General features: G+C 35.9%; 139 protein-coding genes, 2 tRNA genes, 2 pseudogenes and 2 other annotated features (2 of these 145 cut by a window edge). Of the genes and pseudogenes, 122 read left to right on the top strand and 21 right to left on the bottom strand.

The features are described from left to right. The 4 genes from pnpS to coaE all read left to right on the top strand — a co-directional run. Positions 1-646, top strand: the end of a protein-coding gene (gene pnpS, locus HNR27_RS08380; protein WP_429339440.1) for a two-component system histidine kinase PnpS. Its footprint begins 716 nt before the window's first position; the window shows 646 of its 1,362 coding nt (coding positions 717-1,362); the start codon falls outside the window, past its left edge; the stop codon is at positions 644-646. Between the two features lie 101 nt (positions 647-747). After that, on the top strand, positions 748-3,384 hold the full coding sequence (gene polA, locus HNR27_RS08375; protein WP_429339439.1) for a DNA polymerase I: 2,637 nt from the start codon (positions 748-750) through the stop codon (positions 3,382-3,384). A gap of 11 nt (positions 3,385-3,395) precedes the next feature. Beyond that, positions 3,396-4,223 carry a DNA-formamidopyrimidine glycosylase gene (gene mutM, locus HNR27_RS08370; RefSeq protein ID WP_429339438.1) on the top strand — a complete coding sequence of 276 codons (828 nt, stop codon included), beginning with the start codon at positions 3,396-3,398 and terminating at the stop codon, positions 4,221-4,223. A gap of 13 nt (positions 4,224-4,236) precedes the next feature. Beyond that, a complete protein-coding gene (coaE, locus tag HNR27_RS08365) occupies positions 4,237-4,836 on the top strand; it encodes a dephospho-CoA kinase (protein WP_429339437.1) in 600 nt (199 codons plus the stop codon). Between the two features lie 282 nt (positions 4,837-5,118). Here the strand turns inward: coaE and HNR27_RS08360 are convergent, their stop codons facing one another. Beyond that, positions 5,119-5,562: a GNAT family N-acetyltransferase gene (locus tag HNR27_RS08360; RefSeq protein WP_429339436.1), complete on the bottom strand. Its 444-nt coding sequence runs from the start codon at positions 5,560-5,562 to the stop codon at positions 5,119-5,121. 326 nt (positions 5,563-5,888) lie between these two features. Continuing rightward, positions 5,889-7,025 (bottom strand): phosphotransferase, encoded by a 1,137-nt coding sequence (locus HNR27_RS08355; protein WP_429339435.1) that lies wholly within the window; start codon positions 7,023-7,025, stop codon positions 5,889-5,891. Positions 7,026-7,206: 181 nt separating this feature from the next. Between HNR27_RS08355 and HNR27_RS08350 the strand changes: the two genes are divergently transcribed. From HNR27_RS08350 to HNR27_RS08295, 12 genes are all read left to right on the top strand, one after another. Next, positions 7,207-8,238, top strand: a complete 1,032-nt coding sequence (locus HNR27_RS08350; RefSeq protein ID WP_429339434.1) for a glyceraldehyde-3-phosphate dehydrogenase — start codon at positions 7,207-7,209, stop codon at positions 8,236-8,238. A 384-nt stretch (positions 8,239-8,622) separates the two neighbouring features. Next, positions 8,623-9,012, top strand: a complete 390-nt coding sequence (locus HNR27_RS08345) for a cytosolic protein (protein ID WP_212921251.1) — start codon at positions 8,623-8,625, stop codon at positions 9,010-9,012. A gap of 24 nt (positions 9,013-9,036) precedes the next feature. Continuing rightward, entirely contained in the window at positions 9,037-9,498 is a 462-nt protein-coding gene (gene nrdR / locus HNR27_RS08340) for a transcriptional regulator NrdR (protein ID WP_212921250.1), read from the top strand. 28 nt (positions 9,499-9,526) lie between these two features. Then, positions 9,527-10,882, top strand: a complete 1,356-nt coding sequence (locus HNR27_RS08335) for a replication initiation and membrane attachment family protein (RefSeq protein WP_429339433.1) — start codon at positions 9,527-9,529, stop codon at positions 10,880-10,882. A 5-nt stretch (positions 10,883-10,887) separates the two neighbouring features. Next, positions 10,888-11,817, top strand: a complete 930-nt coding sequence (gene dnaI, locus HNR27_RS08330; protein WP_429339432.1) for a primosomal protein DnaI — start codon at positions 10,888-10,890, stop codon at positions 11,815-11,817. Positions 11,818-11,982: 165 nt separating this feature from the next. Then, positions 11,983-12,837 carry a putative sporulation protein YtxC gene (gene ytxC / locus HNR27_RS08325; RefSeq protein ID WP_429339431.1) on the top strand — a complete coding sequence of 285 codons (855 nt, stop codon included), beginning with the start codon at positions 11,983-11,985 and terminating at the stop codon, positions 12,835-12,837. A 55-nt stretch (positions 12,838-12,892) separates the two neighbouring features. Beyond that, positions 12,893-13,110, top strand: a binding site (T-box leader). A 93-nt stretch (positions 13,111-13,203) separates the two neighbouring features. Further along, positions 13,204-15,153 carry a threonine--tRNA ligase gene (gene thrS / locus HNR27_RS08320; RefSeq protein ID WP_429339430.1) on the top strand — a complete coding sequence of 650 codons (1,950 nt, stop codon included), beginning with the start codon at positions 13,204-13,206 and terminating at the stop codon, positions 15,151-15,153. A gap of 409 nt (positions 15,154-15,562) precedes the next feature. Continuing rightward, positions 15,563-15,686 (top strand) — a sequence feature (ribosomal protein L20 leader region). A 64-nt stretch (positions 15,687-15,750) separates the two neighbouring features. Continuing rightward, a complete protein-coding gene (infC, locus tag HNR27_RS08315) occupies positions 15,751-16,257 on the top strand; it encodes a translation initiation factor IF-3 (RefSeq protein ID WP_212921310.1) in 507 nt (168 codons plus the stop codon). A gap of 32 nt (positions 16,258-16,289) precedes the next feature. Next, positions 16,290-16,484 carry a 50S ribosomal protein L35 gene (gene rpmI, locus HNR27_RS08310; RefSeq protein ID WP_042146308.1) on the top strand — a complete coding sequence of 65 codons (195 nt, stop codon included), beginning with the start codon at positions 16,290-16,292 and terminating at the stop codon, positions 16,482-16,484. Between the two features lie 83 nt (positions 16,485-16,567). Continuing rightward, positions 16,568-16,927, top strand: coding sequence for a 50S ribosomal protein L20 (gene rplT, locus HNR27_RS08305; RefSeq protein ID WP_212921245.1), 360 nt, complete (start codon positions 16,568-16,570; stop codon positions 16,925-16,927). A gap of 266 nt (positions 16,928-17,193) precedes the next feature. Beyond that, the gene (locus tag HNR27_RS08300; RefSeq protein ID WP_212921244.1) at positions 17,194-17,463 is read left to right on the top strand and encodes a DUF1294 domain-containing protein; all 270 of its coding nucleotides are present in this window, start codon (positions 17,194-17,196) and stop codon (positions 17,461-17,463) included. An 84-nt stretch (positions 17,464-17,547) separates the two neighbouring features. Further along, a complete protein-coding gene (locus tag HNR27_RS08295; protein WP_212921243.1) occupies positions 17,548-18,120 on the top strand; it encodes a TVP38/TMEM64 family protein in 573 nt (190 codons plus the stop codon). Positions 18,121-18,149: 29 nt separating this feature from the next. Here the strand turns inward: HNR27_RS08295 and HNR27_RS08290 are convergent, their stop codons facing one another. Next, on the bottom strand, positions 18,150-18,536 hold the full coding sequence (locus HNR27_RS08290; protein ID WP_212921242.1) for a sigma-w pathway protein ysdB: 387 nt from the start codon (positions 18,534-18,536) through the stop codon (positions 18,150-18,152). A 131-nt stretch (positions 18,537-18,667) separates the two neighbouring features. On the opposite strand from HNR27_RS08290, the gene HNR27_RS08285 reads away from it, so the two are divergent. After that, positions 18,668-19,156 (top strand): dUTP diphosphatase, encoded by a 489-nt coding sequence (locus HNR27_RS08285; RefSeq protein WP_429339429.1) that lies wholly within the window; start codon positions 18,668-18,670, stop codon positions 19,154-19,156. 59 nt (positions 19,157-19,215) lie between these two features. Further along, positions 19,216-20,301 carry a M42 family metallopeptidase gene (locus HNR27_RS08280; protein WP_429339428.1) on the top strand — a complete coding sequence of 362 codons (1,086 nt, stop codon included), beginning with the start codon at positions 19,216-19,218 and terminating at the stop codon, positions 20,299-20,301. A 47-nt stretch (positions 20,302-20,348) separates the two neighbouring features. Here HNR27_RS08280 and HNR27_RS08275 read toward each other — a convergent pair whose 3' ends face one another. From HNR27_RS08275 to sspI, 6 genes are all read right to left on the bottom strand, one after another. Continuing rightward, positions 20,349-20,975, bottom strand: a complete 627-nt coding sequence (locus HNR27_RS08275; protein WP_429339427.1) for a lytic transglycosylase domain-containing protein — start codon at positions 20,973-20,975, stop codon at positions 20,349-20,351. Between the two features lie 60 nt (positions 20,976-21,035). After that, entirely contained in the window at positions 21,036-21,707 is a 672-nt protein-coding gene (locus HNR27_RS08270) for an ABC transporter ATP-binding protein (protein ID WP_429339426.1), read from the bottom strand. Continuing rightward, positions 21,700-22,833 carry an ABC transporter permease gene (locus HNR27_RS08265; protein ID WP_429339425.1) on the bottom strand — a complete coding sequence of 378 codons (1,134 nt, stop codon included), beginning with the start codon at positions 22,831-22,833 and terminating at the stop codon, positions 21,700-21,702. Before HNR27_RS08265 ends, HNR27_RS08270 begins: the two co-directional genes overlap by 8 nt. Beyond that, positions 22,826-24,052 (bottom strand): ABC transporter permease, encoded by a 1,227-nt coding sequence (locus tag HNR27_RS08260; RefSeq protein WP_429339424.1) that lies wholly within the window; start codon positions 24,050-24,052, stop codon positions 22,826-22,828. The genes HNR27_RS08265 and HNR27_RS08260 overlap by 8 nt, the downstream gene beginning before the upstream one ends. Positions 24,053-24,082: 30 nt before the next feature. Further along, a complete protein-coding gene (locus HNR27_RS08255; protein WP_429339423.1) occupies positions 24,083-25,669 on the bottom strand; it encodes a hypothetical protein in 1,587 nt (528 codons plus the stop codon). Between the two features lie 321 nt (positions 25,670-25,990). Further along, positions 25,991-26,212, bottom strand: a complete 222-nt coding sequence (gene sspI, locus HNR27_RS08250; protein WP_212921234.1) for a small acid-soluble spore protein SspI — start codon at positions 26,210-26,212, stop codon at positions 25,991-25,993. A gap of 99 nt (positions 26,213-26,311) precedes the next feature. On the opposite strand from sspI, the gene HNR27_RS08245 reads away from it, so the two are divergent. The 5 genes from HNR27_RS08245 (at position 26,312) to HNR27_RS08225 (ending at position 32,355) form a co-directional block, all read left to right on the top strand. Further along, positions 26,312-27,049, top strand: coding sequence for a TrmH family RNA methyltransferase (locus HNR27_RS08245; RefSeq protein WP_429339502.1), 738 nt, complete (start codon positions 26,312-26,314; stop codon positions 27,047-27,049). Between the two features lie 357 nt (positions 27,050-27,406). Next, complete coding sequence (gene pheS, locus HNR27_RS08240; RefSeq protein ID WP_429339422.1) at positions 27,407-28,441, top strand: phenylalanine--tRNA ligase subunit alpha; 1,035 nt, start codon at positions 27,407-27,409, stop codon at positions 28,439-28,441. Between the two features lie 15 nt (positions 28,442-28,456). Further along, positions 28,457-30,883, top strand: a complete 2,427-nt coding sequence (pheT, locus tag HNR27_RS08235; RefSeq protein ID WP_429339421.1) for a phenylalanine--tRNA ligase subunit beta — start codon at positions 28,457-28,459, stop codon at positions 30,881-30,883. 234 nt (positions 30,884-31,117) lie between these two features. Beyond that, entirely contained in the window at positions 31,118-31,462 is a 345-nt protein-coding gene (locus tag HNR27_RS08230; protein ID WP_429339420.1) for a DUF6176 family protein, read from the top strand. Between the two features lie 23 nt (positions 31,463-31,485). Continuing rightward, positions 31,486-32,355, top strand: a complete 870-nt coding sequence (locus HNR27_RS08225; protein WP_429339419.1) for a GNAT family N-acetyltransferase — start codon at positions 31,486-31,488, stop codon at positions 32,353-32,355. Positions 32,356-32,485: 130 nt separating this feature from the next. Here the strand turns inward: HNR27_RS08225 and rnhC are convergent, their stop codons facing one another. Next, positions 32,486-33,415 carry a ribonuclease HIII gene (gene rnhC / locus HNR27_RS08220; RefSeq protein WP_429339418.1) on the bottom strand — a complete coding sequence of 310 codons (930 nt, stop codon included), beginning with the start codon at positions 33,413-33,415 and terminating at the stop codon, positions 32,486-32,488. Between the two features lie 180 nt (positions 33,416-33,595). On the opposite strand from rnhC, the gene zapA reads away from it, so the two are divergent. From zapA to uvrC, 12 genes are all read left to right on the top strand, one after another. Beyond that, entirely contained in the window at positions 33,596-33,859 is a 264-nt protein-coding gene (gene zapA, locus HNR27_RS08215; RefSeq protein WP_212921228.1) for a cell division protein ZapA, read from the top strand. A 7-nt stretch (positions 33,860-33,866) separates the two neighbouring features. Then, positions 33,867-34,421 carry a CvpA family protein gene (locus HNR27_RS08210; RefSeq protein ID WP_429339417.1) on the top strand — a complete coding sequence of 185 codons (555 nt, stop codon included), beginning with the start codon at positions 33,867-33,869 and terminating at the stop codon, positions 34,419-34,421. Between the two features lie 103 nt (positions 34,422-34,524). Next, entirely contained in the window at positions 34,525-36,243 is a 1,719-nt protein-coding gene (polX, locus tag HNR27_RS08205; RefSeq protein WP_429339416.1) for a DNA polymerase/3'-5' exonuclease PolX, read from the top strand. 37 nt (positions 36,244-36,280) lie between these two features. Next, entirely contained in the window at positions 36,281-38,620 is a 2,340-nt protein-coding gene (locus tag HNR27_RS08200) for an endonuclease MutS2 (RefSeq protein ID WP_429339415.1), read from the top strand. A gap of 27 nt (positions 38,621-38,647) precedes the next feature. Then, entirely contained in the window at positions 38,648-39,055 is a 408-nt protein-coding gene (locus HNR27_RS08195; RefSeq protein ID WP_212921224.1) for a DUF350 domain-containing protein, read from the top strand. A 223-nt stretch (positions 39,056-39,278) separates the two neighbouring features. Then, positions 39,279-40,979 carry a long-chain-fatty-acid--CoA ligase gene (locus HNR27_RS08190; protein ID WP_429339414.1) on the top strand — a complete coding sequence of 567 codons (1,701 nt, stop codon included), beginning with the start codon at positions 39,279-39,281 and terminating at the stop codon, positions 40,977-40,979. 129 nt (positions 40,980-41,108) lie between these two features. Next, the gene (fadR, locus tag HNR27_RS08185; protein ID WP_429339413.1) at positions 41,109-41,693 is read left to right on the top strand and encodes a fatty acid metabolism transcriptional regulator FadR; all 585 of its coding nucleotides are present in this window, start codon (positions 41,109-41,111) and stop codon (positions 41,691-41,693) included. A 49-nt stretch (positions 41,694-41,742) separates the two neighbouring features. Then, on the top strand, positions 41,743-42,516 hold the full coding sequence (locus HNR27_RS08180; RefSeq protein ID WP_429339412.1) for an enoyl-CoA hydratase: 774 nt from the start codon (positions 41,743-41,745) through the stop codon (positions 42,514-42,516). A 33-nt stretch (positions 42,517-42,549) separates the two neighbouring features. Then, the gene (locus HNR27_RS08175) at positions 42,550-43,323 is read left to right on the top strand and encodes an electron transfer flavoprotein subunit beta/FixA family protein (protein WP_429339411.1); all 774 of its coding nucleotides are present in this window, start codon (positions 42,550-42,552) and stop codon (positions 43,321-43,323) included. Positions 43,324-43,350: 27 nt separating this feature from the next. After that, positions 43,351-44,328 (top strand): electron transfer flavoprotein subunit alpha/FixB family protein, encoded by a 978-nt coding sequence (locus tag HNR27_RS08170; RefSeq protein ID WP_429339410.1) that lies wholly within the window; start codon positions 43,351-43,353, stop codon positions 44,326-44,328. A 173-nt stretch (positions 44,329-44,501) separates the two neighbouring features. Beyond that, positions 44,502-44,816 (top strand): thioredoxin, encoded by a 315-nt coding sequence (gene trxA, locus HNR27_RS08165; RefSeq protein ID WP_212921218.1) that lies wholly within the window; start codon positions 44,502-44,504, stop codon positions 44,814-44,816. 86 nt (positions 44,817-44,902) lie between these two features. Beyond that, positions 44,903-46,687, top strand: a complete 1,785-nt coding sequence (gene uvrC / locus HNR27_RS08160; protein WP_429339409.1) for an excinuclease ABC subunit UvrC — start codon at positions 44,903-44,905, stop codon at positions 46,685-46,687. 76 nt (positions 46,688-46,763) lie between these two features. Here the strand turns inward: uvrC and HNR27_RS08155 are convergent, their stop codons facing one another. Next, complete coding sequence (locus HNR27_RS08155) at positions 46,764-47,201, bottom strand: YslB family protein (protein ID WP_429339408.1); 438 nt, start codon at positions 47,199-47,201, stop codon at positions 46,764-46,766. A gap of 264 nt (positions 47,202-47,465) precedes the next feature. Here HNR27_RS08155 and HNR27_RS08150 point away from each other — a divergent pair, with 264 nt between their 5' ends. The 4 genes from HNR27_RS08150 to HNR27_RS08135 all read left to right on the top strand — a co-directional run bounded on the left by HNR27_RS08150 (position 47,466) and on the right by HNR27_RS08135 (position 51,198). Continuing rightward, entirely contained in the window at positions 47,466-48,086 is a 621-nt protein-coding gene (locus HNR27_RS08150; protein ID WP_429339407.1) for a succinate dehydrogenase cytochrome b558 subunit, read from the top strand. Between the two features lie 28 nt (positions 48,087-48,114). Beyond that, positions 48,115-49,866 carry a succinate dehydrogenase flavoprotein subunit gene (gene sdhA, locus HNR27_RS08145; protein ID WP_429339406.1) on the top strand — a complete coding sequence of 584 codons (1,752 nt, stop codon included), beginning with the start codon at positions 48,115-48,117 and terminating at the stop codon, positions 49,864-49,866. 35 nt (positions 49,867-49,901) lie between these two features. Continuing rightward, the gene (sdhB, locus tag HNR27_RS08140; RefSeq protein ID WP_429339405.1) at positions 49,902-50,666 is read left to right on the top strand and encodes a succinate dehydrogenase iron-sulfur subunit; all 765 of its coding nucleotides are present in this window, start codon (positions 49,902-49,904) and stop codon (positions 50,664-50,666) included. A gap of 76 nt (positions 50,667-50,742) precedes the next feature. After that, positions 50,743-51,198, top strand: a complete 456-nt coding sequence (locus HNR27_RS08135; protein ID WP_429339404.1) for an acyl-CoA thioesterase — start codon at positions 50,743-50,745, stop codon at positions 51,196-51,198. A gap of 211 nt (positions 51,199-51,409) precedes the next feature. Here HNR27_RS08135 and HNR27_RS08130 read toward each other — a convergent pair. The 5 genes and pseudogenes from HNR27_RS08130 to HNR27_RS08110 all read right to left on the bottom strand — a co-directional run. After that, positions 51,410-51,496 (bottom strand): annotated as a pseudogene (locus HNR27_RS08130) (helix-turn-helix transcriptional regulator); the annotation flags it as partial. A gap of 47 nt (positions 51,497-51,543) precedes the next feature. Next, on the bottom strand, positions 51,544-52,047 hold the full coding sequence (locus tag HNR27_RS08125; protein WP_429339403.1) for an ImmA/IrrE family metallo-endopeptidase: 504 nt from the start codon (positions 52,045-52,047) through the stop codon (positions 51,544-51,546). 79 nt (positions 52,048-52,126) lie between these two features. Then, positions 52,127-52,882, bottom strand: a complete 756-nt coding sequence (locus HNR27_RS08120) for a hypothetical protein (RefSeq protein WP_429339402.1) — start codon at positions 52,880-52,882, stop codon at positions 52,127-52,129. 323 nt (positions 52,883-53,205) lie between these two features. After that, positions 53,206-54,423: a hypothetical protein gene (locus tag HNR27_RS08115; protein ID WP_429339401.1), complete on the bottom strand. Its 1,218-nt coding sequence runs from the start codon at positions 54,421-54,423 to the stop codon at positions 53,206-53,208. 161 nt (positions 54,424-54,584) lie between these two features. Beyond that, positions 54,585-55,013 carry a helix-turn-helix domain-containing protein gene (locus tag HNR27_RS08110; protein ID WP_429339400.1) on the bottom strand — a complete coding sequence of 143 codons (429 nt, stop codon included), beginning with the start codon at positions 55,011-55,013 and terminating at the stop codon, positions 54,585-54,587. A gap of 151 nt (positions 55,014-55,164) precedes the next feature. On the opposite strand from HNR27_RS08110, the gene HNR27_RS08105 reads away from it, so the two are divergent. The 56 genes from HNR27_RS08105 (at position 55,165) to HNR27_RS07830 (ending at position 87,622) form a co-directional block, all read left to right on the top strand. Beyond that, the gene (locus HNR27_RS08105) at positions 55,165-55,407 is read left to right on the top strand and encodes a helix-turn-helix transcriptional regulator (protein WP_429339399.1); all 243 of its coding nucleotides are present in this window, start codon (positions 55,165-55,167) and stop codon (positions 55,405-55,407) included. Positions 55,408-55,464: 57 nt separating this feature from the next. Next, positions 55,465-55,629 (top strand): hypothetical protein, encoded by a 165-nt coding sequence (locus tag HNR27_RS08100; protein WP_429339398.1) that lies wholly within the window; start codon positions 55,465-55,467, stop codon positions 55,627-55,629. A 114-nt stretch (positions 55,630-55,743) separates the two neighbouring features. After that, entirely contained in the window at positions 55,744-56,019 is a 276-nt protein-coding gene (locus tag HNR27_RS08095) for a helix-turn-helix domain-containing protein (RefSeq protein WP_429339397.1), read from the top strand. Further along, complete coding sequence (locus HNR27_RS08090) at positions 56,016-56,303, top strand: hypothetical protein (RefSeq protein WP_429339396.1); 288 nt, start codon at positions 56,016-56,018, stop codon at positions 56,301-56,303. Before HNR27_RS08095 ends, HNR27_RS08090 begins: the two co-directional genes overlap by 4 nt. 102 nt (positions 56,304-56,405) lie before the next feature. Next, entirely contained in the window at positions 56,406-56,639 is a 234-nt protein-coding gene (locus tag HNR27_RS08085) for a hypothetical protein (RefSeq protein ID WP_429339395.1), read from the top strand. A 188-nt stretch (positions 56,640-56,827) separates the two neighbouring features. After that, on the top strand, positions 56,828-57,043 hold the full coding sequence (locus HNR27_RS08080) for a YqaI family protein (RefSeq protein WP_429339394.1): 216 nt from the start codon (positions 56,828-56,830) through the stop codon (positions 57,041-57,043). Positions 57,044-57,138: 95 nt separating this feature from the next. Continuing rightward, positions 57,139-57,351 (top strand): hypothetical protein, encoded by a 213-nt coding sequence (locus HNR27_RS08075; protein ID WP_429339393.1) that lies wholly within the window; start codon positions 57,139-57,141, stop codon positions 57,349-57,351. Continuing rightward, positions 57,317-58,225, top strand: coding sequence for a hypothetical protein (locus HNR27_RS08070; protein ID WP_429339392.1), 909 nt, complete (start codon positions 57,317-57,319; stop codon positions 58,223-58,225). The genes HNR27_RS08075 and HNR27_RS08070 overlap by 35 nt, the downstream gene beginning before the upstream one ends. Beyond that, positions 58,185-58,997, top strand: coding sequence for a PD-(D/E)XK nuclease-like domain-containing protein (locus tag HNR27_RS08065; protein WP_429339391.1), 813 nt, complete (start codon positions 58,185-58,187; stop codon positions 58,995-58,997). The genes HNR27_RS08070 and HNR27_RS08065 overlap by 41 nt, the downstream gene beginning before the upstream one ends. Further along, the gene (locus HNR27_RS08060; RefSeq protein WP_429339390.1) at positions 58,988-59,203 is read left to right on the top strand and encodes a flagellar FlbD family protein; all 216 of its coding nucleotides are present in this window, start codon (positions 58,988-58,990) and stop codon (positions 59,201-59,203) included. Before HNR27_RS08065 ends, HNR27_RS08060 begins: the two co-directional genes overlap by 10 nt. A 15-nt stretch (positions 59,204-59,218) precedes the next feature. Then, complete coding sequence (locus HNR27_RS08055; protein WP_429339389.1) at positions 59,219-59,770, top strand: hypothetical protein; 552 nt, start codon at positions 59,219-59,221, stop codon at positions 59,768-59,770. Positions 59,771-59,936: 166 nt separating this feature from the next. Beyond that, positions 59,937-60,497 carry an endonuclease domain-containing protein gene (locus HNR27_RS08050; protein ID WP_429339388.1) on the top strand — a complete coding sequence of 187 codons (561 nt, stop codon included), beginning with the start codon at positions 59,937-59,939 and terminating at the stop codon, positions 60,495-60,497. 1 nt (position 60,498) lies between these two features. Then, on the top strand, positions 60,499-61,416 hold the full coding sequence (locus HNR27_RS08045) for a Lin1244/Lin1753 domain-containing protein (RefSeq protein WP_429339387.1): 918 nt from the start codon (positions 60,499-60,501) through the stop codon (positions 61,414-61,416). After that, complete coding sequence (locus tag HNR27_RS08040) at positions 61,416-61,676, top strand: hypothetical protein (protein ID WP_429339386.1); 261 nt, start codon at positions 61,416-61,418, stop codon at positions 61,674-61,676. The genes HNR27_RS08045 and HNR27_RS08040 overlap by 1 nt, the downstream gene beginning before the upstream one ends. Next, positions 61,673-61,849: a hypothetical protein gene (locus HNR27_RS08035; RefSeq protein WP_429339385.1), complete on the top strand. Its 177-nt coding sequence runs from the start codon at positions 61,673-61,675 to the stop codon at positions 61,847-61,849. The genes HNR27_RS08040 and HNR27_RS08035 overlap by 4 nt, the downstream gene beginning before the upstream one ends. Positions 61,850-61,862: 13 nt before the next feature. Further along, positions 61,863-62,363, top strand: coding sequence for a hypothetical protein (locus HNR27_RS08030; RefSeq protein ID WP_429339384.1), 501 nt, complete (start codon positions 61,863-61,865; stop codon positions 62,361-62,363). After that, positions 62,356-62,490: a hypothetical protein gene (locus HNR27_RS08025; RefSeq protein ID WP_429339383.1), complete on the top strand. Its 135-nt coding sequence runs from the start codon at positions 62,356-62,358 to the stop codon at positions 62,488-62,490. The genes HNR27_RS08030 and HNR27_RS08025 overlap by 8 nt, the downstream gene beginning before the upstream one ends. Before the next feature lie 3 nt (positions 62,491-62,493). Then, positions 62,494-62,901, top strand: a complete 408-nt coding sequence (locus HNR27_RS08020) for a 3D domain-containing protein (RefSeq protein WP_429339382.1) — start codon at positions 62,494-62,496, stop codon at positions 62,899-62,901. Further along, complete coding sequence (locus HNR27_RS08015; protein ID WP_429339381.1) at positions 62,898-63,158, top strand: hypothetical protein; 261 nt, start codon at positions 62,898-62,900, stop codon at positions 63,156-63,158. The genes HNR27_RS08020 and HNR27_RS08015 overlap by 4 nt, the downstream gene beginning before the upstream one ends. A gap of 30 nt (positions 63,159-63,188) precedes the next feature. Next, positions 63,189-63,593, top strand: a complete 405-nt coding sequence (locus HNR27_RS08010; protein WP_429339380.1) for a hypothetical protein — start codon at positions 63,189-63,191, stop codon at positions 63,591-63,593. 28 nt (positions 63,594-63,621) lie between these two features. Then, positions 63,622-63,930: a hypothetical protein gene (locus HNR27_RS08005; RefSeq protein WP_429339379.1), complete on the top strand. Its 309-nt coding sequence runs from the start codon at positions 63,622-63,624 to the stop codon at positions 63,928-63,930. Positions 63,931-63,946: 16 nt separating this feature from the next. Continuing rightward, positions 63,947-64,495: a dUTP diphosphatase gene (locus HNR27_RS08000; protein ID WP_429339378.1), complete on the top strand. Its 549-nt coding sequence runs from the start codon at positions 63,947-63,949 to the stop codon at positions 64,493-64,495. A 12-nt stretch (positions 64,496-64,507) separates the two neighbouring features. After that, positions 64,508-64,792 carry a hypothetical protein gene (locus tag HNR27_RS07995; protein WP_429339377.1) on the top strand — a complete coding sequence of 95 codons (285 nt, stop codon included), beginning with the start codon at positions 64,508-64,510 and terminating at the stop codon, positions 64,790-64,792. 14 nt (positions 64,793-64,806) lie between these two features. Continuing rightward, on the top strand, positions 64,807-64,974 hold the full coding sequence (locus HNR27_RS07990) for a DUF6011 domain-containing protein (RefSeq protein WP_429339376.1): 168 nt from the start codon (positions 64,807-64,809) through the stop codon (positions 64,972-64,974). Continuing rightward, positions 64,971-65,495, top strand: coding sequence for a Holliday junction resolvase RecU (locus HNR27_RS07985; protein WP_429339375.1), 525 nt, complete (start codon positions 64,971-64,973; stop codon positions 65,493-65,495). The genes HNR27_RS07990 and HNR27_RS07985 overlap by 4 nt, the downstream gene beginning before the upstream one ends. Before the next feature lie 104 nt (positions 65,496-65,599). Then, entirely contained in the window at positions 65,600-66,019 is a 420-nt protein-coding gene (locus tag HNR27_RS07980) for a YopX family protein (protein WP_429339374.1), read from the top strand. Further along, positions 66,007-66,180 carry a hypothetical protein gene (locus HNR27_RS07975; protein ID WP_343459039.1) on the top strand — a complete coding sequence of 58 codons (174 nt, stop codon included), beginning with the start codon at positions 66,007-66,009 and terminating at the stop codon, positions 66,178-66,180. The genes HNR27_RS07980 and HNR27_RS07975 overlap by 13 nt, the downstream gene beginning before the upstream one ends. 97 nt (positions 66,181-66,277) lie before the next feature. Continuing rightward, a complete protein-coding gene (locus tag HNR27_RS07970; protein WP_429339373.1) occupies positions 66,278-66,448 on the top strand; it encodes a DUF3954 domain-containing protein in 171 nt (56 codons plus the stop codon). A gap of 76 nt (positions 66,449-66,524) precedes the next feature. After that, positions 66,525-66,785 (top strand): hypothetical protein, encoded by a 261-nt coding sequence (locus HNR27_RS07965; protein ID WP_429339372.1) that lies wholly within the window; start codon positions 66,525-66,527, stop codon positions 66,783-66,785. Continuing rightward, positions 66,754-67,164: a DNA-binding response regulator gene (locus HNR27_RS07960; RefSeq protein WP_429339371.1), complete on the top strand. Its 411-nt coding sequence runs from the start codon at positions 66,754-66,756 to the stop codon at positions 67,162-67,164. Before HNR27_RS07965 ends, HNR27_RS07960 begins: the two co-directional genes overlap by 32 nt. Before the next feature lie 198 nt (positions 67,165-67,362). Further along, positions 67,363-68,010, top strand: coding sequence for a hypothetical protein (locus HNR27_RS07955; protein WP_429339370.1), 648 nt, complete (start codon positions 67,363-67,365; stop codon positions 68,008-68,010). Positions 68,011-68,067: 57 nt separating this feature from the next. Then, positions 68,068-68,565, top strand: coding sequence for a terminase small subunit (locus HNR27_RS07950; protein WP_429339369.1), 498 nt, complete (start codon positions 68,068-68,070; stop codon positions 68,563-68,565). Beyond that, the gene (locus tag HNR27_RS07945) at positions 68,555-69,844 is read left to right on the top strand and encodes a PBSX family phage terminase large subunit (RefSeq protein ID WP_429339501.1); all 1,290 of its coding nucleotides are present in this window, start codon (positions 68,555-68,557) and stop codon (positions 69,842-69,844) included. Before HNR27_RS07950 ends, HNR27_RS07945 begins: the two co-directional genes overlap by 11 nt. A 12-nt stretch (positions 69,845-69,856) precedes the next feature. Beyond that, on the top strand, positions 69,857-71,452 hold the full coding sequence (locus tag HNR27_RS07940; RefSeq protein WP_429339368.1) for a phage portal protein: 1,596 nt from the start codon (positions 69,857-69,859) through the stop codon (positions 71,450-71,452). An 8-nt stretch (positions 71,453-71,460) separates the two neighbouring features. Next, positions 71,461-72,375, top strand: a complete 915-nt coding sequence (locus tag HNR27_RS07935) for a minor capsid protein (protein WP_429339367.1) — start codon at positions 71,461-71,463, stop codon at positions 72,373-72,375. Then, positions 72,376-72,660, top strand: coding sequence for an ImmA/IrrE family metallo-endopeptidase (locus HNR27_RS07930; protein WP_429339366.1), 285 nt, complete (start codon positions 72,376-72,378; stop codon positions 72,658-72,660). It abuts the gene before it with no gap. A gap of 512 nt (positions 72,661-73,172) precedes the next feature. Continuing rightward, the gene (locus tag HNR27_RS07925) at positions 73,173-73,877 is read left to right on the top strand and encodes a DUF4355 domain-containing protein (RefSeq protein ID WP_429339365.1); all 705 of its coding nucleotides are present in this window, start codon (positions 73,173-73,175) and stop codon (positions 73,875-73,877) included. A 19-nt stretch (positions 73,878-73,896) separates the two neighbouring features. Next, positions 73,897-74,886 (top strand): major capsid protein, encoded by a 990-nt coding sequence (locus HNR27_RS07920; protein WP_429339364.1) that lies wholly within the window; start codon positions 73,897-73,899, stop codon positions 74,884-74,886. Between the two features lie 14 nt (positions 74,887-74,900). Beyond that, the gene (locus HNR27_RS07915; protein WP_429339363.1) at positions 74,901-75,224 is read left to right on the top strand and encodes a hypothetical protein; all 324 of its coding nucleotides are present in this window, start codon (positions 74,901-74,903) and stop codon (positions 75,222-75,224) included. 10 nt (positions 75,225-75,234) lie between these two features. Further along, positions 75,235-75,579: a phage head-tail connector protein gene (locus HNR27_RS07910; protein ID WP_429339362.1), complete on the top strand. Its 345-nt coding sequence runs from the start codon at positions 75,235-75,237 to the stop codon at positions 75,577-75,579. Further along, complete coding sequence (locus tag HNR27_RS07905; protein ID WP_429339361.1) at positions 75,579-75,884, top strand: hypothetical protein; 306 nt, start codon at positions 75,579-75,581, stop codon at positions 75,882-75,884. Before HNR27_RS07910 ends, HNR27_RS07905 begins: the two co-directional genes overlap by 1 nt. Next, positions 75,877-76,215, top strand: a complete 339-nt coding sequence (locus HNR27_RS07900; protein ID WP_429339360.1) for an HK97-gp10 family putative phage morphogenesis protein — start codon at positions 75,877-75,879, stop codon at positions 76,213-76,215. Before HNR27_RS07905 ends, HNR27_RS07900 begins: the two co-directional genes overlap by 8 nt. Before the next feature lie 8 nt (positions 76,216-76,223). After that, complete coding sequence (locus tag HNR27_RS07895; protein WP_429339359.1) at positions 76,224-76,622, top strand: gp17 family tail completion protein; 399 nt, start codon at positions 76,224-76,226, stop codon at positions 76,620-76,622. Positions 76,623-76,634: 12 nt separating this feature from the next. Beyond that, entirely contained in the window at positions 76,635-77,165 is a 531-nt protein-coding gene (locus HNR27_RS07890; protein WP_429339358.1) for a phage major tail protein, TP901-1 family, read from the top strand. A 58-nt stretch (positions 77,166-77,223) separates the two neighbouring features. Continuing rightward, complete coding sequence (locus HNR27_RS07885) at positions 77,224-77,595, top strand: tail assembly chaperone (RefSeq protein WP_429339357.1); 372 nt, start codon at positions 77,224-77,226, stop codon at positions 77,593-77,595. A gap of 65 nt (positions 77,596-77,660) precedes the next feature. Continuing rightward, the gene (locus tag HNR27_RS07880; protein ID WP_429339356.1) at positions 77,661-77,954 is read left to right on the top strand and encodes a hypothetical protein; all 294 of its coding nucleotides are present in this window, start codon (positions 77,661-77,663) and stop codon (positions 77,952-77,954) included. A 24-nt stretch (positions 77,955-77,978) separates the two neighbouring features. After that, complete coding sequence (locus tag HNR27_RS07875) at positions 77,979-81,101, top strand: tape measure protein (protein ID WP_429339355.1); 3,123 nt, start codon at positions 77,979-77,981, stop codon at positions 81,099-81,101. Next, positions 81,101-81,835 carry a phage tail protein gene (locus HNR27_RS07870; protein WP_429339354.1) on the top strand — a complete coding sequence of 245 codons (735 nt, stop codon included), beginning with the start codon at positions 81,101-81,103 and terminating at the stop codon, positions 81,833-81,835. Before HNR27_RS07875 ends, HNR27_RS07870 begins: the two co-directional genes overlap by 1 nt. Next, positions 81,835-83,322, top strand: a complete 1,488-nt coding sequence (locus tag HNR27_RS07865) for a phage tail spike protein (RefSeq protein ID WP_429339353.1) — start codon at positions 81,835-81,837, stop codon at positions 83,320-83,322. The genes HNR27_RS07870 and HNR27_RS07865 overlap by 1 nt, the downstream gene beginning before the upstream one ends. Beyond that, complete coding sequence (locus tag HNR27_RS07860; protein WP_429339352.1) at positions 83,309-83,467, top strand: hypothetical protein; 159 nt, start codon at positions 83,309-83,311, stop codon at positions 83,465-83,467. The genes HNR27_RS07865 and HNR27_RS07860 overlap by 14 nt, the downstream gene beginning before the upstream one ends. After that, positions 83,406-85,019, top strand: a complete 1,614-nt coding sequence (locus HNR27_RS07855; RefSeq protein WP_429339351.1) for a glycerophosphodiester phosphodiesterase family protein — start codon at positions 83,406-83,408, stop codon at positions 85,017-85,019. Before HNR27_RS07860 ends, HNR27_RS07855 begins: the two co-directional genes overlap by 62 nt. Before the next feature lie 4 nt (positions 85,020-85,023). Continuing rightward, positions 85,024-85,848 carry a glycerophosphodiester phosphodiesterase family protein gene (locus tag HNR27_RS07850; RefSeq protein ID WP_429339350.1) on the top strand — a complete coding sequence of 275 codons (825 nt, stop codon included), beginning with the start codon at positions 85,024-85,026 and terminating at the stop codon, positions 85,846-85,848. Positions 85,849-85,907: 59 nt separating this feature from the next. Continuing rightward, complete coding sequence (locus HNR27_RS07845; RefSeq protein WP_429339349.1) at positions 85,908-86,138, top strand: hypothetical protein; 231 nt, start codon at positions 85,908-85,910, stop codon at positions 86,136-86,138. A gap of 55 nt (positions 86,139-86,193) precedes the next feature. Then, a complete protein-coding gene (locus tag HNR27_RS07840) occupies positions 86,194-86,412 on the top strand; it encodes a BhlA/UviB family holin-like peptide (RefSeq protein WP_429339348.1) in 219 nt (72 codons plus the stop codon). A 33-nt stretch (positions 86,413-86,445) separates the two neighbouring features. Beyond that, the gene (locus HNR27_RS07835) at positions 86,446-86,673 is read left to right on the top strand and encodes a holin (protein WP_429339347.1); all 228 of its coding nucleotides are present in this window, start codon (positions 86,446-86,448) and stop codon (positions 86,671-86,673) included. 94 nt (positions 86,674-86,767) lie between these two features. Beyond that, positions 86,768-87,622 (top strand): N-acetylmuramoyl-L-alanine amidase family protein, encoded by an 855-nt coding sequence (locus tag HNR27_RS07830; protein WP_429339346.1) that lies wholly within the window; start codon positions 86,768-86,770, stop codon positions 87,620-87,622. 846 nt (positions 87,623-88,468) lie between these two features. On the opposite strand, the gene HNR27_RS07825 is transcribed toward HNR27_RS07830, so the two are convergent. After that, positions 88,469-89,815 carry a DUF3238 domain-containing protein gene (locus tag HNR27_RS07825; protein WP_429339345.1) on the bottom strand — a complete coding sequence of 449 codons (1,347 nt, stop codon included), beginning with the start codon at positions 89,813-89,815 and terminating at the stop codon, positions 88,469-88,471. Between the two features lie 186 nt (positions 89,816-90,001). Beyond that, on the bottom strand, positions 90,002-90,385 hold the full coding sequence (locus tag HNR27_RS07820) for a hypothetical protein (RefSeq protein WP_429339344.1): 384 nt from the start codon (positions 90,383-90,385) through the stop codon (positions 90,002-90,004). A 180-nt stretch (positions 90,386-90,565) separates the two neighbouring features. Here HNR27_RS07820 and HNR27_RS07815 point away from each other — a divergent pair. Both HNR27_RS07815 and HNR27_RS07810 read left to right on the top strand, forming a co-directional pair. After that, positions 90,566-90,664, top strand: a pseudogene (locus HNR27_RS07815) (hypothetical protein); the annotation flags it as partial. A gap of 146 nt (positions 90,665-90,810) precedes the next feature. Further along, positions 90,811-92,331 (top strand): recombinase family protein, encoded by a 1,521-nt coding sequence (locus tag HNR27_RS07810; RefSeq protein WP_429339343.1) that lies wholly within the window; start codon positions 90,811-90,813, stop codon positions 92,329-92,331. An 8-nt stretch (positions 92,332-92,339) separates the two neighbouring features. Here the strand turns inward: HNR27_RS07810 and HNR27_RS07805 are convergent, their stop codons facing one another. Next, entirely contained in the window at positions 92,340-92,516 is a 177-nt protein-coding gene (locus HNR27_RS07805) for a helix-turn-helix domain-containing protein (protein ID WP_429339342.1), read from the bottom strand. A gap of 231 nt (positions 92,517-92,747) precedes the next feature. Between HNR27_RS07805 and HNR27_RS07800 the strand changes: the two genes are divergently transcribed. The 8 genes from HNR27_RS07800 to HNR27_RS07765 all read left to right on the top strand — a co-directional run bounded on the left by HNR27_RS07800 (position 92,748) and on the right by HNR27_RS07765 (position 97,961). Further along, on the top strand, positions 92,748-93,203 hold the full coding sequence (locus HNR27_RS07800) for a MarR family winged helix-turn-helix transcriptional regulator (RefSeq protein WP_429339341.1): 456 nt from the start codon (positions 92,748-92,750) through the stop codon (positions 93,201-93,203). Between the two features lie 33 nt (positions 93,204-93,236). After that, the gene (gene racE, locus HNR27_RS07795; RefSeq protein ID WP_212921210.1) at positions 93,237-94,049 is read left to right on the top strand and encodes a glutamate racemase; all 813 of its coding nucleotides are present in this window, start codon (positions 93,237-93,239) and stop codon (positions 94,047-94,049) included. A 359-nt stretch (positions 94,050-94,408) separates the two neighbouring features. Next, entirely contained in the window at positions 94,409-95,485 is a 1,077-nt protein-coding gene (locus tag HNR27_RS07790) for a GerMN domain-containing protein (RefSeq protein WP_429339340.1), read from the top strand. 109 nt (positions 95,486-95,594) lie between these two features. Beyond that, positions 95,595-96,359, top strand: a complete 765-nt coding sequence (gene rph, locus HNR27_RS07785; RefSeq protein ID WP_429339339.1) for a ribonuclease PH — start codon at positions 95,595-95,597, stop codon at positions 96,357-96,359. Then, positions 96,360-96,956: an XTP/dITP diphosphatase gene (locus tag HNR27_RS07780; RefSeq protein WP_429339338.1), complete on the top strand. Its 597-nt coding sequence runs from the start codon at positions 96,360-96,362 to the stop codon at positions 96,954-96,956. Positions 96,957-96,969: 13 nt separating this feature from the next. After that, positions 96,970-97,479: a metallophosphoesterase gene (locus HNR27_RS07775; RefSeq protein ID WP_429339337.1), complete on the top strand. Its 510-nt coding sequence runs from the start codon at positions 96,970-96,972 to the stop codon at positions 97,477-97,479. 326 nt (positions 97,480-97,805) lie between these two features. Then, positions 97,806-97,876: transfer RNA gene (locus HNR27_RS07770), tRNA-Gly, on the top strand. A gap of 11 nt (positions 97,877-97,887) precedes the next feature. Next, a tRNA-Arg gene (locus HNR27_RS07765) sits at positions 97,888-97,961 on the top strand. Positions 97,962-98,131: 170 nt separating this feature from the next. Here the strand turns inward: HNR27_RS07765 and HNR27_RS07760 are convergent. Together HNR27_RS07760 and HNR27_RS07755 are read right to left on the bottom strand one after the other, a co-directional pair. Next, a complete protein-coding gene (locus HNR27_RS07760) occupies positions 98,132-98,605 on the bottom strand; it encodes an ImmA/IrrE family metallo-endopeptidase (RefSeq protein WP_429339336.1) in 474 nt (157 codons plus the stop codon). 10 nt (positions 98,606-98,615) lie between these two features. Then, entirely contained in the window at positions 98,616-98,939 is a 324-nt protein-coding gene (locus tag HNR27_RS07755; RefSeq protein ID WP_429339335.1) for a helix-turn-helix domain-containing protein, read from the bottom strand. Positions 98,940-99,247: 308 nt separating this feature from the next. On the opposite strand from HNR27_RS07755, the gene HNR27_RS07750 reads away from it, so the two are divergent. The 17 genes from HNR27_RS07750 to HNR27_RS07670 all read left to right on the top strand — a co-directional run. Then, positions 99,248-99,430: a helix-turn-helix domain-containing protein gene (locus HNR27_RS07750; protein WP_429339334.1), complete on the top strand. Its 183-nt coding sequence runs from the start codon at positions 99,248-99,250 to the stop codon at positions 99,428-99,430. A 481-nt stretch (positions 99,431-99,911) separates the two neighbouring features. After that, positions 99,912-100,322, top strand: coding sequence for an RNA polymerase sigma factor sigma-70 region 4 domain-containing protein (locus HNR27_RS07745; RefSeq protein ID WP_212921307.1), 411 nt, complete (start codon positions 99,912-99,914; stop codon positions 100,320-100,322). Positions 100,323-100,561: 239 nt separating this feature from the next. Beyond that, a complete protein-coding gene (locus HNR27_RS07740) occupies positions 100,562-100,810 on the top strand; it encodes a hypothetical protein (protein ID WP_429339333.1) in 249 nt (82 codons plus the stop codon). A 275-nt stretch (positions 100,811-101,085) separates the two neighbouring features. Beyond that, entirely contained in the window at positions 101,086-101,496 is a 411-nt protein-coding gene (locus HNR27_RS07735; RefSeq protein ID WP_429339332.1) for a sigma factor-like helix-turn-helix DNA-binding protein, read from the top strand. Beyond that, on the top strand, positions 101,489-101,980 hold the full coding sequence (locus HNR27_RS07730; protein ID WP_429339331.1) for a hypothetical protein: 492 nt from the start codon (positions 101,489-101,491) through the stop codon (positions 101,978-101,980). The genes HNR27_RS07735 and HNR27_RS07730 overlap by 8 nt, the downstream gene beginning before the upstream one ends. A 641-nt stretch (positions 101,981-102,621) precedes the next feature. After that, positions 102,622-103,074, top strand: coding sequence for a phage major tail protein, TP901-1 family (locus HNR27_RS07725; protein ID WP_429339330.1), 453 nt, complete (start codon positions 102,622-102,624; stop codon positions 103,072-103,074). A gap of 164 nt (positions 103,075-103,238) precedes the next feature. Further along, positions 103,239-103,604 (top strand): tail assembly chaperone, encoded by a 366-nt coding sequence (locus tag HNR27_RS07720; protein ID WP_212921199.1) that lies wholly within the window; start codon positions 103,239-103,241, stop codon positions 103,602-103,604. A gap of 113 nt (positions 103,605-103,717) precedes the next feature. Beyond that, a complete protein-coding gene (locus HNR27_RS07715; protein ID WP_212921198.1) occupies positions 103,718-103,981 on the top strand; it encodes a hypothetical protein in 264 nt (87 codons plus the stop codon). Beyond that, the gene (locus HNR27_RS07710) at positions 103,978-107,124 is read left to right on the top strand and encodes a phage tail tape measure protein (protein ID WP_429339329.1); all 3,147 of its coding nucleotides are present in this window, start codon (positions 103,978-103,980) and stop codon (positions 107,122-107,124) included. The genes HNR27_RS07715 and HNR27_RS07710 overlap by 4 nt, the downstream gene beginning before the upstream one ends. A 5-nt stretch (positions 107,125-107,129) precedes the next feature. Then, positions 107,130-107,978 carry a phage tail domain-containing protein gene (locus HNR27_RS07705; RefSeq protein ID WP_429339328.1) on the top strand — a complete coding sequence of 283 codons (849 nt, stop codon included), beginning with the start codon at positions 107,130-107,132 and terminating at the stop codon, positions 107,976-107,978. 31 nt (positions 107,979-108,009) lie between these two features. After that, positions 108,010-109,893, top strand: coding sequence for a right-handed parallel beta-helix repeat-containing protein (locus HNR27_RS07700; RefSeq protein WP_429339327.1), 1,884 nt, complete (start codon positions 108,010-108,012; stop codon positions 109,891-109,893). A 67-nt stretch (positions 109,894-109,960) separates the two neighbouring features. Further along, entirely contained in the window at positions 109,961-111,856 is a 1,896-nt protein-coding gene (locus HNR27_RS07695) for a phage tail protein (protein WP_429339500.1), read from the top strand. Beyond that, positions 111,856-112,056, top strand: coding sequence for a hypothetical protein (locus HNR27_RS07690; protein ID WP_429339326.1), 201 nt, complete (start codon positions 111,856-111,858; stop codon positions 112,054-112,056). Before HNR27_RS07695 ends, HNR27_RS07690 begins: the two co-directional genes overlap by 1 nt. 453 nt (positions 112,057-112,509) lie before the next feature. Beyond that, positions 112,510-112,728, top strand: a complete 219-nt coding sequence (locus HNR27_RS07685) for a BhlA/UviB family holin-like peptide (RefSeq protein WP_429339325.1) — start codon at positions 112,510-112,512, stop codon at positions 112,726-112,728. Between the two features lie 60 nt (positions 112,729-112,788). Then, complete coding sequence (locus HNR27_RS07680) at positions 112,789-113,847, top strand: glycosyl hydrolase family 28-related protein (protein WP_429339324.1); 1,059 nt, start codon at positions 112,789-112,791, stop codon at positions 113,845-113,847. Between the two features lie 163 nt (positions 113,848-114,010). Further along, complete coding sequence (locus HNR27_RS07675; protein ID WP_429339323.1) at positions 114,011-114,334, top strand: hypothetical protein; 324 nt, start codon at positions 114,011-114,013, stop codon at positions 114,332-114,334. Between the two features lie 51 nt (positions 114,335-114,385). Further along, positions 114,386-114,565 carry the 5' portion of a holin gene (locus HNR27_RS07670; protein ID WP_429339322.1) on the top strand. It continues 48 nt past the right edge of the window, so the window shows 180 of its 228 coding nt (coding positions 1-180); its start codon is at positions 114,386-114,388; the stop codon falls past the right edge of the window.

Genomic DNA, 114,565 nt, shown 5'->3' with positions numbered 1-114,565 from the left:
TTCTCATGAGCTGAAAACCCCAATAACTTCTATTCGAGGATTTTCCGAAACGCTATTAGATGATGATTTAAAAGATAAGGAGATAGCGAGACAATTTCTAGGTATTATTAATGAAGAGAGTAGACGGCTACAATCATTAATACAGGATTTATTAACGTTGTCAAAGTTGGAAAATGAAGATTCCAAACTGGAGCTTACTTTGGTAAATACTCGAAAGCTGATAGATGATGTTATCCCAGTTTTAAAACAGCAGGCTGATCAAAAAGGTATTCAACTAATCATTGACAATGACTCTGAAATAGATTTTCTTGCAGATTTGAATGGAATTAAGCAGGTTATGATTAATCTAGTCGCAAATGCGATAAACTATACACCCAAGGATGGAAGAGTCACGTTAAAAGTTAAGGAAGAACAGGATTTTATCCATCTATGCGTGAAGGATACAGGAATCGGCATTCCAAAGGAAGAGCTACCTAGAATTTTTGAACGCTTTTATCGGGTAGATAAAGCTCGAAGCCGTAATACAGGTGGTACTGGCCTTGGGCTTGCAATTGTGAAGCATATTGTCGAGCTGCATAAGGGAATGATTGAAGTAGAGAGTGAATTAAATACTGGAACTACTTTTCATCTATATTTTCCAAAATGAGAAGCACTCCGCTTTAGGGATGCTTCTAAATTTTTTTACCTATCGAAATAGTAATGGTAGAATAGATGCAAGTAGATTTGTCGTGTAAGGAGGAATAACAATTGGCGGAAAAATTAGTACTAATTGATGGTAACAGTATTACATACCGTGCGTTTTTTGCTCTTCCACTATTAAACAATGATAGGGGAGTATATACAAATGCAGTGTATGGATTTACAACAATGCTCTTACGTATTTTAGAGGAGCAAAAGCCGACACATATTTTAGTAGCATTTGATGCTGGGAAGACAACATTTAGACATAGCACGTTTAAGGAGTATAAAGGTGGACGCCAAAAGACACCACCAGAGTTGTCTGAACAGTTTCCACTAGTAAGAGAATTACTTAACGCATTTCAAATTCGTCATTATGAGCTAGACCAATATGAGGCTGATGATATTATTGGTACATTAGCTATACAAGCGAAAGAAAAGAAGTGGGATGTTCAGGTTATTTCCGGTGATAAGGATATGTTACAACTTGTATCCGAGCATGTAACCGTTAATGTTACGAAAAAGGGTATAAGTGAAGTTGAAGCATATACTCCAGAATATATGGTTGAAAAGATGGAGTTAACACCAGATCAAGTTATTGATTTAAAGGCGCTAATGGGTGATAGCTCAGACAATATTCCTGGAGTACCTGGAGTTGGAGAAAAGACTGCCACAAAGCTACTAAAAGAGTATAAAACATTAGAAAATGTTTATGATCATTTAGATGAAATAAGTGGCAAGAAATTAAAAGAAAACTTAACCAATCATAAAGAAGATGCATTTATGAGTAAAGAACTTGCAACGATTAATTGTGTGTCTCCAGTTGAGATACAATTAGAAGATCTCCAATATGATGGTTTTGCTCCTCAGGATTTGACTAGCATCTTTAAGGATTTAGGCTTCCAATCCCTACTTGATAGAGTTGGCTCAGATGAAGCCATAGAGGAATCAACGAATGAGTTTGAAGCAATAGATTTCCAAATAGTAGACAAGGTTCAAGAAGATATGTTTACTGGTGAAGAAGCATTAATTGTTGAAATATTAACGGATAGTTATCATACTGCACCTATTGAGGGAATAGGAGTAGTGAATAGCAAACATGCATATTTTATTCCTACAGATATTGCACTTCAATCAGAAGCTTTTAAAACTTGGGCAGAAGACGAAAAGCAAAGAAAAATTGTCTTTGATGCAAAACAATCGTTAGTTTCTCTTTGGAAAAAGGGAATTCATTTGAAAGGCATGAGCTTTGATGTATTGCTCGCGTCATATTTACTAGATCCTTCTGAGAATAATCATGATATTCCAGCAATTGGACATCGTATAGGATTAAAGACGGTTCTATATGATGAAGAAGTATATGGTAAGGGAGCAAAAATGAAAGTACCAGACCAAGAGGTGCTAGCTGACCATATCGTACGGAAAACCATGCTTTTGTTCACACTAAAAGAGAAAATGGAAGAAGAGCTACGAGCAAATGAACAGTTTGAATTATTAAAAGAACTAGAAATGCCATTAGCACTTATTTTAGGAGAGATGGAGCATACAGGTGTTATACTCGATGTGGAACGTATCGAGCAAATGAGTACGGAACTAAAAGAACGGTTAGGCGAAATTGAAAAAGAGATATATGAACTTGCTGGAGAAACCTTTAATTTAAATTCTCCTAAGCAGTTAGGTCCAATCTTATTTGAAAAATTGGGCTTGCCGGTAGTTAAGAAAACAAAAACAGGCTATTCGACTGCTGCAGATGTTTTAGAGCAACTGCAACATGAGCATGAGATTATCCCCAAAATTCTATTGTATCGTCAATTAGGAAAACTTCAGTCAACCTATATTGAAGGTTTATTAAAGGTTGTAGACAAAAAGACAAGCAAAATTCATACTCGCTATAATCAAGCATTAACACAAACAGGTAGATTGAGCTCAATCGATCCAAATTTACAAAACATTCCAATCCGAATAGAAGAGGGAAGAAAGATTAGACAAGCTTTTGTTCCTTCTCAGGAAGGCTGGATTATGTTTGCTGCAGATTACTCGCAAATTGAATTACGAGTGTTAGCCCATATAGCAAATGATGAAAAATTAATTGCTGCGTTTAAAAAGGGACAAGATATTCATACGCAAACAGCTATGGACGTTTTCCATGTATCTGAAGACGAAGTCACCTCGAATATGAGAAGACAGGCGAAAGCAGTTAATTTTGGAATTGTTTATGGTATTAGTGATTTCGGTCTTTCGCAAAATCTAGGCATTACCCGTAAGGAAGCTAAGCAATTTATCGAGCGCTATTTTGCTAGTTATCCTGGTGTTAAGGCCTATATGGATGATATCGTTCAGGAAGCCAAGCATAAAGGTTATGTCACGACATTAATGAATAGAAGAAGATATTTACCTGATATCACGAGCAGAAACTTTAATCTTCGTAGTTTTGCAGAAAGAACAGCGATGAACACGCCAATTCAAGGAACAGCTGCTGATATCATTAAGAAGGCTATGATTGACTTACATGAAAAACTCATCGATGAAAAGATGCAAGCTAGAATGCTGCTTCAGGTTCATGACGAATTAATCTTAGAGGCTCCAAAGGAAGAACTAGAGAAACTGAAAGAAATTGTTCCGGCCATGATGGAGCAAACCGTTGAGCTACTTGTACCATTAAAGGCAGAATATGCTTATGGCGATAGTTGGTATGATGCAAAGTAAGGAGAATTAACATGCCAGAATTACCAGAAGTAGAAACAATACGTAGAACATTAAAGCGATTTGTATTAAATCGAACCATTGACCATGTATCCGTTTATTGGGGGAAAATTGTTAAAAAACCAGAGGATACAGAACAATTTAAGCATCTTTTAATCGGACAGACGATTCATGATATTAAACGAAAAGGAAAATATCTCTTATTTGAATTGGATGATTATACGTTAATTTCACATCTGCGAATGGAAGGAAAATATAGTGTTCATTACAAGGATGAACCGATAAAAAAACATACCCATGTCATATTTTCTTTTACGACTGAGGAGGAATTACGCTATAACGATGTCCGGAAATTCGGTACGATGCACCTAGTAAATAAGGGAGAAGAACTTATTCAAGAGCCCCTGAAAAAGCTAGGACCTGACCCATTTGATGAAGATTTCACATTGGATTACTTTTACAAAAAGCTTAAAAATACAAACCGTTCCATTAAAGCAGTGTTATTAGATCAGACTGTGGTTGCAGGTCTTGGAAATATATATGTAGATGAAACCTTGTTTAAAGCCGGGGTACATCCTCTTAAACAAGCAAATAAGCTTAAGAAAAAAGAGGTCCAAGAAATACAAAAACAAGCGATCGCAACGCTTGAAGAAGCAGTAAGGCAGGGAGGAACTACCATTCGATCCTATGTTAATGGCCAGGGTGAGATGGGGATGTTTCAGCAGGAGCTATATGTATATGGTCAAGAAAATAAAGCATGTAAAAATTGCGGAGCTCCTATTACAAAAATGAAAGTGGGTGGACGTGGTACCCATGTCTGCCTTCAGTGTCAGAAGTTGTAAAGGAGAGACTAGCATGACCTTAGTAATTGGATTAACAGGAAGTATTGCAAGTGGAAAAAGTACGGTTTCCACTATGTTTAAAGAGCTTCATATTCCAGTAATTGATGCGGACAAGATATCACGTGAAGTCGTTGAACCTGGTGAATTTGCCTATCAAGAGATTGTAAAGGAATTTGGTGAAACAATTCTATTGGAGGATCAGTCGATTGATCGTAAGAAACTTGGTTCCATTATTTTTACAGATGAGGGGAAGCGTAAGAAATTAAATGGGATCGTTCACCCTGCTATACGGAAGCGGATGCTTGAAGAGAAGGAAGCTTATACTAAGGCATTGGAGAAATGTGTAGTGATGGATATTCCATTGTTGTTTGAAAGCAAGCTAACCCATTTTGTAGAGAAAATTGTAGTCGTCTATGTCGATGAAAACACGCAGCTTGAACGATTAATGAGTAGAGATGGCTCTAGTGAGAAAGAGGCATTGCAACGAATTCGTTCACAAATCCCTGTTCGTGAAAAAATAGAACTTGCTGATGCAGTAATTAATAATAATGGTACGAAGGAAGATAGTTTTGGGCAGCTAAAGGACATCTTAAGGAAGTGGAATGTTCTATGATCAAGTAGTGTTTATTGATTTTTAGAAGATCGAGAAAACTGCCAGAATAGTTCACTATTACATTAATTAATAAAAGTGGGGGTGTAAACGAAAACTGTGATATGCACAGATTATCTTACACTCCCTTTTAGAATGGTTGAACTTTAATTGCTAATGTCGATTTTCTATTTTGTTGAAGTTTTTTCTATTGAACTCTTTTATTGACTATAGCACGAATTTAGTTGGTAGATAAGAAAGTTGCTAGATCCTTTACTAGAGTGGCAATGGCTTTCTTTGATAATCTTAAACAGTATATTTAAAGATGAGTTCTCCATTCGGGTCTTTTTCATTAATATATTCAAATCCTAAGCTTTCGTATAAATGTTGAGCTGCTCTATTTTCCTCGATGATACTCAAATAGATAACGTTTACCCCATACTCCATTGACACAATATCAATGAGCTTGATCATTGCAATTCTACCTAAGCCTTTACCCTGGTATTTTTCATCGATCATTATTCGATCTATCCAAGTATCTTTATTAGGACCAAAGGAACCGTACATCGCAAAGCCAACAATTTCCTTATCGTAATATATTGCGACTGGATGCCATTCTTGGTATGTATGAGCTTCTTTCAAACATTCATCGACAGTTTCAATAAATTTTTCTTGTCCGGGTTTTAATTTTATACTTCTAACAATCCGTTCATTAGAGCTATCAATATCTCTAAAGGAAATTCTATCCATATATTGAACGATGCCTCCTAAACATTATCTCTACAACTTTTTCCATTACTCATTGCTTGACTATAACTATCTTATCATTATCTTTCATGTAGGTGTATAGAATCAGAATTGAAAATTATTATCAAGGAATTTGATATCAGTTATATGCCACCTTAATAGCAACACGAATTTCAAAAGTAAGATTAATAAGAAAGAGATTATTTAATTACATATACCGTCCCCCAAAAAAGTAACGATATATTTTGGGGGACACTACCTTTGTAGTTCTTTCTAATTTTTATATTGTTGCTTTTAGCTTTACTTGCTTTAAACCAACCAAACCGTAGTTATTTTTGATATAAAAAGTTACGCATAATCTCATTTAACCGATTGGCTACCCATTCAATATCGTAGCCCACAAATTCGCGAATTACTGTGTTATATAACTCTTCTAATCCTATCCGAAGCATATAGCAATATACAATTTCTCTTGTTTCGAACGTTGTAATATATTTATTTGTTATTTCTTTGATAAGTGGTTGAAGCTTCTTCTCATTCCAAAATAGAATATTTGCTTTATCGTATAAATGGTCCCCATATAAGGATAAACTCCAATCAATAATACCTGTGACCTTATTATTCTTAGCCAATAAGTTAAATGAGCCTAAATCACCGTGAACAATATTTCTTGAGCTGATAGGAATGTTTTTTATATGAGATTTTAACTCTTTCATTGCCTGATGAACTACTTCAGAATCCAATCCTTTTTGTTCTAAGGATGACCAGTTATAAATGTCGTTGTTGTATACAGCACTAATAAAATCTAACCAGGTCGGGTAAGAAGCATTCCCATTACTATCAAAATAGCCATATCCCTGTTTATCCACAGACACCTCAATGGATTCCAAAGTTTCTAATGTTTCTAAAACAGCAGGAACGATGTCGAGAAGCTCTTGGCTATTGAGGTCATATAATTTTTCGCCTTCTATAAATGTTGAGATAGAATAAGCAATTCCATTATCGTCCTGATTAATTTCTAATACATTCCGAACAGGTAACCACTTCATAAGTTCCTTCCCAATAAATTGTTCTTTCTTATAACTTTCATGTTGATTTCCTACTTGAAAAATAAAGTGTTGTTCTCCGTCTTCAAACAAATAAGTTTGCGAAACTAGGCCACCATTTAGTTCTTTCATATTTATAGCGGTCGGGTAATGCTTTTTTAATAAAGCAGTAATTTCATCTAATGTTAATCTCTTATTCATGACAAACTCTCCTTTAAAATGGATTTTTCCTAACAACAATTCGTCTAAGGAGAGATTATAGATTTGGCTAAGTGAAATGATGGAGTCAATATCAGGATAATTTTTTCCGACCTCCCAATTGGATAATGTTTGCCGGGTAATATTCATTTTCTCGGCAACTTGTTCCTGTGTAAATCCAGCTTTTTTTCTTCTTAGTTTTAACTTTTCGCCAATATACATGATCATCCACTCCTTAAATAAATTTTCTCAAGATATACAGGAAAAATCTAGCAAGGATTTCTTGCTTTCATTCGAAATATTTCATCTGATTTTAACTATTTAATGATTACTTTTAAAGTTAATTATGTTATACTTTATCTAAAATATTGATAATTAGTATAACATATTGGGAGGAGTATCGATGAATAAAACACGTATTGCCATCAGTGGCTTTGGGAGAATAGGAAGAATGGTTTTTAGGCAAGCGGTGACAGATCCAACGTTAGACGTTGTAGCTGTTAATGCGAGCTATCCTCCAGAAACTTTAGCACATCTTATTAAGTATGATAGTGTACACGGCATTTTTAATGGAAAAGTGAAAGCGCTTAAAAATGGACTTGAAATTAATGGTAAACAAATTGAACTTGTTAATTCTAGAGAGCCGGATAAACTACCCTGGAGTAACTTAGATATTGATGTGGTGATTGATGCTACAGGTAAATTTAAATCAAAAACTGATGCAGGATTACATCTAGTTGCAGGAGCTAAAAAAGTTGTCATTACAGCACCTGGTAAACAAGTAGATAAAACTATTGTAATGGGAGTAAATCATCATTCGTATGATGAGGATCAAGACGATGTCATATCGAATGCATCATGTACTACAAATTGTTTAGCACCAGTTGTAAAAGTTTTAGATGACAATTTTAACATTGTGAATGGTTTAATGACTACAGTTCACGCTTTTACGAATGACCAAAAGAATCTAGATAATCCACATAAAGATTTACGAAGGGCAAGGGGATGTACGCAATCCATTATTCCAACCTCTACAGGTGCAGCCAAAGCATTAGGGGAAGTGCTCCCACATTTAAATGGTAAAATGCATGGTATGGCTTTACGTGTACCAACTCCAAACGTCTCTTTGGTCGATCTGGTAGTTGATGTAGAAGAACCAGTTACAGCTGAAATAGTCAATCAAGTGTTCCGGACAGCTGCTAAAAGTGAATTAAAGGGGATCATGGAGTTTAGTGATGAACCTTTGGTTTCGATAGATTTTACAACCTCACCATATTCAGCTATTATTGACGGATTGTCCACAATGGTAATGGGGGAAAATAAAATTAAAGTGCTAGCATGGTATGATAATGAGTGGGGTTATTCTGCTAGAGTTGTAGACCTTGTGAAATATGTTGGTAGTTTTTTAGTGAATAAGAAAGTTTCTGTTTCATGATTATAGATTACTGCTGGAAAAAAGAGTTAGGTGGCTACTTTGTGCCTAACTCTTTTTTTATTGTACTTTGTTAAGGGAAGAAATGGTAAATAATTTTTAAAATCGGACATATACGCTTGACCTAAGGTACGAAGGTCTCACAAATTAGTACATGCTAACAGTCCCTGAGTACTTGTTTATCATTATTGAGAGCATGCTCTTAGCCTATAACCATATTTTCATTAATCAACCCTATGCTTTCACTAGACATATCCATCCAGTAAGCTTCGATTGAAGCTTCCGTGTTCCCCTCTAGCAAAAATTATACTAGGGTAATCCTTAAAAACATGTTAAAATAAAAAGAGTAACTGTAAAGCGGACGTAAAGATATGGGAGTTGAATTGAATGTCTTTAGGAAATACATTATCGAAGTATTTTAATAATCGTGCGGAGACGTCTGAAAAACATTGGGATAAGGATCTCCAAACACATTATTATAAAACTACTAAAGATAAGGGCCTAGCAAAATTAGAAGAAATAATAAGTGGCTCTAGTGAATACAAAATCAACTCTGTTTCTACTGATCACGGAGAAATTAGCTTCCATGTTGTAAAAGGAAAAAAGGCGTTTGTTATCGGAACGGTTATTATGGTTCGCCCATACCAAACCGCAATTGATTTCACTGTTACAACGGAGTCAGCATTACCTTTTGATTTTGGTTATAGTTCGAAGCTAATAAAAAAGTTATACGAGAGAATAAATAAAGACCTTCCTTTATTGGATAAACAAAACTAAGCATGAAAAAATGAGGTTTATGTGATGAGATGCTCTAATTGTCATTATAAAAATACGAAAGTGTTAGATTCTAGACCAATTGAAGATGGCCGTTCCATTCGTAGAAGAAGAGAATGTGAGAAATGTGGCTACCGATTTACTACGTTTGAACGGATTGAGGAAGTTCCATTAATCGTTGTAAAAAAAGATGGGACAAGACAAGAGTTTAGCAGGGAAAAGCTTGTCCGCGGTTTAATAAAAGCCTGTGAGAAAAGACCTGTTTCTATTGACCAAATGGAAGAAATTGCATTTGATGTCGAGAAAGAGCTACGGAATATTGGTGCTTCTGAAATTGATAGTAAAGATGTAGGAGAAATGGTAATGGAACGACTTTCCAAGGTCGATGATGTGGCTTATGTTCGTTTTGCTTCCGTATATCGCCAATTCAAGGACATCAATGTGTTCTTAGATGAACTAAAAGATTTAATCACAGATAAGAAGAATTAAGCAGATACTTTAAAAAGGAAGGGTTAAGATGAACTATATTGGAAAAATCTTGCCAGTAGATGGCTATATGGTCGACTTACATGGTAATCTACCAGTAGATTATTCAAAATCGTTAACCCATCTATATTTACCTTTAATTGGTATAAAAGCAGTGATGCTTTATCAAACCTTACTTCATGAAATGGAGTTTAAAGAAATAGCACCTATTCAGACACACCATACAATCATGAATTACTTAAACATATCATTAGTTGATATATATGAGGCAAGACTAAGGTTGGAAGGAATAGGACTACTAAAGACCTTTGAAAATAAAACACCAGAGCAAACAGTCTATTATTATGTTTTACAAAGTCCTTTTTCTCCAAATGACTTCTTTAAAGATGCTATGCTATCACAATTATTATTCCATCATGTGGGACAAGATAAATATTCTATGCTTAAGTCGCATTATGTTGGTCATTTCGAACAGCCAAGTGGTCAAAATGTAACAGCATCATTCCATGAAGTTTTTGATACGATAATTCCAGATGCAAATGCCTACCATAAAGTTGAGAGAATTCCCGAGAATCAAGGTCCACATATAGATTCCATTGATTTTTCCTGGATGGAGCATATGCTGAAGTCTCGAATGATACCTTATAGACGGGTGTTAACTACTGAAAACAAGCGAATTATTACTCAAATGATGCACTTATATGGATTAGCTGAATATGAAGTCGAAAAATGTGTTCTTTGGGCATTAACAGATGAAAATTATCTTGATATTGATGAATTTAAAGAAGCCTGTCATGACACCTTTAAGAATGCACGTAAAGAGGCGAGTGTACAATTGGTTACACGAGAGACAGAACCAGCTCCAACGAAAAGGCAGCAGCCAATCACTAAAGAAGAGCAGTTCATTCTTGAATTAGAGAGGATTTCTCCAAAGCAATTGCTAGAGGATCTATCTAGTGGTAACCATGCTTCTGAACAAGATTTAAAGGTAATACGAGAAATTATGACAACCCAAGGTCTACCTTCACCAGTAATGAATGTATTAATACATTACGTATTATTACAAACTAATATGAAGCTTTCGAAGGCATATCTAGAGACGATTGCAAGTCACTGGTCACGAGCAAATTTAAAAACAGCTAAAGAAGCGATGGAATTTGCCAAAAGAGAAAAAGAGCGATACCGCCAATCAATAGAGAAAAAACAAAATCAACGAACATACCGAAAACAGTCTTCTAAAGAAGTTGTTCCAGATTGGTTTAAGGAAAGAAAACAAAAGACTACCACTATACAAACCGATACGATCAGTGAAGTAGAACTACAAGAAATGGAAAGTATCTTGAACAAATATTCTAGTGGCGGAAAAAATAGTCATTTGCAAGGATGATTGAAATGAAACCAGTACAATCTACATTAAAAAAATGGATGGAAAAAAATGAGAATTTCCAGGAAAATTATGTAAAAATACGAAATGAGGTCTTACAAGACCCGGAAATTAAGGAATTTTTGTCTCTGCATCCTGACCTACCAAAGCAAGAAATAGAAAAAAGCTTGATTAAATTCTATGAATACAAGACACAATCCAAACAATGTGATCATTGTGCGTCTTTTGGTGCTTGTAAGAATATGTTGCAAGGATATTCTCCAATACTTCGTGTGGAGAATAATGAAATTCATCTTTCTTATGAAAAGTGTCATAGTCGAATTATGTTTGAGAAAGAGCAGCAGCAACATAAGCTTATAGAAAGTTTGTATATGCCTAGGGAGATATTAGAGGCTACGATGGATGGTATTGATCGTGATCCAAATAGAGGCAAGGCTATTATAGAAATGGGACATTTCTTAAGCGAATTAAAAAATGGTATACCATCAAAAGGAATTTATTTTTACGGTCCCTTCGGAGTAGGAAAAACATATTTTCTAGGGGCAATCGCAAACGAATTAAAAAAATATAATATTTCTTCTATGCTAATTTATATGCCGGAATTTGTCCGTGAAATTAAGTCATCCATCAAAGATGATTCTATTAATGAAAAAATCGATTATTTTAAAAAGGCTGATGTTTTAATGCTTGATGACATTGGTGCAGAAACACAATCAGCATGGTTCCGGGATGAGGTTCTTGGTACAATTTTACAGTATCGGATGATGGAAAGATTACCTGTATTTTTTACATCCAATTATAGTATGGAACAATTAGAGGAACAATTAGCCAAGTCTACTCGTGGTGATATAGAAACCGTCAAAGCGGGCAGAATTATGGAAAGAATTAAACAAGTAAGCCAAGAAGTACCAATTTTTGCAGACAATCGTAGGAATTAAATTGAAGTCAATAAAAGTCTATCTTTTATTGGCTTTTTTTATTGTAAAGTAAGGTATATCACTCTTTTTCATTTACTAAAGTTACTAGTTTTACTGGATTATTCATTTTTTAAAAGCTATGTCCATATAATGTAACAGTTTGGTTTTGGATGAGGGTGAGAGGATTTGCTGGATATTTATTTTACGTCTAACAAAGAAGTAATCAGTTTTTGTGAGCAATTATTCCATTATAACAAGAAAATTGAATTGCATTGGAAAACAAGTGAAGAATGGGGGAATCATTTACAAATAGAATATAATCCAACTGATTCAGTGTTAATAGATGCTATTGTTAAAGCAATGGTCGATGTCTTTGTTACCCATCGATTAACTACAATGATAAAGGGAATAGTAGAGGAATATTATTATTACTCTGATCAGGATGAGATTGAAAAGATAGTTGATCTAACACATTGGTTGTTTGCCGGTGAAGATGATGAAAGTGTCAAGGTACGAAACCAAAAGGACGACCCTATACAATTATTGTATTCCTTGATGGTGGCAGATGTAAAAAATACGACAACGATACATTTTGATTCCATTGTTAATTTTAGGTTAAAACTTTTCAAGGATAATTTAGTAAATTTGGTTGGTTTGGCAATAGAGGAATATAAACGAGAAGAGGACCACCAAGAATTTGTAAATATGTTAAGAGAATATATTGCGAAGAAAGAACCATCTTACAATATTGTACATATTCTACAAGGAAACGATTTTTCATTTTTTAAATCGAGTGGTAAACCGTTTACTAGAATGGAGCTACGTGTGCTAATGCAAAAGGAACCGCTTTATATCGTTGGTTTAGATGAGGATGAGTTAAATTTGGCACCATTAGTTGCAATGGCACCTCGTAAAATCAAAATTTATGGTGATCATCCATCAGAGCCAAAAACATTAACGGTCATAAATGTTTTTCAGGAAAGAGTTGATTTTGAGCCGTTTAATAAGTTTCCTTTTCCCTATTATTTTAAAAATCAATAACAGGACTTGATTATTGTTAAAAGTAGCGCTATAATGTGGATTATATTTAATAGGTTTATCAGTAACGACAAGGACATGATCATTTGTTACCTGTTATGCCCAGAGAGGGAAGTAGCTTGCTGAAAGCTTCCTCATACAGCCGAATGATTACCACCTTCGAGCTCTACTTTTGAAGGATTAGTAAAAAGTAGCGTAAATCTGCGTTAAAGATTAAAGCCGTATTCTATATACGGGAAATAGGGTGGAACCACGTGACCAACGCTCGTCCCTTTGCAATAATGCAGAGGGATGGGCGTTTTTTAATTCCAGGAGTAATAGTAACTTCTCCAACGAAAGAGAAAGAATATTTTACAAGGAGTGTAAAAAATGGCAGAAATCAAAATCATTTTTCCTGATGGAGCTAGTAAGGATTTCCCACAAGGTACAACTGGTGAAGAAATTGCCGCTTCCATTTCACCTGGCTTAAAAAAACAAGCCTTAGCTATTAAATTAGATGGTAAGCTATACGACCTAAAGCGTGAGCTAAACCAAGGTGGAGCTATTGAGATTATCACATATAAAAATAAAGAGGGTGTTGAAATTGCACGCCACTCAACTGCCCATTTAATGGCACAAGCGATTAAACGTTTATATAAAAACGTAAAATTTGGTGTTGGGCCAGTTATTGAAGAGGGATTCTATTATGATTTCGATATGGAGGAGAAGGTAACTCCTGATGATTTATCCAAAATCGAAAAAGAAATGCAGCGAATTGTCGATGAAAATTTACCAATTGAACGTATTGAGGTTACTCGAGACGAAGCAAAGAGAATGTTTACTGAAATTGGTGATAACCTAAAATTAGAATTAATCGACGCTATTCCAGATGATGAACAAGTTACAATCTATAAACAAGGCGAATTTTTTGACCTATGTCGTGGCGTGCATGTACCTTCAACTAGTAAATTAAAGGCGTTTAAGCTTTTAAGTATCTCTGGAGCATACTGGCGTGGGGATAGTAACAACAAACAGCTACAACGTATTTACGGTACGGCATTTGAAAAACAATCTCAGGTAGAAGAATACCTTCATATCTTAGAAGAGCGGAAAGAGCGTGACCACCGTAAGCTTGGAAAAGAGCTTGAAATATTTACAATCAATCAAAAGGTTGGTCAGGGATTACCACTTTGGTTACCTAAGGGAGCAACAATTCGTCGTCAGATTGAGCGCTATATTGTTGATTTAGAAGAAAGACTAGGCTATAACCATGTATATACTCCAGTTCTTGCAAATGTAGACCTATATAAAACTAGTGGACACTGGGATCACTACCAAGAGGATATGTTCCCTACTATGCAAATGGATAATGAAGAATTGGTTCTTCGTCCGATGAACTGCCCACATCATATGATGGTATTTAAAAACCAATTGTGGAGCTATCGTAACCTACCTGTCCGTATTGCGGAGCTTGGAACTATGCATCGTTATGAGATGTCTGGGGCACTTGCTGGATTACAGCGTGTACGTGCAATGACACTCAATGATGCCCATATTTTTGCTCGACCAGATCAATTAAAGGAAGAATTCATTCGCGTTGTTGAATTAATTCAGCATGTGTACAAAGATTTCGGTATAGACGATTACTACTTCCGTCTTTCTTATCGTGATCCTGAAGATAAGGAAAAATATATTGATGATGATGAAATGTGGGAAAAAACACAAAGTATCCTAAAAGAAACAATGGAAGATATGAACCTAGACTATGTGGAAGCAGAAGGGGAAGCAGCATTCTATGGTCCTAAGCTAGATGTCCAAGTAAAAACCGCTTTAGGTAAAGATGAGACATTGTCCACTGTTCAAATTGATGTGTTATTACCAGAGCGATTTGAGCTTTCTTATATTGGAGAAGATGGTAAAGAACATCGCCCAGTTGTCATTCACCGTGGAGTAGTTTCAACGATGGAGCGATTTGTTGCATTCCTTCTTGAGGAATATAAAGGGGCATTCCCTACATGGTTAGCACCAGTTCAAGTGAAAGTAATTCCAGTTTCTCCTCAAGCGCATTTAGATTACGCGAAGAAGGTAGCTGAGAAATTACAATACCAAGGAATTCGTGTTGAAGTAGATGAGCGTGACGAGAAGATTGGATATAAGATACGTGAAGCTCAAACTGAAAAAATTCCATTTGCCCTTGTAGTTGGGGATAAAGAAATGGAAGATGATGCTGTAAATGTAAGAAGATACGGAGAGCAAAAATCAGAAACACTTTCCTATGCTGATTTTGAAAAGTTAATCAAAGATGAGATTGACAAGAAAGTATTACGTGTAAAGAAATAGATTCTATTTAAGCATAGATGATCCTATAAAAGAAAGAATAAAGCCTATGATAAAATGATTGCTTAACCACATGAAATCGTCACGATACGGATTTCATGTGGGTTTAATTTTATCTAATTATAATGTTTTACCTTCTTTCAATGATAATTTTGAAGTCGATGTTACCTATTCAAACCAAATGAATGGATGGTGTATTGTTCATCTAGGATAGGTAAGTTCATGGGTTTTATTGGATATTGATAGTTTTCTTTTTGTCGCAATGTTTAAACAAATCAAAGGGAAATACCAGTAGAATTACACTAAACTTCCAAAAAACGAATAAGTAGTGTATACTAAATAGAGTATGAAGGGTTGACACTTTATTCAAGCATATGTTAATCTATAACAGTTGAATAAAATTGAATGATCAAAAGACAAGTAGAGGCACCCGCTTCTCACCTGTTCAACGCCTACAAGCAGTTGACTGGTTCACAGCTTTATGAATGACTAAAAGACGTGTGGGTGCATTTGTGTGCCCACATTTTTTTATTGAAGTACTTGTCCGTAATGATCAGAAACCCAAAAATCACTTGGAGGTGGCTGGCTATTAACAAAGATATGAACGTTAATGAAAAGATTCGTGCGAAAGAAGTACGATTAATTGATTCTAACGGTGATCAACTAGGTGTTAAAACACGTCAAGAGGCTCTAGAACTTGCTCAAAAAGCAAATCTTGACCTTGTCATGGTAGCACCTAATGCAAAACCACCAGTTTGTAGAATCATGAACTACGGTAAATTCCGTTACGAGCAACAAAAGAAGGATAAAGAAGCTCGCAAAAATCAAAAAGTTATTAACGTTAAAGAAGTGCGCTTTACACCTGGAATTGGCGATCATGACTTTAATACAAAATTAAAGAATGCACGTAAGTTCCTTGAAAAAGGTGATAAAGTAAAAGCTGCAGTTCGTTTCCGCGGACGTGCAATTACGCATAAGGAGCTTGGTCAAGAAGTATTAGACCGCTTTGCAGAAGAGGTTAAGGATATCGCAACAGTGGAATCTAAGCCTAAGATGGAAGGTCGTAATATGTTTATGATGCTTGCTCCAAATAATGAAAATAAATGATAAGCATTTAAGCATTCGAGGAGGAAATCTACATGCCAAAAATGAAAACCCATAAGGGTTCTGCAAAACGTTTCAAGAAAACCGGATCTGGAAAAGTAAAAAGATCACATGCTTATACAAGCCATATGTTTGCTCATAAGTCTCAAAAGCAAAAACGTAAATTACGTAAAGGTACTTTAGTATCTTCTGGTGACTACAAGCGTATCAAAGCAATGCTTCCTAAATAAGAAGTATTGTATTTGTGAAATAACAATTACTAAATAAACTAAATGGACATACAACGAACGTATTGTATTAGGAGGGAATTACTATGCCACGTGTTAAAGGTGGAACAGTTACGCGTGCTCGTCGTAAACGCGTACTTAAATTAGCTAAAGGTTATTACGGTTCAAAGAGAACTTTATTTAAAACTGCAAAACAACAAGTTATGAAATCAGGTCAATATGCATATCGTGACCGTAAAGCGAAAAAACGTGAATTCCGTAAGCTTTGGATTGCTCGTATTAACGCTGCAGCACGTATGAATGACCTTTCTTATAACAAACTAATGCACGGATTAAAATTAGCAGGTATTGAAATCAACCGTAAAATGTTGTCAGATCTTGCTATCCATGATGAGCAAGCATTTGCTCAACTAGCTGAAAAGGCTAAAGCTGCATTAAATAACTAAGACGATGAGGCAATGGGGCTATGCCCCTGCCTCATTTTTTTTTTATAAATTGGCCCAGGTTATGATTAATAAAAAAGTTGAGAGATTCTTTACCGGTAAAGAGTGAAGTGAAAATGAAGGAAATATCCGTAAGAAAATACATGTTACAGTAGAAAGACCAGTTAAAATTTTTGCAATATTGCCGGAGAGAACAGCTGCTGTTCTTGTTATAAAGAATTGGAATTAGCTGTGATTATTTATTACGATTTAATGAGGGGGCTTTATTCATGGGAATACAAGAACTAGTATATTATTTAGGATTTGCAAATATCATCGGTTTTATTTTTATGGGAGTAGATAAGAAAAAGGCAAGAAATGATGAATGGAGGATACCAGAACGGACTCTTTGGGGAATTGCGGTCCTAGGTGGTGCACTTGGATCCTATATAGGAATGAAAGTTTTTCATCATAAAACGAAACATAACTCATTCCGGATAGGAATGCCTTTACTAGTAGTAATAGATGTTGCATTATTTGGTTATTTTTTCATGTCATAATAGCTCGTCTTATGTCATATACATGTACCGTTAGGCTAGGTTATATATGTATTCTTTCTTACTCGATCAAGAAGGAGGAAGGTTATGGAGCTATTTGGTAACTATATAATGGCCATCGTACAAACAGGTGGACTATTTGCCCCACTTATATTCATTGCTGTTCATTTGCTTCGACCGATGTTTTTTCTACCTGTTGTGTTTATTTGTGTATCCGGGGGAATCCTTTTTGGTGTACTGGCAGGAACTGTATATTCCATTATAGGAATTACCTTATCTAGTATTATCTTTTATTTTCTTATTCGCTTCATGCCTAAAATGTCTGAACGATTATTACGAATGAAGAAGAAGTTATTAGGAAAGCATGTGGAATTGACGACAACTCAAATCTCTTTATTGAGACTTATACCATTTATCCATTTTCACTTGTTATCACTATGTTTAATTGAAATTACAACTAGCTTTAAGGATTATACTAAATCATCCATTTTGACGAATATACCACTTGCGGTTATATATACATCAATAGGACAATGGCTATCCAGTTTATCGCCAATGCATATTCTCTTATCTTTAACTGCTTTATTACTACTAATCTATGCATTGCGCAGAAAAGAGATCGTGATTAAATGGGAAGAATTCTTTCAAACCACTACATAAAGGCGCATCTAGTTTTATAGTTGCGCCCTTTATTTTGTCACGATTAGTTTATCAATAGGATGCTTCCAGGTTACTTTAGCGTACGGGTAACGGATAAGAAGTTCTTTTTCTAAAAAATAAATATCATCCCTTGTTAAGCCCTGCAGCTCAATGGGGTCTGTCACAGTAACATGAATATCGACTATCTCAAATGAATTCTCTGTTGTTCCCACATATTTTTCTCCTTCAAACTGGCATCCCTTATATACAAGACGAATATTTTTCTTACTATTCCATTGTTCATCAATAAAATAAAATCCATTTGAGATTTTTGCATGCTGCAAGAGTCTTTCTGGATTACGAAAGTATTGTATAATAGAATACAAAAGTAAAATAATGGCCGCTATTATTAAGATGCGAAACAAAATGACTATCATGTACCATCGTCTCCCTGGTAATCGTTATTATTCTGCAATACGAAATAGTAGCATAGAAGGTTTCATTATTTTTATTAAATATTTGTTACATAGTAAATATCAGGGAAAATAGCTTAAAAAGGAGTTTTACAATGGACTGGCAATCATTATTTTCCATGCAGAGGCAACTAGATTCATACATCGAATCTAATCACAATTTGTCCGATAAAGATTTATTTCAAGAAAAGTATTTAGCTTTATTGGTTGAGCTTGGTGAATTAGCAAATGAAACGAGATGCTTTAAGTTTTGGAGTAATAAAGCGAGAAGTAGTAAGGAAGTTATTTTAGAAGAATATGTAGACGGAATTCATTTTATTTTATCATTAGGACTTGAAAAGGGACTAGTCTATACATCTACAACCCCACTGGTGTTAGTAGATCTTACGGAAACGGAATTATTTAACAATGTCTTTGAAGATTGTGTATCGTTTAAAAATAATCCATCTCAGACAAACTATGAACGTTTATTCCAAGGATATTTACTTTTAGGTTTGAAGCTTGGTTTTGAAGAAGAAGACATCTATGAGGCATATATGAAAAAAAATGAAGTAAATTATAAACGCCAAAACAATGGCTATTAATACCCTAATTATTTAAAAAACTGTATACTAAAGGGGAAATAATCAAAGGAGGTATCACTATGGCTCAATTAGATGAAACATTGTCGATGTTAAAGGAATTAACAGAAGCTAAAGGAATCTCAGGTCATGAAAAGGAATCTCGAGATGTTATGGAAAAATACATACAACCTTATGCGGATGAAGTATTTACAGATAATATCGGTAGCTTAATCGCCAAAAAAGTAGGCGAAGAAAATGGTCCTAAAATTATGGTTGCAGGGCATCTTGATGAAATTGGTTTTATGGTAACAAGAATCGATGATAAAGGATTTGTCTATTTTCAGACGATTGGTGGTTGGTGGAGCCAGGTCATGCTTTCCCAACGCGTAACAATTATGACGTCAAAAGGAGATGTCACCGGGGTTATTGGTTCAAAACCACCACATATTCTTTCCGCTGCAGATCGGAAAAAGCCTGTTGACATAAAAGATATGTTTATTGATATTGGAGCATCAAGTAAGGAAGAGGCAGGAGAATTTGGGGTAAGACCAGGAGATTCCATTGTTCCTTACTTTGAGTTTACGCCACTTAAAAATGAAAAATTACTACTTGCAAAGGCATGGGATAACCGTATCGGCTGTGCCATTGCTATTGAAGTATTGAAAAAATTGAAGGATGAAAAACATCCTAATATTGTTTATGGTGTTGGAACTGTACAGGAGGAAGTAGGGCTACGGGGAGCTAAAACAAGTGCTTATGCGATAAAGCCGGATATAGGCTTTGGAGTGGATGTTGGTATTGCAGGGGACACGCCAGGAATTAAAGAACAGGATGCAGATAATAAAATTGGTAAAGGACCACAGATAGTCCTTTATGATGCTTCGATGATTTCTCACAAAGGAGTTCGTGACCTAGTCATTCAAACTGCTGAGGAGCATCATATTCCATTCCAGTACACTTCTATTGCTGCTGGTGGTACAGATTCGGGTTCTATTCACTTAACAGCAAATGGTGTGCCTTCATTATCCATAACTATAGCAACTCGTTATATCCATTCACATGCCGGAATACTCCATCGTGATGATTTTGAAAATGCAGTCAAGCTTATTGTAGAAGTGATTAAAAAGCTTGACCGTAAAACGGTAGATGAAATTTTCTTAGCATAACAAATGAAAAAGCCTGAACTGATAAAAAAGTTCAGGCTTTTTCATTGTTAACCGAGATATCGTTGCATTACTTTTTGAACATAGTTCTGCGTTTCTTTAAATGGAGGTATACCTTGATATTTATCTACATTACCTGGGCCCGCATTATATGCAGCTAACGCTAGTTCAATATTCCCATTATACCGATTAAGCATGTCACGTAAGTATTTCGTACCACCACTTATATTCTGTTGCGGATCATATGGATTTAATACTCCAAGGCCCCTGGCAGTACCTGGCATTAGCTGCATCAAACCTTGAGCTCCTGCACTACTCTTTGCAAAGGGATTATAATTAGATTCAGTTTCAATAACCGAATGGATTAATTTCTCATTAATACCATATTTCTGTGAGGCATTTCTAATATATGCATCAAAATCCTTTGTAGATGTGTTGGGAATAGCAGTATTATATGTATCTAACGAACCCATCATATTGATATATGGATAATTAATCGTGTTTGTTGGTGTATAAGTCTGTGTATTCTGTTGGCCATTCTCAAGCAATTCATTCTCCAATATTTGCTTAAAAGCCATATCTACAATAGGAGAAAAGCTAGATAAAGAACTATTTCCAGAGTTCAGAATTGACATAGCTTGTAATTGCATTAGTGATTGTATTTGTCTAATATCCATCGTGAAAAGTCGCCCCTTAATTTCTCTACTACTATTCTACTATATATCATTGATAAAATGCTAGACCGAAATTATTTCTTTTCCAGATTTGCGTAAGAGTTCTTCGTAGAATCGATCATTTCCAATACAAAGGATTCGATCACATAGCTCACGTATTTCGTCCATATCATGAGAGGTATAAACAATGATTCGGTTAAATTCTTTCGCTTGTTTCCATAGATAAGTCCCAATTTCTTTTTTCGATTTTAAATCAATTCCTACAGTAGGCTCATCTAATAATAATACTTTGGGATCGTGAATTAACGTAATTGCTAGGTTTAACTTACGTTTCATTCCGCCTGATAATGTTTTTGCTGGCTCATCCCATTTGTTGAGATTCATGTCATGACATAATTGCTTCAATTGTACTTCCGACTTCGATTGATAGGATAGCTTTTCAAAGAAATGCATGTTTTCCCTTACACTTAGCTCATCCCAAATAGCGATATCCTGTGGAACGAATCCAATATGTTTTCGAATTTCTTTTGTGTCTTTTCCGTATGTTAATGAATCTAATGAAATAGTACCCTTATCAGGACTATCAATAGTAGCTAGCAGTCTTAATAGAGTTGATTTACCAGCGCCATTTTCACCGACCAGTCCAATAATCTCTCCAGGATGAATCTGAAAAGAGAGTTGATGGAGAACCTGATTTTTTGCATAGCGCTTTGACAAAGAATCTACCTTAAGCATTGAATCTCTCCTTTCTGAACAGGGTAATCAGTACTAAAAAGATACTAATAACTCCCCAAATTATAGTGATTTTACCGGCAAGAAATTCGTGTAATGGATTAATTTGTGTTAATAATCGTGTTTTTGGTATAAATCCTTCAATAGGGAGGATAGTGCCACTTATAATTGCAATGATTAATGCTAGTAATATAGTAACAGTATAGAATGTGCCTTTGGAGCGAAAACAATTGGCAATGCTGAAGGCAAGTCCTGTCATCATAATTCGAAAACTCAATATATGTATCACTAACGGAACGGATATCAATTCATGTAAAAATACTGTGAATAAGGTTATTGCAAGTAAATCAAACAGCAAAAACAGTAGGAGATATAGGCATATATTTTGAAAATAGTAGGAAGCTCTCGACATTCTTAAAAAGGAAATTCGTGTCGTAACGGTCATAGTTTTTTCATGTATCACCCAATCCGATAAAAATAATGTAGTGATAAAACTTAAAATTGCCCATAGACCCCAAGTATTCCATGCTATTAATGGCGTATTTTCCACTTGTTGTTCTGAATGATAATAACGAAAAGCTGTATTTAATAAATTTTCATCTTGTTGAATCTCCTTGCTTTTTTCGGAAATTTCATCCCATGTCCAGGATGCTTGTCCATTATATTGTTCATTCATGTCTAGGATAAAATGTGCTGCTTTAGCACGACCTGTTTCTTCTTGAACAAGGGATACAATCATTTCCTTTACTGGTGCATAAGCAAGGGACAAATCTGTTTGATAGCTGGATATAATATTATTTCGTTTTCCTTTCAAAATAGAGCTTTCATACCCATCATGGATGACAAAAACACTGTCTAAATCATGTTTCTCTAATTGATAGAGTGCTTCTTCTTCCGTAAGAGTATATACCTGTACAAGATTAGAAGCTTTAACTTTTTCCATAAGCGCATGAGCTAAGGCAGAATCATCCTCTACTACTAATCCAATCGGTATACGGGAATCTTCTTGAATCGAATTAGTCATCGTTATGATAAGAATCGTTCCCATGATAGGCAGTATTAACCAAAATAGCATGGAAAAGGGTCTTTTTTTCCACAATAGAAAACGTGCATATAACATATCATTCATTTCTCACACGCTCCTTTACAAACGATGCCCCTATTAGTAGTAAAAAGCTGACTACCAACGTTAAAATTATGGGAATGAATTCTACATAATTCCGTCCATTAAGCATTATTTCTTCTAACCAGTAAAAAACTTGATTGGAAAAAATAAACGGAAGGATGTCTTGAATATACAATGGTAAATATATAGCTGGTAGTAATGATCCGCTGGCAAGAAGTAGGAGGCTGGTCACAAGAATTTGTACGGTTAGCCGTAGCATCTGTGAGGACACGATAGCTTCTATTAACGCCAAGAAGGATAATAAAGTAAGATTATATAACACGATGAACAGAATTAGTTTTCCATAACTAGCTGTGTCCATGGAAATAGATAGTGAATAATTTAATCCGATAAATAACAGTACACCTAGTAAACTAGTTATTAAGACAGTAACTATAATTCTTGCGACTATTTGCTGAAAATCTGTAACACCATAAAGTGACATTCGTGTTTGTAGTTCATTTGATGCCTCTTTATAAAGGAATAGATAGACCATTACTGTCCACATCGTGATAACAAAGAACGCTCCTGCAATGCCAAAATATTTTATTGGTGAAGTGGTGGAATTATTGGTTAATTTGTTTTGATCCAGTAATTGGTCCTTCCCGATTGCATAAAGCAAAAATTCATGAAACTGTGCTAACACAATTTCATTTCTAGTTTTCGTATCAAGATCTAATTGTTTAGCAAAATGGTTAATCGTTAAAATATTTGCCTGTGACGCACTAATATGTCGAGCAGCACTATCAACTAAACCTTTAATAAGAAAACTTTCAAGCTGACGATTCGGATTCCCTACAACTGTAACAACTACCGATTCTCCGTAATAGAGTTTTTTTGTAAATGACTCTGGAAAAAGTATGTAAGACACGAATTCATCCTTCTCTATAGCTGTTTGTGCTTTCTGTTCAGAAGTTTGCTTCATATGTATGAAATCACCGAGCTGTGATGATTGTTCAAGTAGGCTGATCACCATCTCAGTTTCTGCTGTTTGATCTAGGTCTACCAATCCAATTTGCAATGGATTTTCTTCTAAATTGGAAAAATAGGAAACGATAATAACAGTAACCAGTCCGATTAAAAGGAATGGAAAAAGTAAAAGAAGAGGAAGTGAAAGCCACTTCCTCCTGAGTTGCAAGAAATTATTTTTGGTGAATAATGGGACAAACTTCAGGAATTGCATTAAGTTCACCTGCTTTATAAAAACATTTGATTAAAATCCAAAACCGATAACACTCATTAGCCACTCCTCAAATTGAGGGTAAACTTCATTTTCAAAGTATGTCATCATTTCTTCATAGCTCATACTACCGACATCTTTTACATCTTCTTCTTTTGGTAGTTTGATAGAATCTTTAACGGTTGATTCCTTATCAATAAATAGGGTAACTAAATCCTTTTCAAAGTCATCACCTGCAACAGTTATTTCATGCTTAGAGTTCATCTTGTCACCATCGTATTCTGAGTTCCCTGTCCAGAATAGTTCAAGTGTATACCCAGTAGGTTCAACAAAGGAGAATGTTCGATCAAAGTCTCGTTTGTTTTTCTTCAGGCTTTCATCCGTTTTATAGCTAAGTTCCATATCTGCAACAGATACTTTGATAGAATCCTTAATCTTTCCATCATTATTTGCAAGTGTTCCTTCAAGTGTTAATGCTTGATCAACGTCATCATAAACAAAACCAAAGTCATATTCAAATGCTAATTCTTTGCTATCTTGGTTTAAATGACCCTTAATATATAATGTGAGAAGATCATCCTCAGATGGTCCAAATTCTATAGAGAGATCGCGTTTCACAATAATATCCTTTTTCACCCAAATAGTGGAAGTGAATCCGTCTGGTATTACAAAATCATCTAAGCCATTTATAGCTTCTTCTATACCAGTATTGTAAGCCTCCTCAAAGTCTTCTTTCGAGATGGTTAGATCAGAATTTTCTGCAAAAACAAATGGACCAGAACCTTGTTGTACAGCATATTCATGGATAATTTCTTTTAAACGCTTATCCTTAGCCATTTTTTCTAATGTATCGGATAATAATGATTTTACTTCTTTTTCAGTTAAATGAAATGTAATCTTCTCTGTATCTACATTATCATTACCAATTTTTACAGTTTCTTTAGTAGATTTAAACGCTTCTTCTGGAATTGCATTATAAATAAATTTTCCGTACTCTTCCTCTATATATTTTAGATCCTTTTCAGGAAGAACGTTTCCTTCAAATAGCATGCTAAAGTCGATTTTTTCCTCACCTGTAAAGGTAGTAGGATCAACCTGCTGCATCACTTTACCAAAATCTTCACCTTTAAGCTGAAGTACCTCTTTTAAAAACGGTAGACCTAACATCATGCTGTCAGAAGTAAGAAAGAAATTCACACCATCAATTTCAAAATTACCGAAGCTACCAGCAATTTCTGCTGTAGCAATCTTTTCTTTACGATCTACACCACTTTTAATGGATAACGTAGAATTATTAAGTATTTGGTCTGGGGTGATCGGGCCAGAGCTAGGTAGTTGCATATTCATCTCTGCGGATAGTTTATAAGTGTTTTCTACTGGCTTTTCAAGTGATTTTTCTGCCCATTCTAGCTCTGGTGCATAGCGTTCTTTCATTTGTTCTGCATACATATTCATGGTTTCTTTTTCTGAAAGAAAGTACTTTGTTTTTAACGAATTATCTAACAGTACAAATGCAGCAACACTTCCACCAACTAGTAAAATTGCAGCTGCAATAATTATCGCTAGTAATTTGTTGAACCCCTTCTTTTTGACTTGAACATCTTGATTGTTTACTTCCATCGTAATCCCCTTTCGATAATAACCTTTGTACTAGTTTATTAATTTAGTAAGGTTATATCACATAAAAATAAATATAATACAACAATTGTATATCATCAAGATGTGAAACAGTCAACGAATTTTTAAAAGGAAGAAAATTATAAAATGATGTAAAATACCTATCTATCTTTTTATTGAATAGGTATTTAGTCTTGATGTTTTAAACTTAATCGACATAATTTAACTAAAAAATAGGAAAAGTGGCTTCCAAAAAGATTGCTGAGTCTTTAGACTCATTTTTTAAAAAAGAAGAGGTACCTATTAGGCACCTCCAAATTCTAATTATTCAGATACTGCATTCTTGACACCTTGCTCAAGAGCTTCGATCATTTCTTGTTTTTCAGCGGTATCGGATTGGTTCCAAATTAATTCAAAAAGTACTCCAAGACCTGGTAGCATTTTTTCTTCACCTGACTGAATAGCATCGACTATCGTTGCTTCTAATTGGCTTTGGTCATTGGTGGCAATATTTGATAAGATGGCCTTTCGTAAATTTAAATCCAAAAAAAATCACCCCTTATTAAGATTAAACTATGGATAGTTTGACCAGATTAGGTTTAAATATGTATGATGATGGAAGATAATAGGATAGGAATGAAGAAATTGATAACATCAGTGAAAAATGAAAAAGTAAAAAATTGGCGAAAGCTACATAATAGAAAAGAGCGAACAAAAGCGGGAACATTTTTGATTGAGGGATTCCATTTAATAGAGGAAGCCATTAAAAGTAATTGGGATGTATTGGAGATAATCCTTCAAGAAGATGTTTCATTACCAGCGTGGAAGTGTGATGCACCTACTGTAGAGGTTGCGGAAAATGTTTTCCAGCACATTTCACAAACGAAGACACCACAAGGAATTGCGGCTGTCGTAAGAATGAAAAATAGTCATGAAATAAATGGAGATCTTTATCTTTTACTAGATCGTATTCAAGATCCTGGTAATCTTGGTACGATAATTCGTACTGCAGATGCAGCTGGATTTGATGCAGTAATGCTAGGAGAAGGAACTGTCGATTTATATAATGATAAAGTGATAAGAGCCACACAAGGGTCCTTATTTCATATTCCTATCATTCAAGAAAGCCTACCTACTGAAATTAATAAGCTTAAACAAGAAGGCTTTCGTATATGGGCAAGCGCATTGACCAATTCAAAGGATTTTCATACACTAAAGCCAACTTCGAAGGTAGCACTTATATTAGGAAATGAAGGTGCAGGAATAGAGGGAACAATTTTAGAGCTTGCAGATGAAATTGTGAAGATTCCAATATATGGAAAAGCTGAATCTCTAAATGTAAGCATTGCTGCTGGGATCTTAATGTATCATCTAAAAGGATAGGTATTGAAATTATGCAGTATTATCGCTATAATCTATGTTATATGTAAATAGTAAAAAGCAATGAAAGAGCGATTACCAGTTATAAACATGGTTTGACAGGGAGGAATTGCCACAGACTGGAAGCAATTCTACCATGAACTGATTAATCATTCACTCTGGAGCTGACACTTGGACCTGATTTACAGTAAAGGTGTTCCGGATAAAAATCCGTTATCGAAACTTAAGTTGGACACAATCTGTGTCAACAAGGGTGGTACCGCGACCAAAGCCTCGTCCCTTATTTTGGGATAGGGGCTTTTTTGTTTGTTTAAGACGCGAGTCATTTTAATTATTATTTTTTATATGGGAGGTAAAACCATGCAAGAAGAATTAAAAGCCATTCAGCAAGAGGCACTTGCTACATTAGAACAAATTAATGATATGAAAGAATTGCAAGCACTTAAAGTAGCGTATTTAGGTAAAAAAGGTTCCTTAACACAAGTATTACGTGGTATGGGGAAACTTTCACCGGAGGAAAGACCAGTAGTTGGGGAAATTGTTAATCAAGTACGTGAAGCAATTACAAAGGCTATCGATGAAAAAAGTGACCTACTTGAAAAAGCTGCCCTGGAAGAAAAATTAAAGGAAGAATCGATTGATGTGACCTTACCAGGTCGTCCGGTAAAGGTAGGGGGTCCTCATTTATTAACGAAGGTAATAGAAGAGATTGAGGATTTATTTATCGGAATGGGTTATGAAGTACGAGAAGGTCCGGAGGTAGAAACGGATTATTTCAACTTTGAAGCACTAAATTTACCTAAAAACCACCCAGCAAGGGATATGCAGGATTCATTTTATATCACGAATGAACTATTACTGAGAACACATACTTCTCCAGTACAAGCTCGTACAATGCGTGAATATAAAGGTGAAAAAGGATTTAAAATGATTTGTCCAGGGAAAGTATATCGCCGAGATACCGATGATGCCACACACTCGCACCAATTTACACAAATCGAAGGCTTATATGTCGATAAAGACGTGAAGATGAGTGATTTAAAAGGAGTACTTAATATTTTTGCTAAGAAAATGTTTGGAGAAGACCGTAATATTCGCCTTCGCCCAAGCTTCTTCCCATTTACAGAGCCTTCTGTTGAAATGGATATCTCATGTAAGGTATGTCATGGTGAAGGGTGTTCTGTTTGTAAGGGAACAGGTTGGATTGAAATTTTAGGTGCTGGAATGGTACATCCAAATGTACTAGAAATGGGTGGCTATGATCCTAAAGTTTATTCTGGGTTTGCTTTTGGAATGGGACCTGAGCGTATTGCAATGCTGAAATATGGTGTAAGTGATATTCGTCAGTTCTATTTGAATGATAATCGTTTCTTAAAGCAATTCCACCAGGCGTAAAAGGAGGGTAATTAAATGTTAGTTTCATTAAATTGGTTGAAGGATTATGTAGATATAGATGGTATTAGCCCAGAGGAATTAGCGGAAAAGGTTACGAAATCTGGGATTGAGGTAGATAGTGTTGAGTATGTAGCCGAGAAGAGTACAAATGTGGTTATCGGTTATGTGGAATCATGTGAAAAGCATCCGAATGCAGATAAGTTAAACCTTTGTCAGGTTGATGTTGGAGAAGAGAAGCTGCAAATTATTTGCGGAGCACCGAATGTTCGCCAAGGTCAGAAAGTTGCTGTTGCCAAACCAGGAGCTGTATTACCAGGAAACTTCAAAATCAAAAAGGCAAAGCTTCGCGGTGTGGAGTCTAACGGTATGATTTGTTCGTTACAGGAGCTTGGCTTTGATGAGAAGCACATCCCTAAAGAGTATGCAGAGGGAATTTATGTTTTTCCAGAAGACACTCCAGTTGGAGAAAGTGTCGCTTCTTATTTAAATTCCAATGATGCTATTTTAGAATTTGACCTTACACCTAACCGTGCAGATTGTTTAAATATGCTTGGTGTTGCTTATGAGGTTGGTGCACTTTTAGATAAACCTGTTAGTCTTCCAAGTGAGAAGGTAAAAACGATCTCAGAAAAGGCATCCGATTATATCTCCATTAAGGTGGAGGATGAGAAGCTAAATCCTTACTATGGAGCTTTTATCATTAAGGATGTAGAAATTAAGCCTTCTCCATTGTGGATGCAAAATTATCTTTTAGCTGCAGGTGTACGTCCAATCAATAATGTAGTGGACATTACGAACTATGTATTAATGGAATATGGACAGCCACTACATGCCTTTGATTATGATAAATTGAACTCCAAGGAAATTGTAGTCCGCCCTGCAAAACAGGCGGAAAAAATTGTTACCTTAGATGATGTAGAGCGAACATTAACTTCGGAAAATCTTGTAATAACAAATGGTAAAGAGCCAATTGCCTTAGCAGGAGTAATGGGTGGAACAAATACAGAAGTTTCTAGTGAGACGAAAACTATTTTATTAGAAGCTGCCTATTTTGATTCCATCTCCATCCGTAAAACCGTAAAAGCAACAGGTTTACGTAGTGAAGCGAGCACTCGTTATGAAAAAGGGATTGACCCAAATCGCGTGAAACATGCTGGCCTACGAGCATGTCATCTTCTGGAAGCATATGCAGGAGGAAAAGTACTAGAAGGTGTCGTAGAGGCTGATGTGTTGGATCGTTCTGAACAGGTTGTTGAAATGGATACAGCTACCATTAATAACCGACTTGGAACCGATATTGCATCTGATGAGATAGCTAAAATCCTTGAAAGACTTCAATTTAACTTTGAGCAACAAGGAGAGCATTTTAAAGTGTTTGCACCAACACGTCGTGGTGATATAACAATCTTTGAAGATATGCTAGAAGAAGTAGCTCGAATCTTTGGCTATGATAATCTCCCATATACATTACCAACCGGAACTGCACAAGCTGGTGGCTTAACAAAAAGACAGCACTTACGAAGAGCAGTGAAAAACTATCTAGAGGGTGTAGGTTTATCTGAGACAAGAACCTATTCGTTGACTAGTGAATCATTAATTAACAAGTTAATTAGTCCTGAGATTAAATCATTAAATCCAGAGCCTATAAGCCTTGCTATGCCAATGAGTGAAGATCATAAATTCTTGCGCTTAAGTATCTTGCCAGAGCTATTAAAAACCGTTAGCTATAACCTAGCGAGAAACCAATCCAATATAGCATACTACGAATTAGGTTCAATCTTTATTACAGAGGAAAAAGAACTTACAAAACAACCAAATGAACAATTACGTCTATCGGGTGTTCTTTCTGGTAAATGGTTAGAGCATCTTTGGCAACAAGAAAATAAAAAAGTGGATTTTTATGTTGTAAAAGGTATAGTAGAAGGTTTATTTGACCATTTGGAGCTTGAATTATCCATCCAACAAGCTCAATTACCAGATATGCATCCAGGCCGTACCGCAGGCTTATTAGTAGATGGTGAAAGTATTGGATTTATAGGTCAATTACATCCTGCTTTAGAAAAAGAATTGGATTTAAAAGAAACCTATGTGTTTGATATTAATCTAGAAAAAGTCTTGGAAGTTCATCGTTATGAACCAACATATACAGCAATTCCAAGATACCCATCGATTACAAGGGATATTGCTTTTATATTGGATGACCAAATAAATGCAGGCGATGTTCAGGCAACTATTGAAGAAGTAGGAGCGCCACTTGTTAAGCAAGTCCATATCTTTGACCTGTATAAAGGAGAGAACCTTCCAGAAGGTAAGAAGTCAGTAGCGTACAGTCTACTATATCAAGATCCAGAACGGACACTTGTTGATAAAGAAGTAGAAGAGTCTTATCAAAAAGTAATTGCAGCAGTTAATGAGAAGTTTAATTCATATGTAAGATCGTAAGTTGATGATAATTTAATATTCAAGGTGTATGCTCCCCTTTTAGAGAGGCAGATTAAAGGTATAAATCTGGTTGCTAGGAGGGGAGTATTTTTTTGTGACCATTTTATATTTATTGACTAGTATCATATGTTTGAAAATATTAGTAAATATTCTAAGACAATATGATAGAATAGTATAAATTAGAAAGCTAAGTAATTATTTACAACAAGAAACTAGATAAAAGGTGGCAGGAAAATGAACGTTGAATTAACTCGGTTTAAAGTGAAAGAAGGTAAATCTGAAAAAGTCGATGAGTGGTTGAAGTTTCTAAATGATAATATGAAGGATGTACTACTCACACTAGAAGATGAAAAAATGTATGTAGAAACGATCTTCCGAGAAACCCTGAATGGAGAAGCGTATTTGTACTGGTATTCTGTTCAAGGAGAAGGTGGACAAGCTGTAGAAGAGTCGGAAAGCTGGATTGATAAAAAACATTTACAGTTCTGGGATGAATGCATTGATCCTACCTTTAGACCGGTGGATTTAAATACAGAGGTTGTTATGATACCTGAGAAGGTTAGAAAAGCTATGGATTAAATAATAAACAGAGGAGAAATAATATGGCCACAATATCATTCATGCAAGAAAATAAACTGGAAGCTGTAGCGAATTTTATAGCGGAAATGAACAATAAGGAATCATTTCATATCGGTTATTGTGGAAGGGATAGTACTGAGATAAAGCAATACATAAAGGAAGAAATTCCTTATAATACGAGCTTTATTACTGCTTATGATGGAGGAAAGCTAGTAGGAGTACTAGGATTTGATCCAGATATTGATAGTGGGAATGCAGAAATTTGGGGACCTTTTGCTTTGGCGAATCATTGGAATACAGTAGATGAAATGTGGGAGAAAATGATTGAAATACTACCTAAAAATATAAGCTCAGTTTCTTTATTCCCTAATAAAAGGAATAAGCATGTACTAGAATTTGCACAGAAATATCAATTTAACAAAGAAAGTGAAGAGGCAATTTTAGTTTTTGATCGTTCAAATAGTCATCTGCTTCAGGAGGCGTCATTAGAAGAATTAACACCTAAATTTTATGATGCTATGGAACAATTACATGATAAGACATTTCCAGGAACGTATTACTCAGGAAGACAAATTATTGAACGATTAGACGAGTATAAAAAGGTGTTCATAAGAAAAGAAAATGAAGAACTAATAGGTTATATTTATGTCGAAGCGGAGCCAGAATTCGGTGATGCAAGTATTGAATTTTTTGGTGTGCTTGAGGATAAGAGAGGCCTGGGAATTGGAGGACAGTTATTAAAAGGTGCCATAAGATGGCTGTTTACCTTTGAAGCAATTGACTCTATAACCCTTTGCGTGAATATGAAAAATGATAATGCTATTCGATTGTATCAAAAGGTAGGATTTACTCTTCAGGATGAGTTGTGTTTTTTTAAAAAGAGGATTCTATAGAATGATAGAATAGGCAAAATAGGTACTTTAAGTAGAATAAAATTATTGATTTTAGTGTCATAAAGAATTGTCAATTAGCCAGACTCCAATTGACAATTCTTTAATAGATTAAGTCATATGCTTTTATGAATTACAAATATTGTCTTGCCTTAGCTGTGTTAGCAAAATGTACCTTAGCACAGCTGTCTAATACAGCTTCACCTTTTTCGCGGATAATTCGTGCAATTGTTTGATCAACCTTTTTCGATGCCCCTTTATTCAATTCAAAACCAATTTGCTCTGATAATTTATCCATTTCCTTCACAAAGCTTGCTCGTGCAATAATAGATCCTGCTGCAACGGCTATGGAATAACTCTCTGCTTTTGTCATGAAATAGGTACTCTCTGAGAGTCTTTCATTTTCTGAAGCAATATGTTTCCGGTATATTCCCGGTTCACAAAATTGATCAATCAAAATTCCTTCATACTCACTAGTTCCTAACTTTTTTAATAATTTTTGAATGGCATGATGATGAAGCATTGCCTTCATCTTTCCTTGTGACCAGCCCTTTCGCTGTAGTGCATTGTATTTCGGATTATGTAAAATTAATAAGGAGTAAGGTAAACGCATTTGTGCCAACTCCGAGGCGATTTTTACTATCGTACTATCTGTTAAATTTTTAGAATCTCTAACTCCTAATTCTTTTAAAAATGGGATTTGTTCCTTCTTTACATAGGTGCATGCCACCGTAATAGGACCAAAATAGTCTCCGGTGCCAGCTTCATCGGAACCAATATGGGAAGCTGAAAATAAGGAATTGGGTGGTGAGAAGCTAGATAACACGGGTTCCTTTTTATTCACAAGCTCCGCTTCATTTAATCCCCCTACCCATTTCGTAATCTCTACCTCAGGGTTCCTTCCTTGAAATAATACTTTGCCAGAGCGATATGCAGTAATAACTGCATTCTCAGTCTTTGCACGGAAAATGGCCCCTTGAGGAGCTTCTTGTAAATATTTATGATAATAATGTTGCATCGTTTCGATTTTATCTATTGTAAATGTATAGACGTTTTGCGACATCAAAACCGACATCCTTTCTTGATATATAGACTATAACAAAGTATTTGTAAGAAAGAAAAGTAAAAAAATGTGAAGGAACAGTTTCCTAATTGTTAGGCTTCATGTTAAGATAAAATATAGAAAAAATATGACAGGTCAATAGAAAAGTAGTTATGCTAGTATTAATGGGAGGGACACATAGTGACCCAAAATCACGATAAAACACGGGTAACCGTTGAAATCCGTAATAGATCCTATAAAATTGTTGGAGAAGAAGATGCAAGCCATGTTCGTTTAGTAGCTAGTCTTGTTGATCAAAAAATGCGTGAGATTCAAGAGATGAATCCGCAGCTGGATACTACTAGTCTCGCTGTATTAACCGCTATAAACGCGATGAATGATTATTTAAAACTGAAGGAAGATTATGCAACGATGCTAGGTTCAATAAAGAGAGAAAGAGGATAAAAGACATATGGTTGATTTTATACTTATACTTTTACTACTATTTGGGACCTTAATGGGACTAAAAAGGGGGCTAATTTTACAAGCGGTTCATCTTGTTGGCTTTATTGTTGCGTTTATAGTAGCAGCAATTAATTATGATAAGCTTGCTACGAAATTAGCAATTTGGATACCGTATCCAGATTTAGGGGATGAAAGCCTCTGGGCTAATTTCCTCCAAGCACTTCCAATTGAGGATGCCTTCTATAATGCAATAGCTTTTGCTATAATTTTCTTTGCTGTAAAAATAGTCTTACAGATTGTTGCATCAATGATTGATGTAATTGCGTCTTTACCTATCTTGCATTCTATAAATAAGATTGCGGGAGCTATTCTAGGATTTATAGAGATTTATCTTATTCTTTTTGTCTTGCTCTATATTGTCGTATTGACACCTATTGATATTATACAAGAATGGATTAATAAATCGAATGTAGCATTATTTATTGTCGAGAACACCCCTTATTTCTCGGAAAAAATAAAGGATTTATGGTTTACGCATATTGTGACAATGTTAAAATTATAATTAGATGGCTAATTCATAATACTAGGATTAATATTGTATGCTCTGTACAATTAGACTATATCCTATATGAATTAGCCATTATTTTTAAGTAGGTGATGAAGTTATGTCTGTTAATAAAAAAGATGTTATCAAATTATTAGAGAAAATAGCAATATATTTAGAACTAAAAGGCGAGAATCCATTTAAAATTTCTGCGTTCAGAAGAGCCGCTCAAGCACTAGAAAGAGATGAACGGTCTTTAACCGATATAGCGGATTTTACAACGATAAAAGGCATTGGGAAAGGAACAAGTACGGTAATACTAGAGTATGTACAGAACGGAGAATCTGCAACGTTAAAAGACCTTCAAAAAGAAGTACCACAGGGACTAGTGCCATTACTCAATGTACCTGGACTAGGTGGTAAAAAGCTCGCGAAGCTATATCAAGAACTGAACGTAGTTGATGCAGATAGCTTAAGGAGGGCAATTGAATCAGGGCAAGTGGAGAGCTTAGCAGGGTTTGGAAAAAAATCTGCTGAAAAGATATTAGTAGCTTTGCAAGAAGTTGGTAAGCGACCAGAACGTATTCCTATTGCGAATATGTTACCGCTTGCTGAGCGCATAGAAGAATACCTGCATACAATACCTGAAATCATTCGCTTTTCAAGAGCCGGTTCTCTCAGAAGAATGAGGGAGACTATTAAGGATTTGGATTTTATTATTTCCACTGATCATGTTGAAAAAGTTAAAGCAGCCATCGTCCAAATTCCTGGACTTAAGGATATTATTGCTCATGGTGATACAAAGGTATCTATTACAATTGATGATGTCTATGATATTAATGTTGATTTTAGACTGGTCTCTGACAATGAATTTGTAACAACTCTACATCATTTTACTGGTTCTAAAGACCATAATGTTGCAATGAGACAATTGGCTAAATCTCTCGGTGAAAAAATTAATGAATACGGAATTGAAGTGGAAGAAACAAATGAGATCTTAACTTTCCAATCGGAGAAGGACTTTTTTCAGCACTTTGGACTAAACTATATTCCGCCTGAAATTAGAGAAGATAATGGTGAAATAAGTGCTTTTAGGGAACAGATTAAACTTGTTGAATTAGATGATATCCGTGGGGATTTGCATATGCATACGACTTGGAGTGACGGTGCTCAGACACTGGAGGAAATGGTTAATCAAGCAAGAAGTATTGGTTATGACTATATCGCAATCACTGATCACTCTAAACATTTACGAGTAGCCAATGGATTAGATGAGGATCGCCTTCGTAGCCAGCGAGAAGAAATTATGAAATTAAATGAAAAATATTCGGATATCCATATTTTTGCTGGTGTAGAAATGGATATTCTTCCAGATGGTACACTTGATTTTTCAAATGATTTTCTTAAGGAAATGGACTATGTCATTGGGGCGATTCATTCTAGCTTTAGTCAGACAGAAGAGCAGATAATGAAACGATTGTATACAGCATTAGAAAATCCATATGTTTCATTAATTGCCCATCCAACCGGGCGATTAATCGGCAGAAGACCTGGTTACAAGGTAAATATGGAAAAACTACTTGAACGAGCAAAAGAGACTAATACCGCATTAGAAATTAACGCCAATCCGAACCGATTTGATATTTCCGCTGAATGGGCTAAGCTAGCTCAAGAAGCAGGGGTGAATATAGCGATTAATACAGATGCACATAGCTATCAAATGCTCGAGCATATGAAATATGGCATTGGAGTAGCTAGAAAAGGATGGCTCCGAAAAGAAACGATTCTAAATACATGGACAAAGGAGAAACTTATAGCGTATTTTAATCGTAGTAAGTAATTAGAAAAATAAACAACATGGTTAAAGGAGCAAGTACATGAACGAGCGAATATTACGAGTGTTAGAATTTAAAAAAATAATCGAGCGATTAAGTAATCATGCAGCAACTAGCTTGGGAAAAGACCTTGCTGCCCGATTGAAGCCATCCACAAATATAGAAGAGGTAAATCAGCTCCAAGCTGAAACCGATGAAGCGGCAAATGTATTGCGATTAAATGCACAAGTTCCATTAGGGGGAATTTCTGATATCCGTGCAAGTATTAAACGTAGTGTTATCGGTGGGGTATTAAGTACTTCAGAATGCCTCGATATAGCGAACACAATATATGGCGGACGTCAGGCAAAAGAGTTTATCGAGGGACTTGAAGAGGAAGTCCCTATTCTAAAAGAGACGGTTGAAGGAATTACAGCCCTACGCAATTTAGAAATGAAAATCAAAAGCTGTATAGATGATCACGGAAATGTAATGGATAGTGCTTCTGAAAAACTAAGAGGTATTCGTTCGTCGATTCGAACAAATGAGAGCAGAGTCCGAGAAAAGCTAGAAAGCTATACAAGAACGAAAAGTAATATGCTGTCTGATGCGATTATAACGATTCGAAATGATCGTTATGTATTACCAGTTAAACATGAGTATCGCGGAGCAGTAGGTGGAATTGTACATGATCAATCTGCATCCGGTCAAACCTTGTTTATGGAACCAAAGGCAGTGGTCGATCTAAATAACCAATTACAAGAATTGCATGCGAAGGAGAAACAAGAAATTGATCGGATATTAAAGGAACTTAGCCAAAGTATTGCGGCTGAAGAGGTTTTTTTAATGGAGAATGTTATTCGATTAGCCAAAATTGATTATATGTTTGCCAGAGCAAATCTAGGTCGCGAGATGAAGGCATCAAGACCAAAAATGAATGATCAAGGATATATTAAGATGCAGCAAGCTCGTCATCCATTAATTGCAATAGATGAAGTAGTAGCAAATGATATTGAAATTGGTAAAGATTTCACCTCTATTGTGATAACGGGACCTAATACTGGTGGAAAGACAGTAACCTTAAAAATGGTTGGTCTGTGTATACTTATGGCACAATCTGGCCTACAAGTGCCTGCACTGGATGGTTGTGAGTTAGCAGTGTTTACGCATGTCTTTGCTGATATTGGTGATGAACAGTCGATTGAACAAAACTTGAGTACATTTTCCTCTCATATGACGAATATTGTTGATATTTTAAAGCAGGTGGATGATCATACGCTTGTGTTGTTTGATGAATTAGGTGCTGGAACGGATCCACAGGAGGGTGCAGCGCTTGCAATGTCAATATTAGATGAAGTAATTTCTAGAAATGCTCGTGTCATTGCTACAACACACTATCCTGAATTAAAGGCATATGGCTATAACCGGGAAAACGTGATTAATGCATCGATGGAATTCGATGTTGAAACACTTCAACCAACCTACAGATTATTAATTGGTGTACCGGGAAGAAGTAATGCATTTGAAATTTCCAAACGGCTTGGACTAGAAGATACAATTATTGAAAGAGCAAAAAGCCTTATTGGAGTTGATTCTAAGAGTGTAGAAAACATGATTGCTTCCCTTGAGACGTCAAAGCTTCAGGCTGAAAGAGAATATGAAGAGGCGCATAGGATCTTATTAGAAAGTGAAAAACTCCGAAATCAAATTCAAGAGGAATGGCAGGAGTTCGAGCGTAAGCGTGAATTATTATATAAGAAGGCAGAGGAAAAAGCAGAAAAAGCTTTAAATAAGGCACGTGAGGAAGCTGAAATCATTGTCGGAGAAATTCGTAAGATGAAGACTGATGCCCAACTGAAGGAGCATGAATGGATAGAAGCGAGAAAAATGTTAGAAGAGGCACAGCCTAAGCTTTCTACTAAGCAAGTTAAAGAAGTAAAACAGGATGTAACAAAAGCAGAATTACAACCTGGTGATGAAATTAAACTATTAACAGTAAATCAAAATGGTACAGTTCTAGAAAAGGTTAATGACAATGAATATTTAGTGCAAGTAGGTATTATGAAGGTAAAGGTAAAACGTAATGACATACATTTGGTCGGCAAGCCTAAAAAGACCTATGAAAAACCTTTAACAACTGTAAAAGGATCTAACTATCATGTACCATTAGAGTTGGATTTGCGTGGCGAACGTTTTGAAGATGCTTTACTCAAATTGGAGAAATATATTGATGATGCTGTATTGGCAGGATATCCGAAAGCATTTATCATACATGGTAAAGGTACTGGTGCACTTCGGAAGGGTGTACAGGAGTATGTGAAAAAGCACCCAAGTATTTCCTCCTCTCGTCCTGGTGATGCAGGAGAAGGTGGAAGTGGTGTGACTGTTGTTGAATTTCGATAACTTGGAATTAGAGGGGAGGGTACGTAGATGAACGGATTCTGGGAGAATGTACTAGTAGATACCGCAGCACGATACAGTGTTGTTATTCTATGCACAATAGTTTTTTTAGCTATTTTTGAATTAGTTACTTCTTATAAAAACTGGGAAGAGATTAGAAAAGGAAATCTTGCGGTAGCAATGGCCACTGGTGGGAAAATATTTGGGATTGCTACCATATTCCGTTACTCTATTGAACATAATGATACGTTATTAATTAGTATTGCATGGGGAACGGTAGGGTTTGTACTACTTTTATTAGGGTATTTTATCTTTGAGTTTTTGACACCAACAATGAAAATTGATGAAGAGATTGGTAAAGGAAATAAAGCTGTTGGACTAATTTCTATGATAATTTCAATTGGTTTATCGTTTATAATTGGGGCAAGTATCATCTAATTTATGTGAGGGAGAGTCAGATGGAAACTTTAGCAAAGATATGTATTGGTGTAGCAGTAGTTTTCGTAATAATAGGTGTTATCTACCTTACATTTGATATTGATTTCAGTATATTTTAATGCGAGAAATCAAATAATTTTAACAATAAAGGAAAATAAGAATTCAAAAAATATTAATAAGTCGGTATAATAGGATATAAGTATACTAAAAAGGAGGTATTCTAATGGTTGAAGAAAGAAGATGGCATCAGCATTATCCTAAGGAAATACCGACTTCTCTACATTATGATGAGAAGCCATTACATCATTTTTTAGAAGATACTGCATTAAGGTACAAAGAAAAGAAAGCGCTTTATTTCATGGGAAAAGAATTAACTTATGAGGAGCTGTGTCAGTCTGCGAAGAAGTTTGCAAATTATTTACAAGGCTTGGGTGTAGTAAAGGGAGACCGAGTTGCTATCATGTTACCTAATAGTCCACAGGCTGTCATAGGCTATTATGGTGCATTGATGGCTGGAGCGGTTGTCGTACAAACTAATCCACTTTACACCGAAAGAGAACTAGAATATCAAATGAAGGATTCTGGTTCGAGGGTAATTGTTTGCCTGGACATTCTTGTTCCAAGGGTAACTAGTGTGAAAGGTAACACGTCTCTAGAACACATGATTGTTACAGGGATAAAGGACTATTTACCGTTTCCGAAAAACCTTATTTACCCATTTATTCAAAAAAAGCAATACAATATGGTTGTGAAAGTAGAAGAGTCTAGCAATACACATTTATGGACATCCATTATGGCGAAAGCGGAAGCAGCTTATCAAAAGGTAGCGGTTGATCCAGTAGAGGATATTGCCTTATTACAATACACAGGTGGAACGACAGGCTTTCCTAAAGGCGTTATTCTAACTCACCGTAATTTAGTAGCCAATGCAAAGATGTGTGAAGCATGGATTTACAAAATGAAAAAGGGTGAAGAAGTAGTCCTTGGTGTATTACCTTTCTTCCATGTCTATGGTATGACCGCAGTCATGAACATTTCTATCTTTAACGGGGCAAAAATGATCCTCCTACCAAAGTTTAATGCGGGAGAAGTCCTAAAAACCATTCATAAGTTGAAGCCAACCTTGTTTCCTGGAGCGCCGACAATATACATCGGATTGTTAAACCATCCAGATTTACAAAAATATGATCTCTCCTCTGTTCAAGCTTGTATTAGTGGATCAGCTCCACTCCCAGTAGAGGTTCAAGAGAAATTTGAAAAAGTGACAAGTGGTCGACTCGTTGAAGGATATGGGTTAACCGAATCATCTCCAGTAACACATGCTAATCTAGTCTACGGAAATCGAATAAGTGGAAGTATTGGAATACCATGGCCAGATACAGATGCTAAAATCTTAAACATGGAGACCTATGAAGATGAGGTCGAAATTGGTGAGGTTGGAGAATTAGCAGTAAAAGGTCCACAGGTGATGAAGGGTTATTGGAACAAGCCAGAGGATACAGAAAATACGTTGAAGGACGGTTGGTTATTAACAGGTGATTTAGGATACATGGATGAGAATGGTTATTTCTATATAGTAGACCGTAAAAAGGATATGATTATTGCGGGTGGTTACAATATTTATCCGCGTGAGGTAGAAGAGGTTTTATATGAACATGAAGCCGTTTTAGAAGCAGTAGTGGCCGGTGTTCCCGATCCATACAGAGGTGAAACGGTGAAGGCGTATGTCGTGATAAAAGAAGGGTATGCCGTAACGGAAGAGGAATTAAATGCATATTGTCGTGAAAACCTTGCTGCATATAAGGTACCAAGAATTTATGATTTTCGTGATGAGTTACCAAAAACAGCCGTAGGAAAAATCCTGAGAAGGCAATTAATTGATGAAGAGAAAAGTAAATATAAGACAGAGTCACCTACTCCTTAAACAAAAATCTCTTTTCCTTCCCAAAAGTACATGCCTAGTTATTGACAGATTAGGTATATCATTTTACAATATAAAATGAATGATGATTCATTCATTTGTCAGCATGGTTATCTGTGAAGGAGAAAGAAAATGAAGAATAATAAACCTAAATATAATTTAATTATAGATGCAGCAGTAGATGTTATAGCAGAAAATGGCTACCATGGATCACAGGTGTCAAAGATAGCTAAGAAAGCTGGTGTAGCAGATGGGACCATCTATTTGTACTTTAAAAACAAAGAAGACATTCTTGTTTCCGTATTTGAAGAAAAGATGGGCCAATTTATTGAACAAATTGCTTCTGCAACAAGTCAAAGAGAAACTGCAAGTGATAAGCTGTTAACGCTTATTCAAATGCATTTTAGACAGCTTGCAGCTAATCATCACTTAGCAATCGTGACACAGTTGGAGCTTAGACAATCGAATCTAACATTAAGACATCAAATCAATAGTATTTTAAAGCCGTACCTAGATGTTATTGATGGCATTATCAAAGAAGGAATTGAGCAAAAAATTTTCCGAAATGATATGAATAAACAATTAATGAGACAAATGATATTCGGTACGCTTGATGAGACTGTGACAAACTGGGTAATGAATGAGGAAAAATATGATCTAGTTGGTCTTGCTCCTGCTGTTCATGATTTACTTACAAAAGGTATTATGGTTAGATAGAATTACATAGTTTTATAAAAAGAATTGATTTTCGAGAAGAGGTGTAAACTTGGGAACAATTTTGTATGAATTGCATCAGCATGTGGCGACTCTAACTATCCAGAGCCCACCTGCTAATGCATTATCTAGCAATCTATTAAAAGCGCTTTCAGAAAGACTGGATGAGATTCAACGCGAGGAAAAAGTAAAAGCAATTGTCTTAAAGGGAGAGGGAAGATTTTTTTCTGCAGGAGCAGATATAAAAGAATTTACATCCCTTCAGGAAGCTTCTGATTACCAGTCCCTTTCAGAATTTGGTCAGCAAATATTTGATCGAATAGAGAATCTCTCCATTCCTGTTATTGCGGCCATTCATGGTGCTGCACTTGGTGGTGGATTGGAACTTGCAATGGCTTGTCATATTCGTATAGCTACCGAAAGCGCAAAATTAGGGCTACCAGAGCTAACGCTTGGGATAATCCCAGGTTTTGCTGGAACACAAAGATTGCCACAACTAGTTGGAACACCGAAAGCTTATGAGATGATATTAACCGGTGAGCCGATTTCTGCGAAAGAAGCATATCAATTAGGACTGGTTAATCAAATTACGAGTGAGGAAGAGGTTTTTGATGTTGCTTTTTCAATCGCAAGTAAAATTGCAGCTAAAAGCAAGCCAACCATTAATCGTATTATGCAATTAGTTCCATATGCGAAAAATGATAATTTTGCAATTGGGGTAAAAGCAGAAGCCAAGGCATTTGGTGAAATCTTTAGTTCTGAGGATGCTAAAGAAGGGGTCCAAGCTTTCATTGAAAAGAGAAAGCCTAATTTTATCGATAGATAAACAGCTTAATAGTTTACTAGAGGAGGAAGTCAAATGAACATTTACGTATTATTAAAGAAAACATTTGATACAGAAGAAAAAATTTCTGTTTCAAACGGTCGTATAGAGGATGATGGTGCTGAGTTTATCATCAATCCTTATGACGAATATGCGGTAGAGGAAGCGATTAAACAGCGTGATGAGCACGGTGGAGAAGTAACTGTCGTAACAGTAGGGGATGAAGATTCAGAAAAGCAATTGCGCACAGCTTTAGCAATGGGTGCTGATAAGGCTGTATTAATAAATACAGAAGATGATCTTGAAGATGGAGATCAATATACAACAGTTAAAATTTTGGAAGCGTTTTTTGAAGATAAAGATGTAGATTTAATTCTTGCTGGAAATGTTGCCATTGACGAAGCAAGTGGGCAAGTAGGTCCACGTTTAGCAGAACGCTTAGGTTTTTCTTATGTAACAACGATTACAAGCCTAGAAATTGATGGTAATACAGCAAAAATTGATAAAGACGTAGAAGGTGATGTCGAGAAAGTAGAAACAACATTACCATTACTTGTCACTTGTCAGCAAGGACTAAATGAGCCAAGATATCCATCTTTACCTGGAATCATGAAGGCGAAGAAAAAGCCATTGGATGAATTAGAAATCGATGATCTTGATTTAGATGAAGATGAGTTAGAGCCAAAAACAAAAACAATTGATATTTTCCTACCTCCACAAAAAGAGGCTGGAAGAGTGCTTAATGGAGAGTTAGAGGATCAAGTGAAGGAACTTGTTTCGCTGCTTAGAAATGAAGCGAAAGTACTTTAATTTGGATGACAGAAGGGAGAAATACACATGAGCGAAAAAATACTAGTTATTGGTGAATCAAGAGATGGCGTCCTTCGTAATGTTACTTTTGAAGCGATTGCTGCAGCGAAAAAAATTAATGCTGATGCAGAAGTTGTCGGCGTAATTTGTGGAAGTGAAAACTTAAACGACCTAGCCCAAGAAATGATTTACTATGGAGCGGATCGCATCGTTACTGTAAAAAACGAAAAATTAACTTCTTATACTTCGGAAGGTTATGGTCAAGCTGTACTTGCTGTGATCGAAGATGAAAACCCTTACGGTATTATAATGGGGCATACTGCAGTAGGAAAAGATTTAACTCCAAAAATTGCAAGTAAATTAGAGGTTGGTTTGATTTCAGATGCTGTTGATATTCATGTTGATGGTGGTCAAACTGTATTTACAAGACCTATCTATTCTGGAAAAGCCTTTGAAAAGAAGGTAATTACAGATGGGTTATTGTTTGCAACAATTCGCCCAAACAACATACCGGCATTGGATCGTGATGAATCCCGTTCAGGAAATGTGGAAGAGAAGTCTGTTGAAATCTCTGATTTGCGTACAGTTATTAAAGAGGTATTACGAAAAGCATCTGAGGGTGTAGATTTATCAGAAGCAAAAGTAGTAGTAGCTGGGGGACGAGGAGTTAAAAGTGCAGATGGGTTCAAGCCATTATATGAATTAGCAGAAGTATTAGGAGGAGCAGTGGGGGCATCTCGTGGAGCATGTGATGCAGATTACTGTGATTACTCGCTACAAATAGGTCAGACTGGTAAAGTTGTAACGCCAGATCTTTATATAGCTGTTGGAATCTCTGGTGCTATTCAACATTTAGCCGGGATGTCTAATTCAAAGGTAATTGTAGCAATTAATAAAGACCCAGAAGCAAATATTTTTAATGTTGCTGATTACGGAATCGTTGGTGACTTATTTGAAGTGGTTCCAATGCTAACAGAAGAAATTAAGAAGTTGAAGGCCAATTAATAGTAATAAAAGGTTATCAAGAGGGTTATCACTCTCCTGATAACCTTTTTTTACCTATAGAAGTGCCATAGCTACTTACGGATAATTATGCTTAAGATAAGCAAACTGTTAGTAAGGTTTTTCTAATAATGGTATACTCATGTTGAAATGAAGTAAGTAGAGGAGGAAAATCGATGGCAATTAAAAACGTTACTGATCAAAACTTTGCAAGCGAAACTGCTGAAGGTTTGGTCCTAGTAGATTTCTGGGCACCTTGGTGTGGTCCTTGTAAAATGATTGCTCCAGTTCTTGAAGAAATTGATGGCGAAATGTCTGATAAAGTTCAAATCGTTAAGCTTGATGTTGACGATAATCAAGAAACAGCAAGCAAATTTGGCGTAATGAGTATTCCAACATTATTATTATTTAAAGATGGTAATGTTGTTGATCAAGTAATTGGTTTCCAACCAAAAGAAGCTCTTGTTGAACTAATCAATAAGCACGCTTAATGATAAATGGAAAAGATAAAATCCCTTGTTACACAGTGACAGGGGATTATTTCTAATTGCACGCTTTTAGTGAGGAATGAAATTCAATGAACCAGAATATTCAAGAGAAATTAGCCGTCTTGCCTGCCAAGCCAGGGTGCTACTTAATGAAAGATCGACATGGCACTATAATTTATGTTGGTAAATCAAAGCTTTTAAAAAATAGAGTCCGCTCTTACTTCACTGGTGCTCATGATCAAAAAACACAACGACTTGTTCAAGAAATAGAAGATTTTGAGTATATTATTACCTCTTCAGAAATTGAAGCACTCATTTTAGAAATGAATCTTATAAAGAAGTATGACCCAAAATATAATGTCATGTTGAAGGATGATAAATCCTACCCATATTTGAAGATTACTTCAGAAAGACATCCACGGTTATTAATTACGAGAAAGATAAAGAAAGACAAGGGAAAATATTTTGGACCCTATCCCAATGTAATAGCAGCACGTGAAACAAAAAAACTGCTAGATCGACTATATCCACTTCGAAAATGCAATAATCCGCCGGGTAGGCCATGTTTATACTACCATATGAATCAATGCTTAGCTTGTGGTGACAAACCTCCTTCAGAGGCGGAATATAAAGAAATTGTTCAAAATGTAACCTCGTTCTTACAAGGTGGGTATAAAGAAATTAAAAAGCAACTCACCGAAAAAATGCTTGAAGCAAGTGAACAATTGAATTTTGAACGAGCGAAAGAGCTTAGAGACCAGATTCAGCATATTGAAGTAGTTATGGAACAACAAAAGATGACCTTAAATGATACGATGGACCGGGATGTCTTTGGTTTTAGTTATGACAAAGGCTGGATGTGTATCCAAGTATTCTTTATTCGTCAAGGCAAATTAATAGAGCGTGATGTTTCTGTATTTCCTTTCTTTGATGAAGCAGAAGATACCTTTTTGAGTTATATAGGTCGATTTTATCTTCATCAGGCTCATCCGAAGCCTAAACAAATATTAGTCCCAATAGGTACTGAAACGACTCTCCTAGAAAAACTATTGGAAATTGAAGTCCATACGCCTTATCGCGGTAAGAAAAAGGAATTAGTAGAATTAGCAATGGAAAATGCTAAAGCCTCGTTAACGGAAAAGTTTTCAATTATCGAACGGGATGAGGAACGAACCGTCCTTGCGGTGGAGAAATTGGGAGAAATTTTGAATATAGAAATTCCACATCGCATCGAAGCGTTTGATAACTCTAATATTCAAGGAACTGATCCAGTCTCAGCTATGGTAGTATTCGTTGATGGGAAGCCTAGTAAAAAGGACTATCGTAAATATAAAATTAAAGATGTTAAAGGCCCAGATGATTATGAAACAATGCGTGAGGTAATCAGAAGAAGGTATACACGGGTCTTGAAGGAAGCTCTACCCCTGCCAGATTTAATTATTGTAGATGGTGGGAAGGGACAAATGAATGCTGCACTTGATGTGTTGGAAAATGAACTTGGTTTAGATATCCCACTCTGTGGATTAGCTAAAGATGACAAGCATCGAACGAGTGAATTACTATATGGAACACCACCAAGTGTTGTCGAGCTATCAAGGCAGTCACAGGAGTTTTATTTGATTCAACGTATTCAAGATGAAGTTCATCGCTTTGCTATTACTTTTCATAGGCAGCTTCGAGGGAAAAATTTAATCCAATCGGCATTAGACACTATTCCTGGTGTTGGGGAAAAGAGAAAAAAGCTATTATTGAAGCATTTTAAATCGGTTAATGAAATACGTCAGGCCCCAATTGAAGAGATAACAAGATTAGGAATACCCCATAATATTGCCGAACAAATTTTAACTGAATTAAATAAGGAAAAAGAAAAATAAGGGGCTGGATAGGTACTGCACCCCAAAAGTAAGAGTTAAAAACCTAACTTTTGGGGGTCACTACCATAACAGGCCCTTATTCTGTAAATACAACCCTGAATTCTATTTGATGAATCTTAGTACGAACATCTTCAACACATTCACATTCGATTCCTTTAATAGAGGAAATAGCTTCTGCTAAAAAACCAGCCTCTAAACGAAATTCTGTTGAAACTGGCATAGAAAGCCGTTGTACGACCGCATCTGCCATTAAATGAAATTCAAGTTCTTTTCGCTTCTCTTTAAATAACTCTAGTCGTCCCCATCCTACCTTTTCAAAAAAGTAATATATGTCACTTAAGGATTGTATATCAAATTTTCTCGCTAAACTCCTACCCATAAAATATAGTAGTGCCTCAGCTTCTGAACCGAATACATCTGGGAGACATACATAACGCAATAAATCATATCCAGCCCCTGTTGATTGAATCTCATCCACTAATGAGATAGGAATTTTTTCTTCTTTTTTCTGCATAGCCCGTTCCCTTCCTGTATGAAAAGTCACCTAGTAACATGATAAGTATATTGCTATTATCCATGCAATTTACTATAAACGCAAGGAACATTTACAGAATGAAAGCGATTTAAATTATACGGGTTTATTAAATACCTTTCCTTGACGCTTAGAGAAGATAGAAGTACAATAAACATGTTATAATTCCATGTTTCTTCCAAAAAACATGTCTTTTTTTGTGAGGAACGAAGGACTAATCATCAGAAGAATTAAGGGGGGTATCACATGGCGGAACATAGGGAGTATTTTTACAGAAGGCTGCACTCATTACTAGGGGTAGTACCTATTGGACTTTTCTTAATTTTGCACTTGGTAGTTAACCATTTTGCGGTATATGGTGAAGAAAGCTTTAATAAGGCGATCGATTTTATGGAAAGCCTTCCATTTTTACTGCTACTTGAAATTTTTGTAATTTATTTACCAATCCTTTTCCATGCAATATTAGGGGTTTACATTGTGTTTATCGCAAAAAACAATGTAAGAAGATTCGGATTTTTCCGTAACTGGATGTTTTATTTACAGCGTATTACTGGAATAATTACCTTAGTATTTCTTGCATGGCATGTATTTGAAACCCGTGTGCAAATTGCTCTTGGTAATGTAGATTTAAACTACAGTCTAATGCAAGGAATTCTTGATAATCCAGCAATGTTTTGGTTCTATGTAATCGGTGTAGTGTCTGCCGTATTCCATTTTTCAAATGGTTTATGGGGCTTCTTAGTTTCTTGGGGCATTGCACAATCTCCAAGATCACAAAAAATTGTTACATATTTTACATTAATTGTCTTTTTACTAGTTAGCTATATTGGAATTAGATCGTTAATTGCATTCGCATATGGAGTGTAAGTTTTAAGAGAGGGAGTGAGTTTTCATTATGAATAATCGTAAAATCGCTGTAGTAGGCGGAGGCTTAGCTGGTTTGATGGCAACCATTAAAGCTGCTGAAGCTGGGGTAAGTGTAGACTTATTTTCAGTTGTACCAGTAAAACGTTCTCACTCTGTTTGTGCCCAAGGTGGTATTAATGGTGCTGTAAATACAAAAGGAGAAGGGGATTCTCCTTGGATTCACTTTGATGATACAGTGTACGGTGGAGACTTTTTAGCAAATCAACCACCAGTAAAAGCAATGTGTGAAGCTGCACCAGGAATTATCAATATGCTAGATCGTATGGGAGTAATGTTTAACCGTACTCCAGAAGGCTTACTTGATTTCCGTCGTTTTGGTGGTACACAACATCACCGCACAGCATTTGCTGGGGCTACAACAGGTCAACAATTACTCTATGCTTTAGATGAACAGGTTCGTCGATATGAGGTAGAGGGATTGGTTACAAAATATGAAGGCTGGGAATTCTTAGGAGCCGTAATCGATGATGAAGGTGTTGGTCGTGGGATTATAGCTCAAAACATGAAATCTCATGAAATCAAATCATTCCCTTCAGATGCTACGATAATGGCAACAGGTGGCCCTGGTATTATCTTTGGTAAATCAACGAACTCCATGATTAATACGGGTTCTGCTGCAAGTATTTTATACCAACAGGGTGCTAAATATGCAAATGGAGAATTTATTCAGATCCATCCTACAGCAATTCCAGGTGATGATAAGCTTCGTTTAATGAGTGAATCAGCTCGTGGTGAAGGTGGTCGTATTTGGACATATAAAGATGGAGAACCATGGTATTTCTTAGAGGAAAAATATCCTGCATATGGAAACCTTGTTCCTAGGGACATTGCAACACGTGAAATTTTTGATGTCTGTGTAAATCAAAAGCTCGGAATCAATGGCGAGAACATGGTTTACCTAGACTTATCACATAAGGATCCACATGAGCTTGATGTTAAGCTTGGTGGTATTATTGAAATCTATGAAAAATTCGTCGGAGAAGATCCACGTAAGGTTCCAATGAAAATTTTCCCAGCAGTTCACTATTCAATGGGTGGATTATGGGTTGATTATAATCAAATGACTAGTATTCCAGGTATTTTTGCAGCTGGAGAATGTGATTATTCACAGCATGGTGCTAACCGCTTAGGAGCAAACTCTTTACTTTCTGCTATTTATGGTGGAATGGTTGCTGGTCCTAAGGCGATTGAATATGTGGAAGGCTTATCAAAGCATGTTCAAGATTTAGATTCTAGTTTATTTGAAAATCGTGTAAAAGAAGAAGAAGAGAAATTCGAAGCTCTATTAAAGATGGAAGGAAGCGAAAATGCTTATCAAATTCATCATGAGCTTGGTGAATGGATGACAGCTAATGTTACAGTAGTTCGTGAAAATGCTAAACTACTAAAAACCGACGAGAAAATTCAAGAATTACTACAACGTTGGGAAAATATTAATATTAACGACACTTCTCGCTGGAATAACCAGGGTGTAATGTTCACTCGTCAGCTGAAAAATATGCTACAACTAGCACGTGTAATTACTATTGGTGCTTATAATCGTAACGAGAGTCGTGGTGCACACTATAAACCAGAATTCCCTAAACGGAATGATGCAGAGTGGTTAAAGACGACGATTGCACAATATGATGCTGAACAAAACGCTCCAGTATTCTCCTATGAAGAAATTGATGTATCGTTAATTCCGCCACGTGAACGTGACTACACGAAAAAGCACTAAGACGGGAAAACAAAAAGCGAAGGGGGTAATCAGAAATGGCTGAACAAAATACGGTTACATTTATTATTACGCGTCAAGATAGTCCAGATTCTGCTCCATATCAAGAAACATTTAATGTTCCATATCGTAAAAATATGAATGTTATTTCTGGCTTAATGGAAATACGTAAAAATCCCGTTAATGCAAAAGGGGAAAGGACTACACCAGTTGTATGGGACATGAACTGCTTAGAAGAGGTATGTGGTGCTTGTTCTATGGTAATCAATGGCGTACCAAGACAATCTTGTGCGGCTCTAGTAGATGAATTAGAACAACCAATTCGTCTTGAACCAATGTCTACATTCCCAGTAGTTCGTGACTTACTAATTGACCGTGAGCGTATGTTTGATGCACTTAAACAGGTAAAAGCATGGATTCCAATTGATGGTACTTATGATCTTGGACCTGGACCACGTATGCCTGAGAAAAAACGTCAATGGGCATATGAATTATCAAAATGTATGACCTGTGGAGTTTGTTTAGAAGCTTGTCCGAATGTGAATGATAAATCAAACTTTATTGGACCTGCTGCAATTTCACAAGCTCGTTTATTCAATGCGCATCCAACAGGTGAAATGAATGCAAGTGAAAGATTAGAAGGATTAATGGAGGAAGGCGGACTTGTAGGTTGTGGTAACGCACAAAACTGTGTTCAAGTTTGTCCAAAAGGTATTCCATTAACAACCTCACTTGCAGCTATGAACCGTGCAGCTGCTATTCAATCATTTAAAAACTTCTTTGGTAGCGATAACGCACACTAAGTAGAATATAAACAACCAGACCCTTACCTCATACCAAGGTAAGGGTTTTTTCATCATAGAACAAGGGGGAGTTCTTATGCGGAAAATAAATTATATAGAAGACTTTTCTAAGTGGAAGGATGAATTTACATTTTTCATTCCTATCCGCATTCGTTTTTCTGAAACCGATATGTTTGGGCATGTCAATAATGTAAGCCCATTCATTTACTTTGAAGAGGCACGTATCGAATACTTAAAATCAGTCGGCCTATTTGAAAATGAATCTGATATGGAAGGTATTCCTATCGTAGCAGATCTACAATGCGATTATTTAAAGCAATTATTTTTCCAGGATAGTTTAAATATGTATGTAAAGGCAGCACAAGTTGGAAAAACATCGTTTGACATTCATTACATGGGTGTTAATCAAAATGATGAAGTGTGCTTAACTGGAAGAGGACGGATTGTTTATATTAATGCGTCAACAGGTAAACCACTCGCTTTAGGAGAACAGGTAAAAGAGCGTTTATCGTCAGCGTTTTTAAGTAACTAAAAAGGACAATTAGCTAAGTATTATAATTCATTGGTTATTTACTTATACTGTGTCTAATTTAAACTACAATTTTATTCTGCGAAGACTGAGTTAATAAATTATTACTTGTTTGATAATTGTATGCAAATTCAAGAAGAACAAGTTATAGAAGTATTGGTCGATATTATCTATTCAATAAAAACCGACTTCCTTTAAGGAAAGTCGGTTTTTTCTAGAGCTTTAATTCACCCATACGGATAAGCTCTACAACTGCCTGAGAACGCCCCTTGACTCCTAATTTTTGCATAGCATTTGTCATGCATACCATTAACGAGCAAAGAGAAACCTTGATATGACAGGTTTTCTTTAATTATACACTCGGTATCTTTTTTCCACAATATAGGAGTAGGACATAATTTTTCTCTTTATTTGTTCCATACGTTTTATACATAGTTCTTCGGTTACCTTAAAATCTTGTGCTAGATCCTCGATTAATCTTGGATTATTAAAATCATATTTTTTCACCATGAAATATGGTAATGCAGCATACATTGTAAATCGATTTGCATCCCATTCCTGTAATTGGCGAAATGCTTTCGGCAGCATAGATTGATGCCCAACATGTCTTAGAATGTGGCATAATTCATGAAAAAACTGTTCCCGTTGTTCTTCTGGTGTACAGCGAGAGTCCACAACAATAGCTTGATATTTACCATAGATGTCATATCTAGCTGGCATTGGTTTTCTATTAATAAAAATTCTTTCTATTCTCGCTATTTTTTCAAGATTGATTTCAGCTGGAGTTAATATTTTGTTCCTTATATATTTTTTTGTGATCCAATCTTCTAATGCTGTTGTAACATACTCCATTCTAATTTCCTCCTCGATGTATACAAACATAGGTTCTGTACAAGTCCATTATAAAAGGTGTACATTTACATGTACACCTTTATACTTCTAATTTTCCATATTTTTCTTCTATTAATATTCGTCCAGTTTGAAATGTATTAGAATCAATTATTCCACTCTGTTTTAACTCAGTTAATGAGTTAAATAGTCTTAATTGATATGGAAGTTCTTGGTCTTCGGTTGTATCATCTTCTAATTCATCAATAATTTGGTAGTACTTTTGCTTTAACATCGTATAAAAGTTGTTTTCTATTAAACTAGCAAGCTCATCAATTGTAAATCCTATTATTATTCTATTATACTGATGCCATAGTGCTAACTTTCTCCTCTTTCCTTCTGCATTTATCCACATTGTTTTTCCCTTACTAAAGGATTTGAATGATGAAAAGATACCTAATTTTGATTTTTTAGAACGTAGTAATTCATCAAGGTCAGCTACTTCTCTAGTGCTGATTGATTTACTATGGTTCTTTGATTCGCCAATTAATCTTAACCCTATGTTTTCATTAATAAATGCAGGTGTAACCCCATCAATAAATTCTATGATATGGTCTATTTGGTTATCAGAAGTTCTTACATTGTGGTATATACGAATATGTTTGAAACGTTTATATATAAACGTCATTAAATTTTCAAGAGAATCGCCTTTTTCTTTTTTTGTACCTGTTTTAAATGAAACCTTCACATCTTCAACAAGTTTATTAAAAATATTGTGCTCATCTTTTTGTAATGGGATCCAAATCTTATCATCAGGAGATGCGTTTATGTAATCGTTGTATAATATTGTATCATCCATAGTTTTCACCTGTAACTTTATTAAAGTCTTTGATTATAAATGCTACTCTAATATTTTTAGTATCCAAAGTGCTACCACATTCTGAGCAAATGTTGTTTTGATTCCTGATGAAATTGGTTAATTCATCGTCTGAGTTAAATTCAAATGCATGTACCAGATCAGGATCATCATTAGTACATTTTATAATAAATCTTACTCCGATTAACCCTCTAAAAGATAACTCCAACAATAGCTTAGTAATAGTTTTGTTATCAACATTACTTTTTCGCCCAATAAATTTTGGGGATATGGTCTGATTAGGAAAAAGATAATTTAAATATTCGTCAACTATCTTTAACTTGTTCAGAGGTATTTGTAGATTCTTCTCTTGGTTGATACTTTTTAAGCTGACATAATACATTGTCAACGATCTCCTTTTTGGTTGCTGCAGTTGATCCCCTTTTTAAACTATAGAAGTTAGCTTCTTTAACCAATTTATATTTATATTGATTCCCTTCATAAGCATATGAAATACCTATAGAAGAAATGTCTGCATTTTCAATCATCTTCTTAACTATTTCATACGAATCTGCAAAGTTAAAGGCCCCTCCTCCTGAATCGGCCTTAAATGAGGTAACACCTTTTCCAGTTTCGTTTAGGAAAATTTGGAAGTTGGTTTCTTTAGGTACATTTCCGTATTCACCAATTAATTGCAATTCATATAGTTCTTTAAGTGCCTTCTGTATTCGCATCTTTGCAGAGCTATTTTTGAATTTTTCTTCTTTCTCTATGAATTTATCCACCAAAGAAGGTAAATGTTCATTCTCAAAGACCAACATTTTTTTAGTAATCATGGGATTATTATGATCAAAATATTCCTCAGTAATCTCTGCTAAAGCATCGATAATCCAATCTGGATCCGAAAAGCTAAATGGAAAAAAGTTTTCTCGAAAATGATTTATAAACAATTTTGCAAGCAAATCGAAATTTCGTTTCTTTTGTACTCCGCTAATTGAATACAAATTATGTGTAGGATGAAGAGACAGGACTATGTGCTCGTGCATAAAGTCGACAGTTATATATGCTAAATAAATATCCCTCTCTACTTCAGGAGCCGTATTGTTCACTCTTTCTTTTACAACAAACGAAGGAGCTGCAAAAGTTAAAAGTAATTTTTTGTCAAGGTGTTCAACGTCTACTAAATTGATTTTTTCTAAGGAATCTTTATTAATATCATATATATTCTTTTTCTTTTTGTTAAGAGCTTTTATCAGTTTTTTTTTGTTTTTATTTGAGAAAACAATAGTATCGTCTGGCTCATAAACAAATATATTATTGTTACCTTCTAAATGTACATGACATAACCACTTTAAGAAGAATTCAAAATCAATCATCTCCATCATTAAACCATATAATACATTTCTCCTAAATTCATGTTTATTTTTTCCCGGCTTTATCCCGAAATCTTTAAACCTATTTAGTTCATGTCTTTGTGATTTGTCCAATAAAAAGAAAATATTATCCTGTTGAATTTCGTTTAGCTCAACATAACGCGTTACCAATATTTATCCCCCTACTCTTTTGAAAAAATTTGTCTAATACAAAAAACAACACGAAATAAAACCTCGTGTTGTTTAATAGTCTTGTTGTTATCATTATTTCTTCTTAGAAGTACAAGTTATAATTAATTGTGTTTCCAGTTTATTATAATTATATTCATTAACTATTTTTTAAAAGAATCCTCATTAGAATTCTTTTCTTCCTTTTCCATCTTTTCTGCCTGTTCAACTATAAACTGAAAATAGCTTTCAAGTTGTTTAATTCCTTCTGGTCCAGCTTTCTTCCATTTTTCTATGTCGAAGAAACCAGATTGGTTAATTCCATATTTTTTAAGTAGTATATTAATTTCAGAAAGGGCATCAAATTTTTTATCATCCGAAGGAGTTGGATCATCAGTTTCTCCAGTTATGTAATCCATTGAAACTGAATATCTTTTCGACAGTTTCTTTAAAATTTCTATCGATGGTTCATTTCGACCTTGTTCATAATATCCATATCCACTTTCAGTAATTCCTAAGAATTCAGCCACATCTTTCTGAGTTAGTTTATGTTTTTTTCTTAACTCTTTAAAACGTTGACTTACATCCACCATAAATTAGCACCCTTTTCTCGTTTACATGTAAACATTATACAACAAATAGTTGGATTAAAAAATAAAAACAACAAAATATTTAGAGATATGTATTGACAACAACATTTTGTTGGGTTATTCTATAAACAACAAAATGTTGGGAGGTGATCTAGTGACAAAAATCAAACGAGCAAAGCTTGTTTCACTCAGAAAACAAAAATCATGGTCACAAAAAGATGTCGTAAACATTCTCAGTAAAGAATATGGCATTAATATAACAGACAGTTATTATGGAATGATTGAGCAGGGAGCCAGAAATCCGACACTTAGGGTGGGAGTAGCCATATCAAAAATATTCAATGTAGATATTGATGATATTTTTTTTGAACCTCAACACAACAAAATGTTGTGTTGAGGTTCAAAAGGGCAGTCCATCTGTCCAACCTGCATACGTATTGGGAGAGGTGGTTTTATGCCAAATAAAAAGAATACAGAATCACCAAAAAGAAAAACTCATTTACGACTAGGTAAAGAAACCTATGGAAAGATGCCAATGGAAGAATGTTTCACTAAGGCATTCGAGCCATACTTCAACCCAGATAAAGCAAAACATCTGTATATAAATAGGCGTGGTTGAGCCATTCTTTATTAGGTGGACAAGCTTAATATACCGAGTGGGGTCGGCAATTACATAATACGATATGACCCACAGCAAAACTATTCCAATTTGGAATAAAGGGGGAGGGTAGTTATGAAATACGGTGCGATTTTAAAAGCGTGCCGGACTCGAGCAGGATTAAGTCAAGAAGAATTAGCGGACAAATTATTTATCAATCAATCAGACGTATCAAAGTACGAGAACGGCAGCAAGGAACCGCCCATGTCGTTGTTCCAGAATTGGGCGGTAGCCACACAAGCACAAGAAGTATTAGTTGCCTTTATTTGTGGCATGGACGGGCTAGGCATTTTACAGAGCCTATCTACACTTATCACAGGAACAATTCTTTTTCTAGGAGGGATTCTATGAAACTACATGAACATTTCCTACCTGCAGATATGGTAGAAGCTTCAAAGCAATATCACTGTTCAAAAGATTGTATCGAAAAGGCATTTGAGCATCTAGAAAACGGGGACTTTGAATTAGCAAAACAAAGATTAACAGATGCGCTTTTGTCAACGCATGAGTTATCTAAGATGGAGCGTAAGAAGCTAACTCTAGATCGTTACAATGCAATGATTCAGGAAATGATTCAAAAAGGAATTCATATTCAAGTTGTTAGGGGAATTTTCCATGAGAGAAAATTTGATTGATGCATTTTATGTAGGTGCGTTTATTGCAGTATGTGTATTCTTACTAATCTGTTGCAAGTTGAGTGCTTTGTAGAAAAGAAAACGAAAAACGGAGGGATGGGAATGGACGTTTGGCATTGTTCAAGTACAGATAAAAGAAAGTGCGTTAAGTGTGGAAGAATGACAGGGACATTCAAAATTTATGAGCAAACAAATATTCAAATAAAATTACCATTATGCGATACCGATGAAAGACGTTGTTATAGAGAGATTGACATTAAGGATATTTCTAACATCGCAATAAAGTTGATTAAAAGAGAAATCAGACAAAAAAATAACCCACGTCGGCAAACGTGAGTAGCTTTTGGATAACTAAATTATACCCCTTATATTAACTAAAGGCAAGCTTGGTCTTGCCTTAGAGATCAGGAGCATAGCGCCAACCCCCTGCCAAAAAGTCTATGTTCTTGATTTCTAAGGTGTGACCAACACCCTAAATACACTCGATACTGCTGTTAAATCATGGTCGGAAAGGAGGTTATGCTATGGAACACCCAGCAATCACACACATGGAAAGGACAGGCTTTCCACCTTACAGTCCAAAACGTGAGGAATATGGCACAGATGCACTTGGAAACGAGGTTTTAGTGGGTGATGAAATTCTTGTCTTGGAAGATGATTTTTATCTAGTGGAAGAATTGAATCCCCAAAGTAAAGAGATCCTTGAACAACTTGGTGCGACTTATAAAATTGCTGCATGAAAAAAGGAACCCAGCACGGTTCCCTACGAAGTTTTTGAACATTATTTGCCTTTAGTATACGGTAATGAGGATTTAAAGGCAAGAGGAGGGTTTGAATGAATTGGTATCTCTGGTTCTTTAAGAAAGCAAATGAGTATGTGAATGACCATTATAGCGCTACTAGATTATTTATTGCTTTAACTGAGACTATTGCAAATTCAGAATACTTCACTAAACAAGATTTACAAGAATTGATTCGTGCCTATAAAGATTATGAAAAAGGAGTTAGATACAATGAGCGAACTACAAGCACAGTATCAGCAGGCTAACAACGGTGTATTAGCGCAATCTTCAGCAAGTCGTGAAATGGAAGAGGTAAAGGGTCAAATTTTCATGGCCCGTCAGTTTCCTAGAAATGTATTTCAATCAGAGCAACGTATATTGGATGCATGTAAACGGCCAGCATTAGCAGAGGTTGCGGTATATAACTACCCAAGAGGCGGAACTAAGGTTGAAGGTCCATCGATAAGATTAGCGGAAGTCTTAGCGCAAAATTGGGGAAACTTAGCTTTTGGAGTTAAAGAATTAGAACAACGTCCTGGTGAATCAGTTGCTATGGCATATTGTTGGGATTTAGAGACCAACGTTAGACAAGAAAAAGTTTTCACTGTTCCTCATACTCGGAAAGCTAAAGGTCAGATTAAAAAGCTTGATGATCCACGAGACATTTATGAATTAGTTGCTAACAACGGAGCTCGTAGATTAAGAGCTTGTATTCTAGGAATTATTCCTGGGGACATTGTGGACAAGGCCGTGGAAGAGTGTAATCGTACATTAACAAGTGGAAGCCAAGGCCCATTAAAAGATCGTATAGGTAATGCTCTAAAAGCATTTAAAGAGAAATATCGTGTAACTCAAGAACAAATCGAAACACACTTTGGCTACAATGTTGATGCCTTTTCAGAAATAGATTACAGAGAATTAATCAAGATATTCAACTCACTAAAAGACGGAATGTCAAAAGTAGATGACTGGTTCTCTAAAGAAGTGAAATCTAAGCAAGAATCAAAGCTCACAAAAGCTTTTGAGGAGGATAAGGATAAAACTACTAAGAAGGAAGAAAAGGCCAAGAAAGAGCTTAAAAACGAGGATGTGAAGGCTGATGAAATCAACTTTGAACAAGGTGAGCTTATCACAGAGTAATTACTACAGTTTAGAAGCTGACAGGCAGTATATGTCTGTCAGTCTCTTCAAAAACTTTGTTGAATGCGAAGCTGCAACTATGGCTTATCTAAATCGTGATTGGGAAAAGGTACAAACCCCTTCAATGTTAGTTGGTTCATATACACATGCAGCGTTCGAAAGTGATGAAGCTTTCCAACAGTTCACGGATGAAAATAACAGCGTAATTTTTAAGGCTAGAGGTGGTAAATACGCTGACTTCGAACAAGCAGACCTCATGATTGAAACCATTAAAAATGATGAGCTTGCCATGTTTGCCTTAGCTGGTGAAAAAGAGCAGATATTTACTGCTGAATTGTTCGGAGTACCTTGGAAAATCAAAGTCGATTCTATCAATCATGATGAGGCGATATTTGGTGATTTAAAGACTACCCAGAACCTCTATAGTCGGTACTGGAGTGAGAAGTATGATGGTTGGGTATCTTTTGTTGAGAACTGGGATTATGTGCTTCAAATGGCTATTTATCGCAAGGTCATCGAAGCGAATACAGGAAAGCTTTATACACCTTATATTGTGGCTGTAACAAAGGAAAAACCACCAAATAAAGCGATAATCCACTTTGATGAATCACGCTTTGATTTTGAATATGAATACACAGAAATGAAGCTCCCGCGAATTGTGGAAGTGAAGAATGGTAATGCGGATCCAGTACGTTGTGAGAAATGTGATTACTGCAGAGCTACTAAGCAGTTGAAAAATACGATTGAGGTTGGAAATTTGATATGGGAGTGAGTGGGGTGTTAATCGAAGTAACAGACCACTTCGACGGTTTTAAATCGTTGCTTAATATTAATCAAATAACAGAGATTAAACAACTAGGAGATAGAACGGCAATATTTACGTCTGATGGTCGTCAAATTCACGTTAAAGAAAGTTATGAGGACATTGTTAAGTTCATCAAAATTAAAAACTTTGTAACAACAACTATAAAGCAATAGGAAGTAGGTGGAGAGTTGGAAAAGATATTGGAAAAGGTAAAGGTTACTAAGGAACAAGCTGAAATGATTGAGAATCATCGCAAGCACTTTGAGACACTAATGTCAAAACGTATTACTAAACACTGCCCAACCGTAATAGACAAAATGCCAGTGGAAGATGTTGTTAGGGCGTTTATAGATGGTTATGAAGTAGAACCAGAGTTTAAAGTTGGGGATTGGGTTGTTCACCGTCATGGAGGTATCGGATATATAAAAAGAGCCATTTCAAGTGTTGTTGAAACAGATACTAATGTGAAAGATAACATTCATGAATTCAGACATGCCACCCCAGAAGAAATTCAACAAGAAAAAGAGCGTAGATGGTGGGCTAAGCACGGTAGGGAAGTTTGGCAGATTATGAGTGGAGATATCTTGCATTATGAATTCTCTAATAAGGTATCAGTAGTTAAAAACTTCAAAGATGGTTGCGTGTATTTCCAAGATAATGAACAAGATCTTGTTGATGAACTAAAAAACCATTATAAAGTTATTTGCTTTGCGGAAAACAGGCTTGATTTAAATGCATAACCTATCAAATGTGCGCCTGCCGAATTGGATCTTCGAGCAGGCGCAAGATGAAAAGCATTTAAAGAAGCTAGTACTACAGTATATGCAGCGTTATGAAGGATATACCATCAAAAAAGTAAAAGGTAGATTTGCAGTTTGTGAGATTAACAGGTAGTGGGGTGAGGTAATGAGTAGCTTCGAAAACTTCATTAACGACCAAAAGAAGGCTTTTAAAAAACTCCCTAAACGAGTTAGAGATGAAATTAATAGCAGCCTTGAGTTAAGAAAAGCTTCTATTGTTTTGTCGCTTGATAGGTGTGAATCCCCTATAGAGCAACTTCTAATGATACATCTTATCGATTTGGAATTGGAACTTAAAAGCGAAATAAGAGTTTTGGGGATTGAAAACGAAGTAATATTCAATGTTCAGGAAGAAGTAGAGATATGCGGAAAGAAATACAGATTAGATTTCTCGATTGAATGCATTATTGGTGGGGAAAGATACAAATTCGCAATCGAGTGTGACGGTCATGATTACCACGAGAGAACCAAAGAGCAAGCACTTAGAGATAAATCAAGAGATAGAAATTTAATTAGTGAAGGGTATATAGTAATTCGTTTTACTGGATCAGAGATATGGGATAGACCAGTTAAATGTATAAGAGAGTTAAGAGATATCATTCACAACAAAATCGGTTTAACTGCTTATTGGGAAGAGATAATCGAAAGGGAATTAGGAGGATATTGATATGGCTAGACCAACTAAAGATGGATTAGACTACTTCCCTTTAGATGTAGATATGGACCAGGACGATAAGGTTCTAATTATTATCTCCAAATTCGGTTTTGAAGGATTTGGAATCTTAGTCAAGCTACTTATGGAGATCTATAAAAACGGATATTTCTATCAATGGACAGAAAAGGAACAAATAATCTTCTCAAGTAGGGTTTATGTAGACACAAACAAAGTCACTGAGATAGTTAATGAGTGCATAAAGTGGGGCTTATTCAACCAAGAGAAGTATGAAGAACACAAGGTCCTGACCTCTAAAGGAATTCAGGAAAGATACTTACTAGCCACCTCTAGAAGAGTAAATGTAAACATTAATGAAAAGTTAAGATTAGTTTCTGTTGACATAAACTCTAAGTCAGTTGAGAAAAAGTCACCAAAAAGTACACAAAGTAAAGTAAAAGAAAGTAAAGAAAATAAAAGTATAAAACAAGAAGAAGAAAAAAGCGTGAGTACGACTAACTTCTTTGATAAAAATATCGCTCCCATAACCGAAAGGGTTGCTGAACAAATCAAATACTGGGAAGAAGACCTATCCCCAAAGATTGTCATAAGGGCTATGGAAGAAGCAATTGATAATAACGCTAGAAATTGGAAGTACATTAATAGCATTTTGTTGGACTGGAATAACAAAGGTGCCAAGACATTGAATGATGTTGAACGAATCATAAGAGAATTTGAAGAGAAAAAGAAATCCAATCGAAAAAGTCACTATCAAAAACCTCAGTCCAAAGAAGTAGTCCCAGATTGGTTTAAAGACAGGAAAAACAAGAGTCCAGCGCCTGTTCAGATGTCACCAGAAGAATTGGAAGAAACGAAAAAAGAAATGGAAGATGTTTTATCAAAATATCAAACTAAAACAGCGGGTGGTAGTTAATGGCTATTATTGAGCGAAAGAAACAGAATAAATTCGAATCTCAGCAAAACCGCCACATCATCAAGCTGTTTCGTGATAATGAATTGTATTTTTCTAACGGATTACTAGATGAGATTACAGAGCTATACAATGAGGGTCACGAAATTGAAGATATTGCAGAGACTTTTAATAGACCTGTAATAGAGATAATGCTCGCTTTGTTATATCAAGCAATGCAAGAGAAGGTAACTAGGCCATTTGCTTATAGGAGAACCAAATGAGAGAAGTACATGTATTTAATTGCCTGTTCGAGAACGAAAAGGACCAAGAATTAATTTACGTATTCTACGAGGATACTGACGGATATATACACTATCACTATTGTGATGATGGTACACAGCAAATTTACACCATGACTAGCAGACAATTAAGCAATTATAAACGAGTTTGGTAGGAGGGGAATAAGGGTGAATGAACAGGAAAGGTTGGAAGAAGTAAAAGAAGCAATCGCACATCAACTGGGATTAACTGATAGTTGGGTTGATGGTACTTATTTGTATCATTTGACAAGGTCAAAGAGTGCTTTCTCGGTTGGAACAATGACGTTAAATGACTTTACCGAAATAGATGAAGAACTTTTAGATGATATTTTTGAAGCTGTTAAACCTTTCTTAATCCATCAAGCAGAAGAAAAGATACAACTGGAAGAACGTGTGAAAGAGTTGGAATTAGATAGGGATGATTGGAAAGAAGAAGCTATGAAGCGTTCAAGGCGTTGGGAACAATCAGAAGAAGAGCATAGGGAAACAAACGAATTGCTAATTTCTACCGTTAAGCAAAACCAACGCTACAAACAAGCAATAGAAGCAGGGATAGGAATAGCAAAGGGAAATGTTTTAGCTTGCCCTGCTTGTAGTGATATTGAAATTATTTTAAACAAAGCCTTACAAGGTGATACCAATGCCTAGAACATTCACGAAAAACGATAGGTATCGCCCAATAGTCACTGTAAAAAAGGTAAAGGGTAATACACCAACAGTTCTGGTTGTTAGTGGAAGAAGATATGTATTAGAGCCAGAAGGAAAGCGAAGGTGAAGCATGAGTATAGCGTTAATACATTTGATTTACCCAATGTATCTGTATCCGATTTATGTGGACAAGCCAGAGACTATGGTTTCAACGGCAATTGTTGAAGTAGAATGGCAGGATTTTGTAGCAACTGCCTACGTCTCAGATTGTGAAGGCTGCACTGGAATAACCATGAGTGGCTATGACGTAAGAAATACGATTTACAGCCCAGAAGGCTACCGAGTAATTGCTGTTGATCCTAACTTCATCCCATTGGGTACTCTAGTAGAAATTGAAGCAAATGGAGAAAGGTTTAAAGCAAAGGCTATGGACATTGGTGGAGCCATAAAGGGTAGAAAGATAGATTTATTGATTGGCAGTGTGTCTGATGCTTATAAGTGGGGAGTTAGAGAAGTTAGGTTGAGGGTGATTAAGTGAATAACCTATCAGAATTGGAATTAAAGATTTTACAACATTGTGCAAATAAAGGTTATACCTATGCAGCCTTAAACGGAAGTCATGTAAGAGTACTTGAGGGAAATGAAAGACCCATCTTAAAAGGCGCTATGCATAGGGTTGAAAGTGATAAAGAAACATATTTTGGAGAAACATTATTCATTCCTGGACTATTCCAAGATGTAGGTTATGAAGTCATTGAACTAAAGGATGTAACAGAACAGTTGAGTCTCTTTTGATAAAAAATGCGAAGTAAAAGGAGAATGACTATGGAGAAAATGCAAGTCGTTAAAAGGTTAAAGTTATCAGAATTAGCAGATGATGTCGAAGTGTCAATTGAAGAGTCAAGCACAGTTTATACAGTAGCAGAATTGAAACATGAAATTCTTGAAATAGGAGAGCCACATCATGAATCTTCAAACTGGTATACAATCACTCGCAAACGTTGGAAACCCAACGCAATGCATATGGTCGAAAACTATATTGAAAGAGAGTATGACGAAATGTATGAGGATTGGGATAGCAGAGCAATGGATTGCTTGACTGATGAAGTGGTTAGTAAAATCCAATCCATCTTGGATAAAGCATTTGAAGGTGACTATGCAACATTGTATTGGACTTGTGAGGACAGAGTGGAAATCGACATACAACCACCACCCGTTGTTAATGCATAGTACGGGGATGAAGTGAAGGAGGGTAGCTATGAAAGTATTCAGGCTAAATGAGTATGATTGGGTTTATGCGGAAAATAAAGAACAAGCTCTTGAATGGTATATGAAACAAACTGGATTGGAAAAAGATGAAGCATACGACAAATATTACTTTGAAGAAATTGATCCAAATATAGGTACTACATTAGTCCATATTGATGAATTACCACTTGAAGAGCAAAAAACTACTCAACAAATGATTAGACAAGGAAATAGTTTATGGGCTAGAAGAACATTTGCGCAGGTAATAGAAAGTGAAAAACTTATAGCGCCTTGTATCATTGCTTCAACAGAATATTGATTTAGGAGGTAAACCTATGAATCTACAATATTTATTCGAAATACAAGCAGGATTGGATGCCCATATCATGGAAGAACATCCCGAATTAAAAGGGCAGGACAACCTTGATTGGAAAATACTAGCTTTACAAGTAGAGTTAGGCGAATGTGCTAATGAGTGGCGCGGGTTTAAGAAGTGGAGTAAGGACCAGGAGCCAAAAACAAAAGGAGATTGGTTGAAGTCAACTGGAATTGAAAATGGCAGATTCATAGATGTCTACGAAAACCCACTCCTAGAAGAATACGTTGATTGCTTACACTTTATTTTGAGTATTGGGTTGGAGTTAGATGTAAAAGAGGTATCTCTTAAAGAAGTTCAACGAACGGATATAGTGTTTATGTTCAATGAACTATTTGAAATAACTAGTAACCTTAGGAACTTTTACACAAGGATAATTGAATATGATTGGTTGGTTACAGAGTTTGTTAAATTAGGCGAAATGCTAGGCTTCACTTGGGAACAGATAGAAACTGCATACCTGGAAAAAAATAAGGTGAATCACGAACGGCAAGTAAATGGATATTAGGGAGGAATAAGAATGAGCAAAGATTATGTAGAGATTGATGGTAAAGAAATCAGAGTGTTTCAAATATGCGAGTCTGATGCAGTGGCAGCAGAACGCGAAGAAGATGCTGTCAAATGGTATCAGAAGTTAACTGGATTAGAAGATGATGAATTATATGCTCCAGAGGATATTGAAATTGTTGACCCAGAAAAGGAAGTTCTCAATGGTGAAGATACAAAAGAAACAATAAAAGTAAGAGAAATAGTAAAAGAATACTGGACTGGCGAGCCATTCATAGCAGTAACAGAATATTACTGAGGGAGGGGAGAATATTGAGCACTTGCAAACGTTGTAACAGACCATTAAAGACTACTAAAAGCATTGAAGTCGGATTTGGCCCTGTCTGCAAGAAAAAGCATGATGAAGCCGAAGCTGAGTTCTTGAAAAGGCAAGTCACTATTGATGAGGAATTAACATACCAGGAGAAGTTGAGAGCATGATTAATTACGGTAAACGAGGGCAAGCATTCGAAAATCTACTAAACTACTCCAATGAGTTGTACAAGCATAAAGGTATAGCAATTATCAACAAACGACCAACACCTATGAAGATCATCGGCAAAACAAGAGGAAATCAACACATCTGTGTATTTGATAAAAAATCAACGGTGGATTTTGACGGAATATACAACGGGAAGGCAATAGCTTTTGAAGCAAAGTCTACTAATGAAAAAAGGCTACCATTCAGCATTATTACAGATGAACAGATTAAATATCTAGATACAGCCGAGAACCAAGGTGCGATATCATTTCTAATTGTTGAAATGAAGGTCACTAGACAGGTTTTCTTAGTACCTAATGGTATGCTTCAAAAATACGTAAGAGAAGCTAAAAACGGTGGCAGGAAGAGCATTCCACTACGTGATTTAGAAGTATATGCACATCTGGTTAAATCGCAAAACGGCATTCCGTTAGATTATCTCTCAGTGGTTGATAACTTAATTTATAGCGAAATTAGTTAAAAATATAAAGGCTCTAGGGCGTTTATACATAGATTAATAGATTTAGTCATCTTAGAAAGAAAATGCCCTAGAAAGGTTTTAAATTAATTTTAGGAGGGTGAGGAATGAGAGAGGTTAAGTTTCGAGCAAGACTCGATAAACAATCATTTCCGAATTCTTATAACAAGGGTTGGGTGTATGGGTTCGTCTCTAAATACGAGGGCGATTGGTGTATCGATACTTACGGAAATGATGGAAGTTTTGTAAGGGATAATCAGTTTTTACAAATCGATGGTGAAACTATAGGACAATACACAGGACTAGACGACAAGAAAGGAAAAGAATTATTTTTTAACGACGTAATCAATATCTACTTAGAAAAGAAAAAATTTGGTGAGTACGTATTCAAAAACAGTTTAGTTTCTAAGTTGGGGCATTTGGTGTCTTTGTACAATTTAATCCACGACAACGGAGCAAGTTTTGAAATTATCGGAAATCGTTTCGAGAATCCAGAGTTATTGGAGGGGTCAACATGCAACAGCTAACAATCATGATTTTATTACTAACGGTTTTAGTCTACGGAGTTACTCTGATAATTTACCGAAAGGCATATGCTAAAGCCAAACAGCAGATTAAGGATCTGGAGAGAGCAAATAGAAATTACTATATGGAGCAAAGGAGGCAGTCTAGTGAATACTTGCATTGAGTGTGGGAGCAAAGCAAGAAACAAGCGCAGTGTCTTATGTGAAAAGTGCTTCGAATCAGCATTAAAGAAAAAAGCTTAACAACAAGGAGGTCTTGAAGTGGGGCAAGGCAAAACAGCGGAAATTAAATTGGATGAAGATGCAGTATTTGTAGTTAAAAAAGGTGTATTAAAAGAATTACCAAAACCACCAAGTGGATTCGGAGAACAATTCATTACATGGCAGGATGGGAAAATTCAAGTAGAGAAAGTTAGTTATACAGTTAAATAAGCTACTGGAACAACCAGGGCACTGACAAGCGTAAAATTGCGCTCGTTGGTGTCCTTTTATTTTGGGGGTCGATTAGATGAAAGATTGGATAGGTAAAATAGAACAAGACTTGCAAGAAGCAGAAGAGTGGAAAGAATATTCACGTACTCCATTATCGAATGAAGAAAATGAGTTTCTTAGGAAAATGCAATACAAACTAAAGTGGGTAATTAATCCATACAGGAAAGATAAACGGACTGGGGTTATTAGTCCGGTAAAACGAAGTGAATATGCAAAACAACTGTTCAAAGTGGGGAGTGGTTGGAGTGAACAAGCAGGACATCGAAAACATTCTTAAAGATTATCATTGGATGTTAAATAGTATTAAAATCATGCGAGAATCAATGAAGGATGCAGGAGAAGGCATCACAGCACAATATGGAATTGAATCAACATTACCAAGAGGAAAAGGGAATACATCTGATCCAGTCCTTAGCGAAGTAGTTAGACGTAATAAATACTGGAGAAGTGTTCATGGATACGAGAAGAAAGTTGCTATTATTCAACAACGGATTCACTTAGTCCATGATCAGAAGGAAAAAGAAGTGCTGCATTGGATTTTAGAAGGCAAGAGCTACCGCTGGATATCAAGGCATATGGGATTATCAGAAACGCACATCAGAAGGATTAAAGATAGTATCGTGTCGCAAATGGCGCATATGTCGCAAACGGCGTAGATGGCGTGAATTATTATTTTTTAAAAAATAGGATTATCATGGAAGGCAGGACGGAGAGGTTTAAATCTCCAATCCTATACCTCCTTTCTATAGCTCATCAGACAATCGGTTTGGTGAGCTTTTAATATTGCGAGAAAAATAGTAAATCTTCTCTTTTTTGTCATGATTTAATTTATACTAATCATAGGGGGGAAAGAGATGAATAAGAAAATAATTGAGATATTACCTTGGTTTATATTAATTTCGTTAGTTATATTAGATATAATTATGTATATAGGCATAATTAAAATGTTCTTTGGATTTGGCATGGATATTATAGTTGGATTATTTGGATTAGTTGGTGCAATTTTAACAGGAGTAGTAACCTTGATTGGCGTTAGGATGGGAATGAAGTCATCTAGTGAAAATTTGAAATTGTCTTTAGAATTTCAAGAGAAAGCTGACTTTATTAATTCGGCTCCATTAAAAATAAGATCCGTACATTCAGCGATAAAAAAATTAAACGAACTTGCTAATATGGTTTTGGTAACCAAACAGAAAACTGATAAAGATCTAATTGACATCCAAACTCTTGTTGAAGAAATATTAGATGAAACATCAAAAGTTAACGGTATTGTATTCTCTTACATAGAGCCCATTGATACTGAGATTAATTTGGTTTTTGTTCCTGAGTATAAAAAATTGCGCACTCGGGATAAAGAGGGATTCTTTAAATTGGATTTGGAAAAGGCAACAGAACTGGAGAAAGAAACCTATAAAACTATTGAGGAAACTATAGAAATTCTAAGAACAGAAAAATTAAAACTTCAAAGTGATTATAGAAAAGCAATATATAATATTTCTTAGCACCCAATGAGGTGCTTTTTCTTTTGCATAAAAATATAAGGGCGGTGGTGATATGCCATGAGTAAGAAGAAATTAACAATAAAACAACAGAAATTTGCTGATGAGTATATCATCACTGGGAATGCAACAGAATCAGCTATTAAAGCAGGTTATAGTAAGAAAACAGCTAGAGCTATAGGAGCAGAAAACCTAACAAAACCTGACATTAAAGAATATATAGAAAATAGACTTGAAGAATTGGCTAGTGAAAGAGTTGCTGATCAACAAGAAGTAATGGAAACACTAACTAGGATATTGCGAAGAGAAAGCAAAGAAATGGATACGGTTATTGTGAAAAAGGCAGAAACAATCCCTTATACAACGGCATCTGGTAAAACAAGCGAAAAAGTCGTTTATAATGAATATGCAGAAACTGTTTATCTTGATACGAAAAATAGCGATGTAAATAAAGCAGCCGAACTACTAGGCAAACGCTATGCTATGTGGACCGAAAAACAACAGATAGAAAATATTACTCCGGTATTTGTGGAGGATGTGCCGGATGATGACGATTAAGGAACCAAGGATCTCAATCAAACAACAGATTGGAAAAGGCTATAACCGTTTTTGGAATAATAAACAGTTCTACCGAGTTGTAAAAGGTTCAAGGGGTAGTAAAAAATCAAAAAACACAGCATTGAATTATATACATCGGATTATGAAGTATTCATGGGCGAATTTACTAGTAATTAGGCGCTATTCTAACACTAACAAGCAATCGACATACACAGATTTGAAATGGGCTGCTAACAAATTAAAGGTTGCCCATTTATTCAAGTTTAATGAATCCATGCCAGAGATAACTTATCTACCGACTGGACAGAAGATATTGTTCAGAGGTCTTGATGATCCATTAAAGATTACTTCTATTTCTGTTGATGTAGGGATTCTGTGTTGGGTGTGGGCAGAGGAAGCATACCAACTAGAAAGTCCAGATGCATTTGATACAGTAGTTGAATCTATTCGTGGTTCGCATGATGATCCAGAGTTCTTTAAACAAATTACACTCACGTTTAACCCATGGTCTGAACGCCACTGGTTAAAGCGTGAGTTTTTTGATGAGGAAACAAGGCGCAATGATGTATTTGCTATTACAACAACATTCAGAGTTAATGAATGGCTGGATCAAGTGGATAGGAAGCGATATGAAGATTTATATCGAACGAATCCTAGACGTGCCAGGATTGTTTGTGATGGTGAATGGGGAGTTGCTGAAGGACTTGTATTTGAGAATTTCGAGGTTAAAGAGTTTGACCCAATCGAGAAAATAAAACAGATACAGGAAACCACTCATGGTATGGACTATGGGTTCACCAATGACCCTACTACTCTGGCAAGTTCTATTATCGATTTAAACAACAAAGAAATATGGATATATGACGAGCATTACGAAAAGGCAATGACCACACAGGACATTTACAACATGCTTGCTGAAAAAGAGTTGTTAAAGGCCTCTATAACTGGTGATAATGCCGAGCCGAGATTAATTAAAGAATTAGTTAGTAAGGGTGTTCGTCGATTACATGGTTCTGTTAAAGGAAAAGACAGTATCATGCATGGTATTAATTTTCTTCAAGGATTCAAGATTTATATTCATCCATCATGTGAACATACCATTGAGGAATTTAATACCTACACATTTAAGCAGGACAAAGAAGGTAAATGGCTGAACGAGCCTATTGATGAAAATAACCACATCATTGATGCTCTAAGGTATTCAATGGAGCGTTACCACTTAGGTAAGAAGAAGGATACTAAAGAAAAATACAAAGCATTACAGTCTCTAGGATTGTAGGAAGGAGGAAATATGCCAGAATATAAAAAGCGATTCTCAGATGAAGCAAATAAACAGTACACATATTCGAGTGCAGAAGAACTTATAAAAAATACGGATGATCTTGCGGAAATAATTAATCATCACATGTCCAATCAGAGACCACGATTAAAGGAATTGCGAGAATATTATGAGGGTGACAATACGACTATTTTAGAAGAGTCACGAAGAAAAGAAGAACATCTTGCAGACCATCGAGCAACACACGCATTCGCTGAATATGTAAGTAGCTTTATTCAGGGCTACCTGGTCGGTGTTCCACTCAAAACAACGTACAAAAATGAAAAGATTAATGATTTATTAAGAGAGATTAACCGAACAAATGATGCAGATGAGCATAACAGTGATTTAGTATTAGAACAATCAATTTATGGCCGTGCTTACGAGCTACTCTATCGTAATCAAAATGACGAAACCAGATTCACAGTTTTAGACGTCTTAGAAACATTCGTTATTTATGACGATACAGTGGAGATGAATCCAATTGCGGGAGTAAGATACTTCAACAAGCAATTTAAAGAGGATGAAATACTGGTTACAGTATATACGGATACTGAAATCCACACTTTCGACATGAAGGAAAATGAATTATCTTTTATCGAGAAAAAACCACATTCATTTGGCGGAGTACCGATTATTGAATATCAGAACAATAAATTTAGACGTGGCGATTTCGAAAAGGTGCTTAATTTGATTGATCTATATGATTCTGCAGAGTCAGATACTGCTAACTATATGACTGATTTCAACGATGCCATGCTTAAGATTGTGGGAAACTTAGATATTGATATTGATACTGCTAAAGAAATGAAAGAACATAACATTTTAATGCTTCAAACAGAAATGGATTCAGATGGAAGAGCAGGACAGGCTGATGCAGACTACATTTATAAAAAGTATGATGTTGCAGGTACAGAAGCATATAAGGACCGTATAAAAAACGATATTCATATGTTTACCTATACACCAAATATGAATGATGAAAAGTTCTCAGGTGTTCAATCCGGGGAAGCCATGAAATATAAACTGTTTGGATTGGAGCAGAAACGGGCCACAAAAGAACGTTTGTTTAAAAAGTCTCTACGTGATCGTTATCGTTTAATCAACAACATTTCTAGTATTGCAGCAGAAGGAACATTCGATGTGAATGACATTATTATCACGTTTACTCCTAATTTACCGAAATCACTTCGAGAAGAAATTGAAGCATTTGTGAAATTAAATGGCGAGCTATCCGAGGAAACCAAATTAAGCCTACTGTCGTTTATCGAAAACCCTCAAGAAGAAATGGAACGAATGAAAAAGGAAAGTCCATTAAATCAAGCAGGGAAAGATATGTATCAATTTCCAAATCAACAGGAGGGTGAAGATGGAGGTTCAGAATCGATTGAATCTACAGCTAAAACAGAAGATGAAAAGGCATTAAACGGTGCACAAATTACTAGTGTACTGAAGATTATTGAAGGCATCAAAGGTGGCTTAATCACATCTGAACAAGGAATTGCATTATTAATCGACGGTTTAAAGATTGACGAAACTGCAGCTCGAAAAATAATCAGTGAACAGTAGGTGAAACTATGGATTACTGGAGATTAAGAGAACTTGAACATATCGAAAAACAAATCAAAAATGATGCCGTCCTTGCTCAAAGAATAAGACAAAAATACATGCAGGCTATGGATGAAATTCAAAATCAAATAGAAGCCTTTTATGGTCGTTATGCCGAAGCAGAAGGAATTAGTATGCAAGAAGCTAGAAAACGTGTCAGTAAGCTTGATATGGACAAGTATAGTGAAAAAGCAAAGCGTTATGTAAAAGAGCGTAACTTCACTAAGCGAGCAAATGAGGAAATGCTCTTATACAATGTGACGATGAAAATAAACAGGCTTCAATTGTTGCGTTTGAACATTGAATTAGAATTATTAGCTGCTGGAAGCGATGAGGAAAGAATTTTACTTGAACAATTAAATAAACAGGCAAGAAATGAGTTTGAAAGACAAGCAGGAATCTTAGGTGAATCAATAAACTACAACGAAAGGCACATAAATTCAATCGTTAATGCTTCATTTCTAAGTGCTACATGGTCCGATAGGCTTTGGGCAAATCAAACCGCCTTACGTGCCGAATTGGACAAGTTATTGCACCGTGGTATTGTGCAAGGGAAGAATCCAAGGGAACTGGCTAGGCAGTTGCGTAAGACGTTTAATACTAGTATTTCAAATTCGGAAAGATTACTAAGAACAGAAATGGCAAGGGTTCAACAAGACGTATTCCAGGACAGCATGAAGCAGGCTAATATCGAGCAATACGAATATATCGCAGAGCCAAGTGCATGTTCCATCTGTGCTGCACTTGATGGAAAGATATTTGATTTAAAGGATGCAGAGGTAGGAGTGAATGCCTTTCCGATGCATCCTAATTGTCGTTGCTCACAAGCAGGATATGTAGATCGCGAGGAATGGGATGCTGATTTGAGAAGGAGGAGATTATAAATGATACCGAATCAAGTAAAAGTAGCAGGTATTGAATACAATGTTACAGAAATCGAAGGAATAAACGACCGTTTCAATACATTGGGACAGATTAACTATCATATAGGGTTAATCGAATTAGATTCTCAACTTAATCAAACAAGAAAAGAACAAGTTTTTGTTCATGAAATTTTACATGCTTGTTTCTTTGAAGCTGGATACGAGGAACAGGATGAAGATATGATTAACCGAGTTGGAATTGTACTTTATCAAGTGTTAAAAGATAATAATCTCACTTTTGAATAGAAAGGAAGTGATCTGTATCTCCTAGTTACCAGGTGCGGTAACCGTTTGTAAATAAAGAAAGGGTGTTTTTATGGAAATTTATAGACATAAAGGTCATACAGTATACCGTTTCGCTAGAAGACTTTTGATGTTTAAGAACCATAGCAAGATGATGTTCTGGCATAAAGGGAAATTAGTGAGGAATCACAGATTTATCATTAAACCTCACAAACAATGGCGATATTTTCATTGGTTTATTAGACAGCCTTTTTTCTATTTTGAAAGGAATAACGGCGGAATTTACTTAGGAACGCCAAACAGATATTTTTTACTTCAAAGAAGATAACATGCACCTAGCAGTCAAGCGTTAGGTGCTTTTATTATTAAAAATTAATCGTACATGGGTTTTACAAGCTTAATAGAGTAATTGCATTTAGAAAGTCGTAAAAGGGCTGAAATGGCGTTTTTGGGGCTTTTTTAAATGCTATGAAATTGATAGGGAGTAAAACGTGTGTGGGAAAAGGAGAATGAACATGAAAAACAAACTTGAAAAAATGAAAAATGTTATTGATAGCAAGAAATTAAAGTTTCCAGAGCCATTAAAGTTAAATTTACAGTTCTTTGCTGAATCAGGAGATCCACAAGACCCTCCAGCGGATCCGCCAGCCGACCCGCCAACTGACCCAAAAAAGTTGGAGTTAACGGAAGAAGAGCTTCAAAGAAAGATTGAATCTGAGTCTGACAGAAAACTAGCAAGTGCCTTAAGTAAAAAGCAACAAGAATGGGATGCCCAGCTTCAAACAAAAATTGATGAAGCAATAAAAGAGCAAAAACGCTTATCTAAGTTATCTGAAGAAGAAAGAAAAAATGAAGAGTTAGAACAACGAGAAAAGGACCTTCAAAAGCGTTTGGCAGAGCTTGAAAGGAAAGAGTTAAGAGCAGATGCAGTAGCCGACTTAAAAGAAAAAGGACTACCTTCTGAATTCGCTGATTTTCTACTTGCTGAAAATGCCGAAAAGACTCTTGAGAACATCAACAGTTTAAAAAAGACTTTCGATGATGCGGTAAACGCTAAGGTAAAAGAGGCTTTGAGACAAGACACTCCACCAGCTGGGGGCAGTTCATTAACCAATAAAAACCCATTCAGCAAAGAGCATTTCAATTTAACTGAGCAAGGCAGACTTCTAAGAGAAAACCCAGAGCTTTATAAAAAATTAAAGGCAGAAGCCAATAAATAAACGAAAAGGATGATGAAAATTGACTACACGTATTGCTGATGTAATTCAACCAGAGGTATTTACTGAATATGTAATTCAAGAAACAACGGAACAATCTGCTTTGGTACAAAGTGGAATTATTGAAAATAACGCTGAATTTGATGCTTTAGCAAGTGGTCCAAATACACTTGTTAATATGCCATTCTGGAATGATTTAGATGGTGAAGAAGAAACGATTAAAAATGAGGGCGATTTAACTGCTGCTAAAATCACATCTAATAAAGACGTTGCACGTAAACAAGGTCGTGCTCGTATGTGGGGAGCTAACGGTCTATCTGCATTGCTATCTGGTGATGATCCAATGGGTGCGATCGCTAAATTAGTTTCTAAGTATTGGATTCGTCGTGACCAAGCAATGTTACTTGCAACACTAGAAGGTATTTTCAAAGGTAAAAATATGAATGGAAAGGTCCTTGATATTTCTGCTTTAGCCGGAACAGATTCATTACTAGACGGTGATAGCTTCATAGATGCAACTCAACTAATGGGAGATGCAAAAGGACTTCTTACAGGGGTAATGATGCACTCTGCTGTTGAAGCATATCTTGCTAAGCGCCAATTGATTGAATACGTCCAAGAGGCAGGTCAATCTGACCGTATTGGGTACTTTATGAATAAACGAGTAATCGTCGATGATGGAATGCATTATGATACAGCGAATAAAGTTGGCTCTATGTATCTATTCGGAAGTGGTGCCATTGCCAAGGGTAACGGTTCTCACCCTAATATCATTCCAACAGAAATTGACCGTAACAAGAAGTCATCTTCTGGCGAGGATTATCTAATCAACCGTAATATCGGTATTTTACATCCTCGTGGAGTGAAATGGACTGAAACAACTGTAACGGATGAATTCCCTACAAATGCAGAACTTGCAACAGGAAATAACTGGGAGCGTGTTTATGATCCAAAAGCAATTCGTATTGTGAAATTCCAGTTCAAGACGGAAGCCAATCCAACAGGAGCATAAGGAGGTAATTTTTTATGTATGAAGTAATAAAAGACTTTACCGATTTAGAAGATAACAATCATGTATACCGTGCGAGGGACCCATTCCCTCGTGACGGTGTGGCAGTATCAAAGGAACGTATTGAAGAACTTGCATCCACAAACAATAAGCGTAATGAAGTTCTTATTAAATCTCTTGAAGATAATCAGAATCCACCAGATCATGACGAGAATGGTGGAAGAAAAGAAAATCAAGAATTCCCTAAGCACACTGGCGGGGGATATTTCGAACTGTCAAATGGTGAAAAAGTACAGGGTAAGGATGCAGCTATTGAAGCAGAAGAAGCCTTACATGAGTGAGGTGCAACCAATGATAGAACGTATTAAAACTCTGCTAGGTATTGAGGATAGTTTGCAAGATAAGCCCCTCAATATCATTATCGAGAATGTTACTAGTCATTTGTTGGGTAAACTTCGAAAAATAAATAAGAGTATCACGGAAGTTCCGGCAGATTTGAATTATGTTATTGAGGAAATATCTATACGCCGATATAACAGAATTGGTACAGAAGGAGCAAAGGCGGAATCTGTTGAGGGTCATAGAATTGAATTTTATGACTTAGACAAGGATTTTGCACCCTATCAAGAAATCATTGACGATTACAAGGATGACTCCGAAGATAAGCCCAAGCGTGGAAAGGTGATGTTTATCTAATGCGATTTGATAAACGTATAACCTTCGTTATTGAAACCAATAGCTATTATGACCCTATAAAGGGTGAATACGTAAATGGCGAAGTAATTAAAACAACCAAGCCTTGTAATCTATCAAATTTAGGCATTGAGAGGACTAATGAACTGTTTGGACAGATTGATAAGGTTATTACGGTCGCTAGGCTACAGCGCCCGTACAATGGAAAAATAGACTATGTTTTGATTAATGAACAAAAATACCAAGTGAAACGCCAATCCGATTATAGGAAAGGCATTTTTTACTTGGAGGGTGTTTCTAATGGCTAGGGGTTTTGAATTAAGGGGAGCAGACAAATTAAAAGGCAAATTGAAACGTAATGCTAATTTAGATGATGTTAAGAGGACTGTACAACTGAATGGTACCGAGTTGCATAGAAAATCCCAACGCTTTGCCCCTGTTGATACTGGATTTTTAAAGCGACAAATTAAACAATATTCGCAGGACAATGGATTCACTGCTAAAACTGCAAGCGAGGCTGAGTATTCAGGTTACGTCAATTATGGCACCAGGTATATGTATCCTAGACCTTTTATGACGAATGCGTATTACGAACAACGACAAAAGTTCATACAAGATATGAAACGATTAATGAAGTAGGTGATCTAATGCCAGTTATTGAAAAGTCACCAGATCAAGCGATTCACGATGCTTTGTTTGCCATCAGTCTACAACTTGGATATTCGACGTACAATTACCTACCAGGTAAGGAATCGACATATCCATTTGTTTTTATAGGAGAGGTATTTGAACAAAGCAGGAGCACCAAATCACACCTATTTGGCGATTATCAAGTTACAATTCATATTTATGCTGATGATCCTCAACGTGATAGAAAAACAGTAAGCACCATGCAAAACAACATCAAAAACGCATTCTATCAGTTGAAACATACAAACGGGTATCAAATTATACCAAAAAGGCATAATGGACAAATAATGCTTGATAATTCAACAGGTGTGACGTTTATACATGGAATTTTAGAATTAGATATGACAATAAATTAGGAGGGTTATACCATGTCAGATATGATGCAAGGTAAAAATAAAATTTTGTTATTTCGCAAATTAAGTGATCAAAATAAAGAAGCTGCTAAACTAGCGTTTCAGACGGAGCATACTTTTAGTTATTCACGTTCGTTAGACCGTATTGTCACGAAAGACGGCACTATTGTGAAAGTTGGGGAGCTAGAATCAGAGGTAAGTATTGAAGCGATTCAATCAAAAACAGATCCAGTACGTGATATGCTTCGCCAAGCTGTATTGGATGGTGAAAAACTAGAATTATGGGAAGTTACTGTTGATGAGGATTTAAAACAAGGTGATAAGTATCCAGCAGTTTACGCACAAGGTTATTTAGATTCATGGGAAGATGCTGCAGGTGCAGAAGATGAATCAACAGTATCGGGTAATTTTATTGTTGAATTAGAACCACAATTCGGAATGGCCACATTGACAAAAGAACAAGAGGAAGCTGTTCAATATGCGTTCCGGGACACAACAGCAGTTACCGAACCGGAAGAACCGGAAGAAACACCAGTAGGAGCTTAAGAGAGGGCATTAGCCTTCTCTTTTTATTTTTTTACAATAACGAAAGGTGGAATAATTAATGGAATTTGCTATTAACGGTAAAAAGTTTGAACTTAAATTTGGTATGAAGTTTGCGAGAGAATTGGACAAGGTATTTAAAGTTGATTATCAAGGATTACAATTCGGTATGGGTATCAACATGGCTTTTATGAGCATCCAGCAAAATAACCCCACTGTATTAACAGATGTTATTAAAGCTGCAATCTCACATCATGACGTTGTACCAAATGTAAAAGACATCGATGAGGCGTTGGAAGTTTATGCAGAGGAGAACGATGGGTTTGAACAACTGTTCAGTGACTTAACTAGTGCATTGGGAAAGTCACCAGTAGCGAAATCAACAATCAAGAAGTTTCGGGAAGCAGCAGTAGTTGGAAACGTGGAAGAGTAAACCAATCTCGTGATACTTATAAGCAAATTATTATAAATTGCTTTCGTTATTTAGGTTTTACTAGCTTGCAAGAAATCGAGTTGCTAAGGCTAGAAGAATACTTTTATCGAATGGAAGCTTATAACCTTTCTAGAGTCGATAAAGAGCGTGACATGCACCTTCAAGCTTGGTTAAATAACCAGGTAACATTTACAAAAGAACAAGGCAAAAAACAAGTCCCAGTCTTTAAAAGATTTGAGGACTTTTTTGATTACGAAAAGCGACTTAATGAAGTTGAAGGCAAGAAACAGGGTGCAATCACTCCACAAATGCGGAGGATGGCACGTTTAGCTGCACAAATAAACAATGGAGGGGGGTAGATTGCTATTGCCGAGACTTATTCCGTGGAAGCCTATTTAAAAGCTACTGGTGCGGATCAATTTTCAAATGCTTTTAAGAATGCAGCGAAGAACATAGATGGGTTGGAACGTTCAACAGGTAACGCAGGAATAACAATAGGGAAGCTTATTAAGGCTGCAGGAGGTTTATATGTCCTTAAAAAGGGCTTCGATATGGTTCGAAATTCCATAGATGGAGCTATTTCTCGCTATGACACATTAAACAACTTCCCAAGAGTATTACAACAAATTGGTTTCTCGGCTACTGATTCCAAAAAGGCAATTAATAAGCTGTCTGATGGAATACAAGGACTTCCCACTACATTGGATGATGTTGCAGGAACAACACAAAGAATTGCTGTACTTACCAATGATTTGGGTGGTGCAGTTGATACAACACTAGCATTAAATAATGCATTTATTTCATCCGGTTCAAATGCAGCTAATGCTTCCCGTGGACTTGACCAGTATGTTCAGATGTTGTCTAAAGGTGAAGTTGACCTGCAATCTTGGAGAACTTTACAGGAAACAATGGGTGTTGCTCTTAATGATGTTGCAAAAGCTTTTGGTTATGCAGGAGCTTCAGCACAAAACGACTTATACGAAGCATTAAAAAGTGGAGACATTACTTTCGATCAGTTTAACAAAAAGCTTATTGAGTTAAACAATCAAACAGGTGGATTCGCTGACAGGGCACTTACAGCATCTGGGGGTATTAGAACAGCTTGGACTAACATGAAAACCGCCGTTGTCCGTGGAGTAACGAATATAATTGCTGCCATTGATGAATTTTTAGCTGATACATCACTTCAAAGTATAGAAAACATTATTACCAACATGGGGAAAAAGTTTTTTAATGTTTTAGATGGTATGGCTAAAGCAGTTAAGCCAACTGCAAAAGCTATTGCTGGATTGTATAAAGCTTTGAAACCACTTGCTCCTGTAATTGCTGGAGTAGTAGCAGGTCTAGTAGCATTTCAAATTGTGACAGTATTAACGCCAGGAGTAAAGGCTTTAGCTGGTGCTATTGCTCTACTGAGGAACCCTCTATTTTTAGCGCACTATGGATTTTTAGCATTAAATGCATCTATAAGAGCAAACCCTATTGGGTGGATTGTGGGTTTATTAGTTGGATTAGTAACTGTGATTACAATCTTGTGGAAAACTAATGAGACTTTCAGAAACATTGTTTTATCTGTATGGGGTGCAATTAAGTCAGCATTTAAATCAATGGAGACAATAATAAGTGCAGTAGCTGGATATTTTGTTAAATTAGGAAGTAGCATTAAGCCATTTATTGGTTCTTTAAAGTCAGGAGCAGTTAATGCTTTTAATAAATCGATGGATTGGCTTGGTAACATAGTTGGTGTTGTTTCAGGTTACTTTTCTAGATTTAAAGATTCCATTAATTTAAAGGGTGTTTTAACCGCTTTAACAGGTCCATTAGTTAAAGTAGGAACAATGCTATTAGGAATTTCAGGACCAATTGGATGGTTGATTAGTGGATTTGCATTCTTAGCAACAAAAACTAATATCCTTTCAGATGTGATTAAAGTGTTTAAAGGTGAAATGGAGTTTAGTGAAGCAATAAGTAATGCTGCTGATATGTCTGTAGGGTTTATTAATAACATGACTGACATGTTGGTTAAAGCGATCGATGTAGGTGCTGATATAGTTGTAAAATTAATTGAAGGTATTTCTAAATCTTTACCTGGTTTAGTTGAAAAAGGTGTTGAAATACTTACTAAAATAATTGATACAATAGTTGCCCAATTACCAAAACTTCTTGGTATCGGTGTTGAAATATTAACAAAGTTAATTGACGGCATTGTAACAGCACTACCAACAATAGTAGGAGCTTCAACTAAAATAATACAAACTTTAGTAGAAACAATCACTTCAATGCTACCGACATTAATTGAAATAGCAACTACTGTGCTAACTACAATTCTTGATACATGGGTATCTATGTTACCAATGCTGATTGAAATCGGCATAACTATTTTAACAACATTAATAAATGTATTCATTGAAAACTTACCAATGATAATAGAAGCAGGAATTACTATACTCACAACGCTTTTAGATGTCTTTATGGAGAACCTACCGATGATTATTGGTGCAGCTATAATGATTATAACAACCCTTATTGATGTGCTGATAGAAAACTTGCCTATGATTATTGATGCAGGAATACAACTTTTAACAGCTTTAATTGATGGTGTAATTGAGATTTTACCAGCATTAATTGATGCAGCATTATTAATCATTACAGCACTGTTTGAAGCGTTAATTGATAATCTACCTGTAATTATAGATGCTGGTATTAAAGTGTTGATGGCACTAATAGAAGGTATAATAGATGTCCTTCCAATGTTAATTGAAACGGGCTTGGAGTTAGTTGTTAAGTTAGGAGGGGCTTTAATTAAAGCTTTACCTCAAATACTAGAAGCCGGTGTGAAAATTGTTTGGGAACTAATAAAAGGGCTTGGTAGCATAGTATGGGAACTGCTAAAAGCTGGTGGCGAGCTAGTAATGAATATTATAGAAGGAATAGGTAACTTCTTTAAAAACATTTTTAATAAAGGTAAAGAGTTAGGTGGAAAGGTTTTAGATGGCCTTTTAAATATTCGTAAGAAGTTCTTAGATGCAGGGAAAAATATTGTACAAAGTATTGCTGATGGTATTAAAGGAGCAATAGGAAAAGTAAAAGATGCTATAGGAAAAGTAACCCAAAAAATACGTGATTTCTTGCCATTCTCTCCTGCTAAAGAAGGTGCTTTGCGTGACATCATGAAAATACAGATTCCTCAATCGATTGCTGAGTCAATTGATAAAGGAAAACGTACAGCAGTACAAGCTATGGCAAATTTGACAAGTGCTATCAATGGGGAAATGCCTGCAGTTGATATTGGTGGACAGATTGCTAGAACAAACAGAAGTATACAAACAAGTGTTTCTCATTCAGTAAATCAGAATAACGGACGAATTGAAAGCTTGCTAGAAAAAATAGCAAATAGTAATCAAGTAATCATATTAGATAGCGGTGCATTAGTTGGCGCTACCTATAATCAATATGATCGCATGGGTGGTAATCAAACTATGTTGAACGAAAGGTGGGGCAGATAATGTTAGACTTAACTAACGGTTTACCAGAACTGAATAAAATTCAAGAAGGTATTACTCGAAATGGTAAACACTCAAAAGAATTTGGGATGTGGTTAGTGTCCAGGTCTGCCCCAACACCTAGCGAAAAGTTAATCATAGAAAGTGTTCCCTTCATGCAAGGAATATATGACTTTTCAATGATTTTAGGCGAACGAATTTATGAGAATCGCACCTTAACATACCATTTCGAGGTATTAGAACGTGATTATACTCGTAGAAAAGTAGACCGAACTGTATTGGAAAACTGGCTTATGAAAGATGGATATGCGCCATTGTATGATGATCATTCTCCGGGATATTACTATTTAACAAAATGTACGTCTGTTGATGTTGAAGATGCTTCTGGAGGACTAACAGTTACTCTTATATTTGATGCATATCCTTTCAAAGTCAGTTTGCTAGAAGAAGGCAATGATATCTGGGATACATTTAATTTTGAGTTAGATATATCCCAACCTCAAGAATACACTGTAAATGGTAGTTTATCTATTAATCTTTTAAATGTTGGAGCAACAGGAATATCACCAAGTATCATAGCAAGTTCACCAATGGCAATAAGAAAAGGCAATGTAATCTATGACGTACTTCAAGGCGAAAGTAAAAGTGAATCATTTCGTCTTGAAATCGGCGAAAATCCAATGACCATTACAGGTAATGGAACGATATCCTTTAAGTGGCATAAGGAGTTGATTTGATGTATCTAGTAACTATTTATGATGGCCCTAATGACAATGTAGGTACAGTCATTCATTCCCCTTATCCAAGTGGAATAAAGTTAAGCAGTGGCCAAATTAAACTTGTTATTCGTGGTATTTCGGATATGAGTTTTGTAATCAATCCAACTAATCCCGCATGGGGGAAAATAAAACCACTTAAAACTTTAATTGAAGTAGTTGATATAAAGAGAAACAAAAAGATATTCGATGGCCGAGTATTAAAACCAACTGAAAAAATGAGTAGTGATGGAATGTTCTCCATCCAATATGCATGCGAAAGTAAATTAGCTTATTTGAACGACTCTAATCAACGTCATGGTGAGTATCATAATATGACAGTTAGAGATTTTTTTCAGGTCATAATTGATAATCACAATAGACAAGTGGAACCACACAAAAGATTCAAAGTTGGTAATGTTACGGTAACCAATAGCAACGACAATGTGTATCGCTATCTTGGTTACGACAAAACATTTGATTCTATAAACGACAAGCTCATAGACCGCCTAGGCGGTTTTTTATTTTTACGTGAAGAATCCGATGGGATGTATTTGGATTATTTAGAGTCAGTTGGAGAGTTAAAAGAAACTCCGATTAGACTAAGGACCAATCTGAAAAATATGCAAAGAGAAATAGATCCACTGGATGTAATTACTCGTTTAATTCCATTGGGAACTCGGATTGAGAGTGAAGATGAAAACGCAGCAGATATATCGCAAGCTAGGTTAACAATTGCTTCTGTTAATGGTGGAATTGATTACCTGGATGATTTAGAACTACAAGAAGAATTTGGAATAGTTGAGGGTGAGGTAATCTTTGATGATGTAACCCAACCAAATATTTTAAAAACTCGTGGCCAACAGTTTTTAAATAGTCAAAAGGCTTCTAAAACAAGCTACGATGTAAATCCAGTTGATGTATCACTTATCGATTCATCCTTCGAAGCTTTCGAATGCGGGAATTGGCATCGAATCATCAACCCTGTCTTTGAAATAGACGAGCCATTGCAGATTATCGAACAGACCATTGATATTAACGTGCCACAAAACGCTAGTTTAACTATCGGAGAAAAATATAAGACATTAACTCAGTACCAAATTGAAGCAAATAAAAAGACTAAAAGCGTAGCGCAATTAGAGCAAACGGTCGCTAGTCAATCACAAACAATTAGTTCTCTTAAAACCGAGTTAACCCAAATAGATACTTCTGTAAGCGACATTCAACAAGCATTAGAAGATAGCGACTTTCCTGCACTTGAAGATGCGATTGAAAACCTAAACCAAGCTGTTGATAATCTTATTGCTGCAGTTGAAGATATTCCAGTTTATGAGGTTGCAACTCCAACGAAGGATGGATTAATGAGCGCAGTTGATAAGAGAAAATTAGACTTAATTTCTGTGATTAATCCAATAGATTTGGATACTTTAGTCGCAAGAGTGGAGGCACTAGAGAATGCAAGAATCTAATAAAAGCAGAGCTAGATTACTGGCAGAACAAGCAGAACAAGTAAGAATAAAATCAGAGGAACTTCTGAATAGGAGTGAGGATCATGGCGATACCAGAGAAGATAAAGAAACTAGCACACCAGGTGAGGACAGCGATTTACGGTAAGGAAGTAAGGGAATCCATAGCAGAATCCATGGAACTAACTGCAAATGTAGCAGATGAAGCTAAAGTTACAGCAAATGAAGCAAAGGAAGTTACCCAGCAGTTAATTGACGGAAGCTTTGACACAGGTGAGCTAAATACAAACATTGAAGAGAGATTAAATAATTTGGAAAAAGAATATGCTCCTAGGCTATCTGAAGCAGAGAAAGGGATTAGTGATAATAGGAAGTATATAGATGAACAATTAGAGTTAAAACAGCAAGAAATTGAAAATGTAGTTAACAAAATAGAGAGAGTAAAGTTTAAAGATATACAAGAGCCTTTTTATATCTGTCATCGTGGTGGGGCAAATATTTTTCCAGAAAACACCATGGAAGCATACGAGGGTTGTTTGGCCTTGGGTATAAACGTAATCGAACAAGACGTCCAACAGTTGTCCGATGGCACATTAGCGGTTATACATGATTACACTGTAGATCGTACAACTGATAAAACTGGTTCTGTAAAAGATTACTCGACTATGGGGTTTAAAAATCTAACGGTAGATGTTTTGCAAGGGTGGAAAGTTAAAGCTCCTCTGTTTGAAGAAGTATTAGACCGTTTTGGAAAAAATGCAATATACACTCCAGAGTCAAAAGATCAAAAATCAACACAAAAAATAGTGGATGCTCTAATTAAATACGACTTAACTGAGTATGCTTTAATAACCTCTTTTAACATAACGGATTTAGCTCCAGCCGTACATGCAGGAATACCTACACTGTTAGCTACCGACACAAGGCCACCAGAAGAAATAGTAAATTCCGGGGTTAAATATGTAGGGGTATCCACTAATGCAACGGATACTTACATTGAAGATTGCATTAGTGCGGGATTAAAAGTTGTAGTTTGGACAGTAAATCACCGTTATCAACGTGATCGATATATATCACTTGGGGTAAGTGGTTTTTATAGTGATGATCCATTCTATTTATCTGGACTTGTACCTCCTCTAAAAAAAGACCCTTATATGAATCAAATGTTTTATCACGGTATGATTAAATCTTTAACAGAAAGAGGTAAGTTTTCAGATGGTAATCGGTGGGGGTTCTTAGAGACATCCAACTCCAATGCACTAATGGAAGGAAGAGATTTTGTATTGCAAGGATGGGCAGGAGAATTACCAGATACTTTTGTGCTAGAGTTTGATTTCAAAACTGTTAATCATATTTCCGGAGGGTGGCTTGGTGTTCAGTTTTGCACTCGAAATGATATATACAACGATTTTGGAGACGTATCTTATGGGTACAATCTTATTTTAGGACGAAATGGAAATTTTGATTTGTACCGTTCAGACAGTGGTGTTGGAACACGTATTGGCACTTTAACATCATCACCAATTAATGATAACACAATTGTACCTGTAAAAATCGAAGTCACAGCCACTCAAATTATTATAACAAGAAAAGATACAGGAAATTCTATGTCATTTACCGATAGCACATACCGAGAAGGTTACTTACATTTTGGTCGCAAGTGGTCTGCTGGAAATTTTGGGAATGTAATGGTAAATTAAGAGTATGAAAAAAATACTAATATTCCTAATAATGTTATTACTATTTGGTTGTTCTCAACCTGCAGTAAAAAGCACTCATGAAAAAACAGTCGATTTGATTGCCCACAGAGGAGCTAATAATGTTGCTCCTGAACATACCATTACTGCTTATAAGAAAGCAATTCAATTGGGAGCGGACTTTATCGAAATCGACTTAAGAATGACTAAAGACGGTCATTTAGTTGCCATACATGATGAAACTGTTGACCGTACTACAGATGGAAAAGGAGCTGTTTCTAGTTACACTTTAGAAGAACTGCAAAAGTTGGATGCAGGAGTAACATTCGGCGAAGAATTTAAAGGAGAAAAAATACCAACTATAGAAGAGATAATAGATCAATTCGATGATAGTACAAAATACTATATAGAAACACGTTTGGTTGACAAACAACCTATAATGGAAGAAAAGTTGATTAATATACTTTCTGAAAAGGGCGTGATTGATAGAGTTATCATCGGCTCATTTTCTCAAACTAGTTTAAGAAAAGTTCACGAAATAGATAGTGACATTCCCTTAGTATTAACAGTTGTAGGTGACGAAACAATAAATAATATTGATGTAAATAAAGTAAAAGAATTCGCAATAGGTATAGCACCGTATGCTCCGCAAATCAATAAGGATTTTGTTAATAAGATGCATGAATCTGATTTAGAAGTTCATGTATGGTTTGATAATAGCAATGAAAAAGAGTATATTTCTAATGTTATATCCTATGGAGTAGATGCAGTATTTACAGACTTTCTTGATAACACTTTAGAGGTAATGTCACAAGTAATTTCTAAGCAATAAAAATTTAAAGGATTTCCCCCTCCTTTGTCGAATTAAGTAGATTGAAAGGGGGGATTAATGTGAATTTGAAGTTAATAGAAGAAGAAGAAATTCCACATGCAGGATGGGGAGCAGGGAGTGGAAGTGTAATTACAGAAAAGTATGAGTGCCCTTGCGGAAAAGGTATCGTTACTTACGAAAAAGATGACATTCCCGGATTTAGATCCAAAAGTATCTATTGCAACTGTAAAGAATGTAGCAAAATATATGATTTTGAAAGAGGTATAGCAAGTTTGAATAAAAAAGAATAATTTTAAGCATCTCATCTGAGGTGCTTTTTCTTATGTCATAAATTAGGAGGCAGTCATGGATGAAACATTAATTCAATATTTTCTCACGCAGGGACCGTTTGCGGTCCTTTTTGTTTGGCTTTTTTATTCTTCACGTAAGGAAGCGAACGAGAGAGAAAAACAACTCTATCAAACAATCGATGATCAGAATGAAGTATTGAAAGGATTTAGCAGCAAATACGACATTGTTATAAGCAAGTTAGATGATATTGAAGAGCGTTTGCCACCAAGGTAGATGCTCTTTTTTCATTGAAGGGAGGTGATAACTATGTTTGAAATTGCGTTAATTATTGCTGTTGTCTTGGCGCTCACAGAGTTACTTAAACAACTTGGAGTATCAAAAAAATACTTGCCTGTAGCCTCCCTAATCTTAGGATTGCTAGCAGGTGTTTTTTATGTAGGAGGTAGCCCGAAAGAGCAAATCATGTATGGATTAATGATTGGATTGTCTGCAGCTGGATTATTTGACCAAAGTAAGATTGTTACTAAGAAGTAAATTTGCATTGCAGCAAATTCAACTGATTAACCAGGTGGCTAGTCCAAACGGGCAAGCCACTTTATTAATAAAAAATAATAGGAGGAGATTATTTATGGTTAAAATTGCATTAGATGCAGGACATGGTATGAATACACCGGGGAAAAGGACTCCAGAAGGTGAACTAGAGTGGTCTTTTAACAATAAAGTTGTGGTTGCAGCTACCAAATATTTAAACCATTATGAAAATGCTACAATTATTCGGTTAGATGATCCAACAGGAAATAGTGATGTATCTTTAACGGCACGGACAAATAAGGCAAATAGTCAAGGCGCAGATATTTTAGTATCTTATCATCATAATGCAAATACAGGTCAATGGGGAACTTGGACTGGTACAGAAACCTACCATTATCCTGGATCTTCCTCAGGGCTAGCATTGGCAAAGAAAATACACCCAGCAATAGTAGGAGCAATGAGCTTACGTGACCGTGGTATTAAATCAGCTAATTTCCACATGCTTCGTGAGTCCAATATGCCAGCAATACTAATTGAAGGTGGATTTATGGACTCTACTATTGATATTGTTAAAATGCGAAATAATACAGTTATGGACCTTACAGGAAAAGCGTTAGCTGATGCCATTGCTTTATATTTTGGATTAAGAAAAAAGGATAATGGTGGAACAGGTACGTATACTGTAAAATCAGGTGATACACTATGGAGTATTGCCCAAGCCCATAATATGACCGTACAACAATTAAAGGATTTGAATGGACTAACTAGTGATATCATTCACCCTGGTCAGGTCCTTATGGTAGGTGGAAGAGTAGTTTATCACACTGTAGTAGCTGGTGAAACTCTATGGGGTATCGCTCAACAGTACAGTACTACTGTCAATGCTATTAAGAGTTTGAATGGATTGACAAGCGATATTATCCATCCAGGAGATCGTCTGAGAGTAAAGTGATAATTTAAGGATGTAATCTAGAGTATAACTGCTAAAAAGCCCTCTAGTGGAAACAGGAGGGCTTTCTATTCTAATGAAAATGTATTAATGGAGTAAAAAAGTGATGTTTCTTTGCTTACTGGTATGGTGTAATAATAAGTCCTCGAAGGAGGACTTTTACCTCACCAAAGAAGAAACATATGTCATCATCGTACTCCGGTTTTATTACAGCTTTAATAATTACTTTTCCTATTCATTAAATGTATCAGATCTTTATTTAGTCCAAATGCTGGCTATCTTAAACAATTTTTATTGTATTGAATTATAACATGATAGTTATTATTGTTGAACTTTTTGTGTTTTTTTGTATAGCATATCTAATAAACAAAAGATTATAGTAGGGTAAAAACATATAAATAAGAACCTAATTAAGAAAAATTTATTGGTAAGTCTATTTAGATCTAAATAATCGTCATCTAATTGGAAGATTATAATTGCAAGAATGCCTATAATTAATCCTAATAACAAGTGCCCAATTATGTATAACAAATTTTTCACTTTTGACTGAATGCGTATTCTATCTATCAAAACTGAGAATAGTACCCCTACTAGAACAAACGGGGAAATACAAATTACAGAAAACACTATGATTACTAATAAAAGGTCTAAAAGTTCCAAAAATAAATTTCCGCTAGTTCCATTAGTTATGTTAGGATCCATCAAAATAAATATGAACCCAATATTAAATACTGTAATTAATCCTGCAATAATTTTACGTACAATTATTTGTTTCATTTAACAAACCTCTAATCTATTATAATTAAATGGGCTTTAAACAAAGTTAAAGCCCATTTATATTATATACTTTTATATAGAGAATTCAAAATACTGCTGAGGCATTCCAGGAATTAAATAGTATAAACCTCCGCCAGTGTACTTGAATATTACACCCGGTGTCACAAAATCAGTATATGCTACTGCATAATAAAATTCGTGGTTTGGTGCTTTATCATGAGAACCCCTTAATTCTATATCATAGGTATTATATAGAGTACCTTCATAATAATAGGTGAGACCTGGAAAAAGAGAAGAAAATGGGTTTCCTACATTATGGTTAACACGCCACATCATCTTCGAACTAGATACTAAATCCTTTGTCAATTTAATACCAGATGTAGAAGCTTTCTTAGTGTTTACCTCACCATTTTTATACTGGACAGTAACACCTGTATAGGGATTTTGATACAGCTCTTGTCCCATTAGCCAACCAGCAAAGACATCAGATCTAGTCCGGTAGGCGTCAGCATAAAAGTCAAATGACCTATTATCCCCCCCATAGACAGTAGAATTCAATGGATTCTCTGCTCTAGCTTCGGGGATAAAAGTTGTATATCTAAATAGTATTGTATAATTCATTGAAGATGTAGATGATCTGAACATTCTATTTAACTCAGATTGCTTTAATCTTGTTGTTAAGGATTTTGGTAAATCTTTTGAAGTTAACTCTTCCTCGCTGGGATTTTCCTTGTTAGTTTGTATTGTACGTATTAATACGTGAGGCTGAGTGTATACTTCTTTTCTTTGTTCATCAGTTAGTACTAAATTATTTTCCTTGATGTAGTCATCAATTGGTTTTCTTTCTTCTTCAGAAATAATTGTAGCAGACTGTATAGTGTATTGATACTCTTGATCAGGATCAACATCTAGGTCTAAAAATGTTAGTTCCTTTGTTGATCCTATAAGAATATCATTACGATATATTTCATAAACACCATCTTCATCTTCCATTGGACTCCAGGTTAGTCTAACATAATCACTACCTACTTCAGTAGTTAATATATTGTTCAGTTTACCACTATCTAGAGGGTTCGATTCGTTAAGAATATTAGCCCTTTTCGTATTTATTGGTTCTGTGCGAGTTTTAAGGTTTGTAATTTCAATTAAATCATTTTGGGAATTATATGTTCCTATTCTATAATTATACATGTGATCAGACTCAAGGTTAGTATCTACGAAATTTGTCTCTTTGCCTTCCCAAACTAATTCCTGATTCCTATAAACTTTATAGTAATCTCCATCCATGAACCATTCTAGACTAATAGAGTTACTTGTTTCTTTGGATACTATCTTTGAATTTGTTTCTGCCCCTACTGCACTTCCAAAAAATAAACTTATTGATAGTACCGCTACTAAAAGACTTAATATTTTTCGCATAATTCTTCCCCTTTTTATCTTTTAATAATTTTAATTAGTACCTACTTTCCTCCTTCGAAGTTGACTGCCTTTACACCTCCTTATTATTACTCTTTTACTATTTTCGACATTGTGTGACAAAATCCCTTTAACATTAACTTGGGAAAGTTGAGGGTAAAAAGTACTAATAAAGTAAAGAAAACTTTCCTACTTTCCTACTGCAAAAATACCCCTCTTGTTTGGAGGGGTTTTTTTATTGTTCAATATATCTTTAATTTGCCTAAGCTCCTTACTCAAAAAGAAATTCATAAATTCATCCCATGTATGGAAATTGTCAAGATAATAAGCTTTGTCGAAGCACTTACTTTTAGTGGTATGGTTACGGATAGAAATTTTATAGGAAGAGTTGTCTTTGGAGATAGTTATGTAGGCAGCTTCACTATGTACACTGTATCTTAAATGTATAGTGTAATGTCTCCCCAATCTTTCTTGCATTCCCTTCTTTAATTCATATACTAGGTTTCTTAGGTGATCAATTACATAGTTTGGTAGTTTAGCATTTCTCTCTAATTTATAAGATTTGATCCACAATTAATTTCCCTCCTTTTGTTTACAAAATTACTTCATTTTGTCTACTGTTATATTCTAGATGCTAACTTTCATCTCCTTCTAAATACTTATTTTTTCAACTTTTTCCTGAATAGTCGATTTTTGATAGGTAATTTATGAAAAGTTTCCTAATGTCAAGTTGATTAAGGTGGAAACAAATTACCAGTTACAGCAACCAATAACTATAATTACCTATTAATTGGTGCATTACTCTTACCTGTAGGAATTACGATTCTATTTGTAAGAAGAAGCAAAGCATAATAGAAAAAACAATAGTAGATAGCTTCCCAGGTGGTACTGGGGGCTATTTTACTTTCAATCAAATTTAGGGGTACTTTTAATCCAAAAAATTATTAAATACTATATAATATAGTCATATAATCCAAAAGCAAACGGGGGAGTCCATTTTGTTTAATCAAACCAAACCAGAGCTATTAAAATATAGTGAGTATAGGTATGTAGTATATGTCCGGGTATCAACAGACAAAGATAGTCAAAAGGACTCAGTGCCTAATCAAATTGATATTTGCCGTTACTGGTTAGAACAAAATAACTTTGAGTGGAATGATTACTCTGTTTTAATGGATACAGATAAATCGGGAACAATGTTTTTAGAACGTGATGCCATGCAATTGATTCTAGAAAAAGCAAGGAATCGTGAAATAAAAATGGTTGTGTTCAAATCCATTCATAGACTTGCAAGGGATTTAAAAGACGCCCTTGAGATTAAAGAAGTTCTACTTGGCCATGGTGTACGAGTTGTAACTATTGAAGAGGGTTATGATAGTTTAGTTGAAGGTAAAAATGATATGAAATTTGAAATGCACTCTATGATGGCAGCTCAATATCCTAAAACGCTATCAGTGTCTATAAGTTCGGCTTTAGCAGCTAAGGTAAGACGTGGTGAGCATATTGGTAAGGTACCTTATGGATATGAGCGAATTGATAAAAAGTTAGTAATAAAAGAAGATGAGGCAAATGTTGTAAGACAAATTTACAAATGGTACAACGAGGGATTTGGATTTAAGGCTATTACGAATATGCTAAATGATGGTCTTTTATCTGGTGAATTTCTTCCGCCTAGGACAAAAAATACCTGGCAAGTAACTACAGTACAACGAATTATTAAAAATCCAACCTTCTGTGGAATCTTTATTTTAAATCAATACACCACTATTAAAGTGGACGGTAGAAAGAAGCAGATCCGTAATCCTCAAGAGAAATGGATTATATTTGAAGACCATCATCCAGGGATTGTGTCAAAAGAAGTTTGGGAAGAGGCAAATAATAAACCAGTAATAAATAAGAAGAAAAAAATATCTCCTTGGAATGAATTTAGAGGAATGCTTAAATGCGGTAATTGTGGCTCCAACATGATCATCATGCAGTCTTGGCGAAAAAAGAAAGATGGAACAAAGACTAGATGGAGATATTTAAAATGTAGTGCTTATAGACGCGGTGGAGAGAGCCTGTGTAAGAATCATGTTCCAATTACTTATGAGGATTTTCGGGAGTTCATTGTAAAAATTATTAAAGAAAAAGGACAGCAAGTAGAATTTGATTTTAATAGTGTTTTTGGTGCTCATAAGAAACAGCAGATACAGAAATTAAAGAGGTCTATTGAAGAATACCAGACTAAAAGTAAAGATTTATTGGATATTCGTCTTAATAAGTTAATCGATAATAAGGAATTTGAAGAAAAACGAGCTGAGTTAGATAAAAAAATAAAAGAAGCTCAGGATAAATTATTTCTATTAAATAAGGAAGAAAGTAGTACTAAACTAGTGAAGAATATAAAAGAGGCGTTTGATGAAATAGACAAAAAGGACCAGGATATTTATCATGCACTTCAAGTTATCATTGACCATATTACAATCCATTTGGGCGGTGAAATCGACATTCAATACAACTTTGATTGGAAAAAGTAGTATACTATTTAATACTGTTTGATAATGGTATGCATGTCATTTGAAATGTGGTTACGGACAGTTTTTTCGGATATAAACAATTCCTGGGCAATTTCTTTTGTTGTTTTATCTTGAACTAAGAGCTCGAATACCTCTTTTTCCCGTTTAGTCAATAGTTGCTTCGGTTTGTACTCGTTGTCCTTCAAATGTTAACCCCTCCTTGCTGTCATAGAGCTGCAGTACGAAGGGAAATTATTTAGTCACTATTAGCTTATGTGAGTAACACTAAACGGTGCGCACATTTCAAATAAGTATAAAATATATTAATATACCCCAATTTTTTAATTGAATTTCATGATTTTATAAATATAATATAGGTTATTCGAGCTTTTATGATAAAATATGACTATATCGATAGAAGTTCGGGAGGTAAAGACTTGGAAAATCAAATCTCAGAAGAAGCCTTAGCAAAATTAGAAAAAAAACTTCGACACATTGCTGGTGCAATCAAGCAAAATGGTCGAAAGATACTAAATAATTATCCGATAACCAATCCTCAATTTATTGCGCTTCAATGGTTACATGAGGAAGGGGATTTGACAATAGGGGAACTCTCCGCTAAAAATGGCTTAGCATTTAGTACAACAACTGATCTCGTAGACCGTATGGAAAAAAACGAACTAGTGGAAAGAGTACGGGATACGAATGATCGACGTGTTGTACGAATTCATGTACTTGAAAAAGGAAAAAGAATTATTAAAGAAGTTATAATCAAACGTCAACAATACTTAGGTGAAGTATTAGAGAATTTTACAGAAGAACAAACCAATGCATTAATTGAATTACTTGACTTACTTCATGATCAAATGAAAACTATAAATGAAAATTCATAAATAAAAAATAACATCTTAGAAGAGGCGGTCTTTTTGAATAAACCTATTGGAGTAATCGATTCTGGTGTCGGAGGGTTAACAGTTGTTCATGAACTTATGAGACAATTACCTAAAGAACAGCTTATCTATTTGGGAGATACACTGCGTTGTCCTTATGGACCAAGATCAGCAGACGAAATAAGAACTTTCACATGGGAAATGGTAGATTTTCTATTAACGAAAAATATTAAAATGCTAGTAATAGCTTGTAATACAGCTACTGCATATACTTTAGGAGAATTACAGGAGAAATTATCAATCCCAGTAGTAGGTGTTATACTACCAGGTGCACGTGCTGCAATAAAATCAACTAAAAATAACCATGTTGGAATAATTGGGACTGAAGGTACTATCCGAAGTAATGCCTATACTCAGGCACTTCAAACAATAAAATCGGATATCGTTACCTATCCCTTAGCGTGCCCAACATTTGTTCCGATGGTGGAAAAGGGAATCCTTTCTGGTCAATTAGCAGAGAGAACCGTTGAAGAAGCATTATTGCCTTTAAAAATAAACAATGAGATGGATACATTGATTCTCGGATGTACCCACTATCCGTTACTGAAGGATGTGATCCAAGAGTCTATTGGATCACATGTTACACTAATTTCTTCTAGTGAAGAAACGGCTAGAGAAACAAGTGCCATCTTAGAGATGAACCAGTTGTTAAATGATGTTGAGGAACAATTTTCACATCAATTCTATACAACTGGTGATGTAGAGGCGTTTACATCGTTAACTAAACGGATTTTCGATAGTTCAGTAGATAACTTAAAAACGGTATCAATTGAAAAAGCTATTATATAAGCTACCAGCAAAAGCCAAATCATTGGATGTAACCTAGTTAGGTTTACACCGGATGATTTGGCTTTTGTTATGTAGTTTTTAGGAAATCATTTTGTAATTCTGAGACTGTATAGATAAACAGAACAATGGAATACATCGTAAATAATATTACCATCTTATAACATAGTTTCATTTCTCCTTTAAATATCCCAAAGGAGGGTTACAGACAACCGCAAATTTGTCTCTAAAAATCTATAGTCAATTAAGCTATTACACTAATTTTATAAACAAATTATTTTTTTATTATTTTTATTCATCAGGTCTAAATTTAAAATAGGCTCGTATATATAGTAGTACAAACCATCGTAGGAGGGAATGACATGAGAAAACGATTTATTCTGATGCTGCTTGCGCTCTTTTGTACGCTATTACTTCTAAGTGGATGTTTCCAAGGAGAACAATCCTTGCCTGATATGGACCCGCCTCCAAATGCTGAAGAAGTTGATGGTCAGAAGGATACCAAGACCAAGACAGAGTCGGACGGAAGTGAAACAAATAAAGAAACCGAGGAAGCGGAAGAAACGGTTGAACGTCAATTATTTTTACTAGATTCAAACGGATTAGTAGCACCACAGAATTTTGAATTACCAGTTCCTGAGTCAAATGAGGTTGCTCAACAAATTTTGGAGTATCTTGTGAAAGATGGTCCAGTCACTTCACTACTACCTAATGGATTCCAAGCAGTACTGCCAGCAGGAACTGAAGTGCTAGGCTTAAGTATTGAGGATGGTACAATTACAGTTGATTTATCTGAGGAATTTAAGGAATATGCTGCAGAGGATGAAGTGAAAATACTCGAAGCAATGACATTTACACTAACACAGTTTGATAGTGTGGAGCGGGTAAAGCTTCGTATAAATGGTCAAGAGCTTAAGGAAATGCCTGTTAGTGGTACATCTATTGCAAATGGCTATACAAGAGCTAATGGTATTAATATCGTTCCATCAGATACTGTGGATTTAATAAGTGGAAAAGCGGTTACGATGTATTTTCCAACAGAGCATGACGAAAAACAATATTTTGTTCCTGTAACACAGTATATAGAGGCAAAGGATGGAAATATTCATCAAGCAATTGTAGAGGCACTGATTGATGGACCTGCCTACGATACGAATCTTATGCATGTCTTTAATAATACAACAATGCTAGTGGATAACCCGAAATTGGATAGCGGTGTACTAGAAATTGTATTTAACCAAAATGTCTTAAAAGACATGGAGAGCGGTGTAATTGCGGATGAAGTAATGGAGACCCTAGTGCGTACATTAACAGAGCAAGAGTCTGTTGAAGCAGTTAATGTGAGAGTAGAAAATGTCGAGCAAATTGCAAATGAAAGTGGAGAAGTTTATACAAAGCCTGTAACAAGAGACTTTTTCACACCATCACAAAAGTTTTAATCGAAGAGGAGCGGGAATGCTCCTCTTGTTTTTTTTACATTTCAATGGAAAAAGGATGAATCAAGAACAGAAAATATGATAAGCTAATTTGAGATAAGGAGGATTTTACATGAGAAACGATCAACGTAGTGAAAATAGTTTAAGACCTATTACAATTACAACAAATTTTATCAAACATCCCGAAGGCTCTGTATTAATTCAAGTAGGCGAGACAAAAGTGATTTGCAATGCAACCATTGAAGACAGAGTCCCTCCTTTTATGCGCGGACAAGGAAAAGGGTGGGTAACAGCTGAATACGCCATGCTACCGCGCGCAACTCAGGATCGAAATATTAGGGAATCTTCAAAAGGCAAAGTATCAGGTAGAACAATGGAAATACAACGACTGATTGGCAGAGCGCTACGCTCAGTTGTTGATTTAGAGCAAATTGGAGAAAGAACTGTTTGGATAGACTGTGACGTAATTCAGGCTGATGGGGGAACGAGAACAGCTTCTATTACAGGTGCATTTGTAGCAATGGTTCTTGCATTTGGCAAGTTACTAGACAATAACACATTGAAAAAAATGCCTGTTACTGATTTTCTTGCTGCTACATCTGTTGGAATATTACCAGACGGAACGGAGATCTTGGATTTAAATTATGAGGAAGATTCTCATGCCAATGTCGATATGAATGTGGTGATGACAGGGGCAGGAGAATTTGTAGAGATTCAAGGAACTGGCGAGGAAGCTACATTTTCCATGAATCAATTACATACCCTTTTAGGACTTGCAAATGACGGATTAGCAACTATCTTTAGCATACAAGAAGAAGTATTAGGAGATTTAGCTAGTCGTATCGGGGAAACCTTAAAGGGACAGGATGGAAAATAAATGAAGCAATTAATTATCGCCACTAAAAATAAAGGGAAAGCTGAAGAATTCAAGATAATGTTCGCCAAGTATGGGATTAATGCTATTTCTTTACTAGAGCTAGAGGAAGATATACCTGATATCGAGGAGACCGGTTCAACCTTTGAAGAAAACGCTGCATTAAAGTCAGAGGGGATTATGAAGCTATTAAATATACCGGTAATGGCTGATGATTCTGGCCTAATGATTGATGCATTAGATGGTAGGCCAGGAATATATTCTGCACGGTATGCCGGGGAGCCAAAGGATGACCAGGCGAATATAGTAAAAGTATTAAAGGAATTGGAAAATGTACAGGCCTCTAATCGCACTGCACGATTTGTTTGTGTCCTATCTGTTTCTATACCTGGGCAACCAACACTGTTTAAAAAAGGAAGCTGTGAAGGGAAAATAGCGCTTGCTGAGAGAGGTAGTCATGGCTTTGGTTATGATCCAATTTTTATCCCTGAAGGCTATGAGCAAACAATGGCTGAGCTAGAGCCTAATATAAAGAATAAAATTAGTCATCGATATCACGCCATGGTTCAATTAGAAGAATGGATTCAAAATTTAAGCTAGTGGAGTGAAGAGCATGACAAAGGTTGTAATCATGAGTGATAGTCATGGGTTAACAAATGAAATAGTGACAATTAAAGAACGAGAAAAAGCAGATTATATGATTCATTGTGGTGACTCCGAACTTAGTGAGGAAGCATTGGAACTAGAAAATGTAATCACAGTAGCCGGAAATTGTGATTTTTATGGAAGATTTCCTAATGAACAAAAGATAGAAATTGATGGGCTACTATTTTTTGTAGTTCACGGTCATTTATATCAGGTAAAAAGTAGTCTTATGAGTCTTTCTTACCGTGCTGAAGAGGAAAGTGCCGATGTTGTATGTTTCGGTCATTCTCATATTGCGGGAGCGGAAAAGGTTGGAGACAAGCTTTTTCTTAATCCAGGTAGTATTAGGCAACCACGCATAAGATCTGAAAAAACTTATGCGGTTTTACAATGGGAAACAAAAGATTCAATCAAGGTTAACTTTTTAACGATAGATGGTACACAACTTGAAGATTTATCATTTACAACTTCTATTTAGTGAGTGAAGGATGCTTCTAATAGATAGAATCATCCTTTCACTAAGTTTTCCGTAAATTGTAACTTTAAATTTTACTGTTGACAATAATATATAAAGTACATATAATAAGTCTTGTGACTAAAAACAAGTTAGTTAATTTAAATTAACAAAATAGCTTTTCATTTTTTATATGCGGGTGTAGTTTAATGGTAAAACTCCAGCCACGAGCTTTGCTTCTACCGAATATGCTACGAGTTGCCCCGAAGAATAGACATCTTTGAATATGCTTGTAGATGCAGGGGCATGTTTTGCGTAAATCAAATTTAATATTTTTCACTTACTCATATGCGGGTGTAGTTTAATGGTAAAACTCCAGCCTTCCAAGCTGATGTCGAGGGTTCGATTCCCTTCACCCGCTCTTCTACATATGTCCCAGTAGCTCAGCAGGATAGAGCAACAGCCTTCTAAGCTGTGGGTCGGGAGTTCGAATCTCTCCTGGGACGTTAACAAAACCCTTGTAAACTATAAGTTTACAAGGGTTTTTATTTTTAGGTATTCTTACATTTTCTATGTTTTATTACTACGAATTCCTTTCATATCTTAATGTGCTAGTCAGAACTAGTATTATTATCATTCAAAAAACAAAACGTATGTTCTTTTTTGTGCAAAAAAATTATATGTCCTCAAACCATTCGATTACCCCTAATGGATTGAAGCATATTGTATAGCCCTTGTTGTAATTAATTGCATCGCCGTATTTCTCTTGATATCGTTCAAGTGCCTTTTCTAAAAATGACTCCGTAACTCCTAAAAATTCCGCAAACTCATATTTATTTTTAATTTGTTCTTTATGTGCTTGAATAATTTTGGATAAAGGAACTATTTTTTCATAAGCCCAGGATCGAGCCCGTTGTTCTTGTTTGCGATTGTCAATCTTTGATTGATCGAGTATATTACCTACTGAGGTTTTATAATGACCCATCTCCTCCGCAAGAATGCAATATTTCTCAGCGTAAGTTGGAAGGGACTTGTTCATCCATATAACATTATCACTATATAGACCTTTAATTTGTCCTTTCAGATATCTTTCGTAAACAGACAACCCTAAAGATGAAGCTTCATCTAAAAGCTTTTCATACTGCATCATTAAGCACCCCCTATTGTTGTCTTTTTGTTTTAATGAATTCCTTAAATCGTTCGATCTCTTCTAATTCTTCTTCTGTCCAATCTTCTCCCTCGTGATGGGCAGCAATGGTAGATGGTTCATTTTCTACATTAATAACTTGTTTATCAGTACGCCCAAGGAGATAGTCGACAGAAACATTAAAGAAGTCTGCAACCTTTTTAACATTTTCAATCTTTGGTGATGAATTATCCCAACGACGAATTTGTCCGTTAGAGATACCTACTTTTCTCTCTACTTCTGCAAAAGTTACTTTTTTTTCGTCACATAGAGTTTTAATTCGTTGTACTAAACTCATATTTATCAACCTTTCTATAACTTAAAACGAAATAAATTAACTTTCACACTATCTAATGTTGACAAATAGCGCAAAAGCTAATATAGTATGTTCATAAGCTAATTTATTAGCCAAAGAGAGTAAAGAAATTCCCGACCATTTTGTATACTATTCTTTCCTAGAAGAATGGGATAAATGTATTATTTCAAGGCTTTTTCAAGTCTTATTTAGCTATGCTTAAATAATAGCATACAAGCTAATATAGGTCAATTATTTTTAGCGAATTAGCTAACAAATTAGCTAATCTTTTAAAAGAAGGAGGTAGAGTCATGTCAGAAGATTTGGGAGTAATGGTCAGATTGATATTATTTAAACGGAGGATGAGTCAGAAGGAGTTAGCTTATATAGTTGGTATTTCAAATGCTTATTTATCTGACATTATCAATGGTAGAAAAAATGGACCAAAGGCGCAAGAACTTATTAAACACATTAAAAAAATTTTAGGTGTTTAGGAGTTGAGGTTAATAGGTTTAGATATTTCAGATGTAGCTAGTTCAAGTGAAGAAGTGAAATGAAATAAAAGAGTGAGCAAAGAGAGTTAGTAGAAGTGTAGCTTACAAATACATTTGATAATTCTCTGCAATTTAAAAGAGTGGACGAGCAGTACTAGTTATCAAATATATGCAAATTATGCGAAAGAAAAACCCACTGACGGGAATCAGTGAGCCTAAGTAAAACATTATCAAACATATTGTAGCATATAGGTTGGTGATAATCATTAATTTATTTCCAAACCTAATAGAACATATCTTCTTGACTGGATGCAACAAGTGTATATCAGATTTAGTTATAAATACAGGGTTTTAAAACTTTCTATATTAAATTTATGAACAATAGATGGAGAATATTAATTAAGTAATCTAGAAATAGGTTTAGCATGAATTACAAGGATTAAAAACGATTTCTTATGGAAGGAAAAGGTGGTAGAGAATGATGTATCAATGGATAAAGGACTATCAACAATTACAACAGGATATGGATTATCTTGAATATCAAATAGCAAGAAACAAGAAGGAATTAAAGCGGTGGACTTCCGGAGATTTGCAAAATGTAAAGTTAAATGATAAGTCAGTAGCTGCTAATCTTGAAAATACTATATTTGAACTAGAATATGAATTAGCTCATAAAATGAATGATTTATATGATGCTAAGAAATTAATTAGTTCTTTTAAAGGAATAGATCATCAGATCCTTTATCAAAAATACGTAGAAGATAGGACCTTAGAGAGCATTGCCGAACAATTAAACTATAGTGCTGGGTACATTTATAAAAAACATGCTGAAATAATGAGAGTGTTGAAGTTTGCTCATGACCTAAACTTGACCTTTTCTAGCAGTAAATAGTAGGAATGTTTTCTATTGATAAAACGTTTTATAGTAATAGCATACCAGTTTGTCAAAGGACATCTCTTTGTGAGATGTCCTTTATTCTTTGTAAAGTAGGTGAGGCTGTAAACTTGTGATCATCAAAATAACTAAGTTATTAATTCTACTGTTAATGGGTAACACAGTTTGTCGAGAAAGCGTTTTTTAGCAATACATCTAAACACAGTATCTACGTGTTCAAGAAGGAGGATGAATAAATGAACGTGTTTATTGACGCACTAAAGCTGACTGGCTACGCAATGTTGGTTGTATTCCTAGTTCCAATAATCATTACGATCGCAGCTTACGTCGGATATTTCTTCGGACTAATCGTATCAGTCTTTGCTGGCGGAATCCTTACCGGTGTTTTGCCGATAACTACTGGAGCAATTCCTCACATTACTGCATGGTTATTTGTTTTTGGTTTAATTGTAACCTACCGTAGGGGAAGTGAAAAAAATGAATAGTTCCATTGAACAACCAAATAAAGAAGTGAAGCTAGAATAAGGGGAACTTGAAGAAATGGTTTTACGACTAATAATCAAAACAGAGAAATCTCTTGAAGAGTATGAGTTAGATAGCGAAGAAAAAAGTTAATAAGCAAACTTTACTAACAGATTGATCTTAGAAGATAAAACTTTGTCCCAATCTTATGAACAAGGTTGATGGTACATTTCCAACAAATAAAAAAAAAATCGATTTCAACCTTATAAACAATATAAAAGGAATGAAGAAAGGGGAGTTGATTATTATAGTTTCAACTACGATTGATTTAACTGAAAAGGAACGAAGGATAGACGAAGCCTATGCACTTGATAATCCGGAAGGTGTTCGTTTACTATTATCCGACTATCACGCGCTAGTTAAAAGGCAATATGATGGAGATACAGATGCGATAGTGATAATAGCTGACCTTAGTAATGCAATTGAGTTAGCAAACTTAACGAGTCGTCAAAAAAGTGCCATAAACTGTGTATTTATCAAGGATTGGACACAGGGACAGACAGGTAGGGAGTTAGGGATCTCGCAGCAAGCTGTAGGAAATTATATCGCAACAACCCTTTCTAAAATTGCAGCTGTGTTCGAATATTGGGCGAAGCATGACGAGGGATATCGATTAAGTTATGGAAAGGGGAATCTGGGAAATGATTGACTTCACAAGCGATTATAAATTGAAACTTAATGAGGTTATCGACAACCTTTATGAAAACAAATCGAAAATGGATCGTAATCAGCGAATGTGGCTGGTTCAGTATTATACGGATGAGTACTTTAGACAGGTAAGAGAGCGTCCGGATGTTAGCGCATTAAATCGATTGGCTACATTAATATTAGATGATGAGATAACGAATCCTGATGTATATAAGATGACACATATGGAATATCCGATTATGAGCCACAGACAAGAGGTTAGGCGAAATAAAGCGCAAGTATCGATAAAATGGGCGGATGAAGTTGGTACAGACGGAAAGAACTACCGGCAAAAGTCGCGAGAAATGAATCGGAGAAAAAGAAACATAATGAACGAACATATAGATGGCGCTGACATAAATGCACGGAATAAGGAAAGATGGAGAAGGTATTTGGAATTTACGAAGGTTCAGCCGGTATTTACTTATATTTCACGAGTAAATTAGGATTAAGTATTGTATTTTATTACTTCTCACGGTTATACATTATAGAGGCAGTTTTTACCACCGTTTGCTTAACAAAAAGTGGTACTTTGTTCTGTCCAAAAATATAACCTAAAATGGGAGATGATGTTTCATGGCGTATAAAAATTTGTAAAAAATATACAGGGGTTGATTTTCTTTGGAAGAAATCGGACCGGAAGACAGACAAACAAGGAGTAGAAAAAACAGTGAAGATAGGCGGTGAATATTAAGATCAGCACCTATATTATGTAAGACGAATGATTTAAAGATAAGATAAAGGTACCAGCGGAAATAATATTAGACGGTATCACCGTTGAAGTAAGAATAACCTTAAATACAAATCAAGACAATATAAGCTTGCAGAGACAAAATTCCTCTCTGCTTTGGTTTTGCTTATAGCTTTTCGAAAAAACTAGAAACAAGGTGAAATACACGAAATGCTTTTATCCGTGGACTCACTATATATAACCTCGGGCGAATCAACGTCCGGGCTTTTTCATATGGAAGTAACGAAAGAAGTACCGCTAAGTGCGGCTGAACTTCGAATAAAATGAAAATGCACTGACTTTATTTCTATATGAAGTCGATCGCATTTCACATAAAAATAAGGAGGAAAATTAATTATGGCAGTTGAATTTAGAGGAGAAGAATTTCTTTATTTAGTTGAGGTTCCAAGCGACACAGAAGGAGAAACATCTAGAACTTATCGCCTATTTAACCAAACAAGTGGATCTACAACTTCTGAAGCGGACGCTATTGATTTAAGTACAAAGGATAAGAGTGGGTCTGATTATGGTAATGTAACGCAATCCATCTCGGTAGAAGGCGTATTAACTGAGGGAGACACCGCTATCGCCTATGTTAAAACAGCACAACGACAAAGGAAATTCGTAAAGATTATTGAAGTTAATACGAGAACTATGACTACGGAAGCTGGAAACTATATGATATCATCTTTCGAAAGATCCTTCTCAAACGGTGAACATGCAACTTATACGCTAGAGGGTTCACTAAACGGTTCAATTCAAGAGGGTACACTAGCAGAACTTCCGGAAGGCGCATCTGATAATAACTAGTAACCCTAGTGTACTTGAGGAGGTTACAGAATCGTCTAGAGTGACCCTCTATTCAGTAGTGAAAGAATCTATGGACGAGATGTAGACAAGGAAAAAAAGTAATTAATGGCGGGATTATCCCGCCTTTTATATAAAAATCGAAAAATAATCGGAGGCTTATTAATATGAAACTTTTTGAAATAAATGGCGAAGAGCATGAATTAAAGATAACACTAGAAAGCGTAAAATACTTAAATGGTCTATACGAAGGTGGTGCCTTTATGCTCATTCAAAAAGCACTGTCTGGGGACATTGATACGTTTGTATCAATTGTACATGCGGGATTATTCCACACGAAAAAAGGGTTTAAAAAATCGGACGTTGAAAAGGCGATTGAGCAAGGAATTAGTCAAGAAAAAATCGATTTAGACTTCATTAATCAAGTGTCCTATGGAGTTGTGGCTGAGAGTTTTTTCTACAAGAAGACGGTAGACAAGATGTTCCAAAAAGATCCGAAGGCGAAGAAACAAATCGAGGCACTAATGAAGTAACCGTCGATCAAGATGCTGGATATATCGAGGTTGAAGAGTGTATCCGTCACGGTTGGCGGTATCTAGGATTAGAGCCCTACAAAATACTCCGCATGACACACCGAGAATTTGCGATGATATGCGAAGAAAACGTCGAGCGTACACACGATGAAAATGAACGCCAAGCTATGTACGCAATTATGTATGCAGCGGCATCTCGAGGAAAAGGAAAGCACGGTAAATTGCCGAAGCCGGATGAGTTATACAGACGCCCTACAGAAGAAGATATGACGAAAACAAAGGTCAAGAGTGTCCTTGAAAAACAAGTACGTGCACAAGAATGGCTAGGGCAATTTGATTTAACGAAATTAACTGGAAAGGAGGTTGATGCTAAATGATAGGAAACGTGTTAGTTCGGGTAGGTGCAGATGTATCCAACTTCCAGCGTAATCTTAAGATCGTAGGTAAGGATTTACAAGATTTAGGTGGTAAGTTTGAGTCGACAGGAGCCTCAATTACCAAAATATTTGGCGACATAAAGGTTGCTTCCTTAGCTGGAATCGGCATAGCAGTTAAGGCTGCGAGTGATTATGAATTAGCTTTCGCTGGTGTTCGTAAGACTACAAAAGCAACTGAAGCAGAATATGCCAAGCTATCAAAAGGTATCCGCGATATGGCGAATGAAATTCCGGCAAGTTCAGAAGAAATCGCTTCTGTAGCAGAAATAGCTGGGCAGTTAGGGATTAGTAAGGACCACCTGTTAGACTTTACGCGAGTTATGATTGATATGGGAGTAGCTACAAATATAAGTGCGGATGATGCAGCTACTGCACTTACGAGATTTGCGAATATTACGGGGATGTCAATGGAAGATATTGACAGGCTCGGGAGTACGGTTGTCCATCTAGGTAACAATTTGGCGACCACTGAGGCGGAAATTGTGGAAATGGGACTTAGACTTGCTGATACCGGTAATCAAATCGGACTATCCGAAGCACAGATTCTATCCTTCGCAGGTGCTTTATCATCAGTTGGTATAAATGCCGAGACTGGAGGTACAGCGTTCTCGCGCGTATTTCTAAATATGAACAATGCAGTATTGGACGGAGGAAAAGAACTCGAAAAATTTGCGAAAGTAGCCGGAATGTCGTCTAGCGACTTTAAGAAAGCTTTTGAACAAGATGCGGCAAACGCTCTTATCGCATTCATTGGTGGACTTGATAAATTATCAAAAGGTGGCGCCAATACAGCCGAAGTCTTATCGGATTTAGGACTTGGAGAAACTCATGTTAAAGACACTTTGTTACGCGCTGCTGGAGCTTCTAACGTATTTACTGATGCACTTCAACTAGGTAATGTAGCTTGGGACGAAAATAGTGCACTAACGAGGGAGGCTGGGGAACAATACGGAACCTTCGCGTCCAAGGTGAAAGTCTTACGAAACCGTTTTAAAGATATAGTTACTGCCATCGGAGGTCCATTTATGGAAACTTTAAGCGGAATGATTGACGTATTTGACCCAGTCATTTCCGCCTTCGCTAGATTGGCAGAATGGTTCGCAAACTCTAGCGATAACACAAAGACGTTTATAACGACAATGGTGATAGTTGGAGCGGCATTAGCAGCACTTGCAACAGGATTTGGAACATTACTGATGTTCGTAGGTTCGGTAATAACTTCAATTGGAGCAATAGTATCACCTATGGGACTAGCTTCATCGATGGTATTAAGATTTATTGCAATATTTATGGGTATTGGAATTTTAATACCGACCATAGCGGGGCTTGCAGTAGTTATCGTAAAAAACTGGGACAGTATTCGTGAAAAAACTTCCGAAATGGTAGGAGCCGTCTCTAAATCATTATCCGGATTTACTAGTGCAGTAAGTGAAACATTTAAAAAGTTCGGGTCTGGTGCATTAAATGGGGTAATGGAAGGATTTGGATTTGTTGCGGATTTGGTTGGGGCCGGATTCGAGAGGATGCAGGACGCAGGATTGTCCTTTTTTGACATAGTGAAGAAAGTAGCTAGTTTTCTTCCATCATTATTAACCACCTTTTTAGGTCTAACTGGTCCTATTGGATGGTTAGTTGGGGGATTAATGTTCTTAGCGACTAAAACGAACATTGTCAGCGACATGTTTAAGGTGTTTAAAGGTGAAATGGAATTTTCGGAAGCCATCAATAACATGGCTACAATGGCGTCGGAGTTTATTATAAATTTAGCGGAGATGGCAACCGGAGCTATTGTAAAGGGTAGCGAAATTATGATTAACCTAATAAAGGGGTTAACGGATTCTCTACCACAAATAATTGAGACTGCTACAGAAATTATTTCTACATTACTCGATGCGTGGGTCGAGGCAATTCCGATGTTATCAGAAACGGCAATTACAATGATAAACGCACTAGTAGAAGGTATTACCTTAGCTTTACCTGGTTTACTAGAAAGTGCAATTTTGATTATCACTACATTAGTTTCGGGGATTGTCGAAGTACTACCAACCTTGATTGAAGTAGGTATTGAGGTTTTAACCACCATAATTGAAGCGATTGTAGGCGCACTTCCTATGTTAATTGAAGCTGCAATATTGCTGATAACATCGTTACTAGACACCTTGATTGAAAATTTACCGATGATTATAGACGCCGGTATATTATTATTAACTAGCCTAATTGACGGTATCATCGAAACATTACCTGCTTTAATTGACGCGACAATTCTCTTAATTACTTCGTTATTGGATGCGCTAATTACAAATCTACCAGTGATAATCGAGGCTGGGATCAAGATTTTAGTTGCGTTAATTGAGGGGTTAATTACTTCGCTACCACAACTACTCGCGGCCGCAATTATACTTATTTGGGAGCTCCTAAAAGGAATAGGTAAAATGATTCCACAAATAATCATTATGGGCGGAAAATTAGTCGTAGAATTAGTAACTGGATTACTTGGATCAATCGAAAAGTTAGGGGAGGCTGCATTAGAACTTGGAAAAGAATTTTTAAGTAGAATTGGTGGATTTGTCGGAGATATGCTCAAAGCCGGAAAAGACTTAATTAGTGGTCTTATCACAGGCCTTTTAGAAAAGAAGGAAGAGGCGATCGCTAAAGTAAAGGAAATCGGAAGTAATATCAAAAATGCGATTACTAACTTCTTCGGAATCAAATCTCCGTCGCGTGTGTTCCGTTATCAAATAGGACAGATGCTCGGTGAGGGATTAATCCTTGGTATGCAAGACGAATTATCTGCTATTGCAAAAATGGCGCAAAAAATTTCCGAAGCTGCAACACCGGAGCAACCAAAACTAGCAGGAATTGATGTAGGTGATTTTCTCGGTCACGCCAATCAAATAACGGCCCAAATGCAGGCGAATTTAGTAGGGGAAGATCAAGGAGTCAATAGAGGAGACACGTATAATTATAGAGGTATGCTTGAAGGTGCAACATTTATTGTTCGTGAGGAAGCGGACATCAATCGGATAGCTGAGAAATTGGCGCAAAAAACAAAAGAAGCTAAAGTTAGGAAAGGGCGGAGGTGATTCGCATGTCCAATTATACGTTTATAGGAGATCCGCTGTCGGAATCTAGCGTAAGTATTAATAACGGTATAAGGTTAGCGGACTTCGGCGTTCACTTACTCGCCGATTCCGAAGAACCTGCGCTACCACAAACACGGGATAAGACGCTTGTTATTCCGGGTAGGCATGGCGAATATAATTTTGGAAGTTATTTCGATGCGCGTCAGTTAAATTTATCATGTGGTTTTAACAACCAAGCGACATTAGCAGATGCGCAACAATTAATACGCGAATTGAATACGATGTTGCTCGACGAGTATGGGCGACCGAAAGAAGTCGAATTAGTTTACGATTATGAACCAGATAAATTGTATAAGGCGACTCTTAGCGGTGTGGTACCGGTTAACCGAATATCGCGTGCTGGTACGTTTGTATTGCCGCTGAAAGCAAGTGACCCGTTCGCTTACTCACGAATATATGCGGATGAAATCGTATGGGGTAGCGATGTGGTGACGTTTGAATATAATTACCTTCTTGGACACGATGGACTTGGTGGAGCGATTGATATTACTTCGCCTAAGGCATTTATTATTACCGTGGATGGTTATAACGTTAAACCGAAATTCGAAATCGAAGGGTCAGCGACTAGTCTTAATATAAGTGCAAATGGAAATACAATCGCTTTACCGCCATTTAATAACGAAACTTGGAAGATAGATTGCGAGAATTACACGGCGGTAAGAAACGGAGTTAATGTATTTGGTGACCTAAGTTTTGGCGAATTTGTTCTTTATTCAGGAGAGAATCAAGTAAGTATTGGTGGTAACGGTATAAACATTAAAATGCGAGTTAAATTCCGAGACAAATATATGTAAGCCTTATTGGGCGTAGGAGGGAAGGTTAAATATGGCGGAATTAATTAACAAACAAGACTCGCTCAACAAAGGGCGGGTGAAAATAAACGAGAGCATCTTGGCGAGTGAGCGTGCGGAGCAAAATTCGACCGAGGCGTTGAATACTGCAAATGAGGCAAAGGAACTTTCGAAAGATACTCAGACACAACTTGATACTATTGTTATTAATGGTGACTCTAGCGTTGAGGCAGCACAGGCTAGGGTAGATGAAAATGGATACGCATATCCTAAATTGAAAGCAAGGTTAGATACAGAACACAGTCAAGTTACATCATCTATAGAAAACACAAATATAGATTTGAAAGAACGAGGGATTAATATAAAAACACTTGGTGCTATTGGGGATGGTGTGGCAGATGATACGCAAATTTTTCAGTATGCATTAAACTTAGCTAAAAGTAGTAATGTTCATATTTTCATCCCAAGTGGTACTTACAAAATAACATCCGTATTGAATGTTTATAGTAATACGCATATCACATTGGATAGTGATGCAACAATACTCCGAGCGCATGATGGCTCTTTTTTTCTAAATGGTGAATATGGTGGCAACTATACCGGCTATGAGGGAAATGGGAATATTACCTTTGAAGGCGGAACTTTGGATGGAAACATTATAAATTTCCCTTCAAATTTTAGTGGAATCAGTTTAGGACATGGGAAGAATATTACAGCTAGAAATATGGTATTCAAAGATATGATATTCGGACATTGGTTTGATGTTTCCGGTTGTTCTGATGTACTGATTGAAAATTGTCAATTTCTGGGATACAAAGATTCTGGTGGGAGGGAATATTCGGAAGCTATTCAAATTTCTTCACATTCAGAAGGGGGATTTCCCGCTTTTGGGAGTTATGATAGTACTCCAAGTAGAAACGTAACTATAAAAGACTGTTATTTTGGCTCTAGCGGTACAGAAGGAACAACTGCTTGGGCGGTTGGTGTAGGGGATCACGGGCAAGTGGACGGAGTTTATAATTCAAATATAAAAATTATTGGGAATACGTTTGAAAACTTGACTTATGCAGGTGTTCGTATTTTTAAATACAGAGACACAATAATACAAAATAACTCTTTCTTAAATTGCCAAAGAGGTGTAATAATTTCTAATCCATCTACTATTGTCGAAACTAGTAAAAATATCATTATTGACAATAACATTTTCAGAAATACTATTGGGAGAGATATTGAAGCGGGAGCCTGGTTTGTTGGTGGGGCAGTCTCAAAAATGGAATCCATTGTAATTAGAGGAAATATCTTTGATAATGACATACCTTCTTTAACGGATTCCATTTTTATCCGGTTAGCAGATAATGTTTCAATTGAATCCAATATTTTTAAAAATGTTTATCGTGTTGCTTACCTTCTCTATGTCTCAAATATGAATTTTGTTAAAAATAAAATTACAGATGTTGTTAGGGAAACAGTGTTTACAGATGAACCTGACGCTGGCTTTCGTAATATGGGGTTAACATCAAATTTTATTATTGAAGGTAATATTATTAATGGCACAGGACGGCACGTTTTATATGTAGCTTATGTTAAAGGATTTTCTATAAATAATAATGTAATAAATTCTCCAGCTATAGAAACTGATAATACTAGAAGTGGTGTTTTATTAACATCATCCTCTTCTGATGGTTTTATTGCGCATAATAAAGTCAGAATGAACGTGAGTGGTAATCAAAACCAGTATGGCGTACAATCTACTGCTACTACATCAAATATTCAGTTGTTTAATAATGATTTAGAAGGAAAAACAGGAAAGCAAAACTTACGGGGGGCGAATGTATTCGATGGATTTTATATTACTGATAGTGTAGGTGTTAGACGAATCGTAACCGTAAATACTAGTGGAACTTTAGAGGTTAATTAACCGAAATAAATAGCGAAATTTTCATAGATACCATTTCCGAGGTGTCTATTATTAGGAGGTATGTCCTATATTAATTATAAAAGACAAAAACATGACCAAGATAGGTGTACTCGAGAACGCCTTCGATATATCCGTTACTAGACGCGTCAACGAATTGTGGACCGCGTCTTTTTCTTTGCCTAAAAACGACAAAAAGAATGATTTATGTTCGCACCTTTATTACGTAGACATCACGTCACCTACCGGACGATACTATGGACTTTACCGCATAATGCCGACTATGACATCGAAGTCGGAATCGGACGATAAAATCACGTACACCTGTCATCACGTATTGTCAACGCTTATGGACGATGTACTAGACGGTTATCATCAATTTACGAATCAGACTACACGGTACGTATTGCATGCGCTACTTGACCGCCAAGAAACGAAACATTGGCGATTAGGTGACGTTGATTTTACAAGATACTTCCACTACGCCTTCGAGAATGAGAACGGATTACTAGCGCCAATACTATCGATACCAGAACCGTTTAACGAGCCTTTTGAGTTTACCTTTGATACTACCTCGTATCCGTGGACGCTTAACTTAAAGCGCGCACCTGACGATGTAAAGGCGGAAATCCGTTGGGGAAAGGATATGATTTCGTTCGAGGAAGTATCCGACCCATCGTCGATTGTTAACTATATTATTCCGAAAGGTAGTGGAGAAGGCGTTAATCGACTTACTATCGCGGACGTTAACGGAGGCAGGCATTATTTAAAAGATGACGAATCAATCGCGAAATGGGGAAAGATTTCGTATATTTGGATTGACCGACGGTTCGAGGACGCAGAGTCCTTAAAAGCGTCAGCGCAAGCTCTCCTCGACAAATGGAAAGAGCCGACGATTTCTTTTACAGCTAATGCAGCGGACTTATCTGTCCTACCTGAATATGCGCATGAACGGCGAGTATTAAACGGAGTTACACGGATAATAGTCGAACATAAAACGTATTATGGACGTATTATTGAGGAGAACATTCCGGACTTATCCGAGGAATATAACGTCGATTATAAAATCGCTAATAGACTTGATGATATTGCAACTATACAAGCGGATATCGAACATAAACAGCAGATTAACGATGCGTATTCGCAAGGCGCTACGAATATCATTTCGTTCAATTACCAGGATAATTGCGATTCTAATATACCAGCAGTTATTCCGTTTTATATCGATGATGATGTAGTTAACGTAAATACTTGTGAATTAAACTTCCGTACAAAGCGATTTCGTGCCTACTCGCAAGCGACTAAAGGTGGCGGGGCAATTGTAAAGTCTAGCGGAGGTGGTGGTGGTACAACGCGTTCAACTTCAAGCGGTGGAGGAACCTCGACAAGTACACAAAGTGGCGGAGGTACGACACGCTCAACACCTTCGGGTGGAGGACATCGTCATAGGTTGTTTGTCGATAATGGGACAGCGTCGGGTACCCTTCAAAAGAGAAGATATTTTGGATTTGCACAAGAGCAAAATTATTCGCCTACTGTACAATTTGAATCATCCGAGGCAGGGTCGATATACACGTTCGATGCGGATGGAGACCATACGCATTCGGTAACAATTCCTGCGCATACTCATAACTTTAGCGTACCTAATCACACACACGACATTGTGTTATCCAACCATACGCATGAAATAAACCTTCCAAATCATACGCACGAAGTCGAGCATAAGATAGTCGAATTATCCTCACTACCATCTTCCGTTGTAATTCGAGTTGACGGAAATGTGGTACCGCATACTGGAACGATAGGAGATCGAATTAATTTAGCGGATTATATGGCGAAAGATGCAACCGGTAAGGTGGCACGAGGACGTCACGAGGTATCGATAAGTCCGAACGGATTAGCTCGGATTGAAGCAGATATTATATTACGTGTATATATACAAAGTCATCTAGGAGGAGCAATGTAATGATTAAATTAAATGTAACCACACATAGCGGTGATGACGATATTATCGAAGTAGAAGCTTACGATGCGAAGGAACTGGAAGATAAAAGAAACAATAACGAATTAGAGAGTATCGCAATTGGAGATAATGTTTATTCCCGTATTGACTTAAAAAACATAAAGCGGATTAGAGAAGAGTTAGAGCAACTTAACGAAAATTGAGAAGTCATTCAAAGAGTTTTAACATTTGACTTAAATCTTATATAGTTCTCTTTTCATTGCTATCAATATTAATCTATTTTATGAATTGAATTATCGCAAAATATAGTATATATTATTGCGTTTATTATTAGATTGCCTTTATTATAATACACCAGTCAGGGGAACTATACGGGCTAATTCTATTAGAATTTTCCGTTAACTAGACTAACTCTAGTAAAATGATCAAGTTAGGTTTTTTAATGGGTGTGAGGATAGGGTAATCTGGTAATACTTTGGCTGGGAGTGAGTAAATCTATCAGTTTTTGTTTCTGTGAAGTAATATACCTTCTTTTATTGGAGGAGTCGTACTAAACTAAATAACAAATTATAAAATTGAAATTAAGAAAACATAAAAAGAACCGATTTTAGGGTCGGTTCTTTTTTATTTTTATGTAGTAAATATGGGGGTTCGCCATGGATGAAACATTAATTCAATATTTCCTCACACAAGGGCCATTCGCGGTCCTTTTTGTATGGCTATTTTATTCTAGTAGAAAAGAATCTCAGGAGAGAGAAAAAAAACTCTATCATACAATAGATGATCAGAACGAAATTCTTAAAGGATTTAGTACAAAATACGATATTGTCATTACAAAACTAGACGATATTGAAGAGCGTTTGCCGCCGAGGTAATGGTCTATTTTCTTATGTGCATGAATGTAAAACACTAATATTATAAGTGAGGTAATATTGATGAATATAGTAAACAAAATAAACATTAAGGATTTTGGTGCGGTGGGGGATGGAATCGCGGATGATTCTAAAGTATTTCAATATGCACTTAATCTAGCTAAGGAACAAGGAGCTGTCGACATTTATGTTCCACCAGGTATGTATCGATGGGGTAGTCCTTTAGTTGTATATAAGAATACTTCAATTACATCTGCACAGGATGCGGTGTTTTTGCGTGGTCATACCGCCTCTATGATTCAAAATGGCAACAGTAGTGACTATTTTACAGAGTATAATGGGAATGGAAATATATCGATTAATGGTGGAGTGTTCGATTGCAATTTGAAAGAAATTAATGATGACTGTAGTGCTTTTCAGCTATCCCATGCTGAGAATCTTAGATTTACCAATTTGACTATAAAGGATGTATATGGCGGTCATGCATTTGATTTAGCAGGGGTTAGAAATGTGGTGATTGATAGGTGCTCGTTCTTGGGATATCGCGACTTACCGAATGGTTCAAGAAACTATTCAGAAGCTATTCAATTAGATTTTCAAACAGCCGGTGGATTTCCTTTATTTGGAGCACACGATAATACTCCTACTTATAACGTTACCATAAGTAATTGTTTTTTTGGACAAAGCGATACCTCTAACACTACTGCTTGGGGAACTTGTATTGGTCACCATTCATCAGTTAATGGTAAATGGGTTCATACAATAAGAATATATAACAATATCTTCGAAAGCACTATAAACACTGCAATTCGATTAATAAAAAATAATAACGTAATTATTGAGAATAACACGTTTAATAATTGTAAAAGTTTTATAGAAGCAATTATTCCAAATACAGATGTTCAATCAGGTGATTCTATTGTCATTAAAAATAATTACTTTAATGGAATTACTGGTGATGGCAATCCAATATCTATTAAAGGGAATGAACTTGCAACGTACAAAAATATAGAAATTACATCCAATTCATTTAGAAATATTTCTAGTGGCAGTGGTGCCATTTATAGTTACCACACGGATGGGTTGAAAATAGTAAGTAATAAATTTTTTGATTGCACATGATCCGCATGGGTTGTTAATTCTCAGGACGTGATAATATAATTCTGCAGAAACTTGTATATTTGAAATGGTATATAGCCAGGATTCTGCATACTTAAAGATTTTTAATAATGTTATAAAGTCAACTGGGAGAGCGGCAATCAATCTAGCAGGTGTAGATAATTCAATGATAGAAGGCAACATTATTAGAAAAACTAGTCTAGAAACACCAAATTCCAGAAGTGCAATTGTATTGAGTACGAATTGTAATGGAGTGCTTATTAAAGATAATCAAATTTTACTTTCTAACAATAAATATGGGATATCAGTAACTTCTACATGTTTAAACATTCAGTCCTTTAATAATAATGCTCAAGGGATTGAAGGTGCAATATCGATCCCTCCTAATTCTGGATTCGATGGACTAGTAATTAATAATAATATATCTGGAACTAGATATAGGATGTTTATTACCGAGGACGGAAAACCGGAATTTACAGAATGGAGATAGAATAAAAAGACCAAACCATTATGGTCTTTTTTAATTTTAGGAGGTAAATACATGTTTGATATGGCATTGTCTATAGCAGTTGTAATTGCTTTAACAGAGTTGTTTAAGCAACTTGGATTCTCCAATAAATACTTACCGGCAGTATCTTTATTTTTAGGACTACTAGCAGGTATTTTTTATGTTGGTGGTACTTTGAAAGAGCAAATTATGTATGGATTAATGATTGGATTG

Origin of the sequence: Ornithinibacillus bavariensis (genome assembly GCF_050433565.1) — a bacterium.
Classification (GTDB): domain Bacteria; phylum Bacillota; class Bacilli; order Bacillales; family Amphibacillaceae; genus Ornithinibacillus; species Ornithinibacillus bavariensis.
Note: the sequence above shows the minus strand (reverse complement) of the source record. Positions and strands in the feature narration are given on the sequence as shown.

Excerpts from the sequence above, each read along its gene's own strand:
- mutM (WP_429339438.1), top strand. The coding sequence starts at position 3,396 with ATGCCAGAATTACCAGAAGTAGAAACAATACGTAGAACATTAAAGCGA.
- coaE (WP_429339437.1), top strand. The coding sequence starts at position 4,237 with ATGACCTTAGTAATTGGATTAACAGGAAGTATTGCAAGTGGAAAAAGT.
- HNR27_RS08360 (WP_429339436.1), bottom strand. The coding sequence starts at position 5,562 with ATGGATAGAATTTCCTTTAGAGATATTGATAGCTCTAATGAACGGATT.
- HNR27_RS08355 (WP_429339435.1), bottom strand. The coding sequence starts at position 7,025 with ATGTATATTGGCGAAAAGTTAAAACTAAGAAGAAAAAAAGCTGGATTT.
- HNR27_RS08350 (WP_429339434.1), top strand. The coding sequence starts at position 7,207 with ATGAATAAAACACGTATTGCCATCAGTGGCTTTGGGAGAATAGGAAGA.
- HNR27_RS08345 (WP_212921251.1), top strand. The coding sequence starts at position 8,623 with ATGTCTTTAGGAAATACATTATCGAAGTATTTTAATAATCGTGCGGAG.
- nrdR (WP_212921250.1), top strand. The coding sequence starts at position 9,037 with ATGAGATGCTCTAATTGTCATTATAAAAATACGAAAGTGTTAGATTCT.
- HNR27_RS08335 (WP_429339433.1), top strand. The coding sequence starts at position 9,527 with ATGAACTATATTGGAAAAATCTTGCCAGTAGATGGCTATATGGTCGAC.
- dnaI (WP_429339432.1), top strand. The coding sequence starts at position 10,888 with ATGAAACCAGTACAATCTACATTAAAAAAATGGATGGAAAAAAATGAG.
- thrS (WP_429339430.1), top strand. The coding sequence starts at position 13,204 with ATGGCAGAAATCAAAATCATTTTTCCTGATGGAGCTAGTAAGGATTTC.
- infC (WP_212921310.1), top strand. The coding sequence starts at position 15,751 with ATGAACGTTAATGAAAAGATTCGTGCGAAAGAAGTACGATTAATTGAT.
- rpmI (WP_042146308.1), top strand. The coding sequence starts at position 16,290 with ATGCCAAAAATGAAAACCCATAAGGGTTCTGCAAAACGTTTCAAGAAA.
- rplT (WP_212921245.1), top strand. The coding sequence starts at position 16,568 with ATGCCACGTGTTAAAGGTGGAACAGTTACGCGTGCTCGTCGTAAACGC.
- HNR27_RS08300 (WP_212921244.1), top strand. The coding sequence starts at position 17,194 with ATGGGAATACAAGAACTAGTATATTATTTAGGATTTGCAAATATCATC.
- HNR27_RS08295 (WP_212921243.1), top strand. The coding sequence starts at position 17,548 with ATGGAGCTATTTGGTAACTATATAATGGCCATCGTACAAACAGGTGGA.
- HNR27_RS08290 (WP_212921242.1), bottom strand. The coding sequence starts at position 18,536 with ATGATAGTCATTTTGTTTCGCATCTTAATAATAGCGGCCATTATTTTA.
- HNR27_RS08285 (WP_429339429.1), top strand. The coding sequence starts at position 18,668 with ATGGACTGGCAATCATTATTTTCCATGCAGAGGCAACTAGATTCATAC.
- HNR27_RS08280 (WP_429339428.1), top strand. The coding sequence starts at position 19,216 with ATGGCTCAATTAGATGAAACATTGTCGATGTTAAAGGAATTAACAGAA.
- HNR27_RS08275 (WP_429339427.1), bottom strand. The coding sequence starts at position 20,975 with ATGGATATTAGACAAATACAATCACTAATGCAATTACAAGCTATGTCA.
- HNR27_RS08270 (WP_429339426.1), bottom strand. The coding sequence starts at position 21,707 with ATGCTTAAGGTAGATTCTTTGTCAAAGCGCTATGCAAAAAATCAGGTT.
- HNR27_RS08265 (WP_429339425.1), bottom strand. The coding sequence starts at position 22,833 with ATGAATGATATGTTATATGCACGTTTTCTATTGTGGAAAAAAAGACCC.
- HNR27_RS08260 (WP_429339424.1), bottom strand. The coding sequence starts at position 24,052 with ATGCAATTCCTGAAGTTTGTCCCATTATTCACCAAAAATAATTTCTTG.
- HNR27_RS08255 (WP_429339423.1), bottom strand. The coding sequence starts at position 25,669 with ATGGAAGTAAACAATCAAGATGTTCAAGTCAAAAAGAAGGGGTTCAAC.
- pheS (WP_429339422.1), top strand. The coding sequence starts at position 27,407 with ATGCAAGAAGAATTAAAAGCCATTCAGCAAGAGGCACTTGCTACATTA.
- pheT (WP_429339421.1), top strand. The coding sequence starts at position 28,457 with ATGTTAGTTTCATTAAATTGGTTGAAGGATTATGTAGATATAGATGGT.
- HNR27_RS08230 (WP_429339420.1), top strand. The coding sequence starts at position 31,118 with ATGAACGTTGAATTAACTCGGTTTAAAGTGAAAGAAGGTAAATCTGAA.
- HNR27_RS08225 (WP_429339419.1), top strand. The coding sequence starts at position 31,486 with ATGGCCACAATATCATTCATGCAAGAAAATAAACTGGAAGCTGTAGCG.
- rnhC (WP_429339418.1), bottom strand. The coding sequence starts at position 33,415 with ATGTCGCAAAACGTCTATACATTTACAATAGATAAAATCGAAACGATG.
- HNR27_RS08210 (WP_429339417.1), top strand. The coding sequence starts at position 33,867 with ATGGTTGATTTTATACTTATACTTTTACTACTATTTGGGACCTTAATG.
- polX (WP_429339416.1), top strand. The coding sequence starts at position 34,525 with ATGTCTGTTAATAAAAAAGATGTTATCAAATTATTAGAGAAAATAGCA.
- HNR27_RS08200 (WP_429339415.1), top strand. The coding sequence starts at position 36,281 with ATGAACGAGCGAATATTACGAGTGTTAGAATTTAAAAAAATAATCGAG.
- HNR27_RS08195 (WP_212921224.1), top strand. The coding sequence starts at position 38,648 with ATGAACGGATTCTGGGAGAATGTACTAGTAGATACCGCAGCACGATAC.
- HNR27_RS08190 (WP_429339414.1), top strand. The coding sequence starts at position 39,279 with ATGGTTGAAGAAAGAAGATGGCATCAGCATTATCCTAAGGAAATACCG.
- fadR (WP_429339413.1), top strand. The coding sequence starts at position 41,109 with ATGAAGAATAATAAACCTAAATATAATTTAATTATAGATGCAGCAGTA.
- HNR27_RS08175 (WP_429339411.1), top strand. The coding sequence starts at position 42,550 with ATGAACATTTACGTATTATTAAAGAAAACATTTGATACAGAAGAAAAA.
- HNR27_RS08170 (WP_429339410.1), top strand. The coding sequence starts at position 43,351 with ATGAGCGAAAAAATACTAGTTATTGGTGAATCAAGAGATGGCGTCCTT.
- trxA (WP_212921218.1), top strand. The coding sequence starts at position 44,502 with ATGGCAATTAAAAACGTTACTGATCAAAACTTTGCAAGCGAAACTGCT.
- uvrC (WP_429339409.1), top strand. The coding sequence starts at position 44,903 with ATGAACCAGAATATTCAAGAGAAATTAGCCGTCTTGCCTGCCAAGCCA.
- HNR27_RS08155 (WP_429339408.1), bottom strand. The coding sequence starts at position 47,201 with ATGCAGAAAAAAGAAGAAAAAATTCCTATCTCATTAGTGGATGAGATT.
- HNR27_RS08150 (WP_429339407.1), top strand. The coding sequence starts at position 47,466 with ATGGCGGAACATAGGGAGTATTTTTACAGAAGGCTGCACTCATTACTA.
- sdhA (WP_429339406.1), top strand. The coding sequence starts at position 48,115 with ATGAATAATCGTAAAATCGCTGTAGTAGGCGGAGGCTTAGCTGGTTTG.
- sdhB (WP_429339405.1), top strand. The coding sequence starts at position 49,902 with ATGGCTGAACAAAATACGGTTACATTTATTATTACGCGTCAAGATAGT.
- HNR27_RS08135 (WP_429339404.1), top strand. The coding sequence starts at position 50,743 with ATGCGGAAAATAAATTATATAGAAGACTTTTCTAAGTGGAAGGATGAA.
- HNR27_RS08125 (WP_429339403.1), bottom strand. The coding sequence starts at position 52,047 with ATGGAGTATGTTACAACAGCATTAGAAGATTGGATCACAAAAAAATAT.
- HNR27_RS08120 (WP_429339402.1), bottom strand. The coding sequence starts at position 52,882 with ATGGATGATACAATATTATACAACGATTACATAAACGCATCTCCTGAT.
- HNR27_RS08110 (WP_429339400.1), bottom strand. The coding sequence starts at position 55,013 with ATGGTGGATGTAAGTCAACGTTTTAAAGAGTTAAGAAAAAAACATAAA.
- HNR27_RS08100 (WP_429339398.1), top strand. The coding sequence starts at position 55,465 with ATGCCAAATAAAAAGAATACAGAATCACCAAAAAGAAAAACTCATTTA.
- HNR27_RS08095 (WP_429339397.1), top strand. The coding sequence starts at position 55,744 with ATGAAATACGGTGCGATTTTAAAAGCGTGCCGGACTCGAGCAGGATTA.
- HNR27_RS08090 (WP_429339396.1), top strand. The coding sequence starts at position 56,016 with ATGAAACTACATGAACATTTCCTACCTGCAGATATGGTAGAAGCTTCA.
- HNR27_RS08085 (WP_429339395.1), top strand. The coding sequence starts at position 56,406 with ATGGACGTTTGGCATTGTTCAAGTACAGATAAAAGAAAGTGCGTTAAG.
- HNR27_RS08080 (WP_429339394.1), top strand. The coding sequence starts at position 56,828 with ATGGAACACCCAGCAATCACACACATGGAAAGGACAGGCTTTCCACCT.
- HNR27_RS08075 (WP_429339393.1), top strand. The coding sequence starts at position 57,139 with ATGAATTGGTATCTCTGGTTCTTTAAGAAAGCAAATGAGTATGTGAAT.
- HNR27_RS08070 (WP_429339392.1), top strand. The coding sequence starts at position 57,317 with ATGAGCGAACTACAAGCACAGTATCAGCAGGCTAACAACGGTGTATTA.
- HNR27_RS08065 (WP_429339391.1), top strand. The coding sequence starts at position 58,185 with ATGAAATCAACTTTGAACAAGGTGAGCTTATCACAGAGTAATTACTAC.
- HNR27_RS08060 (WP_429339390.1), top strand. The coding sequence starts at position 58,988 with ATGGGAGTGAGTGGGGTGTTAATCGAAGTAACAGACCACTTCGACGGT.
- HNR27_RS08050 (WP_429339388.1), top strand. The coding sequence starts at position 59,937 with ATGAGTAGCTTCGAAAACTTCATTAACGACCAAAAGAAGGCTTTTAAA.
- HNR27_RS08045 (WP_429339387.1), top strand. The coding sequence starts at position 60,499 with ATGGCTAGACCAACTAAAGATGGATTAGACTACTTCCCTTTAGATGTA.
- HNR27_RS08040 (WP_429339386.1), top strand. The coding sequence starts at position 61,416 with ATGGCTATTATTGAGCGAAAGAAACAGAATAAATTCGAATCTCAGCAA.
- HNR27_RS08035 (WP_429339385.1), top strand. The coding sequence starts at position 61,673 with ATGAGAGAAGTACATGTATTTAATTGCCTGTTCGAGAACGAAAAGGAC.
- HNR27_RS08025 (WP_429339383.1), top strand. The coding sequence starts at position 62,356 with ATGCCTAGAACATTCACGAAAAACGATAGGTATCGCCCAATAGTCACT.
- HNR27_RS08020 (WP_429339382.1), top strand. The coding sequence starts at position 62,494 with ATGAGTATAGCGTTAATACATTTGATTTACCCAATGTATCTGTATCCG.
- HNR27_RS08010 (WP_429339380.1), top strand. The coding sequence starts at position 63,189 with ATGGAGAAAATGCAAGTCGTTAAAAGGTTAAAGTTATCAGAATTAGCA.
- HNR27_RS08005 (WP_429339379.1), top strand. The coding sequence starts at position 63,622 with ATGAAAGTATTCAGGCTAAATGAGTATGATTGGGTTTATGCGGAAAAT.
- HNR27_RS08000 (WP_429339378.1), top strand. The coding sequence starts at position 63,947 with ATGAATCTACAATATTTATTCGAAATACAAGCAGGATTGGATGCCCAT.
- HNR27_RS07995 (WP_429339377.1), top strand. The coding sequence starts at position 64,508 with ATGAGCAAAGATTATGTAGAGATTGATGGTAAAGAAATCAGAGTGTTT.
- HNR27_RS07985 (WP_429339375.1), top strand. The coding sequence starts at position 64,971 with ATGATTAATTACGGTAAACGAGGGCAAGCATTCGAAAATCTACTAAAC.
- HNR27_RS07980 (WP_429339374.1), top strand. The coding sequence starts at position 65,600 with ATGAGAGAGGTTAAGTTTCGAGCAAGACTCGATAAACAATCATTTCCG.
- HNR27_RS07975 (WP_343459039.1), top strand. The coding sequence starts at position 66,007 with ATGCAACAGCTAACAATCATGATTTTATTACTAACGGTTTTAGTCTAC.
- HNR27_RS07965 (WP_429339372.1), top strand. The coding sequence starts at position 66,525 with ATGAAAGATTGGATAGGTAAAATAGAACAAGACTTGCAAGAAGCAGAA.
- HNR27_RS07955 (WP_429339370.1), top strand. The coding sequence starts at position 67,363 with ATGAATAAGAAAATAATTGAGATATTACCTTGGTTTATATTAATTTCG.
- HNR27_RS07950 (WP_429339369.1), top strand. The coding sequence starts at position 68,068 with ATGAGTAAGAAGAAATTAACAATAAAACAACAGAAATTTGCTGATGAG.
- HNR27_RS07945 (WP_429339501.1), top strand. The coding sequence starts at position 68,555 with ATGACGATTAAGGAACCAAGGATCTCAATCAAACAACAGATTGGAAAA.
- HNR27_RS07940 (WP_429339368.1), top strand. The coding sequence starts at position 69,857 with ATGCCAGAATATAAAAAGCGATTCTCAGATGAAGCAAATAAACAGTAC.
- HNR27_RS07935 (WP_429339367.1), top strand. The coding sequence starts at position 71,461 with ATGGATTACTGGAGATTAAGAGAACTTGAACATATCGAAAAACAAATC.
- HNR27_RS07930 (WP_429339366.1), top strand. The coding sequence starts at position 72,376 with ATGATACCGAATCAAGTAAAAGTAGCAGGTATTGAATACAATGTTACA.
- HNR27_RS07925 (WP_429339365.1), top strand. The coding sequence starts at position 73,173 with ATGAAAAACAAACTTGAAAAAATGAAAAATGTTATTGATAGCAAGAAA.
- HNR27_RS07915 (WP_429339363.1), top strand. The coding sequence starts at position 74,901 with ATGTATGAAGTAATAAAAGACTTTACCGATTTAGAAGATAACAATCAT.
- HNR27_RS07910 (WP_429339362.1), top strand. The coding sequence starts at position 75,235 with ATGATAGAACGTATTAAAACTCTGCTAGGTATTGAGGATAGTTTGCAA.
- HNR27_RS07905 (WP_429339361.1), top strand. The coding sequence starts at position 75,579 with ATGCGATTTGATAAACGTATAACCTTCGTTATTGAAACCAATAGCTAT.
- HNR27_RS07900 (WP_429339360.1), top strand. The coding sequence starts at position 75,877 with ATGGCTAGGGGTTTTGAATTAAGGGGAGCAGACAAATTAAAAGGCAAA.
- HNR27_RS07895 (WP_429339359.1), top strand. The coding sequence starts at position 76,224 with ATGCCAGTTATTGAAAAGTCACCAGATCAAGCGATTCACGATGCTTTG.
- HNR27_RS07890 (WP_429339358.1), top strand. The coding sequence starts at position 76,635 with ATGTCAGATATGATGCAAGGTAAAAATAAAATTTTGTTATTTCGCAAA.
- HNR27_RS07885 (WP_429339357.1), top strand. The coding sequence starts at position 77,224 with ATGGAATTTGCTATTAACGGTAAAAAGTTTGAACTTAAATTTGGTATG.
- HNR27_RS07870 (WP_429339354.1), top strand. The coding sequence starts at position 81,101 with ATGTTAGACTTAACTAACGGTTTACCAGAACTGAATAAAATTCAAGAA.
- HNR27_RS07865 (WP_429339353.1), top strand. The coding sequence starts at position 81,835 with ATGTATCTAGTAACTATTTATGATGGCCCTAATGACAATGTAGGTACA.
- HNR27_RS07860 (WP_429339352.1), top strand. The coding sequence starts at position 83,309 with ATGCAAGAATCTAATAAAAGCAGAGCTAGATTACTGGCAGAACAAGCA.
- HNR27_RS07855 (WP_429339351.1), top strand. The coding sequence starts at position 83,406 with ATGGCGATACCAGAGAAGATAAAGAAACTAGCACACCAGGTGAGGACA.
- HNR27_RS07850 (WP_429339350.1), top strand. The coding sequence starts at position 85,024 with ATGAAAAAAATACTAATATTCCTAATAATGTTATTACTATTTGGTTGT.
- HNR27_RS07840 (WP_429339348.1), top strand. The coding sequence starts at position 86,194 with ATGGATGAAACATTAATTCAATATTTTCTCACGCAGGGACCGTTTGCG.
- HNR27_RS07835 (WP_429339347.1), top strand. The coding sequence starts at position 86,446 with ATGTTTGAAATTGCGTTAATTATTGCTGTTGTCTTGGCGCTCACAGAG.
- HNR27_RS07830 (WP_429339346.1), top strand. The coding sequence starts at position 86,768 with ATGGTTAAAATTGCATTAGATGCAGGACATGGTATGAATACACCGGGG.
- HNR27_RS07825 (WP_429339345.1), bottom strand. The coding sequence starts at position 89,815 with ATGCGAAAAATATTAAGTCTTTTAGTAGCGGTACTATCAATAAGTTTA.
- HNR27_RS07790 (WP_429339340.1), top strand. The coding sequence starts at position 94,409 with ATGAGAAAACGATTTATTCTGATGCTGCTTGCGCTCTTTTGTACGCTA.
- rph (WP_429339339.1), top strand. The coding sequence starts at position 95,595 with ATGAGAAACGATCAACGTAGTGAAAATAGTTTAAGACCTATTACAATT.
- HNR27_RS07780 (WP_429339338.1), top strand. The coding sequence starts at position 96,360 with ATGAAGCAATTAATTATCGCCACTAAAAATAAAGGGAAAGCTGAAGAA.
- HNR27_RS07775 (WP_429339337.1), top strand. The coding sequence starts at position 96,970 with ATGACAAAGGTTGTAATCATGAGTGATAGTCATGGGTTAACAAATGAA.
- HNR27_RS07760 (WP_429339336.1), bottom strand. The coding sequence starts at position 98,605 with ATGATGCAGTATGAAAAGCTTTTAGATGAAGCTTCATCTTTAGGGTTG.
- HNR27_RS07755 (WP_429339335.1), bottom strand. The coding sequence starts at position 98,939 with ATGAGTTTAGTACAACGAATTAAAACTCTATGTGACGAAAAAAAAGTA.
- HNR27_RS07750 (WP_429339334.1), top strand. The coding sequence starts at position 99,248 with ATGTCAGAAGATTTGGGAGTAATGGTCAGATTGATATTATTTAAACGG.
- HNR27_RS07745 (WP_212921307.1), top strand. The coding sequence starts at position 99,912 with ATGTATCAATGGATAAAGGACTATCAACAATTACAACAGGATATGGAT.
- HNR27_RS07740 (WP_429339333.1), top strand. The coding sequence starts at position 100,562 with ATGAACGTGTTTATTGACGCACTAAAGCTGACTGGCTACGCAATGTTG.
- HNR27_RS07730 (WP_429339331.1), top strand. The coding sequence starts at position 101,489 with ATGATTGACTTCACAAGCGATTATAAATTGAAACTTAATGAGGTTATC.
- HNR27_RS07725 (WP_429339330.1), top strand. The coding sequence starts at position 102,622 with ATGGCAGTTGAATTTAGAGGAGAAGAATTTCTTTATTTAGTTGAGGTT.
- HNR27_RS07720 (WP_212921199.1), top strand. The coding sequence starts at position 103,239 with ATGAAACTTTTTGAAATAAATGGCGAAGAGCATGAATTAAAGATAACA.
- HNR27_RS07715 (WP_212921198.1), top strand. The coding sequence starts at position 103,718 with ATGATATGCGAAGAAAACGTCGAGCGTACACACGATGAAAATGAACGC.
- HNR27_RS07710 (WP_429339329.1), top strand. The coding sequence starts at position 103,978 with ATGATAGGAAACGTGTTAGTTCGGGTAGGTGCAGATGTATCCAACTTC.
- HNR27_RS07705 (WP_429339328.1), top strand. The coding sequence starts at position 107,130 with ATGTCCAATTATACGTTTATAGGAGATCCGCTGTCGGAATCTAGCGTA.
- HNR27_RS07700 (WP_429339327.1), top strand. The coding sequence starts at position 108,010 with ATGGCGGAATTAATTAACAAACAAGACTCGCTCAACAAAGGGCGGGTG.
- HNR27_RS07690 (WP_429339326.1), top strand. The coding sequence starts at position 111,856 with ATGATTAAATTAAATGTAACCACACATAGCGGTGATGACGATATTATC.
- HNR27_RS07685 (WP_429339325.1), top strand. The coding sequence starts at position 112,510 with ATGGATGAAACATTAATTCAATATTTCCTCACACAAGGGCCATTCGCG.
- HNR27_RS07680 (WP_429339324.1), top strand. The coding sequence starts at position 112,789 with ATGAATATAGTAAACAAAATAAACATTAAGGATTTTGGTGCGGTGGGG.
- HNR27_RS07675 (WP_429339323.1), top strand. The coding sequence starts at position 114,011 with ATGATAGAAGGCAACATTATTAGAAAAACTAGTCTAGAAACACCAAAT.